Source organism: Burkholderia sp. AU17457, from assembly GCF_002223255.1.
GTDB classification, from domain to species: Bacteria; Pseudomonadota; Gammaproteobacteria; order Burkholderiales; family Burkholderiaceae; genus Burkholderia; species Burkholderia sola.
This window is the reverse complement of sequence record NZ_NKFB01000005.1, coordinates 1492764-1605207: the sequence shown is the minus strand read 5'-3', so window position 1 is coordinate 1605207 and position 112444 is coordinate 1492764. Positions and strand designations below refer to the sequence as shown.

Below are 112444 nucleotides of genomic sequence, written 5' to 3'. Positions count from 1 at the left end.
ATCAACTGCGGGATGCGCCTCGTCACGACGGGTCTCAAGCGCTCGGCCCTCGCGCCATTCGAAGCGGCGCTCGTCGAGCGGCTCACGCGTACGATTCTCGCGGATCGCCGGGACGTGCCGGTCGGCGGCGACGCATTTCGCGCGCTGTTCGACGCGGGCCCGGCGGCATTCATCGACCGCGTGGCGCGGCAGGGGCTGTGGCAGCAGGTCGACCGCGACCGGCTGGCCGCTGAACTGTCGTCGTGCATCGGTCTCGCCGGGTTCGACGGCAGCGCGAAGTATGCGCCGGACGCGCATGTCGGCTCGCGCGACATGTTTCGCGACCCGAGCCTGGGCACGCCGGGCTCGGGCAACCATTTCGTCGAACTCCAGATCGTCGACGCGGTGTTCGACCGGCATGCGGCGTACCGCGCCGGGCTCGCGAAGGACGATGTCGTCGTGATGATTCACAGCGGCTCGCGCGATGTCGGCTTCTACGTCGGGCGGCGCTGGATGGATCGCGCGCGTGCCGCGTGGCCGGCCGGCGTCAGGCATCCGGAGAGCGGCCTGTACGGTCTGTCCGGCGAACTGGCGCGCGAATACCTCGTCGCGATGGGCACGGCCGCGCGCTATGCATGGCTGAACCGCGTCGTTCTCGCGGAAATGGTGCGCAAGGAGCTGGCGGAGCTGACCGGCGCGACCGGATCGGCGCTCGTGGTCGACGTGCCGCACAACGTCGTGCTGCGCGAGAACGGCATGAACATCCACCGCAAGGGCGCGACACCCGCGCGCGATGGCGATTTCGCGCTGATTCCCGGCTCGATGGGCGACGCGTCGTTTCTGGCGACGGGGCTCGGCCATCCCGACTGGCTGTGGTCATGCAGCCACGGCGCGGGCCGGAGCGTGCGCCGTCAGGCGTTGCGAAGGATGCGTACCGAGCACGCGCCCGGTACGTGGCGATGCGTGACGTTGCGCGACGAACGCCGGATCGAGGAGGCGCCGGAGGCCTACAAGCCGATCGGGCCGGTGATCGACTCGCAGGAGCAGGCCGGGCTGATCCGAAGTGCGGTCCGGCTGAAACCGTGGATCACGTTCAAGGCGTGACGGGCGATGGCGCGTGCGCGTTGCGTCGCCGCCATTTTCTGCGTCACGCGCAGCCACGCACCTCGACCGCTTTCCGGTGCGTCGGGCCATGCCCGGCACCGGAGCGTCGGACAGAATCGAAGCACCCGCGGGGCAACAATTTTCCACATACCCGCGCGCATCCGATGAGCATCATGTCGTCAACGTCGATCAACGGGAAACGGGGGCGAGATGTTGCATTTCGGCTGGAAAGCGTCGGTTGCGGGAGCAATCATGTTCACGTTGAGCGGGTGTACCAACCTGGCCGGTGTGCTGTCCTGCGGCAACTCGCAGTTCAACTTCCCGGACTATCACTGCTTCGAGTCGTACCGGTAGGAACAGGCGTCACGACCGACAGCCGTGGCGCCCGCGTCCCGTGCGGTTTTCCGTTCGCCGTCAAGCCACGACCGGCAACACCTCGACTGCGTAGCGATGCGTGAGACTGCGTCCGAGCACCGGATCGTGCAGCTCCATCTCGAACGCATCGCCGTTGCTCATCGTCGCGATCGTGCCGTGCACGGCGACCGTGCCGCCATACATCGCGCAGCGTGCGGGCATCGCGCGGCGATCGTCGAACCGCTGCCACAGCGTGTCGGGCGCGAGCAGGCCGCTGACCGCGCCGTGTTGATACGCCGTCCGCTCGCCGTCGCGCGTAATCAGCCACGAACGCATCTCGAGCGCATCCCAGTGATCGGCGACATCCGCATGGCGCCACGCGTCGCGGCCGAGCGGCTTCGCGCACACCTGCTTCGACACGGCGACGCCGTACGCCTCGACTTCGCGATCGGTGTGATCGGAGCCGACCGTGACCAGCGTGCCGGCCGGGCTGTCGACCAGCACGCATTCGATCTCGCCGCCCGAGCGCGCGCCGAGCACGCCGATCGAAGGCGCCTGCGTGAGCAGTGCCGACGACACGCGATAGAAGCACGGCGTGGTCGATGGCGGCGCGACGCCGAGCGCAGCGAGTTCGTCGATGTGCGCGCGGATCGCGGCCGGGTCGCGGCCGGCCCAGCCGGCGATCACGACGCGCTCGATGTCGACGTCGACGGCGGCCGGCGCGCGTTGCAGGGAAATCACGTTGAACGACAGGGTGGGCATGCAGATATCCGTTTGAAGTGCGAAGGAACGATGCGGCTGGCGGCGACGCTCAATCCTCGAGCGGCCGGTGCGCGGTCTCGCGCGCGGCGACGAGTGCGATCGACGTGACGACGAGCGCGGCGGTGACGTACAGCGACACGGCGGTCGTCGTGCCCGTCTGCCGGAACAGCGCGGCGATCACGAGCGGCGCGAAGCCGCCGCCGACGATGCCGGCGAGCGTGTACGCCAGCGACGAGCCGGCATAGCGCACGCGCGTCGGGAACTGTTCGGTCACGAATGCGCCCTGCGGGCCGTACATCACCGCATGGATCACGAGGCCGATCGCGACGGCCGCGACGATCGCCGCCGGGCGCGCCGAATCGAGCAGCGTGAAAAACACGAACGCCCACACGATCCCGGCCATTGCGCCGACGAGATACACGGGCCGGCGGCCGAAACGGTCCGACAGCGCGCCGAAGAACGGCACCGAGAGCGCGTTGCACGCCGTGCCGATCATCACGGCCGTCAGCGCGACGGGGCGCGACAGGTGCAGCACGGTCGTCACGTAGGTCAGCGTGAACACGACGATCAGCGCATACAGCACGTCCGAGCCGATTCGCGAGCCGCCCGCGATCAGCAGGCGCTTCCAGTGGTACTTCAGCACGTCGGCGACGGGCACTTCGGCGGTCGCGTGCGATTCGGCGAGCTGCTCGAACTGCGGCGTTTCGTCGACGCCGCGCCGCACCCAGAAGCCGAACGCGACGAGCAGCGCGCTGGCCGCGAACGGCACGCGCCAGCCCCACGACAGAAAGTTGTCGGGCGTGGTCGACAGCGTGACGAGCGCGATGCAGCCGGTGCCGAGCAACGTGCCGAACGACGGGCCGATCTGCGTCCACGACGCGGACAGCCCGCGTCGTTTCTGGTCGCCGTGCTCGACCGACAGCAGCACCGCGCCGGCCCATTCGCCGCCGAGCGCGACACCCTGCACGAAACGCAGCGCGACGAGCAGGATCGGGCTGAGGATGCCGGCCTGCGCATAGGTCGGCAGCACGCCCATCAGCGCGGTCGTCACGCCCATCAGCACGAGCGTGAGCATCAGCACCGCGCGGCGGCCGATGCGGTCGCCGAGGTTGCCGAACACGAAGCCGCCGAGCGGGCGCGACACGTAGCCGACCGCATAGGTCGAGAACGCGAGGATCGTGCCGGCCAGCGGATCGACCGACGGGAAGAACAGGTGGTTGAAAACGAGCGCGGCGAGCGTGTTGTAGATCGTGAAGTCGTACCACTCGAGCGACGTGCCGATCATGCTCGCGGTCGCGAGTCGGCTGTTGCGGACACGGCGGGGCGCGTGGGCGGCGGGCTGGGCGAGAGTGCTCATGGTATCGGGCGGGTCGTGACGGGTGACGGGGTGAAGCGCGAGGCCGGCGTGGGCGTCGGCGTCGAACGTTCAGGCAGGCAGCGCGGCATCGGCGGCCGGTTCGGCTTCGCGTCGCTGGGCGGGCAGCGGTGACGCGGCACGCCACAGCAGGTCGAAGGTGCGCACGTCGTCGTGCCCGGCGAGCATGGCGGCCACGCGGCGAGTGGCTGCTGCGTCGCTGCCTTCGATCAGCACCAGCGCATCGGCGGCCGGGTGGGCGGCCGCCGATGCGCCGATCGGCGCGGACAGGTCCGGTGACGTGCGGAAGAGCCGCGCGGCGTGGATGCCCGGTGCTTGCAGCGCCGCGTCGAAACGCTCGCGCAGTTGCGGCACGTCGATGCGATCCGGCGGCAGCACGAACAGTGCGAGATGCGCGCCTTCGCCGTCGCCGGCCTCGATCGTCAGCTCGCCAACGCGCCGCTGCGTGCCCGTCATGCGTTCGAAGTTCGCGAGCGACCACGGGGTCTGCTGCGTGAATGCGCGCCGGTACGCGTCGCCGTGGAACACGTCGAGCGCGTCCGTCACATACAGCGCGAGGTAGCGGCGCGGACCGCCATCGGTCGCGCGAAACCGCCGTGCATGCGTGAAGCCGGGAATCGCGACACGCTCCTGCATGTGCTCGCGGTCGTACCACGCGTTGAAATCGGCTTCGTGCGCGGGGTCGATATCCGTCCAGACGCAGAGCTGGCCGTGCGGAAGGGAAAGGCGGGTCATCGCGGGGTTCCTCGTGACGGGGATGTCAGGAACCCCAGTGTCCCGAAGACGGCCCGCGCCCGTCCAACAAGAAAACAAATTCGCGGTGAACAGGTTTTCTTATGAGCGGCGCGGGCGCCGTTTTGCGGCAGGCGCGGCAGGCGATGCGGCTTTCGTCGTGCGCTTCGGCTTCGTTTCCGCCGGGGGAATCGTCTTTGTCCCGGTTGCCCTGCGCGCGGGCGTTGCGTCGACGCGATCGGAGGCGGCCGGTTTCGCGAGGTTCGCGGCAGCCGCCGTCGCACGCGCCACTTCGCTCGCGAGTTCCGCGATGCGCGCGGCGACCGGCAACCCCTGGCCGCGGTACGTCGCGACGAGCGGCAGCGCCGGGAATTCCGGTTCGACGTCGAGCAGTTCGAGCGCGCCTTCATGCAGTTCGCGCCCGATGATCGCAGGCGGCAGCGCAGCCACGCCGAGCCCGTCGGCGACGAGGCGGATCATCGCGGCGACCGACGTGATGCAGTTGATGCTGGCCGGCCGTTCGACCGCCGCGAACAGCCGCTCGATCGTCGCGTGCGGCGCCGAGTGGCGCGAGAAGCTGATGATCGGAAACCCGGCCAGGCGCGCGACGTCGAGCGGCTGGCCGCCGAGCCCGAGGCGCGGGCTCGCGGCCCAGCGCACCGGGAATTCGCCCAGCGGCAGGTTCGTGAAGTCCGGGCCCGGCACCGGATCGGTCTGCAGGATCAGGTCGACGCCATCGGTGCTGAGCAGGCGGATCAGGTGCAGCGTCGTGTCGCTCGTGATCTCGACGTCGAGGCGCGGATAGCGTTCGCGCAGTTGCGCCATCAGCGCGGGGAACCAGCTGTGCACGATCGATTCGATCACGCCGATCCGGATCAGGCCCGCGTCGCTCGCCGCATCGATGTCGCGCCGCATTTCGCCGTCGAGCCGCACGATCCGCTCCGCGTAGGCCAGCATGCGCCGGCCCGCGGGCGTGAGCGTGGCCGAACGCGTGTTGCGGTCGAACAGGCGCACGTCGAACGCTTCCTCGAGCGAGGCGATGCGGCTCGACACGGCCGCCTGCGTCGTATGCAGTTTCTCGGCCGTGAGCCGGAAGTTTTCCAGCTTCGCGAGCCAGACGAAGGTTTCCAGGAACCGGATGTTCATCGAATCTCGAACGGTAAGGCGGTGCCGCGCCAGGCGGCGGATCGGGACGATGTTAACGGATTCGGAAGCGGGCAGGCACGCGTGACGCCTTTCGTGGCGTCACAGCCGGTCGAACGCGAGCGTGGGCACGTCGACGACCGTCGCACCACCGTCCGCGACGAGCGTCGTGCCGGTCACGAACGAGGCGTCCGGCGACGCCAGGAACGCGCAGACGGCCGCGATCTCGTCGGGATCGGCCGCGCGCCGCAGCGGCACGTCGGCGCTGACGCGTGCGTATGCATCGTCGAGCGAATCGCCGTGCGCGGCCATTAGCGGTTCCATTTCCGCATCGGCCATCGGCGTGCGGACCCAGCCGGGGCAGACGGCGTTCGCGCGCATGCCGTGCGGACCGTAGTCGCGTGCGAGCGATCGCGCCAGCCCCAGCAGCGCGTGCTTGCCGACCGTGTAGCCGCATACGCCGGGCCCGGCCGCGAGCGCCGCGATCGACGCGACCAGCACGATATTGCCGCGCTGCGCGATCAGGTCGGGCAGGCATGCGCGGGCGCTGACGAATGCAGTGTCGAGGTTCGCGTGCATCGCGTCACGCCACTGCGCGTCGTCGGTTTCGTCCGCGCGGCCGATGCCATGGCCGCCCGCGCAGGCGACGAGCGCATCGACGCGGCCGAAGCGTTCGGCGATGCGCGGCAGGAAGTCGGCCCAGTCGGCGGTGCTGGCGGCGTCGCCGGCCAGCGCGAGGCCGCCCGTTTCGGCAGCCAATGCGTCGAGCGGTGCCGGACGGCGTCCGATCAGCACGACGCGGTCGCCGCGGCGGGCGAAGCGGCGCGCGCACGCGGCGCCGATGCCGGTGCCTGCGCCGGTAATCGCGATCGTGCGGGGTGGCGGGTGCGTCATGTCGTTCTCCGGGAAGATGCGTTCCGGCCACTTTAGGCGGCGCCGGCGCGCGCCGGTATCCGCCGAAAGGATGAATGGGTGTCGTCCGGACAGCCAGGCGCGGCGGCCGTGGCCCATTTTGCAAAGGCTGACGATGTCCGCCGCCGAATCGCTCTATCCTCCACATTTTTGCGATAAGCCACGAAAGCCCGGCAAAATAGCGTAAGCAGGCGCGCAACGGCGCGCGGCGTGTTGATCAACCGATTCCGTCGTACGAATGGTGCGGCCCCGCAAGGATGCGGCCCGCAATCGCGCGGCAGGCGGCATCGCTGCGAGCCGGCGTCCGATGCGCATGTATCACGTCCGCCGACGGCTCATGTCGCCACGGCGTATCGCCCGGTTGCGCGCTGGCGCGGCCGGACCATCGACAAAAGAACAGGGAGGGGCCGGCAATGAGGCTGGACGACGAAAGAGAAAGCATGAACGTCGAGGATCGCCGCGGCGCCGGCGGGTTCGGCGGTGGGCGCGCGACGATCGGCATCGGCACGATCGTGGTCGCGCTGGCCGCATCGTATTTCTTCGGGATCGACCCGCGCGTCGTGCTCGAAGGCGCGTCGGCGCTGCAGGGCAGGCAGCAGCAGGCGCAGCCCGCGCCGACCCAGCACCAGGGCGCGCCGGCGAACGATCCCGGCGCGGTGTTCACGCGCAAGGTGCTCGGCAATATCGAACGCACGTGGACGGGCGTGTTCAACACGCAACTGCACGCGCAGTACCAACCGCCGAAGCTCGTGATGTTCACGAACTCGACGCCGACCGCGTGCGGCACCGGCCAGACCGCGATGGGGCCGTTCTACTGCCCGGGCGACCGCAACGTGTACATCGATCTCGGCTTCTACGACGAACTGCGCAGGCGTTTCGGCGCGGGTGGCGATTTTGCGCAGGCCTACGTGATCGCGCACGAAGTCGGCCATCACGTGCAGAATCTGCTTGGCATCGCCGACAAGGTCGACGCCGCGCGCCGGCGGTCGAGCCAGGCGCGCGCGAATGCGCTGTCGGTACGGATGGAGCTGCAGGCCGACTGCTTTGCCGGCGTGTGGGCGAACAACGCGCAACGCGCGAACCAGCGGCTGATGGAGCCGGGCGATTTCGAGCAGGGGCTGAAGGCCGCAGCCGCGATCGGCGATGACCGGCTGCAGCAGCAAGGGCAGGGCTACGTCGTGCCCGAAAGCTTCACGCACGGCACAAGCGAGCAGCGCGTGTACTGGCTGCGGCGCGGGATGGAATCGGGCGAGGTGAGCGCCTGCGACACGTTCGCCGCGAACGCGCGCTGAACCAGGGCGCGCGCCCCTTCGCGCGCCCGTATCGCCCCGGTTGAACCGGCCGATTTGCCGATTTGTGCTCACCGGCGCTTGTCGGCGTCGGTACGCTGGCCCGGACGTCGAGATTCGATGCATTCGCGCGCCAGCCGATTCCCATGCCTACCTTGTCCGCCCCCACCGACTGCGCTCCCGCCGACTGGCGACGCACGCTGCGCGCATGCGTGGACGCGTTCGACGCGTTCGCGAGCCCGTCGGCGATCGTGTTCTACCGGCTCGACCAGAGCGGCGAACCGGCCGATTTCGAGCTGTTCGGGATGCCGGAATCGATGCACCGCACCTATGTCGCCCGCTACCGGACGCTCGATCCGCTGCATCCGTCGCGCTGCGCGGCGGGCGAATGCGCGGTCGTCACGCTCGCGTCCCAACTGCCCGACGAACGACGCGCTGCGTCCGCGTACTGGACCCGTTTTCTGCGGCGGCACGATGTGGCCGACGTCGTCGAGATCTGGCTGCGCGACGCGGGCCGGACGGTCGGCGCGTTTTCGCTGCTGCGCTTCGGCATGGGCGACGCGAACGGCAACGGCACCGCACGACGCTTCGCGCCCGGCGAGATCGACGCACTCGCGCGGCTGCAGCCGGTCGCCGAAGCCGCACTGAGCCCGCTGCTGCGTGCACGGCGCGGCATCCACCGGATCGATTGCGAGGAACGGCTGACCTACCGCGAGGAGCAGATCGCGCGGCTCGTGCGCGACGGTCGCTCGAACAAGGAGATCGCCCGCGATCTCGCGCTCGGGCCGCCGACGATCAAGACGCACCTGATGCGGATGTACCGCAAGCTCGGCGTGTCGAATCGCACGGAGCTGGTCGGGGCGTTGTTCCTCTAATCGGGATCGTGCGGCACGACGCGCGATCGTCTTGCGATAACGCGCTGCCAATTTGCGCTCACCGGGCGTGAATTCTCGTCGATACAGTGGTCCGACGCCCGCGTGCCTCACCGGCCCGCGGTCCAGCCACGACAATCAACGAGACGCCCATGAGCCACACGAACTTCGTCGCCGTCAGCGACACCGTGCGCACCTTCGTCGCGCGCGACTTCGGCCTCTTCATCGACGGTGCCATGCAGCCCGCGCACGCCGCTGCCCGGCTCGACGTGTACGACCCCGCCACGGGCGAGCGGCTCGCGACCGTCGCCGACGCCGACGCGCACGACGTCGACCGCGCGGTCGCCAGTGCGAAACGCGCGTTCGACGCGCGTGTCTGGAGCGGGCTGCGGCCGGCCGACCGCGAACGCATCCTGCTGAAACTCGCGGACCTGATCGAAGCCGACGCCGAAACGCTCGCGCAGCTCGAAACGCTGAACCAGGGCAAGTCGATTCACGTGTCGCGCGCGATCGAAGTCGGCGCAAGCGTCGAATACGTGCGCTACATGGCCGGCTGGGCGACCAAGATCACCGGCCAGACGCTCGACGTGTCGATCCCGTTCCCGCCCGGCGCGCGCTATACGGCCTATACGCGCAAGGAGCCCGTCGGCGTGGTCGCCGCGATCGTGCCGTGGAATTTCCCGCTGATGATCGCGGTGTGGAAGCTGATTCCGGCGCTCGCGGCCGGCTGCACGATCGTGCTGAAGCCGTCGCCGGAAACGCCGCTGACGGCGCTGCGCTTGGCCGAACTGGCCCGCGAAGCCGGCGTGCCGCCCGGCGTGTTCAACGTGGTGACGGGCGGCCGCGTCTGCGGCGCGGCGCTCGCGAGCCATCCGTCGATCGCGAAGATCTCGTTCACGGGGTCGACCGCGACCGGCAAGCTGGTCGGCGCGGCCGCCGTGCAGAACATGACGCGCTTCTCGCTGGAACTCGGCGGCAAGAACCCGATCGTGATGCTCGACGACGTCGACGTCGCGCAGGCGCTCGACGGGGTGGCCGCCGGCGCGTTCTTCAACCAGGGGCAGGTGTGCGCGGCCGCTTCGCGCATCTATGTGCATCGCAGCAAGTTCGCGCAGCTCGCGGACGGCCTCGCCGGCATCGCGCAGTCGATGAAGCTCGGCGCAGGCCTCGATACCACCGCGCAGATCAACCCGCTCGTATCCGCGCACCATCGCGACAAGGTGGTCGAGCACATCGAGGGCGCGCGCCGCGCGGGCCTCACGTTCCTCGCGGGCGGCACGCCGGCCGACGATCTGCCCGGCTATTACGTGAAGCCGGCCGTGATCGCCGATCCGCACCCGGACAGCGCGATCGTGCGCGACGAGGTATTCGGCCCGGTGATCGTCGTCGTGCCGTTCGACGACGCGGCCGACGCGGTGCGCCTCGCGAACGCGTCGCCGTACGGCCTTGCCGCGAGCATCTGGAGCAACGACCTGACACGCGTGATGAACCTCGTGCCGCGGATCGAGGCCGGCACCGTGTGGGTGAACTGCCATATCCCGCTCGATCCGTCGATGCCGTTCGGCGGCTACAAGCAATCGGGCATCGGCCGCGAATTCGGCCAGTACGCGATCGAAGGCTTCACCGAAACCAAATCCGTCTGCATCGCGCATTGACGCACGGCGCGACGCTCGAACCCGAACGAACCCGATCCAAACGATCCGACAGTGGAGATTGCAATGAGCTACAACGAAGCGAAATTCTGGCACCCGATGCTGCACCCGAACGAAATGAAACAGCGCAAGCCGATCCGCATCGTGCGCGGCGACGGCTGCTACGTGTTCGACGAAACCGGCAAGCAGCTGGTCGACGGCGTCGCGGGCCTCTGGAACGTGAACGTCGGCCACAACCGCCAGGAAGTGAAGGACGCGATCGTGCGTCAGCTCGACGAACTCGAATACTTCCAGCTGTTCGACGGCATCTCGCATCCGCGCGCCGAGGAGTTGTCGAAGAAGGTGATCGACATGCTCGAACCGGAAGGGATGCGCCGCGTGCTGTACAGCTCGGGCGGCTCCGATGCGATCGAGACCGCGCTGAAGATCGCGCGCCAGTACTGGAAGGTGCGCGGCCAGGCCGATCGCACGAAGTTCATCTCGCTGAAGCAGGGTTATCACGGCACGCACTTCGGCGGCGCGTCGGTGAACGGCAATACGGTGTTCCGCCGCAACTACGAACCGAACCTGCCCGGCTGCTTCCACGTCGAGACGCCGTGGCTGTACCGCAACCCGTTCACGCAGGACCCGGAGGAACTCGGCCGGATCTGCGCGGAAATGCTGGAGCGCGAAATCCAGTTCCAGAGCCCGGACACCGTCGCCGCGTTCATCGCGGAGCCGATCCAGGGCGCGGGCGGCGTGATCGTACCGCCGGCAAATTACTGGCCGCTGGTGCGCGAAGTGTGCGACCGCTACGGCGTGCTGCTGATCGCCGACGAAGTCGTGACGGGCTTCGGCCGTAGCGGCAGTCTGTTCGGCAGCCGCGGCTGGGGCGTGCGCCCCGACATCATGTGTCTCGCGAAGGGGATTTCGTCGGGCTACGTGCCGCTCGGGGCGACGGTCGTGAACGCGCGAATCGAGGACGCGTTCGCCGCGAATGCCGATTTCGGCGGCGCGATCATGCACGGCTATACGTACGCCGGTCACCCGGTCGCCTGCGCGGCCGCGATCGCGAGCCTCGATATCGTCGTGAAGGAAGACCTGCCGGCGAATGCGGCGAAGCAGGGCGCGTATCTGCTCGAAGCGCTGCAGCCGTTCGCGGAACGGTTCGCGGCGGTCGGCGAGGTGCGTGGCAAGGGGCTGATGCTTGCGCTCGATCTCGTCGCGAACAAGGACACGCGCGAGCCGATCGACCCGCTGTCGGGCTATGCGAACGCGGTCGCGGAAGTCGCGCGCGAGCACGGCGTGCTGGTGCGCCCGGTCGGCACGAAGATCATCCTGTCGCCGCCGCTCGTGATCCAGCGCGAACAGCTCGACCGGATCGTCGACGCGCTCGCGGCCGGCTTCGAGGCCGTGCCGTTCGCATGACGGCCAACCCGCGGTGGCGGGTAAACGCCATCGCGGGTTTGCCGATTTGCGCTATGACCGGATTATTTTGCCTGCGTATTTTTTCGACATCGGATCACGCCGTGATCGACGAGGGGCCCCGGGAATCGACGCGCTGAAACACCGCCCGGGGCCGACCGCAAAGCATCTGGCCCCGGCCGCCGACGAAGCGCCGGTTGGGGCCAACCCACGAAGGAGACGACGATGTCGGGATGGTCGGGAATGACCGGCGCCGCGGGCGATACGCCCGCCGGTGCGCCGGCTGAAGCAGGCGGCGGCACCGCGTTGAAGGCCGGTGCGGTCGGTTTTCCGACCGCGATGGCGAGCGCGGTCGGGCTCATCATGGCGAGCCCGGTGATCCTCACCGCGACGTCGGGCTTCGGGATGGGCGGCTGGGCGTTCGCGGTCGCGATGATCATCGCGTTCGTGATGATGCAGGCGCAGGCCACCACGTTCTCCGAAGCCGCCGCGATGCTGCCGACGGCCGGCTCGGTTTACGATTACCTGTCGTGCGGGCTCGGCCGCTTCTGGGCGATCACCGGCACGATTTCCGCGTATTTCCTCGTGCACGTGTTCGCCGGCACCGCGGAGACGATCCTGAGCGGCATCATGGCGCTCGTGAACTTCGAATCGCTGAACGCCGCGTTCGAGAAGCACAACAGTTCATGGCTCGTCGGCGTCGGCCTCGTGGTCACGTTTGCGATCACCAACATCGTCGGCATCAAGGTGTTCAGCAAGCTCGAGATCGTGCTGACGGCCGGCATGTGGCTGTCGCTGATGATCTTCGGGATCCTCGGGCTCGCGGCCGCGCCGGCCGTGCATCTCGACGGCTGGTTCGGCGGGTCGGAAGTCGGCACGTCCATCCCGGCCGTGCTGTCGCTGGTCGGGATGGCGATGTTCATGTTCGTCGGCTGCGAGTTCGTCACGCCGCTCGCGCCGGAAATGAAGGCGCCCGGCCGGACGATCCCGCGCGCGATGGCGCTCGGCCTCGTCGGCGTCGCGATCTGCATGTTCCTGTACGGCGCGGCGATCCGCCGCCAGGTCCCGAACGTGCCGGTGAGCCCGGACGGCCTCACGCACCTGCTCGACACGCCCGGAGCGATTCCCGCGTTCGCGCTGCAGGTGCTCGGGCCGTTCGGGCGGATCTGGTTCGGCATCGCGTTCCTGTGCGCGGGCGCCGCGACGATCAACACGCTGATGGCCGGGCTGCCGCGCATCCTGTACGGGATGGCGATCGACGGCGCGCTGCCGCGCTGCTTCGCGTACCTGCATCCGCGTTTCAAGACACCGGTGGTCGGCATCATCGCGGCGGCGGTCGTGCCGATCTTCCATGCATGGCTGATCAACGGCAACCTCGACAGCATCCTGCACCTCGTGCTCGCCGCGACCTGCGCATGGGGCACCGCGTACCTGCTCGTCACCGCGTCGGTCGTGATGCTGCGCATCCGCCGCCCGGACTTGCCGCGGCCGTACCGTTCGCCGCTGTTCCCGCTGCCGCAGATCGTGTCGAGCGTCGGGATCGTGCTCGCGATCTGGTACATCACGCCGCCCGGCATGAACGCGCGCGACATCTACGTGCCGTTCGGCGCGATGCTGGGGCTCACCGCGCTGTACGCGCTGTTCTGGACGCTCGTCGTGCAGCGCCGGCATCCGTTCAGGCCGGTGCCGGTCGAGGACGTGCTGCGCAACGAGCACGTCGTGTCGTGAGGCTCGTATTTGCCCGGTGGCGCGCGGCGCCCGGCACACCGCCGCCCGGCCACCGGCCCGGCGCGATCGCGGCGCGCGTGCTGGCCGACCTCGGGGCGGTGCGCGATGCGGACGGCGGCGCGGCCGAAACCCTGGCCCGGCTGCCGAACGGCGTGCGCGTGAGCATCGAGGAACGCGTCGACCGTCAGTTCCTGATGCATACGGTCAGCGTGCAAGTGTCGATCCACGCGGTCGGTCCGGCCGGGCAGGGCCTTGCGCGCATGCTGCAGACCGGCTGGCTGCGGCGCACCGGCGTCGCGGCCGAGCCCGCACCGGGATGCGACCCCGGATTTGTCCGGACGGTGGCCGCGCTCGTCGCCGATTCGTCGCTTGCCGACGCGCTGCGCCCGCTGCACCTGAGCGACTGCACGATCGCCGCGCGCGAAGGCCGCTGGACGCTCGCGATCGTGCCGTTCGGCGGCAGCGAGGTCGTGAACAGGATGCCGTCGTTTCGCCGTTACGTCAGGCTGATCGATGAGCAGGCCGCCGCGCTGTCGGCGGCCTGTCTTGCGTTCGAAACCGCACTACGCAGGATTTTGCGAGGGTAAGCTGTGACGGTGCGTGCCGTGCGAGCCCGGCGGCCGCATCCAGCACCCAAGGGTTTTACCGGAGACGCCGATGCTGTTCCAGTCCCGTTCACACGAAGACGTGCACGATCACGGGCTCGCGATCGCGGGCTGGCATCAGGTGTACCGTCAGATGACGCCGGGCCGCTTCAAGGGCACCGTCACGCAGGTGCTGTACGACGATTTCCACTTCTTCCGCGAGACGACCAACCGCCGTGTCGCGCAAACCGGGCTCGCGCCGCTCGGACGCACGTCGCTCGCGGTGCCGCTGTCGGTGCCGCTCGCGGGTACGTTCCAGGGCCAGCCGGTCGACGGCTATGCGCTGCTCGCGCTGCGCGCCGGCGAGGATTTCGAGTTTCACACGCCGGAAGGGATGGGGCTGGTCGGGATCAGCGCCGCGTCGGACATGATCGACGAGCTGTGCGAAGCCGAATTCGGCGCGACGGCCGCGCGCAGGCTGCGGCACGTGACGCGGCTGTCCGACGCGCAGGGCGTCGCGCTCGGCGTGCGGCTGTCGGCGCTGATCGACGATGCGCAGCGCAACCCGGGCTGCCTCGAATATGCGGCGACCCGCAAGATGTTCCGCGACGCGATGCTCGGCATGTTCCTCGATGCGCTGGAACACGGTATCGGCGTCGAGCGCCGTGACATCACGCACGCCACCTACAGCGATATCGTGAGCCGCTGCGAGAAGCATCTGCGCGAGCGGCCCGAAGAACCCGTCACCGTGCTCGAACTGTGTCGCGCGCTGCGCTGCAGCCGCCGCACGCTGCAAACGAGCTTCCAGCGCGTGGCCGACGTCACGCCGGTCGGCTACCTGCGCACGATCCGGCTGAACGCGGTGCGTCGCCTGCTGCGCACGACCCCGGTGCAGCAGCTCGGCGTCGGCGAGGCCGCCGCGAGCTGGGGTTTCACGCATCTCGGCTATTTCGCGCGCGAGTATCGCGACCTGTTCGGCGAGCTGCCGTCGCAAACCTTGCGTCCCGAATGACGCCTCCTCACCGTGGCGGCGCCGCCGAGCGCCGTCGTGTATTGCCCGTCCCCATCACCGTTTGCTGATTTGGGATAGAGGTCCGGAATTTTCGCTGGATAAAGTCCTGCCACCCATATCGACAACACCATCGGTTTGTACTGCGAACCGATGATCATTGAGGGGCGGGACATGAAGAACGGACGACGACTGACCGCAGCCGCGGCCATGCTGGGTTGCCTGCACGCGCACGCACAAACCTCCGGCAGCGTGACGCTGTACGGCACCGTGGACACGGGCATCATCTATTCGACGAACCAGCAGTTCACGCGCGCCGACGGCAGCACGGGCGGCGGCCATGCATGGCAGATGGGCGGCGGCAACCTGGTGCCGTCCCGCTTCGGCTTCCAGGGCGCCGAGCCGCTCGGCGGCGGGCTCAGCGCGGTGTTCTCGCTCGAGCAGCAGTTTCTGTCCGCGAACGGGCAGGCGCTGCAGGGCGGCACGGCGTTCAGCCGGCAGGCATGGGTCGGGCTGCGCCAGGATTCGATCGGCACGCTCGGCCTCGGCCGGCAATACGACTCGTACACGGACATGCTCGGCGCATACGTATCGAGCAACAACTGGGCGACGCCGTACGGCTCGCATCTCGGCGACGTCGACAACCTGAACGCCGCGTTCAACTTCAACAACGCGGTGAAGTTCACCAGCGCCGATTTCAACGGCCTCACGTTCGGCGGCACGTTCAGCTTCGGCGGGCAGGCCGGCGACTTTTCCGCGAAGCGCGGCTATGCGGTCGCCGCGACCTACACGCGTGCGCCGGTCGCTTTCTCGGTCGGCTATCTCGACCTGCACCAGCCGCTCGACGCGGCGCTCGGCGGCGCGAGCGGCTATATCGGCGATTTCGCGTGCAGCAACCCGGGCGCGATGCTCTGCCTGCTGCAGGACGCCGGCTCGATGCGCGCGTTCGGCGCTGGCGGCTCGGTCACATTCGGCGCGGCGACGGTCGCGCTGACCTACACGCACACGCGTCTCGGCGACAGCCGCTATTTCTCGACCGGCGCGCAGCCGCGCACGCAGGCGTTCACGTTCGACGTCGGCGAGCTGAACGTCACGTACATGTTCACGCCCGCGCTGCAGGGTGGTGTCGCGTACATCTTCAACGCCGCGCACACCGACGGGCGCGGCACGACGCGTTTCCATCAGGTCAACGTCGGCACGAACTACAGCCTGTCGAAGCGCACCGCGCTGTATGCGGTCGCGATCGGGCAGATCGCGAGCGGCGCGGGGCTCGGCACCGATGCGAACGGCAACGCGGTGAACTACGCGCAGATCCCGGTGCTCGCGAACAGCAATTCGAGCCGGCAGCTCGCCGTGATGGCGGGCATTCGCGTGAACTTCTGACGGGGCGCGGCGCCGGCGATGCCCGCGCGATGGTCCGCCCGCTCAGTTGTAGGACATCGTGAACGTGAGGATCGCGTTCGCGCTGCCGGCGCTGATCGTCTGGCTCGTGCGGTAGTACGCGGCCTTCAGCGGCAATGCGTATGAACCGCCGGTCGGCGCGACGTTGATCGGATAGGGCGAGTCGAAGCGGAGCGCCGCGCCGTTCTCGTCCATCAGCTTGAGTGCGAATCCGCGTGCGGTGGAGCCGTCGCTCAGCGCAACGACGCCGGCCGCCGCGTCGAGCACGCCGTTGGGCGCCTTGAACTGATAGGTGAGCTTCGAGATGCCGGCCGGGCAGTTATTGGCCGCCACCTTGAAACTGACCGGCGCCGACGATGCGCCGACGCTCTTCATGTCCGCCGCGCGCACGGTGCCCATGTCGACGGTCACGTCGGGCGTTTTGCACGAGAGCGCGGTGAAGCGGATGCTGTTGATCGCACTGATGACGAGATAGGCCCGGCCGCCGAGTTCGAACGACGCGGTGGGCAGATCGGTCGCGTTGACGGTACCGCCCGACACCGGGCCCGTCGCGACGAATACGTACGAGAACTGGGTATTCGCGTTGATCGACCAGGTCTTGTCGGCGTTTGTCGCGAGCGAGGACTGATACGGAAGGACCGAGCTCCCGTAAATGAACTTGACGCCGATGCCGGGCACGTTGGTCGGATATACCTTGTCCGGAGTCGGTGGCAGATGGGGCGTCGACGAAAGTTTCCGGTCGAGCACCATGGTGCCTGACGTGCTGCAGTACGCGTATGGAAATTGGTCGGGCAGGGTATACGTCGCCCTTCCCAGTTCAGTCCCGACCGCGACGTCGCGAGGAATGCTGATATTGCCGCTCAGCAGCACCATTCGGTTCTGGGGAGTACTGTTGAGGACCGTGCATTGGGCATGCGCGCCGAACGCCGTGAGCAGCAGCACGCAGGGGGCGAGCATCCGCATCAGGCGCCGGCGCGTCGTGCCGTTCCGGTTGTCGGTCCATCGCAAGTCGTTCATCGTCATCTTCATGTTCGTCGTTCCGTTTGTCTGGTTGCGGCCCACGGCCGTCGAATGGCTTAGCGTGCGGAGATCGTCGCGCCGGGCGAGCAGGTGCCCGCGATCGTCTGGAAGCCGGCGGATTTCCGGTCGGTTTTCGCGACCGGCAATGCGTAGGCGATCCGGCAGCTGGAATCGCCGTTGTCGCCCCACTTGACCGTCAACGAGCCGCTGTCCTCGAGCCCGCGCACCAGGATCCGGCTCGCCTGGCCGACGATGCCGAGCTGCTTGCCGGACGCGTCGTAGACCGTTGCGCCGAACGGCAGCGGCTTGCCGTCCGCGCGGCGCGCGCGGATCAGCGCCGAACGCCCGGTTTCGGTCGAGAACTTGAGGAGCGGCACGGCGCCCGCGCGCGGCGCAACCTGCTGGCTCGTTTCCTTCAGTTCGACGTCCGTCGAAATGCCCTTCGGATCGATCTCGACCGTGTTGAGGTTGTACGGCGTCAGGTATGGCACGATCGCGTAGCCTCGGCTGTCGACCCGCACGCCCGATGCGTTCGCGATTCGCGCGCCCGCGGCGCCGGGTGCCTCGACAATCCCGAACGTTTCCGACAGCGGCTGCGACAGCGTGATGCCGCCCGGATGCGCGACCACCGCGCCGCGGATGCCGATCGAGCCTTGCTGGTAATCGGTACTGGCGCCGATGCTCGCGTTCAGTTCCGCGAAGCGCGCGCGGTATGCGACGTTGGCGCCGCCATTGGTCGACGCGCTGCCCGAGCCGGATGCGTGATCGACGTTCACGCCGTATGCCAGGTTGCTGTCTTCGCCGAGCGAGCCGGACAGCGCGGACTGGACCCGGCTGCGGCCGAGCGAGTCGTGCGTGACGTTGGTCGACAGCATCATCGGGCGCGTACGGCCGAGCGGAATCGTCACGCCGGCGTAGTAGAGCGTGCTCATGTTGCCGCCGGCGCTGCGCTGGCGAGTCGCGCTCAGGTTGTACGAAATGTTCCGGAACGTGTTGTTGTAACCGAGCGAGTAGTTGACGTCGGAGCCCGGGCGATTCCAGTAGGTCGACGCGGACGCCGTGACGCTGAGCTGCCCGCCCTTTTCGCCGAGCCGCTGGCTGAGCGTCAGCGATGCACGGTTGCGCTGGCGCCAGACGTCGTCGAGCCGGCCGCCGCTGCGCACGGTGTCGCGTGCGAGCATCGCGTCGTTCAGGTTGAAATAGCCGCTCGTCGAGTAGCGGTACGCGGCAAGCGCGACGTCGGTGCCGGTCGCGAGGACCGATTTCGAGTAGCTCACGCGCAGGCTCGAACCGTTGAAGCGCTTGATGCCGGGAATCGACGTCGTGGCGTGCGTGAAGTCCGCGCCGAACGCGCCGAGCGACGTGTTGAGCGCCGCGCCGACCATCGCCGCCGCGTAGCCGGCCGCGACGCTCACGCCGCCGTAGCCCGTCACCAGGTTGGTCAGGCCGCGCTGGTACGTGGCTTGCGCGAACAGCGGGTTGCTCGTGCCCTGCTGGTTGCGCAACGCGCCCGCGGTGAAGCTGTAGCGGCCGATGCCGGGCCGCAGCGACAGCGGGACGGCCGCGTACGGCACTGCGAACGTATGCACGGAGCCGTCGGCTTCCGTGACCGACACGTTCAGGTCGCCGCCATAGCCGGTCGGGTACAGGTCGTCGATTTCGAATGCGCCCGGCGCGACGGTCGTCTCGTAGATCGTCACGCCGTTCTGACGGATCGTCACCTTCGCGTTGCTGTTCGCGATGCCGCGAACGGTCGGCGCATAGCCGCGCAGGGAGTCGGGCAGCATCCGGTCGTCGGTCGCCAGTTGCACGCCGCGGAACTGCGTGGCGTCGAAGAGTTCGCCGGACGTATAGCTTTCGCCGACGACGAGCTGCGACGACACCGACGGCAGGTCGCGTTGCAGGTAGGTGGCGATGTCCTGGTACTGGCCACTGCCGCGCGACGACCACGTATAGGAACCGGTGTGGCGGAAGTGCCAGTTGCCGATGTTCACGCCGCCGTTCAGGCCGAGATAGCCCTGGATCTCGCTGGCGCTGCCTTGATGCTTCGAACCATAGAGGTTGAGGTTGTAGCCGAGCATGCCCATCGGCACGCCCGAATCCCATTGATCGGGCTCGACATAGCCGCGCGGCGCGCGGGCAAGTGAGGCCTGCGGAATGCTCAGCGTGAGCTTTTGCTCGGTGAAGTCGAACGACGCGCTCGCGTCGTGCACGACCTGACCGATGCGCCGGCATGCGCCTTCGACGGCGAGCTCGGCGACGAGGTCGGCCGGCAGCTTGCGAAAGTCGATGCCGATGCGTTTCAGCAGCCGTGCATCGAAGCAGGGCTGGGCGTCCGGCGTGCCTTCGGTGGCCTTGAACGGCACGTCGTAGCGCCCGATCCAGTCCGATCCGACATGGATGTCGACGCGATAGACGCCTGCCGCCGTCACGTTGCCGCGCCCGTAGCGCGTGACGTCGACTTTCTGGCCCGGGTGGCTGCTCAGGAATCCGGGGTCGAACTCGACCTGGGCGAAATCGACTTGCGCGACTTGCACCGGCGCGGCCTGCGCGGGCGCCGCGACGTCGGCGCGAGCGGCGTCGGACCATGCCGCGAGGCTGGACAGGATCAGCAGGTAGAGTGCTTTGGGACGCGGGTTGTTCGCCACGTCACGGCGCGCATGTCGAATCGAGGTCATTCCCCGGGAACTCCTGGTGTGGTTGGCATTGCTGCGGCGCGCAGGTCGGCCGGTCCGGGCTTCGGATGGGCGGATCCGGGCGGGAAAGGCTGGCGTCGGGCGCGGATCGGAAATGGGCGGGCGTGTTGCCTGCCCGTCAGCCCGCTCGGGCCGACAAGCCGGGACCGAACCCGGCGACGGGAGGCGTCGGCGGCGGGCTGGATCGAGGCGGTCGTGGATGGATCAGGGTTTCGACGAAACGGGTTGTTCGTTGTCGACCGTTGCGCCCCAGTCGTCGATGCTGCCGAACTCGACGGTGGCGCTCGCGGCCGGGAGACTGGCGAGACCGTTGACCGGGAAGCGTTGCTGGCCGCCAGGGAGGATGTAGCCCATGCCGGCGTCGTATTTCTGGCCTGCCGACTTCAGCGCGACGCTGCCGAGGTTGACCACGTACGGCGTCGGGTTCATCGCCTGCAGCGCATAGCGGTTGCCGTCGGCGGGGACGACGCGCCATTCGAGCTGGTTGCGGGCGGTGTTCGCACTGCCGGGCAGGCCGGACGGGCGGAACATCAATTTGATGCGCGAGCGGAACGCGATCTGGATGCGATTGCGATCGTCGTTGGCCGCGGCCTTCGGCGGAATTTCCAGCACATTGAGCCAGAACAGCGATTCCTTGTCGGCCGGCAGCGGCTCGCCGGTGTAGATCAGGCGCAGCGTCTGGCCTTTGCCCGGCTCCATCCGGAACATGGCGGGCGTCAACGTAAACGGGACCTCGATGTCGTCGGGCGACGCATGCTGTTCGCCGGTGTCGATCCATGCCTGCACCAGCGCAGGCGTCTTTCCCTCGTTCGTGAGCTTGAGCGTGACTTCGCGCTCGGTGGAAGGGAACACGACGCGCGTGCCCGAGATCACGATGCTCGCGTATGCGTGCGATGTCATCAGGGCGGAAAGGAGTGCGAGGACTGGAAGCGACTTGAAGATTTTCATGGTGGCTCGATGATCGGATTCATGTTCTTTGACCGGACGTGCGGCGAGGGGCCGGAGCCTTCTGAGGGAAGGCTCCGGATTCGCTGTGACTTACTGGTAAGTCAGCGAGTACTGCACCTTCGAGTTGGCGGCGCCTGCAACGGCCTTGGCGGTTGCGTAGTACTCGGCGAAGTAGTTCAGCTTCGCGCTGCCGTCGGCCGCGATATCGATGACCTGGGAGCCCTGGTCGCCCATCGCGCCGAGACGGATCGCCTTCTGCGACTCATTCAGCACGTTGATCTGAACGTTCTGTGCTGCCGGCTGTTCTGCCGTGCCTGCGTCGAGCGTGAGACGACCGGACGTCTGGTCGACGTTCGAGCCCGATTCGAACACGGCACTGACCTTCGTCGGATTGCCGGCGCCCGTCGCGCAGCCCTGCAGCGACAGCGTGAACGGCGTGCGGCCAGCCGTCGCGCCCGGCGCTTCGAGCGTGTTGGCGCCGACGTGCGGAAGCGCGACCGCCACGTTGCCGCCGTTGTCGACCTTGCAGGTCGATGCCATGACGTTGCCGGTGAAGGTGATCGTGCCGTCGGATGCGTGTGCCGCGGAAGCAGCCGCGAGGCCGGCCGACACGACGAGGAGGGAGAGCAGTTTGCTGTTGATCGCGATCTTCATTGATTTGATTTCCGAGGGTTTGTGATTTAAAAAGCGAAATGCGTTTCAGGTGAGCTGCATTCCGGGATTAATTGTCGCGATTTATAAACAAATTGTTTATTGGACGAGTACTGGACGTTAGGCGATTTGTATAGGACAAATACTAATTCGAGTTTTTGAAAAGTGGACGGGTATCTGAATTCCATGAGACGCGTCCGGGACCGCGCAAAACCGGTCGCGGCCGATGTCGGGCTCCGCAGGGCGGCGGCCGCTTCGGTGCGATGCCACACGTTCGTCACGATCGGCGTGAACAATGGCGTTCGCTCCAGACGGCCGGAAACATCGCCCGCGTTGCACACGTGTGCAATGCCTGGCCGTCCCGCTACCACGCCGATCGAGAGAGACCTCATGACCTTGCTGAGTCGCCTGCGGGCGCTGTCCGCCGCCGTTGCGCTATCCGTTGTCGCCACGCACGCCTTCGCGGCGGATCTTGTCATCGCGGGCCGCGACGACATCTACGGCAAGGGGCTCGCCGACGCCGTCGCCGGCTTCAACAAACTGCATCCGGGCACCGACATCGAGTTGCTCAAGCTGCCGAACGCGAACCTGTACCAGAAGCTCAAGCTGTCGATGCGCGAAGGCACCGGCGCGTACGACCTCGTGATGATGGACGACACGTGGGCGCCCGAATTCATCGGTAACGGCTGGCTGAAGCCGCTGCCCGCGGCGCTCGCCGACGCCGATCTCGTGCCGTCCGCCGTCGCGCTCGGCCGCAATGCGGCCGGCGCGCTGTACGCGCTGCCGATCGTCGGCAACGTCGAGATGTTTGCGTACCGCAAGGACCTGCTCGCGAAGTACAAACTGCAACCGCCGCGCAACTGGGACGACGTGCTGAAGATCGCGCAGACCGTCGGCGGCGCGGACAAGAGCGTGTCGGGCGTCGTGTTTCGCGGCACGAAGGGCAACCCGGTCGTCACGGGCTTCCTGCCGATCCTGTGGGCGTATGGCGGCGACGTGTTCGACCGTGCCGGCAACGTGACGATCGATTCGCGCGAAGCGCAGGCCGCGCTGAAGACGTTCCTCGCACTGAAGGCGTTCGCGCCGAAGGACGTCGACGTGTACGGCGCGGCCGAAGTGCGCGATGCATTGCAGCGCGGCACGGCCGCGCAGTCGATCGAGGTGTGGCCGGCATGGGTGCCGGCGCTCGACGATCCGAAGCAGTCGCGCGTGGTCGGGCAGATCGCGCTGCAGCCGCCGCCGGGGCAGACCGCGGGCCCGGCCCCGATGCTCGGCATTTGGCAGATGGGCATTCCGAAGGACGCGCCGCATGCGAAGCTCGCGCAGGACTTCCTCGCTTACCTGACCGCGCGCGATACGCAGACGCGCCTCGCCGGCATCGGCATTCCGCCGACCCGCCGCAGCGTGTTCAACGATCCGGCGCTGGTGCGCCAGTACCGCTGGTATCCCGATCAGCTGAAGGCGCTCGAGGCCGGCCGTGCGCGGCCGCGCGTGACGGACTGGCAGCAGGTCGAGAGCATTCTCGGCGACCAGTTGCAGCTCGCGCTGACGGGGCAGGCCGCACCGGACGCCGCACTGCGTCAGGCGCAGCAGAAGATCGCGCAGGCAACGGCCGCGGCCGGCAAGTGACCGCGCGCGTCAACCCGGTGGCCGGAGGTCGCGCATGAAAACCTTCGGCCGCAGCCTGCCGTTCGTCGCGCTGCTCGGGCCCGCGCTGCTGGTGCTCGCCGCGCTGGCGCTGTATCCGGTCGCACAGGTGCTGATCGACTCATTCTGTCGGGTCGACTATTCAGCGGGCCATCGCGCGTTCGCGGGGCTCGCGAACTATCGCGCGGTGCTCGGCGACGACGCGTTTACCGCCGGCTTCGGCAACACGCTGCGTTTCACGATCGTCGCGTCGCTCGCCGAAGTCGCGCTCGGCTTCGGCCTCGCGCTGCTATTCGTGCGCGCGTTTCCCGGGCGGCGCATCGCGCTGCCGCTCGCGATCCTGCCGATGATGCTGTCCACGCTCGTGTGTTCGGCAATCTGGCGCAACTGGCTGAACTTCGACGGCTTCCTGAACGCGCTGCTCGCGGCGTTCGGCGTCGAAGGCGTGCGCTGGCTGTCCGATCCGCATCTCGCGCTGTGGTCGCTCGCGCTCGTCGACGTGTGGCAGTGGACGCCGATGGCGTTCCTGATCGTGCTGGCCGGGCTGCAGTCGATTCCGCAGGAGCTGTACGAAGCCGCGCGCACGGACGGTGCGAGCGAGTGGCAGTGCCTGCGCGACGTCACGCTGCCGCTCGCGGCGCCGCAGATCGGTCTCGCGCTGCTGCTGCGCTCGATCGACACGTTCAAGCTGTTCGACAAGGTCTATGCGCTGACGGGCGGCGGCCCCGGCAATGCGACGCAGACGCTGTCGACCTATATCTACGACACGGGCTTCCGCTTCTTCAACGTCGGGCCGGCGAGTGCCGCCTCGGTGCTGATGCTGGCGGCGTCCGCGCTGCTGGTCTCGGGGTACGTATGGCAGACGGTCCGCAAGCGGCGCGCATGACGACGCGATCGGCGGGTATCTCGCGCGCACGAACGAGCACCGCATGCGGTCACGCGATGCCATGGGTGCTGCGCGTCGTCGCGCTCGCGCTGTTGCTGCTGCCGTGCCTGTGGATGGCCGGCGCGGCCTTCATGCCGACACTCGAACGTCTCGATCATCCATTGCGGATCTGGCCGGCCGCGCCGACCTTCGCGCATTTTGCGTCGGTGTGGTCGAACGGCATCGGCGCACCGCTGTTCAATTCGCTGCTGGTCGGCTTCGGCACGACGCTGCTTGCACTGGCGCTCGCATTTCCGGCCGCGTATGCGCTCGTGCGGCTACGGTTTCCGGCGCGGCTCGACCTGTTGTTCCTGATGCTCGTGCTGGCGTTGAAGCTGATGCCGCCGATCACGATCGCGGTGCCGCTGTTCGCGCTCGCGAAGCGGCTGCACCTGCTCGATTCGACGCTCGGCCTGATGCTCGCGTACCAGATCTACGCGTTGCCGATGGCGATCTGGATGCTGCTCGCGTTCGTGCGCGACGTCCCGATCGAATACGAGGAAGCGGCGTGCATCGACGGCGCGGGGCTCGCACGGCGGCTCGTGCAGATCGTGCTGCCGCTGTGCGCGCCGGGGCTGATCGCGACCGCGATCTTCGTGTTCATCGCGGCGTGGAACGAATTCCTGATCGCGCTGCTGTTCGTGTCGACGCCGAGCCGCTTCACGCTGCCGCTCGCGATTGCCGGCTACGTGACGGAGAACGGGATCGACTGGGGCGACCTGATGAGCGCGGGGCTGATGGCGTCGCTGCCCACGCTGGCCGTGGCCGGCTATGTACAGCGCTACCTGTTGCGCGGGTTCGCGGGTGGGTTGAAGTGACGCGTGGCGTGGCCGCGCCCGGTCCTGCGTCGTCACGCGCAGCTGTTGCGCACCGCCTGCGTGACCGGCACGACCCGCGTGCGCGACGGGCCGTCGAACGTCTGCATCCGGTCGGCGAGCAGGTCGATCGCCGCAAGCGCGAGGCCGCGCGTGTCCTGCCGCAGCGTCGTCAGCCGATATGCATCGTATTCGGCGGCGGGGATATCGTCGAAGCCGATCACGCGCAGGTCGTCCGGCACGCGCAAGCCGAATTCGCGACGCGCGACGTCGATCACGCCGAGCGCGAGCAGGTCGGACGAGCAGAACACGCCGTCGGGTCGTTCGCCGGTCGCGAACAGGTGCCGCGCGGCGTCGACTCCGCTGGCGTGCGTGTCGGACGGCGTATCGAGCATACGTACGAGCGTCGCGTCGAACGCGTCGCGTGGCCCGATCGCCTGCTCGAACGCAGCGGCGCGCGACCGCGCGCTGTAGCTCGTGCCGCGGGGCCCGACGAACGCGAGCCGGCGCGCGCCGGCCCGTACGAGCCGCTGCGCCGCGTGGGCGGCGCCCGCCGCGTTGTCGCTGACGACCACATCCGCGCCCGGCAGATTCGCTTCGCGGTTGATCATCACGACCGGAATCCGGTGTTCGAGATATTGCTGCGCGACCGACAGTGGCGGCGACGCGGACGTCATCACGAGGCCCGCGATCCGGTAGCTGAGCAGTTGTTCGAGCGATTGCCGTACCTGGCGCGGATCTTCCGCATTGGTCACGAGCGGCGTGAGCGCGTGCTGCCCGAGCGCGGCCATCAGGTCCGACAGCAGCCGCGCGCGAAACGGGTTCTCGAAGCCGGCCGTGACGACGCCGATCATGCTGCTGCGCTGCGTGATCATGTCGCGTGCGATCAGGTTGACCTGATAGCCCAGCGCACGCGCGGCGGCCATCACGCGCTCGCGCGTTTGCGGCGCGATGCTTGCCGTCGGCGAGAACGCGCGCGACACTGCGGAGCGCGAGACGCCGGCCCGCGCCGCGACATCCGACGCCGTGACCCACGGTTTCCTTTCCTTGTCATTCATCGATTCATGATCCCTTCGCGCCACGATACGTGCATGCCGCCCGCCGACTGGATGTCGGCGCTCGACGACGCGCGGCCGCTGCATACGCTGACCCTACCGGGCAGCCATGACACCTGTGCGTATACGGTCGACGATTTACTCGTGCGCACGCAGCGCGCGCCGCTCGATGCGCAGCTCGCGCATGGCGTGCGGCTGCTCGACATCCGTTGCCGGCACGTGCGCGATGCGTTCGACATCCATCACGGCGGCATCGCGCTCGGCATGACGTTCGACGACGTGCTGGCCACCTGTACGCGCTTTCTCGATGCGCATCCGCGCGAATGCATCGTGATGTCGGTGAAGGACGAGTGGCCGGCGCATGCGTGCACGCGCGGTTTCGATGCAACGTTCGACGCGCATCGCGCGCGGCACCCGCGATTGCGCTGGCATGCCGGCGGCACGCTGCCGACGCTCGGCGACGTGCGCGGCGCGGTCGTGCTGTTGCGGCGCTTTCGCAGCGGCCGGCCGCTCGGCATCGACCTCACCGCGTGGCCCGACAACGCGACGTTCACGATCGATCATCCGGACGGCGCGTTCGTGATCCAGGACGAATATCGCGTGCCGGTGGCCGCGTCGATCGCATGGAAGTGGCGCGCGATCGACGCGCTGCTGACGCATCTGCCGCTGCCGGATAGCGGCCGCTGGGCGCTCAATTTCTGCAGCGGAACGGGGATGGGCGCGAATCCGTCGGTGGTCGCACACGGCGATGGCCGCGCGCAGGGCATTCATGCGCGGCTCGCCGAGCGCTTGCGCGAGCAGCGCGGCCCGCATGGCGCGATGCTGCTCGATTTCTGCGATGACGACGACTGGGCGCTGGTGCGTGGGCTGATCGAATGCAACGATCACACGCCGCGGCAGGGTGTGTGGCGCAAGGCGTTTCGCTGTTAACGGGGGGGAGCGTCGCCGGGGACTACCGCGTCGCGATCGCGACTGCCGCCCCGGCCATCGCGGTTGCACTCGTGCGGTTCGCCATCCGCTTCGCGCGCGCCGATGTCAGGAAGGCCCGTGCGCGCGACGCGAGCAGCGACCAGAAGCAGTCGGCCAGGATCAGGACCGCGAGCATCGTGCCGACCAGTTCGGCCCAGGCGGCGACGCTGACGTGCGTGAGGTCGACGATGGTCGGCAGCAGCGCGAGGTAGAAGATCATGATCTTCGGGTTGCCGAGCGTGACGAGCATCCCCGCGACGAACATGCGCCACGGCGACTGGCCGCGCGGCAGGTCGTCCGCGCCCGTGCCGGTCGGCGCGGTCCACATCTTCCATGCGAGGAACAGCAGGTACGCAACGCCGAGCAGCTTCAGCACGATCAGGCCCGTCGCGAACGTGCGCGCGAACGCGGACAGCCCCGCGACCGCAAGCGTGAGCCACAGCGCCTCGCCGAGCCACATGGCCGCAAGGAACGGCAGCACGTCGCGCACGCCGTTCGTCAGCACGCGCGCAACGAGCGCGGCGACGCTCGGGCCGGGCGTGCCGGCGGTGACGAGCAGGGCGAAGGCGAAGACGGCGAGTGCGGACAACGTCATGACGGACCTCGTGGATCGGGCGGTCGAAAACGATACGTATGAAGTTTCGATTATAGTGACGGCCGTTCCAGACTGCCTGCCTGAAATGCCGTCATGCCTGCCTCGATCCTGATTCGCCCCGCCGCGCGGGAAGACGCGGCCGCGATGGCCGCGGTGGAAGTTGCCGCCGCGCAGCGGTTTCGCGAGATCGGCATGGCCGACATCGCCGATGCCGAGCCGACCGATACGGCCGCCGTGCTCGAGCGGATCGACGGCGGTCGCGCGTACGTCGCGGTCGATCCGCGAGGCACGTGCGTGGGATTCGCGTTCTATCGGCTGCTCGATGCGCGGCGGCTGTATCTGGAGGAACTGGATGTCGCGCCGTCGCATGCCGGGCAGCGGATCGGCGCGCGTCTCATCGAGCAGGTGATGGCGTGCGCGGCGCGGGAGCACGTCGAGCAGGTGGTGCTGTCGACGTTTCGCGAGGCGCCGTGGAACGCGCCTTATTACGCGCGTCTCGGTTTCCGGATCATCGACGATGCGGCGCTCGACGACGCGCTGCGCGCGATCCGCGCGCACCACGTCGCGCTCGGCCTCGATGAAACGCGGCGCGTGTTCATGCGTGCGGACGTGCCCGCCTGAACCCGCGCCGTTCCACCGTCAGGCCGCGTCGCTCAGCGCCGGGTAGTCGGTGTAGCCCGTTTCGCCTTCCGCGTAGAACGTCTCCGGCACCGGCTGGTTGAGCGGCGCGCCGATTTCGAGGCGGCGCGGCAGGTCCGGGTTCGCGATGAACAGCTTGCCCCAGGCGATCGCGTCGGCGCTGCCGTTCGCGAGCGCGGCCTGCGCGGTGTCGAGCGTAAACTGCTCGTTCGCAATCAGCGGGCCGCCGAACGCTTCCTTCAGGCGCGGGCTCAACTGGTCGCCCGAATACGATTCGCGCGTGAAGATGAACGCGATCTTGCGGCGGCCGAGTTCCCGCGCGACATAACCGAACGTTGCCGCCGGATCGGAATCGCCCATCGTATGCGCGTCGCCGCGCGGTGCGAGGTGCACGCCGACCCGGCCGGCGCCCCACACATCGATCGCCGCGTCGACCACTTCGAGCAGCAGGCGGGCGCGATTCTCGATCGGGCCGCCGTACGCGTCGGTGCGGCGATTGGTGCTGTCCTGCAGGAACTGGTCGAGCAGGTAGCCGTTCGCGCCGTGAATCTCCACGCCGTCGAAGCCGGCTGCCTTCGCGTTCTCGGCGCCCTTGCGGTACGCGGCGACGATGCCCGGAATTTCGTCGAGTTCGAGTGCGCGCGGCGTCACGAACGGACGCGGCGGACGCACGAGGCTCACGGTGCCGCCCGCGGCGATCGCGCTCGGCGCGACCGGCAGGTCGCCGTTCAGGAACATCGGATCGGAGATCCGGCCGACGTGCCAGAGTTGCAGCACGATGCGCCCGCCGGCCGCGTGCACGGCCTGCGTGACCTGCTTCCAGCCCTCGACCTGCTCGTCGGACCAGATGCCCGGCGTGTCGGCATAGCCGACGCCTTGCGGCGTGACGGACGTCGCTTCGGTAATGATCAGGCCGGCCGACGCGCGCTCGGTGTAGTAGCGCGCCATCAGCGCGTTCGGCACGCGCGCCGCACCCGCACGGGAGCGGGTCAGCGGCGCCATCACGATGCGGTTCGGCAGGGTCAGGTCGCCGAGCGTAACGGGATCGAACAACGTGGGCATGGCAGATAACCTCTTCACGAAAGGCGGGGAAGCGTGCGCACCATGCGCGACGGCGCCCCGCATGGCCGGTTCGGCCGTTGGCTAGAGTTCGCGGCGCAGGGCGTCGTGAAATGCGTCGATGACGGCCTCGTTGCGCTGGAAGAACGCCCACTGGCCGATCCGCGTCGACGTCACGAGCCCCGCGCGCTGCAGCGTCGCGAGGTGCGCGGAGACGGTCGACTGCGACAGCCCGCAGCGCGCGTCGATCTGGCCCGCGCAGACGCCGTGTTCGTACGGCAGCGTCTGCTGCGGAAAATGCTCGCCGGGCGTTTTCAGCCAGACGAGGATCTCCCGGCGCACGGGGTTCGAGAGCGCTTTCAGGATCGCGTCGATGTCGAGTTCGGTCGGCATGGAAGGGTGGGTGTTTCGATCGGGCAAACAAGTATCGTCGATGGGCGAATCTTATATCGTATTTTGACGATATTCGTGAAAGCACTGCCGACAATGGGGTTGATAGGAAACCGTAATCTCGGGGGCGGATCGACGGCGCCGTGAACCGCTCTCGATGAATCCGCTGGTTTTAGTTCGTCTTGCCGGCAATGTCATACCACCACACACGAGCCGCTCGGGCAAAGGGTGCGTCAACGCCGAACGCGGTGCGTAACGGGCGGCTGACCGGTTGTTCGCAACCGGCCGGCGGCGTGCGACGGATTCTGCGACCATCGCCGTTCAAGTCATCTCTACCACCGAGCTGCCGCCATGTCCGTCCCCTCCGTCGCGTTTGCCAGTCTCCGACGCTCGTGTGCGCTGCTGGCCGCGCGCGCCCTGTCATACGCCGTTCCGCTCGCGGTAGCCTGCGCCGCCGCCGGCACGCTAGCCGGCGCGCAGCCGGCCGAAGCCGCCACGCCCACGCAGCGCGAACGGCTCGAAGCGCCGGTCAAGGCCGTCGCCGACCAGCGCGTGGCCGTCGATACGCCGCAGGGGAGCGCGATGCTGCCGGTCTACGCAGATCATCCGCTCGACCGGGCCGCGCCCGACGTCACGCGCGTGTTCATCGTGATTCATGGCACGCTGCGCAATGCCGACACGTACTACGCATCGGGGCGCAAGGTCGTCGAGAAGGCCGGTGCGGCAGGCAACGGCACGATGGTCGTCGCGCCGCAGTTCCTGACACGTGCCGATACGCGCGCGTTCTCGTTGCCCGCATCGACGCTCGCGTGGACCCAGGAAGGATGGAAGGGCGGCGAACCGGCGCGCCAGCCGGCGCCGATCAGCTCGTTTGCCGCGCTCGACGCGCTGCTCGCGCATTTCACCGACCGCAGCCTGTACCCGTCGCTGACGACGGTCGTCGTGATCGGCCACTCCGCCGGTGCGCAATTGCTGCAGCGTTACGCAGTAGCCGGGCGCGAAGGCGACGCGCTCGCGCGAGCCGGCATCGCCATACGCTACGTGGTCGCGAACCCGTCGAGCTACCTGTATTTTGACGACGAACGTCCGAATGCCGATGCACTTGCCGGCGGCGTCTGCCCGCGCGCGACGGAATGGAAATACGGGCTGAAATCGGCGCCGCCTTACGTGGCGTCGCAGGACGTCCGCGATCTCGAAACCCGCTACGTCGCACGCCACGTCGTGTATCTGCTCGGGCAGGCCGACACGAATCCCTATACGCATTTCATCGACCGTTCATGCGCGGCGATGGCGCAGGGGCCGTACCGGCTCGCGCGCGGGCTGGCCTATTTCGATTACCTGAAAAAGCGGCATCCGGACGATCTCGCGCAGCAGGTCGTCGAAGTGCCGGGTGTCGGGCATGACGGTCTCGGCATGTTCACGTCCGCTTGCGGGCTGGCCGTGCTGTTCGGGCAGGCATTGCCGCAGTCGTGTCCGGTCGTGGCCGGCACCGCGGCGGACTGGCGTACGCCCGACGAAAATCGATCGATCAGAAAAATGCAGGAATCGGCAAGATAAATTCATTTCCCCGCGCGGCCTTCGCGGATCAGGATGACGGTGTTCCCAGGAGCTCCCCATGAACATCACGATCGTCGATGATTACCGTAAGCCGGATGGGCCGCCGATCCACGCAGTCCCGCCGGATGTACCCGAGCGCGAAGCAGCATCGATCGAGCCGTTGATTCTCGACCTGCTCGAATGGATCGGGCCCGGCGCGCGGCCGTACGACGAGGTGATCGACGCGTGGCGCACGTCGTGCCCGCGCCTGCCGGTGTGGGAGGAGGCCTGCGCACGCGGCTATCTGGTCCGCCATCATGCGCCGGGCGGCGTGGCCGAGGTCGAAGTGAGCGACGCCGGCCGCGCGCATATCCGAGCCGCGCGCGCCTGACCCTGCGGGGCACTCGGCGCGAGGCGGTGCCTGCCGCGCGTCATGCCGTTTTTTCCGCGACCGGCGCGGCGTCCGGATCGAACACCGTCAAGCCTTCCGTCGGGTCCATCGGCAGTTCCCACGGCCGCGCGGCAATGGCCCGTTTCGCCGCGTCGTAGCCAGCCTCCCGGCGGGCCGCGATGCCGGCAGGCGTGAAATCGATGTCCTTCCACTGATTGTCGCCGTCGAGCCGCGGCGCGGCGAGCTTGATCAGGTGCATCGTGGTCTCGCATCCCCACGCGGCGAGCTGGCGCACGGCCGGCGACGCGCGGTCGGCTTCCGGCACGTGCCGGACCAGTTCGCGGATCACGTGACGCAACCGGTGAATCTGCTGCTGGCGCGCGATGTGGCTGTCGGTGCGGCTCGCGTACTGGATGTCCTTTTGTCGTTCCGACACCTGCCAGATGCTCTCGGGCTCCGGGCCGGCCGGATTCCACATCTGCACCGAGAAGATGACCGCGCTGCGGCGCGGGTTGTCGTCGAGCACGACCTCGACCGGCGTATTCGAATACACGCCGCCGTCCCAGTACGGCGCGCCGTCGATCCGTATCGCCGGGAACGCGGGCGGCAGCGCGCCGGAACTCATGATGTGGTCGATTCCGAGCGGCGTATCGCGTGAATCGAAATAGCGCATCGTCCCCGTGCAGGCGTTGACCGCGCTGACGGTCAGCCGCGGATGGCCGGCGTTCAGCAGGTCGGGATCGACCAGCGACGCCAGCGTGTCGCGCAGCGGCGCGATCCGGTAGTACGACGCGCGATCGACGCCGAGCCGCACCATCGGCCCGAGCCACGACGCCGGATTGGGCTGGAAGAATCCCGTGATGCCGCCGCCGATGATCATCAGCTCGGCCAGCGCCCGGTCCCAGCCGGGCAGCAGCGGCGGGACGTCGAAGCGGGTCCGCTCCGTCACGCGATGCCAGAATGCCGACAACTGGTCGTAGCGTCGTTCGGGCGGATTCCCCGCGATCAACGCCGCGTTGATCGCGCCGATCGACGTGCCGACCACCCAGTCGGGCCGGATCCCGGCCTCGTCCATTGCCTGGAATACACCCAGCTGGAACGCGCCCAGGGCGCCGCCGCCCTGGAGCACGAGCACGACTTGCCCGGGGAGGTCCATTCGTGCCGGCTGGCTCGCGGTCATGGCTTGCCTCGCTGCGTGTGACGGTGGGTCGGAACCGAACAGTTCGATTCAGTTTAGGCGATCGACAGCGCGGGGGCGCCCGCTGCGCAACGGCGGCTTGCGTTTTTTGCTGCCGCCCGTCGTTCCCCGCGCGTTGCGTGGCGAGCCGCGTCATTCGACGGTGATCGTCTCCTTCATGTACGGATGAATTCCGCAGAACACCTTGTAGACGCCCGGTTTGTCGAAGCGGAACGCGTACGTCTCGTCCTGGTCGAGCGCTTTCGAATGAAAGATGCCGGCGTCGTTGACGACGGTGTGCGGCTCCGCGTCGAGGTTCTTCCATGTGATCGTCGTGCCGGCCTTGATCGTGGTGGACATCGGCGAAAACATGAAATTGCGAATCGTCACGAGCGGGCCGTTCGGGCCCTGCGCGAACGCGGCGAGCGGCGTGCCGGCGGCCGCGCCGCACAGCATCAGCATTGCGATGATTCGAGATGGCTTGAAGCGGATCATGTCGGCCTCCTTATATTGGTCACGCGAGCGTCGCATCGTGCAGCGACGACGTAGCGGGATGGCCGGTGAATTCGACGGTCGTCACGCCGAGCATCGACGGCAGCCGGTCGTGCGGCACCGTGAGCGGCACGGGGCCCGGCCCGTTGCCGGCCGTCGGCTGCGGGAACGCGGTCGAGCGGGCGGTATGGAATGTCACGTTGCCCTCGACCTTCGACACGATCTGATGGATGTGCCCGTTCAGCACGGTGACCGAGCCGAAGCGGCGCAGCAGCGCCATCGTCTGCGGCGCGTCGCCGGTGCCCCAGCCCCACGGTTCGTAGATGGTCCACATCGGCATGTGCGAAAACACGACGATCGGCGTGCTCGACGAGCGGCCTTTCAGGTCCTGCGCGAGCCACGCGAGCTGTTCGTCGCCGAAGCTGCCGAGCCCGTTCGGCTTGAAGTGCATCACGTTGACGAGCCCGATGAAGTGCACGCCCGCATGGTCGAAGCTGTAATAGCCGCGGTTGTCCGACGCCTTGCCGAACCGGCCGAAATATTCGGCGCCCGAACCGTCGGTGACGTCGTGTTCGCCGGGCACCGTGTGCAGTTCCGGCACGCGCAGCGCGGACAGCAACTGCGACGCGTGGTCGAATTCCTCGGGCTTGGACAGATGCGTGATGTCGCCGGTGTGGATCGCCAGCGCGGGCAGCGCAGGCATCCCGTTGACGAGATCGATCGTCTGCTTCAGCGTGGCCGACACGTCGGGATTCGCGTCCTTGTTGAAGCCGATGTGCGTATCGCTGATCTGCACGAATAGCGGTCGGCCGGCGTTGGCCGGGCGCGCGTCGCCGGGCTGCGCGAGCGCGAGGTCGAACGGCGTGAGGATGCCGCCCGATAGCGTAAACAGCGTGCCGAGCCCGCCGAAGGCCATGCATTGCAGGGCCTTGCGGCGCGACGGGCGGGTAGGGGTCGATGAAGACATGTAAGCCTCGCATTCGTGTGACGAAACCGGACGGCCGGATCGTCCTGGAATAAGCCGGCGCCTTCGCATGCGATACCGACGAAGCGGTGGATTTATTCCCGATCGTTGCGAGATCGCCCGCCGGGTGGGCGGCCGTCGGAGCGATGCGCGACGCCGCCGGATGACTCGTCAATGTCCTGTAAGTGACACGTCACATTTGCGTCACGGCTGCCCGATAGCCTCCCACTCCGAATCACTTCTCCGGAGCCCTTCATGCCGAACCTCGCGGCAACGGACACGGGCCGTGCGGTCGGTCACCGCATGCGCTCCCTCGGCCTCGCGCTGTTTTTTCCGTTCATTGCCGGCGGCATCGTCCCTGTCGGCATGCATCCCGGCGCCGATCTTCGTCTCGTCAAGGAAGGTTCGGTGCTGCCGATCGCACTGCACGGCCTGTCCTGAATCGCCCCGCGGCTGCGAACTGGCTACGCGGCACACGTCCATACCCATCGATTTTTAATTCAACACAGGACACAAGACGCTACCGATGGATATCCGTTTCTTCGATCCGAATCGCACCGCCAACGCGTCCGCGTGGCGCGTGCTGCCCAACCGCTGGGACGCGGTCGCGTTTCCGCTGATCATCGGCATGCTCGCGATGGCGATCGTCGGCTTTCACGAAACGATGGCGCCGATCGGCGTGTTGCAGACGCAGAAGATCTCGCTCGATCCGTCGAACCTGCCCGAATACGCGTTGCGCACCACGCTGCGGATGCTCGCCGCGATGGTCGCATCGCTCGCGTTCACGCTCGTCTACGGCACGCTCGCCGCGAAGAGCCGCCGCGCGGGCATGGTGCTGATCCCGATCCTCGACATCCTGCAGTCGGTGCCGGTGCTCGGCTACATCTCGTTTACGGTCACGTTCTTTCTCGCGCTGTTTCCGGGCCGCGTGCTCGGTGCGGAGCTGGCCGCGATCTTCGCAATCTTCACGAGCCAGGCATGGAACATGACGTTCAGTTTCTATCAGTCGCTGCGCACGGTGCCGCGCGACCTGGACGAAGTGTCGCGCGGCTTTCACCTGACGCCGTGGCAGCGCTTCTGGAAGCTCGAGGTGCCGTTCTCGATGCCGGGCCTGATCTGGAACATGATGATGTCGATGTCGGGTGGCTGGTTCTTCGTCGTCGCGTCGGAGGCGATCACCGTCGGCAACCAGACGATCACGCTGCCGGGCATCGGTGCGTATCTCGCGCAGGCGATCTCGGACAAGAATCTTGGTGCGGTCGGCTGGGTGATCGTCGCGATGTCGGTCGTGATCCTGGCCTACGACCAGTTCCTGTTCCGCCCGCTCGTCGCGTGGGCCGACAAGTTCCGGATGGAGAACACCGCGTCGGGCGATGCGCCGCAATCGTGGCTGCTCGACATGATGCGGCGCACGCACCTGATCCATCAGTTGCTCGTGCCGGCCGGCTGGCTGCTGTCGCAGGCCGCGCGGATTCCGTTGCGCGCGCCGTCGCTGACGGGCACGCGCGTGCGCGCCGCCTCGTCGCGCCGTCCGTCGCGCATCGGCGACATCGTGTGGGCCGCGTTCGTGATCCTGCTGACGGCGTACGTCGCATGGCGCGTCGTCAGTTTCGTCGCGACCGGCGTGACGATGGCCGAGGTCGGCCACGTGCTCGTGCTCGGACTCATCACGCTGCTGCGCGTGCTCGTGCTGATCGCGATCGCATCGGTGATCTGGGTGCCGCTCGGCGTGCTGATCGGGCTGCGCCCGAAGCTGGCCGAGAAGATCCAGCCGCTCGCGCAGTTCCTCGCCGCGTTCCCCGCGAACCTGCTGTTCCCGGTGTTCGTGATCGCGATCGTCCACTTCAACCTGAACGCAGACATCTGGCTGTCGCCGCTGATCGTGCTCGGCACGCAGTGGTACATCCTGTTCAACGTGATCGCCGGCGCGATGTCCTATCCGAACGATTACAAGGAAGCGACAAAGAATTTCCGCATCCGCGGCTGGCAGTGGTGGCGCCAGGCGATGCTGCCCGGCATCTTCCCGTACTACGTGACCGGCGCGATCACCGCGTCGGGCGGCGCGTGGAACGCGAGCATCGTGTCCGAGTTCGTGCAGTGGGGCGATACGAAAGTCGTCGCGCACGGCCTTGGCTCGTATATCGCGCAAACGACCGCCGCCGGCGATTTCCCGAAGATCATCCTCGGCATCGCCGTGATGTCCCTGTTCGTTACCTTGTTCAACCGCCTGCTGTGGCGTCCGATGTACGCCTATGCGGAATCCCGGCTCCGTCTCGATTGAGAGTAAGCGCGATGCAAAATTCGACCGTTATCCACGCCCCCGTCAAGACGTCCCAGCCGTTGCAGCCGCCGCGGCTCGGCGAAGAAATCCTGCGCGTCGATCACGTCTGCCGCGGCTTCAACAAGACGCAGGGCGAACTGCTCGTGCTCGACGACGCGAACCTGTCGCTGCGCGAAGGTGAGATCGTCGGCCTGCTCGGCCGCTCGGGCTCGGGCAAGTCGACGCTGCTGCGGATCATCGCCGGGCTGATCGAGCCGACCGGCGGCGAGGTGACCTATCTCGGCAAGCCGCTGCGCGGCCCGGCCGAAGGCGTCGCGATGGTGTTCCAGACCTTCGCGCTGTTCCCGTGGCTCACCGTGCTGCAGAACGTGGAAGCCGGGCTCGAAGCACTCGGTGTCGGCGCGCGCGAGCGGCGCGAGCGTGCGCTCGCCGCGATCGACCTGATCGGTCTCGACGGCTTCGAGAACGCGTACCCGCGGGAGTTGTCGGGCGGGATGCGCCAGCGCGTCGGGTTTGCGCGCGCGCTCGTCGTCGATCCGACCATTCTGCTGATGGACGAGCCGTTCTCCGCGCTCGACGTGCTGACGGCCGAGACGCTGCGCACCGACCTGCTCGATCTGTGGACGCAGGGCCGCATGCCGATCAAGTCGGTGCTGATCGTCACGCACAACATCGAGGAAGCGGTGTTCATGTGCGACCGGATCCTCGTGCTGTCGTCGAACCCGGGCCGCGTGATCGCCGAGATCAAGGTGCCGTTCAAGCACCCGCGCAATCGTCTGGACCCGGCGTTCCGCAAGCTCGTCGACGACATCTACGCGAAGATGACCGCACGCCAGACCGGCGAAGCGACGAAGAAGGGGCTGGAGCTCGGCAGCTGGCTTCCGCAGGTGTCGACCAACCTGATGGCCGGCCTGATCGAGACGCTCGCGATGGCGCCGTACCACGGTCGCGCCGACATGCCGGAAATCGCGCGCACGCTGCATCTGGAAGTCGACGACCTGTTCCCGATCGCGGAAGTGCTGCAGTACCTCGGCTTCGCGGACGTGCGCGAAGGCGACGTGTTCCTGACGCCGCCGGGGCGCGTGTTCGCGGAATTCGGCACGCAGGAGCGCAAGCTGATGTTCGCGGATCACCTGCTGAAGCATGTGCCGCTCGCCGCGCGGATCAAGAAGGTGCTGAACGAGCGGCCGGGCCATCGCGCGCCGCGTGTGCGCTTCGAGCAGGAACTGGAGGATTTCCTGTCGGACGGCGCGGCCGAGGAGACGCTCGACGCGGTGATCGACTGGGGGCGGTACGGAGAGGTCTTTTCGTACAACGACAAGACGGAAGTGTTCAGTCTGGAGGATGTCGAGTCGTAAAGTCGGAAAGTAGATATGTGGGGCGCGACATTCATCCGTCACCGATGTCGCGCCGACGGTGGAGCGTGACAATTTTCTACATTTTAAAATTCGGTTATTTATCAGATTGGTGGCTTTATATCGCTCAATATGTCGAGGATTTGTATGGAATTTTTTGGATATCGATCCGTATAAATCTACTTGCATTTCGAGAGGATTGGTTTTCTCCGGTGACGGCTGGGAACCCACGTTGTAGCAGTACGAATACCTATATTTTCCGCTCGTTGGTTCGATTTTAACGATGCTTGTTGAGATCGAGGATTGATTTAATAAGAGATAGTAAAAATTGAAATTTTGATAAAATCAAATAAAAATTCATAAAATAAATAAATGGCTTATGTGATTATTTGAAAATTCCGAATTGCCAGATCTGTGACCGGTGCGTGTTCATTTTCGTGAACACATGCTTCACTGGCGAGAGCGTTGTGGCACTGCGCCCCTGAAAGCGTGCATGGGCGAACGTGCCGGCGTAAAACCTCTCGTTCAACGGCAACCATGCGAACCATTCAGGATGTACTGAAACACCCCAATTCGGTCGTTACCCAACCTCTGCATCTCGAGATCGTGGGGCTCGATACGCCGGTCTCCGTTCTGTCATTCGTTCTGACCGAGGAAATGAATACGCGATTCCTCGCGGACATCATCGTGACCTCGCAGGACAAGCGGATCGACGGTGCGACGATTGTGGGCCAGCCGGCAGTCTTCACGATCGAGGAACACGCTTCGGTGCCGTCGATGGCGGCTGTGATCGATCCGGTTCGGCATGCGGCGCGTACGGTGCACGGCGTCGTCACGCAATGGACTCGCGTCAAAACGTCTCGCGACGAAGCAACCTACCAAGTCCATCTGAAGCCGCGTTTCTCGCTGCTTGAAGAGGTGCACGATTCGGCCGTACTGCTGGACAGGTCGTTTCGCGAGCTGCTGAGCGACATGATCGTCGATCGCGACTTGTTCCATTCCTTCGACGTCGAGTTCGAGCTGGAAGGGCTCGACGGGAAGCTGGAGCAAACCGTGATGTACGAAGAGACGGTCGCGAACTTTATCGACCGGCACTGCCGGCGCGCGGGTGTCTATTACTACTTCAAGCAGGCGAACAAGGAGGACGGCCCACAACGCGACACGTTGGTGTTCGGCAATACGCCTCGAGGCTATCTGCGAGCGCTCGAGGTGCCGTTGATGCCGCATTCCGGTCTGACGAGCTGGCACGAGGCGATTCTGACGCTGGAAGTTACGCGTGCGCTGGTGCCGCAGACGGTGCGCGAATGGGATCGCAACTACCGCATACCCGACGATCCGCTGCAAGTCGAATCGATCGTGGCTTACGACGACCGCTCGGTATACGGAAGCGTGAATCGCAGCGTCGAGCATTTCCATTCGGTCGAGGAAGGGCAGGCGCTGGCTGATGCGCGGCGTGACGAACTGCTCACACGGCAAGTGCGGCTCACGGGCACGAGTAACGTCATCGGCATGACGCCTGGCATGGTGGTGCGGATCACCAATGACGAGGTGCACGAGGCGCCGCACGGGATGGTGATCACGAAGCTCGTCACGACCGGTAGTCGGAGCCAGTCGGTGGTCAACACCTTCGAAGCGATCCCCGCACATCAGACCTACCGGCCCGAATACGTTCCTGAAAAGCATTGGCGATGGATCGCCGGCATGCTGATCGGTGTGGTCGAGTCCGGCGACGACGAGCCGTACGCATGGATGGACGAATATGGCCGCTATCGCGTCAGGCTCCTGTTCACCCGGCACAGCGGCAAGCGCGGCACGAACAGCATGCCGTTGCGCGTGCTGCGTACGTCGGCGTCGCACCAGGGCGGCCTGCACGTCCCCTTACTGCCGCGCTCCGAAGTACGTGTCGTCGCGACCCAGGGAAATTGCGACCGCCTGCTGATCGCAGGGGCGCTGCATGACCATGCGCGTCGTGACCTCGTTCATGGCAAGGAGGGTTGGTACAGCCGCGCCATATTCCGCTCGCCATTGCTCGGCAACAAGTTGCGCTTCGAGGATCTGAAAGACCACGAGGGCATCCGGTTGGCGACGGTGTTCGGGCAATCGTCGCTCAACATGGGCCATCTGGTCGACAGGGACAAGAACAAGCGCGGCCAGGGCTTCGAATTGACCACGCAGAAATGGGGCACGTTGCGCGCGCCGAAGGGGCTGTTCGTTTCGGCAGACGCAGCAGGTGGATCCGAGACGCCGCATCTCGACATGCCCGCCGCTATCGCGCAACTCAAGGCTGCATTGCAGCGCGTGACGGACCTTGCGGCCGCGACGACGCAAGCCAAGGCCGACCCTGCGGACCGAGCGACGCAGGCGGCGCTGCTCGACGGCCTGAATCAGCTTCGCGACGCGGGGCTGCTTGCGAGTGCTCCCGGCGGCATGGCATTCGTGACACAGAAATCACTGCAGCAATCGGCGGGCGAGAACGTGATCGTTACCGCAGGCCGGGATATGGACGTGAGCATCGTCAGGCGACTGCGCATGGTGGCAGGTGACCTGATCTCGCTGTGCGCGCACAAGCTCGGGCTGAATTTTGTCGCAGCGAAGGGCAAGGTCATGATGGCGGCGCTTACGGACGGGATGGACTTGTTCGCGAAGCAGCAGTTGCGCGTCGCGAGCCAAAGTGCGGACGTCCAAGTGTCGGCCAAGTCGAAGATCACACTCAACAGCGGTGGAGCTTCGCTCGTAATCGAGAACGGCAACATGACATTTCACTGTCCCGGCGCCTTCACGATAAAGGCGGCGTCATTCTCGTTTCACGGGCCGAACAACGTCACAACACCATTGCCGTCGCTACCGCAGGCCAACCTGAAGGTTTCTGACCGGTACTCGTCGTCCCACTGAAGCCATGATCATCAGCCCTCCCTTTCTTCCCGTATCGGGCGCGACGTCTAGTGATGCGTCAAAGACGGACCCTATGATGGACGTCGTCGATCAGTTCGAGATTGGTCATCATGGGGTCTATCCCGTTGCCTTCGACCGGCGCTTTCACTGCGGCATTCACCTGGATCCGGGCGAGCAGCACGAACCGGTGCGGGCAATCGCTGACGGCGAGGTGGTCGCGTATCGCGTTTGCAAAAGCGCTCTGTCTGATGGCGCGAAAGATCCGACTGGACAACCAGTGCTGAACTCGAATGCGGGATTTGTCTTACTCAGACATAAGACCGAGACAGGACATGGGCGAACGATCACGTTCTACTCACTATATATGCATCTGCTGGACATGACCGAACAGGAGTGGCTTGCTCCCCAGTCAACCGATCCGCCGGCCGAGGGATCGATGAATGTCCTCCCCAAATGGCTGCTCGATACGGCGGGCGGCAAAGACGGAGTCGTTCAGCCGGGCGGCGCAAAGAAGGTGTACCGCAAGGACATGCTCGGGTACGTCGGTCAGCATCAGGGGGTGCGGCATCTGCATTTCGAAGTCTTCATGTCGGATGCTGACTTTACAGCCTGGTTTGATCAGGACGGCCACCAGGTTCAACTGGGCGAGAAAGATCCTGTTCAGCCTGCGTCGAGCGACTACTGGGGATATTCCTATTTCATCATTAAGGGTCCACAGGATTTTGTCGCGCAGCCGGCGGGTATGACGGACGACTGGTTTCCGCGACTGCCAGGCGGCTCAATTGGTGAGCAAGACATCCTTTATGTGGAAGCGTGGTTCAACAAGGGGCGGCGCTATACATGCGCGTGGATCGACCGTGGTAGCAGCGGCAACGTTATCCTGCTTACACAGGTTCCGGTTGCTGACCCGTACGACGGAGAAACGAAACAGTACGAATATGATCTGTATGATCGAGCGGTAGCACTCTATTCAGAGTGTCCGAGCGATGGCTATGAAATGCTGCGCTTTGGGCGAATTCTTTCAAGTACGGTGGTGCCGGGAGAGGCGCCTGCTACTTGGGTCGCAGTGCCAATCGACGAGAATGGCACGCAAGGATATGTCAACATCGCTGCTGACGAGATCATCAAATTGTCGGACGCCGACTTTCCATTCTTCAAGGGCTGGCAAAAAGTTGACGAAAGCAATACGCCGTTTAATCAGGATGGGTTATGCGGATACGATGAACTTTGCCGTCTGACCGGCGTTGCTGATCCACAGGCAACGTCCGGAATGATCCAGCCGCTCGAATACGACAATAACAACGACGATAGTGCCAACCAGTTGCTCGCAGGCTATGTGCAGAATGCAGAGGGTGTGCGCACAAAGCTCAGAGGGTTGGTGTTCAACGCGCGCAGCGAGTGGGATCCGTTGTACAACGACGATCGCTATAAAGGTCTGAATGAACCAGATGGATTCTTTGGAAAGCAGAAAGATACCAATCCAGATGGCTATACCTCGTTTATTAAGTTCCTCGGAAACTTTCAATTTCTGGACAAGTTGCCGTCCGAATCGTCGCTAGCAGATCAGAAGTTCTGGTATTTTCATCCGCTTTAATTTATCCGGCACTTCAGGAAATGCGGGTGGCTCAGTAAGAAGGAGATGCTTCAGCTTATACCGGATCACGTTATTAGAAAGCCCGGGTCGCATAATTCGCCCTCTCAAGGAGTATGGGAATCGCCAAATCCAGATTATGCTTCATCTTTGCTTGATAGATTTGGACTGGGTTTGAACAATTCGATGAGGAAGTTCAAGCTTGATACCCCTGTCCGACAGGTGTGTTTTATGGCAAATGCTACACAGGAAACAGGGTGGTTCCGCTATCTTACGGAAGGGGATCGCAATGATGGCGCGACAGATCTGCACGGCGGTTGGTTTGGTCGGGGTTTTTTGCAGTTGACAAATCCTAACGGAAATATGGGTGGTGGAAATAATAATTATTATAAATATTTTAAATTCATTGGTCGAAACCCGAGTTTGCCGCCAGGGGGGGCAGGAGTTGCGTGGCGAAATGAGGTTGCAAGAGATGTTTTTAATGCGAGTCATAGTGCAGGAGCTTATTGGGTTTGGTCCGGAAAATCAATGCCAACGGCGAACAATCCGTCGTGACCACGGGTGGATAGTGCGAATAAATATGCGGACGAGATGAGTGTGAACGAAAGAAGGACAATTCGAACAAATGCCGGTGTTAAGGTGTGGTATTACAACCAGTCCTTTGCGAATTGTGCTGCGGCAGTGAATTATCCGGGGGCTACAGGAAGGAATCCACCAAACATGAATGGTCTAGTAGATCGATCGACGTCGTTCACTAATGCACTAATGGTTCTGACTGATATTGTGTTTTTCAAGGGCCCAAATCAAGAGGATCTAATGTGGCCGGAAAATTTCACAAGGCGGAAGTTGTCGTGAGAAATGTATTTTTAGCGTTGGTGGCATTTTTTTGGCTCGATGGGGCTGCGATAGCTGAGTTGGCTTCTAACGGTCGATCCAATTATAGGGATAATATATTTCTATTGGAGAGTCGGTGTGGGTACATTCTCGGTGAAAATGTATCATTAAAAATAGTTGATTCATCTGTGAATGTAAATAATGGAATTATATCGTTTGATTTTTATCTTGTGATGAAGCTGGATAGGTCTGCTATACGCGGGAAGCTGTCGTTCAGTTGCTTCGTGGCTGGGGCGAGTGTTTCAGGGTCGAGTGTTGCGAATAAAACTACCGCCGTCGACGAAATTGCTTTGGAAGATTCTGGTGGGCGATATGTGCGCAATGTCGTATGGCAACGGAAATATGAAGGAAAGGGGTGGGATGGAACCGTTGCCTATGTTAATTCAGTATATGGCGATCGAGAAAGGGTGCGTGTTCCTGATTATTTTTTAATATGTCCTAATACGATATATTTTCCGTGTTTCTCGTTTGAGGTTATGGGGAGGGGGCTTGCAAAAAAGGAAAGCGAACGAATTCCTGCAGCACTCGGCGGAATTGAAGTTGTTGCCTTGCGATCGACAGTTCCTGAAACAAATGAAAGAAATCGATAGATTTTAATTCACCATTTGTTCGTGGGCTTGGGCGTGCGGTGTGCCGGGAATTCCCCAAATCCCTACTCAACTAGATAGCCGATATATGCAATCTCCCATTCGCAAAGGTGACAAGCTCGAACATGGCGGCGAAGTCACCAGTGGCTCGCCATGGACGATGTTCATGGACAGGCCGCTTGCACGTAAAGGCGATAATGCGACCTGCGACTTGCATGGTCCGACCGTCATTGACGAGGGCGCCGACAAGTATTCCGATCGCGACGAGAAGCTGTTCGCGCTGGACGGCCATCGATGTGCATGTGGTTGTCGATTGATTTCGTCGCTACCGAACGTCCACTTCGAGTGAAGGATGTGAAGGTTTTCGAGAGCGCAGCTTACGTCTCGCTGCTTGATGACGACAATGCGTTACTGAGGGCCGATCTGCTCGACAGCATGGAAGCCACGCTCGTGCCTGGCGCCACGGTGACGCTGTCCGTGCCGATGGCAGCCGACGCGCAAGCCGTGGGTGTGGCCGGGTTCTTTCGCGATCAGCGTGGCGCCGAATGGCAACTGGTGATTCCGAAGTCGAAGTGGAAGAAGACGGACCCCGTCAAATTGGTCGTGACGGGCAACCGGATGGAACTGGCACCCTGAACGAGGGAATGCGCCGGTGGTGGGCATGGTGCGTTGCATGCGGGGTTTGCAGTTTGCACACGCCACGAGGTCGAACGCGGACGCCCGCGCCCGAACGGCCACAGGCCATCACTCCGGCAAATCCCGCTGGCTCACATCCCACTCGATCCCGCCCGCATTGAGCTGCTCGATCTTTTCCATCCGCTGCCGCGCCAGTTCCGGCAGCCGGTTCGTCACGCCGATCACCAGCGCTTCGGCGAGCGCGAGCGCCGGTACGTTGGTCTGCAGCATCGCGAAAGGACGACCCTGAATCCGCAGCACGATCTCCGCGAACTCGCCGATCGGCGAGCGCCATTCGTCGGTGATCAGCAGGATTCGCGCGCCGAGCCGGTGCGCGGCCTGCGCGAAGCGGATGCTGTCCTTCTGGTAGCGGCGAAAGTCGAAGATCACGAGCACGTCGTTGCGCCCCATGTCGGCCAGCGCGACGGACGCGAGATTCACGTTCGGCTCGACGGACTGCACATGCGGCCGTGCATACGCGAGCGTAAACGAGAACAGGGACGCGAGCGGCGCCGTATAACGACCGCCGCCGCAGAACACGCGCACGTCCGGATCGGCCAGCACCGCCACGGCCGCATCGAATGCGGCCGCGTCGAGCCCTTCGATCGTGGTCGCGAGCGATTCGGACAGCCGCTGGAAAATCGCCGCATGGCTGTCGCGCATGCCCGTTTCCGAATGAAACGCGTCCATCCGCGCGAGCGGCGAATTCATCGCGGTGTCGATCTCGTCGTGCAGCGCCTGCTGGAACGACGAATAGTTCGGAAAGCCGATCCTGACGACGAAGCGGAACACGGTCGGGTCGCTGACTTCCGCCTGCTTCGCAAACTGCGCGATCGGGCCCAGCCCGAGACTGGGATAGCGATCCAGCAACGCCTGCGCGACCTTCTGTTCCGACGGCGTGAAGCTATCCATCTGGGATAACAGCAACGCCCTGATGCTCGTCCCCATCGGCACTCCGGCTCTCTATCTGAATGGATTGACCAAACGGCAGACGGGCGCCTGCCGGCAACTGCACGCATGTTAGCCGATTGACGTGCGGCAACCCGCGTGTGGCCCGAAATTAGAGGGACGTATCACTCGGTCGGCGAATACGTTCATATGTGTAATAAATCGAACATACATCAGTGCACGCGGCGAGGTCCACTCGCAATGAATTCAGTGGTTACCCTAGTTTTTGGCGCAAAAAAGTGAGTGTTATGATCGCGGCCTCGCTGAAATGTATTGTTTATTACATGCTGGATGGGCTGGGCCGAATACGCAGCGGCGCACCGATGCATCCCGGCATGGCCCGGTTTATTCGTCTGGAGGATCCCGTCATGAGGCGGCTGGTAGTACTCACCCTGTTGTCGGCGATGAGCGTGTGCGCGTTCGCCGCGTCGGACCCGGCGATCGAAGCGAAGAACGGCATGGTCGTGTCGTCGCAGCACTTCGCGTCGCAGATCGGTGTCGACATCCTGAAGGCGGGCGGCAACGCGGTGGACGCGGCGGTGGCCGTCGGCTATGCGCAGGCCGTGACCAACGCGTGCTGCGGCAACATCGGCGGCGGCGGTTTCATGACGCTCCACCTGGCCGACGGTCGCGACCGCTTCATCAATTTCCGCGAGACCGCACCGGCCGCGGCGTCCGCGAACATGTATCTCGATGCGTCGGGTAACGTGATTCCGGAGCAGAGCCTGTACGGCTATCGCGCGGTCGGCGTGCCGGGTACGGTGGCCGGCCTCGATCTCGCGCAGCGCAAGTACGGGAAGCTGACGCGCAAGCAGGTGATGGCGCCGGCGATCCGGCTCGCGCGCGACGGCTTCGTGCTGACGCGCGGCGATACGGACATCCTCGATACGACGATCGAGCGCTTCAAGAAGGATCCGGAAGCCGCGCGCATCTTCCTGCGCCCGGACGGCACCGCGTTGCAGCCGGGCGATCGCCTGGTGCAGAAGGACCTGGCCCGCACGCTCGAGCGCATCGCGGAGCAGGGGCCCGACGCGTTCTATCACGGCGAGATCCCGAAGATCGTGGAGGCGGCGGCCAAGCGCGGCGGCGGCGTGATCACGGCGGCCGATTTCGCGTCCTATCGCGCGCAGGACATGGCGCCGCTGACCTGCACGTATCGCGGCTACGAGTTCGTGTCGGCGCCGCCGCCGAGCTCGGGCGGCGTGACGATGTGCGAGACGCTGAACATCCTCGAAGGGTATGACCTGCGCAAGCTTGGCTACCACTCGGCCGCGGCGGTCCACTATATGACCGAAGCGATGCGCCACGCGTACGAAGACCGCAACACGCTGCTCGGCGACCCGGACTTCATCGACAACCCGATCGCGAAGCTGACGAGCAAGGAATACGCGGCGCAGATCCGCAAGAGCATCCATGCCGATACGGCGACGCCGTCGGTCGACGTGCAGCCCGGTGTCGGCGTGCACGAGAAGCCGGAAACGACGCATTACTCGATCGTCGACCACGACGGCAACGCGGTGTCGACGACCTATACGGTCAACGGCCGCTTCGGCGCCGTGGTCATCGCGCCGGGCACGGGTTTCTTCCTGAACGACGAGATGGACGATTTCACCGTGAAGGTCGGCGCGCAGAACCTGTTCGGCCTCGTGCAGGGCACGCGCAACTCGATCGCGCCGGGCAAGCGTCCGCTGTCGTCGATGGCGCCGACGATCGTGAAGAAGGACGGCAAGGTGTTCATGGTGGTCGGTTCGCCGGGCGGCTCGCGCATCATCACGATCACGCTGCAGACCGTGCTGAACGTGATCGACTACGGGATGACGCCGCAGGACGCGGTCGCCGCGCCGCGCATCCATCACCAGTGGCTGCCGGACGCGGTCTATTACGAAACCTACGGCCTGTCGCCCGACACGCTCGCGATCCTGCGCAACATGGGCTACAAGATGGTCGAGCAGACGCCGTGGGGCGCCGCCGAGCTGATTCTGGTCGGCCTGCCGGGCACCGAAGCGGCGAGCCGCCAGAGTTCCGGGAACGATTCGTCCGTGTCCGGCAACGTGCGTGCCGGCTTCATCTACGGCTACAACGACCCGCGCCGTCCGGCGGGCGCCGCGATCGGCTACTGACCCGATCGTTTCATGCCGAATCGCTGCCGCCGGCGTTCGCGTTGCCGCGAATGCCGATGCGGCGGCAGCGCGTCCGTCGGTGGACATTCGCCAGCCTGAGCGGCACGCGCGCCTTTTTTCCGTCAACTCCATCGCCATGCGGCGAATTCCGTCATGAACAAACGAATGTCTGCGGCAGGCTGGATCCTGCTCGCGATGGCAGCCGGCATCCTGATCGGCTACCTGATCTATACGCAGCTTCCGGACAAGCAGTCGGCCGCGGAAATCGCCGGCTACATCTCGCTCGTTTCCGACGTGTTCCTGCGGCTGATCAAGATGGTGATCGGCCCGCTGGTGTTCTCGACGCTGGTCGTCGGCATTGCGCACATGGGCGATGCGTCGTCGGTCGGGCGCGTGTTCGTGAAGGCGCTCGGCTGGTTCGTCACCGCGTCGCTGATTTCGCTGCTGCTCGGCCTGCTGATGGCGAACCTGCTGCGGCCGGGCGAGAACCTCGGCCTGCCGCTGCCGGATATCGGCGCGTCCGCGCATCTGGCGACGTCCAAGTTCACGCTGAAGGATTTCGTCGGCCACATGGTGCCGAAGTCGATCGCCGAGGCGATGGCGAACAACGAGATCCTGCAGATCGTCGTGTTCTCGATGTTCTTCGGCGTCGCGCTCGCCGCACTTGGCGAGCGCGGCAAGATCCTCGTCGCCGCGATCGACCAGCTCGCGCACGTGATGCTGAAGATCACCGGCTACGTGATGAAACTCGCGCCGCTCGCGGTGATGGCCGCGATGGCGTCGACCGTCGCGGTCAACGGGTTGTCGATCCTGCTGAAGTTCGCGGTGTTCATGGGCGACTTCTACGTGAGCCTCGTGCTGCTGTGGGCCACGCTCGTCGCGGCCGGGCTGCTGTTCCTCGGCCGTCGCGTGTTCAAGCTGCTCGTGCTGATCAAGGAAGCGTTCATGCTGTCGTTCGCGACCGCGAGCTCGGAAGCCGCGTATCCGAAGATCCTCGACGCGCTCGACCGTTTCGGCGTGAAGCGCAAGATTTCGAGTTTCGTGATGCCGATGGGCTATTCGTTCAACCTCGACGGCTCGATGATGTACTGCACGTTCGCGTCGCTGTTTATCGCGCAGGCGTACAACATCCACCTGTCGCTCGGCACGCAGATCACGATGCTGCTGATCCTGATGCTGACGTCGAAGGGGATGGCCGGCGTGCCGCGCGCGTCGCTCGTCGTGATCGCGGCGACGCTGCACCAGTTCGACATCCCGGAAGCCGGGCTGCTGCTGATTCTCGGCGTCGACACGTTCCTCGACATGGGCCGCTCCGCCACAAACGCGGTGGGCAATTCGATCGCGAGCGCGGTGGTCGCGAAGTGGGAAGGCGAGCTGATGTCGGAGTCCGAGGCGAACGCGCATGCCGCGCATCTCGATGCCGAACTCGAACGGCAGAGCGGCGCTCCGGCCTATGGCGCCGGTCAGACCACATCGACCTGACGATCAGGCCGCCAATGCGTCGTCGATGCACGCCGCGAGCACCATCGCGGCGGCGTTGCCGGGCGTCGAGCCGAGCAGTTGCGGCGCATAGACGCTGTCGCCGATCTCGATCGATCGCCCCGACAGCGCACACACTCCGCGCTTGCGCGTCGTGAACAGGCGCCACTTCTGGTAGCCGTAATGTCCGGTGCAGGCGTCGCACCACGAAATCATCACGGTGTCGGCCGTGGGCCGTTCGAGCACGCTGATGGTCGGCTTGCTCGTCGCGTCCCACGACGGCAGCCGGTCGCGCGTGATGCTGCGCCGCCGCGGCCCGCTCCACGAGACGGATGGCATGTCGAAGCTGCCGATGGCGGCGACGGTCATGAGCCAGGGCGCTAAACGGTTGTTCATGTCAGTTTTCCTCTAAACGTTACGCGACACCGCCAAGCGCGATATCACGACAGGCGGATGCGCGGCTGCACCCAGCCGTTGATCCGTTCGGCGATCCACAGCAAGGTCGCCTTCGAGAAGCCGTGCAGCGCCTGCTGGTGCCGCCGGTAGAGCATCAGGTGGCTGAACTGCGCGAAGCGCCCCTGGATGAAGCCGCCGCGGAAGAACCCGAACTGCCCGAGCGTGCCGAACGCGTCGTAATCGCTGATCGACACCAGTGCGCCGAAATCGTGGAACGCGAACGGCGGAATCGGCGTGCCGTCGAGCCACGCGGGCAGGTGCTTCGCGAGATGCTCGGCCTGCTGCGTCGCGACCTGCGCGGTCGGCGGCAGCGGCCGTTCCTGGCCATCGAGCTGCAGGCTTGCGCAATCGCCGATCGCGAACACATGTTCGTCGCCGCTCGCCTGCAGCGTGGAGCCGACGACGATCTGGTTCGCGCGGTTCGTGTCGAGCCCGCCCAGCCCCTGCATGAAATCGGGCGCCTTCACGCCGGCCGCCCAGACCATCAGGTCCGCTTCGGCGAATGAGCCGTCGCCGTAATGGAAACCGTTCGCGTCGGCCGACGTGACGCGCGTCGACGTCAGCACATGAAAACCGATCTGCTCGAGCCGCCGCTGGGCCGACGCGGAAATCCGCGGCGGAAACGCGTTGAGGATGCGCGGGCCGCTTTCGAGCAGCGTGAGCTGCAGCCGCTCGCGCACCGTTTCGTCACCGTACGCCTGCGCCACCTCCAGCAAGCGGCTCAGCTCCGCCGCGAGTTCCACGCCCGTCGCCCCCGCGCCGACGATCGCGACGCGAAACGGCTCGTCGCGCGCGATGCTGCGGAACACGCGCATCCGCAACGCTTCGTTGAAGACCTCGGCCTGGCGCTGGCTATCGATGAAGTAGCAGTGCTCGCGCACGCCGGGCACGCCGAAATCGTTGGCCTGGCTACCGAGCGCCAGGATCAGCACGTCGTATTCGAGTTCGCGAGCGCCGATCACGACGTCGCCGTCCTGCGAGCGGATCTCGCCGAGTTGCACGCGGCGGCGCGCGCGATCCAGCCCCTTCAGTTCGCCGGGCTGGTACGTGTAGCCGTGGTCGCGGGCATGGGCGAGGAAGATCACCTGTTGCTGCTGGACGTCGCGCGTGCCGGCCGCGATCGTATGCAGCATCGGCTTCCAGATATGCGTCGGACTGCGGTCGACGATCGTGACCTGCGCCCGCCCGGACCGGCCGAGACGCTCGCCCAGGCGGGTCGCGAGCTGCAGCCCGGCGATCCCGCCGCCGACGATGACGATACGTGTAGGGGTTGTCATGTATAAATCATCACGTGATGAATAAGGTATGATCCTAGCGCTTCCCGGCTCCGCGTGTCAACGAAGCGGGGCAGGCCGCCCGATTCCGGGTCGGGAAACCGGGGCCGGATACGGGCATTCGAATCGTTCAAGGAGCAGGAAAAACGTGGCAGAAGTCACTGAGCGCGCGCCGTTGAAGCGGCGTACGCGCGGACGGCCGCTGGCGGAGGCGTCCGTCGGTCCGGACGTGATATTGCGGGCCGCGCGCCGCACGTTCGCGAAGCGCGGCTACGACGCGACGAGCGTGCGCGAAGTCGCGCGCGAGCTGGGCATCGATGCGGCGCTGATCGCCCATCACTTCGGTGCGAAGGAAACGTTGTGGCTGGCCGTCGTCGAGCAGATCGTCGAGCTGGCCGAACCGATGTTCGACGCGCTGCACGCGTTGCGCACGTCGCCGCTGTCGCGTCGCGACCGTGTGCGGCGCGCGCTCGAGCTGTGCGTCGATCACGAATTCGCGGAGCCGGATATCGGCATGTTCTTCTCGACGGCGGCGACCGAGGAGGGCGGGCGGCTCGATCGGCTGCAGGAGCGGATCGTGCGCCCGTATCACGACGCGATGTTTCCGCTGCTGGAGGACGCGGTCGAGGCCGGCGCGATCCGTCCGGTCGATCCGAACGTGCTGTTCTTCATGATCGCGAGCGCGATCGGCACGACGGTGTCGTACAGCCACATGATGCTGGAGTACACGTTGCTGCCGACGCGGCCGGAGGCGTTCCGCGAGGCCGTGCTCGGCGTCGTGTTCAACTTCCTCGGCGACCGGGACTGAGCGCCGCGCGCGATGCGCGCGGTCACGTCGCCGCAACCAGTCCCAGTTCGCGCACCGCGTTCCACGCGGTGTCGCGCAGCGCATCGACGAGCGGCGACGGCGTACGGTACGCGAGCGCCACTTCGTATGCGAGCGGGCTGCCCGCATCCTTCAGTTCGCAGAACGTAATGCCTCGCGGCTGCATCGGCACGAACAGGCGCGGCATCAGCGCGACGCCGATGCCGCCGGCGACGAGCCCGGCTGTCGTCTGCATCTGGCGGGGCTGCTGGACCACGCGTGGCGCGAAGCCCGCCTGCGCGCACGCGGTCACGATCAGCGCGTGCATGCCGGGTCCGTGGTGCGCGGCAAACATGACCCACGGTTCGTCCGCCAGTTCGGCCAGCGCGATGCGGCGGCGGCGCGCGAGCCGATGCCCGTCGGGCAGCGCGGCCACCATCCGGTCGCGCAGCAGCGGCTCGACATGCACGTCGCCGGCGTCGGGCACCGGCAGCACGACGAGGCCCACGTCGGTGCGGTCCTGACGCAGCGCGAGCACCTGCTCGGCGGTCGTCCCTTCCTCGAGCTGAAAATCGACGTTGGGATGCCGTTCCTGGAACGCGCGGAGGATCAGCGGCAACAGCGCATTGACCGTGCTGTCGACGAAGCGTAGCCGCAGCGTGCCGCCGAGGCCGGCGCCCGCGCGGCGCGCGACGGCCACCGCGCGCTCGGCCTGTTCGAGCGCGCGCCTCGCTTCGAGCAGGAACGCTTCGCCGGCCGGCGTGAGCCGCGCGCCGCGATTGTCGCGTTCGAACAAGGCGACGCCCAGTTCATCCTCGAGCTTGCGGATCGCCGCGCTGAGGGGCGGTTGAGCCATGTGCAGCCGTTCGGCCGCGCGGCGGAAGCTGAGCGTTTCGGCCACCGCGATGAATTGGCGGAACTGACGCAAATCGATCATGCGATACCTGTTTCGTATCAAGACGTCATTGAATTCGTATTTTACCTATCGCTGCGCGTTGCCCACACTGCAACTGTCACCAAGCGTCAACTCCGAGGAAAGGAGGGCAGGTCATGACGGGCAACGAACAGCAACGCACGGCGATCGTCACGGGCGGGTCGAGCGGGATCGGTTTCGCGATCGCGAACCGGCTGGTGCAGGACGGGTATCGCGTCGCGATCGTCGGGCGCGATGCGGCGAGGCTGGAGGCGGCCGTCGAGCGTCTCGGCGGTGAGGCGATCGGGCAGGCCGGCGATCTGAGCGTCCGGCGCGACGCGGAAGCGGCGGTCGCCGCGATCGTCGCGCGATGGCCGCGTATCGACGTGCTGGTCAACAACGCGGGGCTGACCGGGCGCGTCGGCGCGGATACCGAAGCGGGGGAGGCCGAGGCCGTATGGGACGCGGTGCTCCATGCGAACCTGAAAAGCCTGTTCCTGACGACGATGGCCGTGCTGCCGCACCTGGCCGACCGTGCCGCGCGAATCATCAACATCGGTTCGATCGCGGCGCGCGCCGGCAGCCTGTTGCCGGGCGGCCTCGCGTATGCGGCCGCGAAGGCCGGCGTCGAAGGCTTCACCGTCGCGCTGGCGCGCGAACTCGGGCCGCGCGGCGCGACGGTCAATACGGTCGCGCCCGGCTATATCGCCGGCACGCGCTTGTTCGGCGATAGCGGCGTCGCACCGGCCGTCGCGGCGATGATCCGCGTGCAGACGCCGGCCGGCCGCGCCGGGCAGCCGGACGACGTCGCCGATGCGGTCGCGTGGCTCGCCGGGCCGCGCGCGTCGTTCGTCACCGGCGCGACGATCGCGGTGAACGGCGGCTGGCGCGTCGGATGATGCACGGCGCGCGGCCTGCGTGTCATGCGGAATCGATCGGCGGCTTGTCGCCGAGCCAGCGCCGCGCGCCGGGCCCGTTGCGGCCCGCGCGGTCTTCCGGGTTCGTCAGCTTGCAGCGTTTCAGCGACAGGCAGCCGCAGCCGATGCATTCGTCGAGGTTGATGTAGAGCCGCTGAAGCTCCTCGATCCGGCTCGCGACGCGCTGCTTCCAGCCGCGCGACAGCCGCTGCCAGTCCTTGTTGCTCGGCGCGGTGTCCTCGGGCAGGCTGACGAGCTGTTCGGCGATCTCGTCGAGCGAATAGCCGATCTTCTGCGCGAACACGATGAACGCGATCAGCCGCAGCACCGCGCGCGAATAGTGGCGATGGCTCGAGCCGTTGCGGTGCGACTTGATCAACCCGCGCATCTCGTAGAAACGCAGCGTCGACGCCGGCACGCCGCTGCGCGCGGCCACTTCGCGGATCGACATCAGCGGCCATTGCGGCGTTTCCTGGATACCCATGACACCCTCCGGGAAAGCTTGACTTGAAGTTAACTTCAACTTTTATGCTACGCGGCAGTTTAACCCGTCGCGAGGCATCATGTTCTCCTTTTCCCTACGCAGGACGCCGCCTTTCGGCGCCGCCTGCGCCCTGTTGCTGGCGTTGTCGGGTTGTCACGACGGCAAAGGCGCATCGTCGGCTTACCCCCTTCCCGAAGTCGGCGTCGCCACGATCGCGCCGCGTACCGTCCGCCTCGCGGACGAATTCAACGGGCGCGTCGAAGCGGTCGACGCGGTCGAACTGCGACCGCGCGTGAGCGGCTATCTGCAGCGTGTCGCGTACAAGGAGGGCGACGTGGTCGCGCAGGGCGCGCTGCTGTTCGAGATCGATCCGCGTCCGTACCGGATCGCGCTCGACCGTGCGAATGCGCAGCAGCAGCGCGCCCGTGCGGCGGCAAGCCTCGCGAACGTGCAGCTCAGGCGCGTGCAGACGCTGATCGATGCGCATGCGACGTCGCAGGAAGAACTCGACAATGCGCGCGCCACCGCCGAGCAGGCACGCGCGGATCTGCAGGCGGCCGATGCGGCCGTTGCCGATGCGAAGCTCAATCTCGGTTTCACCGAAGTGCGCGCGCCGATCGCGGGTCGCGTCGGCCGCGCGGTCGCGACCGTCGGCAACCTCGCGCGCGCGGACGACACGCTGCTGACGACCGTCGTGTCGCAGGATCCGGTCTACGTGTATTTCGATTGCGACGAGCAGAGCTACCTGCGCTACAACGCGCGGCGCGCCGATCCGACGCATCGCGCGATCGGCGCCGATCCGGTGCGCATCGGCCTCGCGAACGAGACGGGCTTCCCTCATGCGGGCACCGTCGATTTCCTCGACAACCGGCTCGATCCGCAGACCGGCACGATCCGCGCCCGCGTGCGGCTGCCGAACGCGGACCATACGTTTACGCCGGGGCTGTATGCGCGCGTGCAACTCGTCAGCGGCCGCGACCAGCACGCATTGCTGGTCGACGACAAGGCCGTGCTGACCGACCAGGACCGCAAGTACGTGTACGTGATCGGCCCCGGCGACAAGGCGCTGCGCCGCGACGTGACGATCGGCCGCGAACTCGACGGCGAGCGGATCGTCGAGAAGGGGTTGCAGGCGGGCGATCGCGTGGTGGTCGACGGCGTGCAGCGTATCTACTATCCGGGCGCGCAGGTGAAGCCGAAGGCGCTGCCCGCGCGCGCCGCGGCGGACCCCGGCGCCGGCACGCAGGCCGTGGCCGACGCCGGCGCGCCTGCCGCGCAATGACGGGAGCGATACGATGGATTTCTCCCGATTCTTCATCGACCGGCCGATCTTCGCGGTCGTGCTGTCGATCGTCATCTTCGCGCTCGGCCTGATCTCGATTCCGATGCTGCCGGCCGGCGAATATCCGGAAGTCGTGCCACCGAGCGTCGTCGTGCGTGCGACGTATCCGGGGGCGAACCCGAAGGAAATCGCCGAGTCGGTGGCCGAACCGCTGGAAGAGGCGATCAACGGCGTCGAAGGCATCATGTACATGAAGTCCGTTGCCGGTTCGGACGGCAGCCTGCAGGTCGTCGTGACGTTCCTGCAGGGCGTCGATCCCGACACGGCCGCGGTGCGCGTGCAGAACCGCGTGAGTCAGGCGCTGTCGCGCCTGCCCGACGAGGTGCGCCAGTACGGCGTGACCACGCAGAAGCAGTCGCCCACGCCGCTGATGTACGTGAGCCTCTATTCGCCGGACAACAGCCGCGATTCGCTGTACCTGCGCAACTACCTGACGCTGCACGTGAAGGACGAGCTGTCGCGCCTGACCGGCATCGGCGACGTCGGCGTGTACGGCTCCGGCGACTATGCAATGCGGCTGTGGCTCGACCCGAATCGACTCGCGTCGCGCGGGCTCACCGCGAGCGACGTGATCGCGGTCGTGCGCGAGCAGAACGTGCAGGTGTCGGCCGGCCAGCTCGGCGCGGAGCCGTCGCCGAAGAAGAACGACTTCCTCGTGTCGATCAACGTGCGCGGCCGGCTGCGCACGGCGCAGGAGTTCGGCGACATCGTGCTGCGCAACGGCGACGACGGCCAGGTCGTGAAGCTGTCCGACGTCGCGCGCATCGAGCTCGGCGCGGGCGACTACACGCTTCGCTCGTATTTCAACGACAAGCATTCGGCCGTCGTCGGCATCTTCCTGTCGCCGGGCGCGAACGCGCTCGACGTCGCGAAGGCTGTGTATGCGAAGCTCGACGAGCTGTCGAAGCGCTTCCCGCCCGGCGTCGCCTATCGTCCGGTGTGGGACCCGACCGTGTTCGTGCGCGAATCGATCCGCGCGGTGCAGCACACGCTGATCGAGGCCGTCGTGCTGGTCGTGCTCGTCGTGATCCTGTTCCTGCAGACCTGGCGCGCGTCGATCATTCCGCTCGTCGCGGTGCCGGTGTCGGTGGTCGGCACGTTCGCGTGGCTCTACCTGCTCGGCTATTCGATCAACACGCTGACGCTGTTCGGGCTCGTGCTCGCGATCGGGATCGTCGTCGACGATGCGATCGTGGTGGTCGAGAACGTCGAGCGCAACATCGCACAGGGTTTGAGCCCGCGCGACGCCGCGCACCAGGCGATGCGCGAGGTGTCGGGGCCGATCGTCGCGATCGCGCTCGTGCTGTGCGCGGTGTTCGTGCCGATGGCGTTCATGTCGGGCGTCACAGGTCAGTTCTACAGGCAGTTCGCGGTGACGATCGCAATCTCGACGGTGATCTCCGCGATCAACTCGCTGACGCTGTCGCCCGCGCTCGCCGCGAAGCTGTTGCGTCCGCACGGCGCGCCGAAGGATGCGTTGACGCGCGCGCTCGATCGCGCGTTCGGCTGGCTGTTCCATCCGTTCAACCGCTTCTTCGAGCGCAGCTCCGACCGCTATCACGGCGTCGTCGGTCGCACGCTGAAGCGGCGCGGCGTGGTGTTCGCGGTCTATGCGGCGCTGCTCGCGGCGACCGCGCTGCTGTTCAACGCGGTGCCCGGCGGTTTCATCCCGGTGCAGGACAAGCTGTACCTGTTCGCGGGCGCGAAGTTGCCGGAAGGCGCGTCGCTCGCTCGCACCAGCGCGGTCACCGAGCAGATGACGAAGATCGCGCTCGGCATCGACGGCGTCGAGATGGTGCCGGCCTTTGCCGGATTGAATGCGCTGCAGGGCGTGAACACGCCGAACATCACGAATTCGTACGTGATCCTGAAGCCGTTCGACCAGCGCCATCGCAGCGCCGCGCGGATCAACGCGGATCTGAACGCGCGCTTCGCGGCGGTCGATGGCGGCATTACCTATGCGCTGATGCCGCCGCCGATCCAGGGTCTTGGCAACGGTTCGGGTTACTCGCTGTATCTCGAGGATCGCGGCGGGCTCGGCTACGGCGAATTGCAGAAGGCGCTGACGGCGTTCCAGGCCGCGGTCGCGAAGACGCCGGGGATGAGCTATCCCGTCAGCTCGTACCAGGCGAACATTCCGCAGCTCGAGGTGAAGGTCGACCGGCTGAAGGCGAAGGCGCAGGGCGTCGCGCTGACCGATCTGTTCAATACGTTGCAGGTGTATCTCGGCTCGATGTACGTGAACGACTTCAACGTGTTCGGCCGCGTGTATCGCGTGATGGCGCAAGCGGATGCCGGCCACCGGCAGACGGCCGCCGACATCGCGAACCTGCGCACGCGCAACGCGAAGGGCGAGATGGTGCCGATCGGCTCGATGGTGACGGTCGGGCCCGCGTACGGTCCCGACCCGGTCGTCCGCTACAACGGCTATCCAGCCGCCGACCTGATCGGCGACGCCGATCCGAAGGCGATGTCGTCGTCGCAGGCGATCGCGAAGCTGCAGCAGATCGCGAAGGACGTACTGCCGCCCGGCATCACGCTCGAATGGACCGACCTCAGCTACCAGCAGGTCACGCAGAGCAATGCGGCGATCGTCGTGTTCCCGCTCGCGGTGATGCTGGTGTTCCTGGTGCTCGCGTCGCTGTACGAGAGCTGGACGCTTCCGCTCGCGGTGATCCTGATCGTGCCCGTCTGCATGTGCGCGGCGCTGTTCGGCGTGTGGCTGTCCGGCGGCGACAACAACGTGTTCGTGCAGGTTGGACTCGTCGTGCTGATGGGGCTGGCGTGCAAGAACGCGATCCTGATCGTCGAATTCGCGCGCGAGCTCGAGATCCAGGGCACGGGCGCGGTCGAAGCGGCGCTCGAAGCGTGCAAGCTGCGGCTGCGCCCGATCGTGATGACGTCGGTCGCATTCATCGCCGGCTCGGTGCCGCTGCTGATCGGCAGCGGTGCAGGCAGCGAGGTGCGGGCGGCCACAGGCGTCACCGTGTTCGCCGGGATGCTGGGCGTCACGCTGTTCGGGCTGTTCCTGACGCCCGTGTTCTACGTGGCGATCCGCAAGCTCGCGGGCGGCACGCCGGCCGTCTGGAGCGAACAGCACGGCACTCTCGAAGGAGAAAACCGATGAGCGCCGTTTTCCGTCTTTCCGTGCTCGCGATGTCGGTGACGCTGGCCGCCTGCGCGGTGGGCCCCGATTTCAAACGGCCGGATACGGCCACCGCCGCGCGGTTCGCGCGCGACGCTCACCCGGCGACGCAGCGCGACGGGGCGCCGGCCGATACACGGCCCGATATGCCGCCCGATGCATCGGCGGCGGCCGACGCCACGTTCTGGCGCGGCTTCGGCGATCCGACGCTCACGCAGTTGATCGATACGGCGCTCGCGGCGAACCAGGACCTGCAGGTCGCCGTATCGCGCTACGACGCGTCGAACGCGCTGTTGTCGCAGGCGACGTTCGATCGCTATCCGACGATCACCGCGAGCGGTCAGATCGGCCATCAGCTGACGAGCAAGGACCAGGCGTTCGGCGCGCCGCGCAGCCAGCGCGATACGCCGATGTCGAGCGTCGGCATCAATGCCGCGTGGGAACTCGACCTGTTCGGCCGCGTGCGCCGCTCGATCGAATCGCAGCGCGCGGAAACGGCTGCCAGCGCGGCCGACGTGCGCGCGGTGCGCGTCGCGATCGCGGGCGAGGTCGCGAGCACGTATGTCGACCTGCGCGGCTCGCAGGAGCGGCTGCGGATCGCTCGCGAGAACGCCGACAACCAGAAGCAGACGCTCGCGCTGATCAATGCGCGCGTCGGCGCGGGACGCGGCTCGGATCTCGATGCGGCGCGAGCATGCGCGCAGTACGAATCGACGACGTCGCGCATCGCGGTGTACGAAGCCGCGATCGGCGTCGACGAGCATCGGCTCGCGGTGCTGACCGGGCAGACGCCGGATGCGTTGATCGGCCGGTTCGATTGGCCGAAGACGGCCGCGCCGACCGGCACGCCGGTGCCGTTGCCGGCGCTTGTCGCCGACATCGATCCCGGCACGCCGGGCGACCTGCTGCGCCGGCGTCCCGATGTCGCGGCCGCCGAGGCCCGCCTGCATGCGGCGACCGCGCGCGTCGGCATCGCGACCGCCGACCTGTTTCCGCGCTTCACGCTGTCCGGCCTGCTCGGCAGCGCGACGAGCAGCTACGGGTTCTTCCGTGCGGGCAGCGACACGAACCTGATCGCGCTCGGCATCGACTGGTCGTTCCTCGACATCGGCCGCGTGCGTGCGCGGATCGCCGCGAGCGACGCGGAAGCGGTCGGCCAGCTTGCGCAGTACCGGCAGACCGTGCTCGGCGCGCTGGAGGAAACCGAGAACGCCCTGCTGCGGGTCGCCCGCACGCGTGACGAGACCGCGCACCTCGTGCGCGCGGCCGACGACAGCGCACGCGCCGCGCAGCTCGCGCAGGCGCGCTTCTCGGCCGGCGCGATCGACTACTACGAAGTGCTCGACGCGCAGCGGACGCTGCTGCAGGCGCAGGATGCGGCGGCCGACGGGCGGATGCGCAGCGCGGCGTCGACGGTCGCGCTGTACAAGGCGCTCGCGGGCGGCTGGCCGGCGGGCACGGGGCAGGGCACACAAGGCCCGCTCGCTCGGTCGGGGAGGTAGCGCGAGTAGTGCGGCGCGGCGGTCGTGGCGCCGCGTCGCGCGACGAAACGCTTGCCTTGCCGATCGGCGGGCAAGACGGATGCGATGGCAGGCGCATGAAAGGGCCGTCGTTCTCGCGGTAAAATTTAATTGCAACTGCAATTAAGCGAGAGGAACGACCTGACATGAACGCAACCGAACCCGATCTGTGGTTCTCGTTCGTCCGCGCGCACCGGACGATGATCCGCGAGATCGAGCGTCGCCTCGCGGCGGCCCGTCTGCCTGCGTATGCGTGGTACGACGCGCTGTGGGGGCTCGAAAGCGGACCCGACGGCACGCGCCGGATGCACGAACTGGCCGACGTGCTCGCGATCGAGCGCTACAACCTGACGCGGCTCGTCGACCGGCTCGAGCAGGAGGGGCTCGTCACGCGCACGCGTTCGGCGGACGACGGCCGCGCGGCGTTCGCGAGCATCACCGACAAGGGGCGGACGCTGCGCAAAAAGATGTGGAAGGTGTACCAGTCGACGGTCGCCGAGCTTTTTCTCGACCAGTTCACCGGCAAGGAGCGGGCGGCGATGGTCGCCGCGCTCGATCGTGCGACCGCTGCGGCGCGCGATGCGGCAGCCGACGCGAAGTAGCGGTACCCGGCGCACCGAGCGGCCACGCGTCGAGCGCCGAGCGTCGAGCGTCGAGCGGAGACGCTGCGCGGCCTTGCGGCGCGTGGATGCCGGGCGCTGTACGGGCGGACCGGGTCGCACTTCTGGATGTCCCTCCTTCGAGTATTGGCATGTCGCCGGCGCCGTCGGTTTCGACATAGGATTGCAATTGCAACGATTGTAGTTGCAACGATAACTCGATGACAAGGACCGCCATGACCTCGACGCACTCCCTCACGTTCTATACGGCCGACACGCCGAACGGGCACAAGATCGCGATCTACCTGGAAGAGGCCGGGCTCGCCCACGATCGCGTGCAGGTGAACCTGTCCGCCGGCGAGCAGCGCAGCCCGGCGTATCTCGCGATCAATCCGAACGGCAAGATCCCGGCCATCGTCGACCACGACGCGGGGCTCGCCGTATTCGAATCCGGCGCGATCCTCAGCTATCTCGCCGCGAAGACGGGTTGCCTGCAGCCCGAAATGCTGGCCGAGCGCACGGCGGTCCAGCAATGGCTGCATTTCCAGATCGGCGGGATCGGGCCGATGCTCGGCCAGCTGTGGTGGTTCCTGCGCGCATCGAAGACGGGCAATGCGGAAGCGATCGACCGCTACCGGAAGGAGGCGCTGCGTCTCTACGGGGTCGTGAACGGCCGCTTGTCGGAATCGGCGTATCTCGCGTCGTCGCGGTATTCGATCGCCGATATCGCGGCGTTTCCGTGGCTGCGCACGGCGGACGAGCTCGACCTCGACATTGCCGGTTTTCCGCACGTCGAGCGCTGGCTTGCCGATATCGCCGCGCGGCCGGCCGTACAACGCGGCCTGATCGCATGCCGCGCGTCGACGGCCGAGGCGGCGCACTGACATCGCGCGCGCCGTATGCGGCCATGATCGCAAACAAAGCGCGCGCTTCGTGTCATCCGAATGGACGAGAACGCTGCATGCGGCCGGCGTGCGGATTCGTGTGGCGGGGCGTCGTTCCGGCTGCTCGCCAGCGTGTTCATGCACGACGGCACGCCATGCGTGGTCGCGCGCCGCAGGTTCGGCGCAAGCTGCTGAGCGTCGAGTAGCGGCCGCACGGCCGGGGCGGCTATCCATCGGCGCTGGCCGTACGCAGGGTATCGCGCGAACCGATGCTTAGCATCGCGGCCGGCGGCCTACCGCGGCCGCCGCCCGGTCATTACGCTGGGGCGATCATTCACTCTGTCCGGAAGGTCGCCATGTCCCGGCTCGACTACACACTGCTCGGCCCCTGTCTGCTCGCCATCGCGCTCGACGCGATGGGATTCGGGCTCGTTTATCCGATGATGTCCGCGATCTTCAGCGATCCGCACGCGGGCATCCTGCCGGCCGACGCCGGCGCGCACGTGCGCAATTTCTATCTCGGTCTCGGCTACGGAATCTACCCGCTGTGCATGTTCTTCGGCTCGTCGCTGATGGGCGAACTGTCCGACCGCTACGGACGCCGCCGGATCCTGCTGCTGTGCGTGCTCGGCCTCGCGGCCGGCTACGCGATGATGGCGGCCGGCGCGTGGCACGCGAGCATCGCGTTGCTGCTGGCGGGCCGCGGGCTCACCGGCCTGATGGCCGGCTGCCAGGGCATCGCGCAGGCGGCCATCACCGATCTCAGCACGCCTGACACGAAGGCGTACAACATGAGCATCATGTCGCTCGCGTTCAGCGCGGGCGTGATCGTCGGGCCGGTGCTCGGCGGCGTCACGTCCGACCGGACGATCTCGCCGCTGTTCGACTACGGCACGCCGTTCGTGCTGGTCGCCGCGCTGGCGCTGATCTGCGCGTGCTGGACCTGGGCGTCGTATCGCGATTCCGCCGCGCCGCGCGGCGATACGCGCATCGATCCGCTGCTGCCGCTGCGGATCATCGGGGAGGCTGCGCGCCAGCGCAACGTTGCGTTCCTGTCGGCGGTGTTCTTCTTGATGCAGGTCGGTTACGGGCTCTACCTGCAGACCATCATGCTGCTGTTGCAGGCGAAATTCGGCTATACGAGCGCGCGGCTCGGGCTGTTCAGCGGCGTGATCGGCATCTGTTTCGTGTTTGGCCTGCTGTGCGTCGTGCGGCTGATGCTGCGCGTGTGGCGCGTGATCGATATCGCGAAGACGGGCCTGCTCGTCGCCGGGCTTGGTCAGATCCTGTCCGCGCTGTTTCCGCGCGAACCGGTGCTGTGGACGCTCGCGATGGTCGTCGGCTGCTTCGACATGGTTGCGTACACGACGATGTATACGGCGTTTTCCGACGCGGTCAGCGACGATAGGCAGGGCTGGGCGCTCGGCGTCGCGGGCTCGGTGATGGCGATCGCGTGGGTCGTGACGGGCGCGCTGACGAACCTGCTGCCCGTGCTCGGCGAGACCGGGCTGCTACTGATCGGCGGCGCGGGTTTCCTGCTCGGCTTTGCGATGATGGTCGTGTATGGCCGCACGCGGCCGGGTGCGCGAACGGCCGTGTTGTCCTAGGCGGGCTCGCACGTCCGTTAGCCTGCGCGCGGCGATGATCCGGCGGCCCCACGAACATCATCGCGCGATCTGCGCGGCGCGCCGTCGTACACGCGAGTTGGAAGAAGGCGGGCGCGGGGCGCGGCGCACGCATCGGTCCGTTGGCTGGCGGTATGCGGCAGACGAGCGCGATGGGGCGAGCATGGCCGGATGCATGGCATGACGTCGTGGTCGGAACGATGTCGTCGGAATGGCGGCCAAACGATATGTTTGACCGTAGCGCGGCTGCCGTGGCGCGTGATTCCGTGGCGCGGACAGCGCTCACGCTCGCGCGCGGTCCGGCTCCGGAACTTGATCGGTCGGAGCCGGACCGCAGCTTACCGCCACGAACCGTCGACGTAGACCCACACCGGCCCCTGCCGGCGCCAGTAGCCGGGCACCCAGCGGCGTCCGGGGCGCCGTGCGACCCAGCGGCCGGACACCCATATATAACGGCCGCGCTGCCAGCGCCAGTAGCCGTCCGTCCATATATAGCCGTGCGGCCGTGGCGGCGGCGGGCGACGGTCGTGGCGTGCCGGCGGCGGCGCGAAGCCGGGGCGATCCGCATACGGCGGGCCGCCGGGAACGCGGTTCGGGCCGGATGGCCGGTACACGGGCGGGGCAGGCTGGGCAGAGGCGGCACGCAGCCAGCCGGTGCCGACGAAGGCGGCGGTCAATCCGATGGTGCGCAGCAGCGAGCGTCGATTCATGGCGGTTCCTGTTCTGTATTCGAGGCCGCCTTACATTAGCCTGCCTGTACGCCCGCCGGGTTACGTGGACGGTCAAGGCTGTTACCGAGTGTCACGGCAGGCGCGAGCCGCCTTTCCTTTCCAGCGACTGACGGATCGCGCCGTGGACCGGCGGGCGTCCGCTGTTGACGGGTCGGGGACGCTTGGGAGGCGGATGGCCAATATTTGAGATTGGTTTGGGTAATAGTTACCGATTTGAGGCTGCCGAACCGAATCCGTTTGTTGTTTCTATGCAACCGTCAAGACGATGACATGTAAGAATGGTGCGATGAAAGCCTCCAAAAAGTACGCGTCAAGAAGTCAAAAACAAACGTTAAAACAAATACTTATGACGCGTCCCCACTTTCATTATTTCTAGTTCTGGAAAAGCTTATTTCTTTATTTGCGGATCGCTCCCCTAGGGTACACCCCTAAACTCACGGTTCCCAAACGGGCAACTATCCGGGCGCCGCCAGCAGGACCGATGGCGCTCCCGGGCGGTTGCAGACCGTTTATGAACAAGGTCGCGAGACCTGCCTCTTTTTAGAAGGGAGCTCCACGAATGAACAAGACTCTGATCGTTGCAGCAGCTGCAGCATCGTTCGCTACCGTCGCTCACGCGCAAAGCAGCGTCACGCTGTACGGCGTGCTGGACGCAGGCATCACCTACCAAAGCAACGTCGCCAGCAAGTCGCTGTGGTCGATGGGCTCGGGTATCGACCAGAGCCGTTTCGGCCTGCGTGGTTCGGAAGACCTCGGTGGCGGCCTGAAGGCAATCTTCACGTTGGAAAGCGGCTTCAACATCGGTAACGGCCGTCTGGGCAACAACGGTGGCATGTTCAACCGTCAAGCGTTCGTCGGTCTGTCGAGCCAGTACGGCACGGTCACGCTGGGTAAGCAATACGACGCAACGCAAGACTACCTGGCGCCGCTGACGGCAACGGGTTCGTGGGGCGGCACGTACTTCGCTCACCCGCTGAACAACGACCGCCTGAGCACGAACGGTGACGTCGCACTGAACAACTCGATCAAGTACACGAGCGCTAACTACGCTGGCCTGCAATTCGGCGGCACGTACTCGTTCTCGAACAACCAGAACTTCGGTAACAACCGTGCATACAGCGGCGGTCTGTCGTACCAGTTCCAAGGCCTGAAGCTGGGTGCGGCATACTCGCAAGCGAACCTCGGTGACGGTACCAACGCCAACGGCGCGACGAACATCGCTGCACAAGGCCGCGTCCGCACGTACGGTGCTGCTGCTGGTTACGCATTCGGCCCGGCGCAAGTCGGTGCTGCATGGACGCAATCGCGTATCGACAACCAAGCTGTTGGCGTTCCGTCGCTGCGCGCTGACAACTACGAAGTCAACGCAAAGTACAACCTGACGCCGGCTCTCGGCCTCGGCGCAGCGTATACGTACACGAACGCGAAGGTTAACGGTGGCAGCTCGCACTGGAATCAGTTCGGCCTGCAAGCTGACTACTCGCTGTCGAAGCGCACGGACGTGTACGCACAAGCTGTGTACCAGCGCGGTGCGAAGAACAACGCGTTCGGCACGTCGATCTACAACGGCGACAACTCGACGGCTCCGAGCTCGTCGATCAACCAAACCGCAGCAACGGTTGGTCTGCGTCACCGCTTCTAAGCGTGACGGGCGGGGTAACCCGCTCCGCAGCATCGAAAAGGCGCCTTCGGGCGCCTTTTTTTCGTCTGTGGAAATCGATGACGATAATCCGGATCGTCCGGATGCAAAAAAGCGAGGCTCATGCCTCGCTTTTGTCGTTCTGTGCCCGTATGGCGCGGCGCTGGCCGGCTGCTAGCTCAGCGCGTGTATTCGCCGTTGGCTTCCGGCTGGAAGACGATCGCGGCGACCTTCATCAGCTTTTCGGCGCCGCTCGGCTGCATCACCTTGACCATCTGGCCGCGCTGCGTGCCCAGCAACGCCATGCCGACGGGCGAGAACACGTTCAGGCGCCCGAGTTCGAGGTTGGCGGCGTCCGGATAAACGATCGTCCAGGTGGCCTGTTCCTGGGTTGCTTCGTCGAGCAGCGTGATTTGCGAGTTCATCGTGACGACGTTCGCCTTGATGGCGTCGGGCTGGACGATATCGGCGCGCTCGAGCAGCGTATCAAGCATCGTCTGAAAGCGCGGGTTGTGCTCGGCGTGCTTTTCGAGGCGAGCGACGTCGAGTTCGGTCAACTGGTAAAGGCGTTGTTTCATGGTGGTTCTCCAAATGATCGGCAGGGGCAGGCGTGGCGTGCCTATGAGGATCGCCCGGAGCCTGTCTAACCTGGCTCCGGGTGGAGACCGTGCGGTCAGATCAGGCGCCGGGCAGGGGCGAGCGGCACCTGGGCCGTGCGTCGAGCGAGGGGGTGCGCCGGCTGGCTGGCGCGCGCGCACACGCCGGCCGGGCCGGACTGCGAAACCGAAAGGGGCGCGAGCGCGTACATGATGGACGGAATATCGACTGGCGAATGAAACCTTACGATTCTACAACACAACCTTCCGGACATGTGATCTGGCTGTTGGCGTTTCGTCAGCGATTGTTGTGTAGGTGAAGCAAGTTGGGGCGGCCCTTTTCCGAAACAGTGGGCGATCTTTTCCAAAAACGCAACGCTGTATGTTCAAACTAAGGGTTTCCCCTTGGGGTGGCGCGCACTACACTGAATTCAATCGCTTCAGACAGTCCTGCCGAGGCGACGTCAAAACAGAACATATTCCGGAGGTAAATCATGAAGTCGATCATCTACGCAGCCATCGCCGCATCCGTTCTTGCCGCTCCGATCGCATCGTTCGCGCAGTCCGAGCAGGGGTTGACCCGCGCCGAGGTCAAGGCCGAACTCGTGCAACTCGAGCAGAACGGCTACAAGCCGCAGGCGAGCGATTCGCAATACCCGAGCGACATCCAGACCGCCGAGCAGCGCGTCCGGCCGAACCAGCCGATGCTCGCGCAAGCCGACACGAGCGGCTACGGTGCCGTGGCAACGGGTGCCGCGCAAGGCGGCCGCCGCGTGACGCGGGAAGCGCCGAATCCCGTGAATTCGGTCTACTTCGGTAACTGATCGAACGTCCCCCCGGGTCTGCCCGAGCGCACCGCTGAATTGACGAGACGCGCGCCAGTCGCGCGCGTCGTTCGCCCGCAGGAGCAGAACCTCCGTCGCCGCATGCCGGCGGCTTTCCGCCCAGACGCTGACGCGTTTGGGCCTTTTTTGCTGGGCGGATCAGGCGGACGTGACGCTCGGCGTGCCGTGGATGTAGTGCTCGAGCTGGCTGATCGTGAACTGCTGATCGGCAATCACGCTCTTCACGAGGTCGCCAATCGAGATGAGGCCGACCAGCTTGCCGCCGTCGAGCACGGGCAGGTGACGCATCCGGTGCTCGGTCATCAGCGCCATGCACTCGTCGGTGGATTGCGACGGTTCGACGTAGCGCACCTTCGCCGTCATGATTTCCTCGACGCGGGTGGCCTTCGACGAGCGGTCCTGCAGGACGATCTTGCGCGCGTAATCGCGCTCGGTGACGATGCCCGCAATGTCGTCGCCGTCCACGACCAGCAGTGCGCCGATGCCCTTTTCCGCCATCAGCTTGATGGCGTCGTAGACGAGATCGGTCTTCGTGACGGTGTAGATGGTGCGGCCCGAATCCGGCTTGGCCTTGAGAATCTGCGCGACAGTCGTGCTCATTCGCTTTCTCCGTGTGCAGGTCGATGCAGGGCAGGCGGGGCGTGCTGCGCGTCACCCGGTGAACCCAGTATAGCCGGGCGGGCGGCGGCAGTCGCGTGACGTTTCCAGATTAGCGGTAAACTCGCGTCACGCACCATCCACATAACTCCTACATTCCTGAAGTTTCGATTGAATTCATGATGTCTTCGCGTCCCCAATCGCCCACGCCGGGCAATGGCCAGGCCGACGAGTGCGTGACGCTCGTCGCCACCGCGTCGCTGCCCACGCGCTACGGTACGTTCACGTCATACGCGTTTCGCGTGTCGGGCAGCGATGCCGAACACCTCGCGCTCGTGATGGGCGACGTGACGGGCGAGCAGTCCGTGCTGACCCGGCTGCATTCCGAATGCCTGACCGGTGACGTGTTCGGCTCGTACCGCTGCGATTGCGGCGAGCAACTCGATCTCGCATTGCGTTACATCGCGGCCGAAGATCGCGGCGTACTGCTGTATCTGCGCGGCCATGAAGGCCGCGGCATCGGCCTGAGCAACAAGATCCGCGCGTACGCGCTGCAGGAGCAGGGGCGCGACACCGTCGAGGCGAACCTCGATCTCGGCCTGCCAGACGACGCTCGCGAATACGACTCGGCCGCCGCGATCCTGCGCATCCTCGGCGTGACGTCGGTGCGGCTGATGAGCAACAATCCGAAGAAGTTCGATACGCTCGTGAAGCACGGCATTCCCGTTTGCGAGCGCGTGGCGCTCGCGGTGCCCGTGCGCGAGGAAAACGAACGTTATATCCGCACGAAGCAGACGAAGTTCGGGCATTACTTCGAGGAAAACGAGTAACCCGAGCAGGCGTGCCAGCGCCTGTTTCTCGTCACCCATTCTTCCGATCGTCGCCGCGACATGCGACGATCGCGATTTCTTCCTCATTCGTTCCGGTTCCGGGTTCGTGACGTCATCTGAATTGCGCCCGCCGCCCATCTGCTCTGCACGCCCATGACGACCACGCCATTCAGGATCGAAACCGAACGCCTGACGCTGCGCCGCTGGCGAACCACGGATGCGGAAGCGCTATCGGCGATGCATGCGGATCCGGACGTGACCGCGTGGCTCGCGCGCGGCCCGATGTCGATCGACGAGGCGGGTAACGTCATTGCGCGCTTCGACGCGCATGTCGATGCGCACGGCTTTGGCGCGTGGGCAGTCGAGCGTCGCGCCGATGCGTTGCTGGTCGGCGTTTGCGGCCTGTCGTATGAGGCACGCGCAACGCATCCGATGGCGCCCTGCGTCGAGATCATGTGGCGACAGGCGCGCCATGCGTGGGGGCATGGCTACATGGGCGAAGCGGCCGCAGCCGCATTGGCCGACGGGTTCGACCGGATCGGGCTCGGCGAGATCTTCGCGTGGACGGCCGACGCCAACCTGCGATCGCAACAGGTGATGCAACGGCTCGAGATGCTGCGCCAGCCCGCGCGCGATTTCGACCATCCCGCGTTGCCGGAAGGGCACCCGCTGCGACGGCATGTCGTTTACGTCGCCCGCTCCGTCAGCCGTGCCGGCGTGTAACGGCTCCGCGCGCGTGCCCGTCAGCGCCACGTGCCGTTCTGCAACACGATCCTATAGCCGTCGGCATCCTCGAAGGTCTGGCCTGATATTTCCCAGTATGGATTGAACGACGTCACCGGCATGAAGCCGTGTGCGGTCGCGCGCTCGCAGGCGGTTTCCCATTCCGGACGATCGGGCAGATAGAACACGATCAGATCCTCGGGTGTCGGCGATGGCGCGATCGGATGGTCGGGGCAGTGCGTGAACTCGAAGTGATAGTCGAGGCCTTCGCGTCCGAGCATCACGCCGGAAAAGCCGTCGTGATCTTCGAAGCGAGCCAGTACGGACAGATCCAGTGCGTCGCGATACATGCGCTCGGTGCGGGCGAGGTTGCTGACCGGGCGGGCAATGCGCAGATGGGCGTGCAAGATGGCCTCGGCGGGAAGTGGCGGGCCGCTCAATGATAAGCCGTCCGATCGCGATTGCGCGAGGCGAGCGGGCCGCGCTTCGGGCGATACTTGGCGTATCGAACGATATCGATTCGATACGGCCAAGCGAATCGAATGGTGTCGACTCTCATCTCGCGAAAGAAAAAAGCATGACGCTTCTCGATTCCATGTGGGCACGCCGCGTCGCAGCGGCCACTCGTCGGCAAGACATTCGAATTCATGCGTTCGGCACCGCCTGTCGCACGACGTGCGGATACGCGCATGCTGGGTGGGAGGTGACGAATGGGTAAGCCCGATTTTCGTCGACCGGTTGCCGGACCTTATCGTCAGTCGCGATGGGCGGCTGGAGTTGAGGCCGCCTTCGGGTGGGTGGCAAGGGGGACGTTGGTGCTGGCCGGCTTGGCGCTGGTCGCGTTGGCGGCGCTGACGGGCGACGTCGGTGCCCTGACGGACCTGCCGACGACCCGGAAGGGCTGGCTGTACCTGCTGCTGGCGCTTGTCGTCGCGGTCGCGCTGATATTTGCGGTGCGCCACTACTGGCTGCGGCCGACTGGTATGCATCCAGCGGGCTAGCCACACGGGGAAGATGATGCGCCCCCACAAACGTTCAGGCAATAAAAAAGCCCGCTGCTTGAGCGGGCTGAATCCATGTTTGGAGACATGGAGGAGACAGACGTAAATTTAAGGGAAAACCCGGACGTTTGCAAGCCCTCGTTGTATCCGCACAACTTACCGCCGCGCAGATCGCCGCGCAGCGGCACGGCCTCATTCACATGCCGCCGGCCCGTGCATGCGCCGCAAACGCGCCAAACCGCTCTTGCGCGACGGGGAGCGCGTATTTGCTGCGCATTTCCGTCTCGATCCATGCACACGCCTCGCGTGCGCAGTCGGTCAATGCGTGCCGCGTCGCATGCCCGTCGATGTCGTAGACGAAACGCACGCCGACCTCGTCGTCGTCGACCTGTCGCTCGAGCTGATTGAGCTGCAGTTGCGGCCCATGCTGTTGGGACAGCGCGCGCAATTCGTCGAAGTGATATTCGAGCCAGTCCGCGAAGAACAGCGCGTCGCTGTGGCTGGGCAGGCGGAAAGCTGCGCTGCGCGACGGGCGCGCTGCGATTTCGCCGGGCGCCGCATGCGGTTCCCGGGCCGAGGCGACGGGCGCGAGCGGCTGCCGCATCTGTCGGTACGGCTCGCGATCGCGCAATGCGTGCCACAGCAATTCGTCGCCCGCCGCGCCGGACGGCTGCATCGTCAGGTCGTGCCGGCCGTCGCCGGTCGCGGCGATGTCGCGGATCACGAGACGCAGCGAGCACAACGGCTCGTCCGCAACCAGCAGGGTGGCCGGGCGCGGCAGCCCGCACACGAGCGGCGCGGCGCCGGCTGCCCGAAACACGAGCCCGCGGCGGTCGAGCCGTACGAGCGGCAACGGCCTCGGAAACGCCGGATAGGCGACCGCGATGCCGGCGCCGCTGGCGTTCGTCAACCGCGGCATCATCGCGCGAAAGACCTGGGACTGGTCCACGTTGGTTCTCCTTCGTTACGATGCCGCCCGGACGGAAACGTGCGTTCCGGCTCAGGCGGCGATAGCTTGCCGGGCAGTCTGCCCCGGCTCGATTCCTAGTGCCGCAAACGTTTGCGAGTCGATGTCGATCCAGCACGCGACCACCAGACGTCCGTCGACCTGCTTCGGCGGGCCTGCGCGGTGCGCGTGTATGCCGATCCGGCGGAACAGCCGCTCCATGCTCGCGAACGTCACGCCGATCAACTGCCGCGCACCGAGCTGCGCCGCGCATTCGACGACGGCCGCGAGCATCGGGCGCACGGCCCATTCGGCATTGCCGGGCCCGCCTTCGTCGTCGGTCGCCGCGAATCGGGACAGTTCCCACACGGCGGCCGATTCCGGCAGCGGCATGTCCTCGGCGACCAGGTCGGCGAACAGCGACTTCAGCAGATACGGACGCGTCGTCGGCAGCAGGCGCGCGCAGCCGCACATGTCGCCGTCGGCGTTGCGCGCGAACACGTAGACGGTATCGTCGCGATCGAACTGGTCGCGCTCGAAACTTTCGTTCGCCGACGGGAGCGCCCAACCGAGCTGTTCGACGAACACACGGCGCCGATAGCGCCCTAGATCCGCCGCGAGTTCGTGTGATAACCGCCCTTCCTCGTGAACGAAGGTCTGCATGGATGTCCTCGGATCTGTGCTTTTGTATGCACGCATTACAGCGCGCGGCACGAGGAGCCTGTAACTGGTAACTCTTACAGGGTGATGGCGTAAAGACGCCATTTGCGCGGTGGTAACGGTTTCTTGATCGACGGGATTGAAAACCGGGCCGCTTTTGCTTATAAAGAGCGCCAGTCTTGCAAAATTGTCAGAGGAATGCGCAGCCGGTTGTCACTGGAGCGTGGGCCCGGCATGATAGGCGTCGTCGTGCCCGAGGAGGGCCGACGCGACCGCGGCGGGCCAGTCGATGGCGGCGAGCCGCGCGGCGAGCGCGGCGGCCGTGCGGAACATGCCGATGTCGGCGCCCTTGGCGTCGACGGCCATCACGTTGCTGCGGACGTCGCCGCCCGCGATCACGAACGTGCCCGTCGCACGTTCGAGGTACCAGTCCCAGCCGACCGTCACGTAGGCGACGCCGGCACCGGCCGCGCGATGCCATTCGGTATAGCCGGCGAGGCGGGCGTCGATCGCGTTGTCGTGCAGTTCGGCCAGCAGCGAGGGGTCGAGGCCGCTCGCGACATGGTCGAGCACAAGCGCGGCCAGTGCGCTTTCTGACAGGCGTACGTAGCCGTCCGGGGACGGGCCGGGGACTGGGTGCAGCAAGGGTGAAGTCATGCGCGGAATGTATCAGCCTCGAACGGGTGCTGGAACCTGACAAGTATGACAGCGTGACGTTGTCGGAGAAAGAATGGAACTGCGCTGGCAGGATGCCTACCAACAATTCAGCGCCGCGGAAGACGAGCAGCAGCTCTTCCAGCGGATCGCCGCCTATTCCAGGCGGCTGGGATTCGAATATTGCTGTTACGGCATTCGCGTACCGCTGCCCGTTTCGAAGCCCGCGGTCGCCATCTTCAATACCTACCCGGAAGGCTGGATGGCGCACTATCAGGCGCAGAACTATATCGAGATCGACTCGACGGTTCGCGACGGCGCACTCAGCACCAACATGATCGTCTGGCCGGACGTCGACAACATCGACCCATGTCCGCTGTGGCAGGACGCGCGCGATTTCGGGTTGTCGGTGGGCGTCGCGCAATCGAGCTGGGCGGCGCGCGGCGCGTTCGGCCTGTTGAGCATCGCCCGTCATGCCGACCGGCTGACGCCGGCCGAGATCAACATGCTGACGCTGCAGACGAACTGGCTCGCGAACCTGTCGCATTCGCTGATGAGCCGCTTCATGGTGCCGAAGCTGTCGCCCGCGGCGGGCGTCACGCTGACCGCGCGCGAGCGCGAGGTGCTGTGCTGGACGGCCGAGGGCAAGACCGCGTGCGAAATCGGCCAGATCCTCAGCATCTCGGAGCGGACGGTCAACTTCCACGTGAACAACATCCTCGATAAGCTCGGCGCGACCAACAAGGTCCAGGCGGTCGTCAAGGCGATCTCGGCCGGCCTCATCGAACCACCTTGACGTGACGTCGCGCGACGGTGGCGCCGGATGCGGCGGCCGCCGCGCCGCGGCTCACTCCATCATCGGCTCCGCTTCCTTCGCGGTCCAGCTCACGCTGGAAATGCTTTTCTCCATGCTCATCCGGCTCGCGATCTGCTCGAGCTTCTGCTGATCCTTCGGATGCAGCTTCAGCGTCGCGGTCACCTTCAGCCGGTCGGGTTGCTCGGGCACGTCTTCGCTCGTAAGGCTCTGGAACGACAGCGGCTTCGCATACATCGCGTTCGACAGCAGCGTGCGGATGTGCACTTCGTCGGCGGCGAGGCAGATCACGGTGATCTGGTATTCGCGCACGAGATCGGCATTCGACACGGGCGTTGCGTTGATGGCCTGGCTGACGCCGCGCAGCACCGTATTGGTGAGCAGCACGACGCCCGTGCCGGCGAGCGCCGGCACGTAGTGGCCGGAGCCGGCCAGCACGCCGACGGCGGCCGAGCACCACAGCGTCGCGGCGGTGTTGATGCCCTGGATCGAGCCCTTGTCGCGCATGATCACGCCGCCGCCGAGAAAGCCGACGCCCGACACGACGTACGCGGCGATCTGCGTGACGCCCGCGACGCCGTTGCCGGTCAGCACGCCGAGCGTGACGAACAGGCACGCGCCGCTCGCGACGAGCGTGATGGTGCGCAGGCCGGCCGTGCGCTGGCGCATCTGCCGCTCGAGGCCGATGGCGACGCCGCAGGCGAACGCGGTGAATAGACGGAGTGCGAAATCGAAAGTCATGGTTGTCCTGCCGTGCAAGAAGCGCATGCCGGCGCGCGTCGCCACGGCGCAAGGCCGAACGCGACGCGGCGATAGCCGTCATCGCGCGGTACTGTACCGCGCGAATGCGTCATTCAGTGTGAAACGGGGGGAGCGTGCGGCTCGCGGAACGCGAGCCGCGGCAGGAGAACTGCGGCGGACAGGCGTTCAGGCGGCAAGCGGCGCACGCAACGGAGTGCTGCAACTGTCCACGATGGTTCCTGAAGGAAGAATGGGCGGGATTCTAGTGGGCGGCGCGCGCCCGCGTCAACCGCCTCGCGGCGGCGCTACCGGGTCGTGCCGATCGTCCCCGTCGCGAGCGCGAGCGCGGCGGCGGCCGACAATGCGCCGGCATAGCTGTCGACTTCCGCGTTCCGCGCGGCGAGCAACTGGCTTTGCGCGATCGTCGCGTCGGTGACCGAGCCGACGCCGTTCCGGTACGCGGTCAGCGCCGCGTCGTAGCTGGTTTGCGCGGCATCGACGAGTGCCTTCGCGGCGTCGTGCGACGCCAGGCTCGTCTGCACCGCGTTCTGCGCGGCGACGACCTGGCGCACCGCTTCCTCCTTGGTCCGCGTGAGGCGAGCGGATGCGTTGTCCGCGTCGTTGCGCGCCTGCATCAAGACGGCGGAGCGCAAGCCGCCGTCGTACAGCGGAATCGTCACGCCGAGGAACACGCCGCCGCCGTAGCGGCTGCCGTTCAGGTTGACGGTCGGCGCCTGGTCGCCGATCGCGGGCAGCGCGGAGATGGACGTGCCGCCGCTCGCATACGACGTCGATGCGGACAGGAAGATCTTCGGCATGAACGCGGCTTGCGCTGCCTTGATCTTCGCGCGATTGGCCTTTTCGACCGCGAACGCGCCCTGCAGATCGGGGCGGCGCGCGATCGCGTCCGACACGATCGCATCGACCGACGAGCCGAGCGCGGGCGGCAGCGGCCGCTTCGGCAGCGCGGCGATCGTCGGCTTCGACAGCGGCGAGATGCCGAGCGCGGAGACGAGCGCGAGGTAGCCGTCGCTCTCGGCGCCGTTCGCCTGCACGAGCGCGAGGTTCGCCTGCGCGCGGTTCTGCGTCGCCTGCGCGAGCTCGACGACCGTGCCGACGCCGTGCTTGAGCCGCGCGCGGGACGCCGCAAGGATCGCATCCGCGTTCGCGAGGCCCTGTTGCGCGCTGAGCGCGCGCGAGCGGGCGGCTTCGTAGCGGTAGTACGAGACGGTCACGTCGTGGATCACCTGCTGGTGCACGGCCGTGAACGCGACGTTCGACGCGATCGACGCCTGCTCCGCCGCTTCGACGCGCGCCGCGCGGCCGCCGAAATCGAACAGCAACCATTGCAGCGACAGCGCCGAAATCGTGCCGTGCACGGTGGTGTTGCTCGACGAATCGCCGAGGATCGTCGACGTCGAACCGTGGTTCGCCTGGTACGCGCCCATTGCCGTCGCAGACAGGCGCGGCAGATAGGCGGACTTGGCGAGGCCGACCGCGAGCGCCGCGTTGCGCGCGTCGTTCCAGGCGATGCGGGTCAGCGGGTTCGCCGATTCAGCGAGATCGATCAGCTCGGGCAGCGTGTACGCATGCGCGGCATCGAGCGCGGCCGGCGCCGACACCGACGCGAGCGCCGGCGAGGCCGGCAGCGTGTAGTCGTGTGCACCTTGCGCGGATGCGCGCGGCGGCGCCGCCACGATGTCGCCCGCGGCCGACGTTTGCGGTTGCCACGGGCGGTCGGACGCCTCCGGCGCCAGATCGATCGACGACGTCGCGCAGCCGGCCAGCGCGACGGCGGTCGCGAGCGCGGCGGCGGCGATCGAGGCGGCCGGCGGTTCAGGTACGCGCATGAGGGGCAGACTCCTTCGGTGTGGCTTGACGGGCGGCGTCGGCGATCTGCGCGAGCCGCGTGTCGATCAGGTTCAGCAGCGCGTCGCGCGCGGGGTCGGTGGGGGCGGCGCTCGACGGCGGCGCCGGGGCACGCGCGCGGGGCATCGTTTCGTCATCGCCCGGCGCGGCCACGCGTGCGAGTTGCGCGCCGATCGCCGCGTCCCCGGGCTTGCGTTCGGCGAGCAGGAACAGCGGGCCTTCGAGCGCGCCGAGTTCCGCGAGTGCGCGTCGCCGGGTGGCCAGCCACGCCGCGGCCGGCCGCACCCACGACGGTTCGTAATGGACCAGGCCGAGCTCCTGCGAGATCGCCCCGTGACGCGCGAACGCGTCGGCCGCGAGCGCGCGCCGTTCGGCCGGCTGCGGGATCTGCGCGATGCGCCGCCACTGGTCGAGCAGCGCGGCGAACGCGACGTCGATCTGCTTGCCGATGCTGACGGGCCAGATGCGCGTGAACACCAGATACACGACGACGTTGCCGAGCAGGATGCCGATCGTGCGGTCGCGCGCGATCGTCAGGTCGAAGCCGGGTCCGGCGCCCTGAATCACGCACAGGAAAAACGCGAACGCAATCTGGAAGCCCGCATACGCGATGCGCGGCGATCCGAACGCGACCCACGCGGACAGCCACGCGCCGGCGAAGACGAGCGCCATCAGTTCGCCGATCGACGACAGCGCCGGCACGACGAATACGAGCGCGGCGGTGCCGAGCAATGCGCCGATCATGCAGCCGAAGATCCGCAGCGTGAGCTTCTCGACCGTTTCGGCCGTCGAGCCGAGCGACACGATGTAGCAGGTGACGACGCAGGTATGGATGCCCGACCAGTCGAGCTGCGAGTACAGCAGGTAGCAGAAGATCGCCGCCGCTGTCGTCTTCAGCGCATAGCGGATGTGGTCGGGATTGGTGCGTGCGTCGGGCAGGAAGAAGCCGCCGCGTGGGGCCGCTACCGGGGCGGCGGTGGGTGCTTCGGGCGTGGCGGCAGGGGCGGCGGGCGTTGCTTGGGCCGAAGCCTGCGCCGCTGCATCGGCCGTCGGGGCCGTCGCGCCCGGCTCCGCAAAATGCGTGATCGTTGCCTGCAGACCGGTCGCGACGACGCGCGCGAGCGGCGGCAGCGCGTCGGCGGGCGGCAGCGCGAGCGTCACGTCGACCGGGTAGCCACCCTGTTCGAGAATGGCGGCCATGTCGTCGAGCGTCGCGGCGATCGGCGTGGCGAACGCATCGGGCAGCCGCGCTTCCGGTTCGCGATCGGCCAGCGCGACGTCGACCATCAGCGCGGTGCTCGATGCGATCGCCTGTCGCAGCGCCGCGAAATCCGCGACGTCGGACGAGCCTTCGAGTTTCGACAGCTTGAGCCACGTGAGCAACGGCTTGTCGCCTTCGCGCAGGCTCGCGTCGAACGCGGCGCGTGCATCGTCGTCGTCGCGCAGTCGCCGCGCGGCGAGCCGCAGCCGCTTCGCGAGTTGCGCGTGCGCGAGCTTGCGCGGCGACGGCGCGATCAGCAGGTTGACGACGATCGCGACGCCGACGGGGATCGCGATCGTCAGCCAGATGTACAGCAGCGCGCGGGTGGCGGCTTCGCCGAACGGCGCGAGGCCGAGCTGGTCGAGCCCGAAGCCGACGATCATCGCGAGAATCGCGCCCACCGGGCGCAGCTTGCTCGCGGAAGTCAGGTACAGCAGGGCGACCGACAGCACGGCCATGCATGCGACGCGCAGGATCGAATAGTCGATGCTGAAGATCGCGATGCCGAGCACGAGCCCGATCACGATCGTGACGATCAGCAGCAGCGCGGCCGCGAGTACGACGCTCGTGACGCGGTCGGCGCGGATCATGAAGAACACGACGTATGCGGACAATGCGGCTTCGGGCGTGCCGTATGCGGCCGTCACGAGCGCGGTCAGCGCGCAGATCAGCGCGACGCGCACGGCCATGGCCGTGCGCCCCGGAAACGGCGCGAGCAGCCGCAGGACTTCGCGCGGGCCCGGCGTGCGGACCTCAGCGGCAGGCTGAGCCATGCCGGACCTCGACGATCGCGCTCGCGCCGACACGCACGAGCTTGCCGTCGGGTTCGTCGAGCTTCACGCGCACGGGGAAGCGCTGCGCGACGTGCACCCAGTTCACCGAGCGCTGCACGATCGGCAGCGAGCGCGGCAGGTTGATGCGATCGCTGTCCGCGATGCCGGCGCCGATGCCGACGACCTTGCCCGTCATCGGGCGGTCACGGTCGATCATCGAATAGACGGTCGCGCAGTCGCCGACCGCGATGCGATTGAGCGACGTCTCGCGGAAGTTGCCGACCGCGAACCATTCGCTCGCGTCGATCAGCGTGAAGATCGACTGGTTCGGTGCGAGGGTTTCGCCGGGGAGTACGCTCAGCCCCGTCACGAGCCCGTTGTGCGGCGCGCGCACGACCGTGTCGTCGAGCGCATGCTGCGCGCGGGCCAGCGCGGCTTCGCGTGCATGCAGCGTCGCGATCGCGTCGGCATCGTCGCCGATCGTCTGCGCGGACGCGCGCTGTTGCTCCTGCGCCTGCGCGAGCGACACGGACGCGTCGCGCTGGCGCACCTTCGCCTGGTCGAACTGCTGCGCGCTGACGTAGCCCTGCGCGGCGAGCGGCGCGAGCCGGTTCACGTCGCGCGTCGCGAGATCGTAGTTCTGCGTCGCGCGCTTGACCTGCTCGGCGGCGACGGATGCGTTCGAGCGCTCGCCGATCAGCGAACGGCGGCGGGTGTCGAGCGACGCGCGCGCGAGTTCGAGGTCGGCCTGCGCCTGCGCGACGCTCAGCCGGTACGGCACGGGATCGATCACGTACAGCAGGTCGCCTTTCGCGACGCGCTGGTTTTCATGCACCGCGAGCTGCACGATGCGGCCGCCGACCGGCGACGCGACGTGCACGACGTCCGCGTCGATCGACGCATCGTCGGTGGACGGATAGGCGGTCGTGCGATGGTACGCGTACGCGAGCGCCGCGATGCCGAGCGCGACGATCGCGAGCGCGATCACGCGGCCTTTGACGGACGGGCGGGCGATGCCGGCGGCCTTCATGCGAACGGCCCCGTGCCGGCGAGCCAGACGATCACGGCGACCACGAGCCCGATCGCGGTGCAGACGGCGAGCTGGTAGGGCACCGTCGCGGCCCAGCCGGTCGCGACGAACACGCGGTGAGCGACGATCGCGCCGACGATGCCGACGATCGCGCTGACGAGCCACAGCGGGAAATACGCGCCGAACAGCACGTAGGACGGTGCGCCGCGCGATGCGCAGCCCGCGAGCGGCAGGGCGGGCGCCAGCACGGCGGCGACGCGCAGGGGCGCGCGCGGCGTTGTTTTTCTCATGGTGTGACGAGCTCGACGTTGGGGGTGGATGCCGGGCGCGGCGCAATGCGGATCGTCGCCGCGACGACGATTCCAGGATACGGAGGCGATCATAAATCAGCGCGATGCGGATCGCCAGCCATCCGGCATGTTCACCGCATCGGCCGAGGCTGGCCGTGGCCGCGTCGTCAGTCATGCCGGACGATCCGGCGGCGCGTGTCGGCAGCGATGATCGGATCGCCGCGATTTTGCCAGCACCCGCTCGCGTAGGGTTGCTAACGGACTGTAAAGGATCGTCAGATGAAATCGCGCGGCGGAATTTGCCATGCCGACGCAGCGGCAATCGGCGCGCAAACCGTCGATTGCCGCTTGGACCCATGCAAATCCGGTGGGCCCGCTGACCGCGCGGATCCTCGACGAGCCGGCCGACGAGATAGTGGCGGAGCACGCCCGGCAGGAACGCGCTCATCGCCGTGGTGTTCGCGAACATGCGTACGTGGCCTTTTACGCCCGACGCCTGTTCCTGCCGGTTGCCGGTCAGCTGCCGGAGCTGGCGCAGCACGCCGCGCGCATGCGTGTCGCCCGGCGCGGTCAGCGTGACGCCCTGGCTCGTGCGGCTCGGCAGTTCCACGCCGACCTGCTCCTCGACGGGCTTGATGCGCATGATCGCGGCCGGCCGCGACAAATGCGCGCGTTCGGGGGCGCACGTGGGGATGTTCGCTTCGGCGATCTGCGTGAAAAGTTTGAAGTCGACGAGAACGAAGCGCATGGCCGTGGCGGCGGGAGGATGGCCGATTGGCGTGTAAAGCGGCACGGCGCTGCGCCGCCGGCCGCGACCCGTCGTCGCGGCCGGGATCTGTGTACCATCGTGCGTATGGCGCGACGCGCGGCACCGGGCATCACGGCCCGCGCGACGCGCGTCGGGGAAGCAGTACTGCAACGAAGGTGAACGTTCCATGCGAAGTTTCTTTGTCCGGTTCATTGCAATCGGCGTGCTGTTCCATCTGTACGTCGGGATGCGGATCATTCCCGACGCATTCGCGTCGCCGCTCGCACGCACGATCGCGGCGCTCGTGCTGGCGAGTTTCGTCATCCTGATTCCGGTCGGCATGTTCTCGCGCCGTTTCGACGAAGGGTGGGCGGCGACGCTGGTCGGCTGGGCCGGCGCGCTCGCGATGGGTTTCTTCTCGTCGCTGCTGGTGCTGACGTTCCTGCGCGAAATCGTGCTGCTCGGCGTGCTCGCGTGGCGGCATCTCGGGCATGACGGCGCATGGAGCCGCGCGGCGCCCGACACGGCGCTCGGCGTGCTGGCCGTCGCGGTGCTCGCGACCGCGATCGGGTTCGTCGGCGCGCGCCGTACGGCGGCGGTCAAGCGCGTGTCGATTCCGGTCGCCGGGTTGCCGGCCGCGCTCGACGGGCTGACGATCGTGCAACTGTCCGACATCCACGTCGGGCCGACGATCAAGCGGCCCTACATCGAACGGATCGTGCGCGCGGTCAATGCGCTCGACGCCGACCTGGTGGTCGTGACGGGCGACGTGGTGGACGGTTCGGTCAAGCGCCTGCGCGAACACACGGCGCCGCTCGGCCAGATGCGCTCGCGGCACGGCAGCTTCCTCGTGACGGGCAACCACGAGTACTACGCGGGTGCGCATGCATGGATCGACGAGTTTCGTCGTATCGGGCTGACGGTGCTGCTCAACGAGCACGTGCTGATCGAGCACGGCGGCGCGCGCGCGGTGCTCGCGGGCGTGACCGATTTCACGGCGGGCGGCTTCGATCCCGCGCATCGCAGCGACCCTGCGCAGGCGCTGGCGGGTGCGCCGCGCGACGTCGGCACGAAGATCCTGCTCGCGCACCAGCCGCGCAGCGCGGAAGCGGCGAACCGCGCGGGCTTTACCGTACAGTTGTCAGGGCACACGCATGGCGGCCAGTTCCTGCCGTGGCCGCCGTTCGTGCGGTTGCAGCAGCCGGTGATCGGCGGGCTGAACCGCTTCGGCGACATGTGGCTGTATACGAGCCGCGGCACCGGCTACTGGGGACCGCCGAACCGTTTCGGCGTGCCGTCCGAGATCACGCTGATTCGGTTGACGCGCGGCTAGCCGATGGCCGGGAGGCGGCCGTCGCGCGATACGAACGCGCCTCGCGGTGCACGGCGGCTTCCTGTCGGCCTTTCGGCGGCGAATGACAGCGCATGGCGGCGCGCGGCGCCGTTGGCTAGTATGCAGACATGCGTCGTTCGCTCCGATCCTTGCCCGTTCCTGCCGACATGTCGACCCCCGATCTCTTCGCTGACACGCCCGTGCCCGACGTGGACTGGTACCCGGACTGGCTTGCGCCAGCCGACGCCGATCGCGCGCTGGCCGCGCTGATCGGCGAGGTCGCGTGGCGGCAGGACACGATCCGCACGCCGCGCGGACGCATTCCGTTGCCGCGGCTCACCGCGTGGCAGGGCGAACCGGATGCCGTGTACGTGTATTCGGGGATCCGCAACGTCCCCGAGCCCTGGACGCCGGCCGTGCTCGAGCTGAAGCAGGCGGTCGAGGCGACCTGCGGCGTGCGTTTTAACAGCGTGCTGCTCAACCGCTATCGCAACGGGCTGGACAGCCTCGGCTGGCATGCGGACAACGAACCCGAACTCGGCGACGCGCCAGTGATCGCGTCGGTGAGCCTCGGTGCGATGCGCGTGTTCGATCTTCGTCATCGCGCGATCGGCATTACGCATGCATACCGTCTCGTACATGGCAGCCTGCTCGTGATGCGCGGACGCACGCAGGCCGAATGGCAGCACCGCGTGCCGAAGGCGCCGGGCGTGCAGGGCGAACGTGTGAACCTGACCTTCCGGCGCGTGTCGATGGCGGGCGGATAGGTCGCGCCCCGTTTCTTTGATTCACGAAAGGTGGACGCAAGCAATCGGCCGCGCGTGCGGCACGTTGCCGCACGAACGCGATGCCGGACGATGCGACCGGGCGCTGAGGCCCGTCCCGTATGGATTTCAGGTAGATTCGATCGACCACGCAGTTCCGATAGGTGAGTGAAACCTCTGATGGTGCGTCGCAACAATTCCTGAATAAACTGTCGAATGACAGAAGTGCGTCGGCATGCCGGCGCGATCCTTTCGACATGTCTCCGTGCGTGGCCGACGCAGCGCGCAACGGGGCAGGAGCAAAACGCGTGACCGTACTCGACCCTTCCTTCGCACCCTCGCTGCACGTCTTCGAGCAAGACGACGGATGGCAATGGGCGCTGACGGTGAAGCGGGCGACCGGCGTCGGCGTGAAAGTCGTGGCGTTCAGCCGGGAAGGCTTTCGCGGCGAAGCCGAGGCATACGCCGCCGGCCAGCTCGCCCGCGCCGAATATGACGCCGCCGTGACGGCCTGACGCCGTCGCGGCGATCCCGCCCGAGGATCGTCTTCCTCCGTGCCGTCCGTTACCGGGCGGTGCTTTCCCGACTGCTTTCCATTTTTCGCTTTTCGCGGGTGGCGAGAGGCGACTGTCCGCTCGCGTTTGCCGCGCCATCTGTCCTCGCGTCGACGATGCGACGCGCATGGCGAAAGCCTGTACGCGCTCGCGAGCCCCCGAGCAAGTACGTACTGCGTTCGGCGCGAGCAAGCCCGGAAAACGCCCGGCCATATCGTAATAAAATATGACGTTATCGCACCGGCGAGACGATGACGTCCCGCCTTCCTGAAAGGAGCTATCCGTGCAACTGACCCAGTTAGGCGGGCATGTCGCCCAATCCGGTGCCGCCGAGCGGCAAAAACACGCGCAAGCGTTGATGTTCGGGATGGCGAACATCGACGAATACGTGTCCGGCGGCGTCTGCTACGACGCCGCGGCGTACGTCCGGTATCTGCTGCGCGCCGACGCGATGATCGCACCGGGCGCGCTGCTCGACACGATCGGCCAGCTATGGAAGACGCGCTTCAACTTCGAGACCGGCAATCAATGGGACGGGCGCGCGAGCATTCCCGCGGGCACCGCGGTGGGCTTCGCGCGGGGCACCAATGTCTTTCACGCCGCGATCGCCGTCGGCGGTACCCGAATCCGCGGGATTAACGGTGGCTTGCTGGGCGCCGGATGGCTGCATCCGGTCGATCTGACGCGGGTACTGCAGCCGGACCCGGCCGGCGGCTTTGCGTACGACCGCACGACCATTCGCGTCTATCTGTCGCGCCTGTAGGCTGTCCGGTGTCGAGTCTCACGCTCCGGCCAGCGTCGCCCGACCAGTGCCGCGCGCGGCCGCCTTCCGGCCGTCCGGCGATTTCCGCATGGCGTCGCGCCGTCCAACGCTGCTATCCTCTCGACCTTGAATGACGTGCGATGGCGGCGGGCGCGCATGCCGCATCGCGGCGCTGCGCGCCGGTGCGAGCCCACGCGCGCACTGAGGTAGCATGACTGAATATCCACGACGATCGACGACCTGTTTCGTGACTGACTTCCTTCCGTCCATGTCCACATGGTCAAGACAACGATGAGCGGTGCACCCGATCCGGCGGCGCCCGGCGACGACGAGTCGTCGGGCGGCGCTTCGTCCTATCTGGTGCCGGGGCTCGAGCGCGGGCTGCGGATTCTCGCCGAATTCTCCGCGCGCGAGCCTGTACTCGGCGCGCCCGAGCTGTCGAAGCGCATCGGCATTCCGCGCACGACCACGTTCCGCCTGCTGCAGACGCTCGAGGCGCTCGGTTTCCTCGAGCGCGTGAACGGCGACCGCTATTTCCGGCTCGGCGTCGGCGTATTGCGGCTCGGCTTCGAATACCTGAATTCGCTCGAACTGACCGATCTCGGCGCGCCCGTGCTCGAACGGCTGCGCGATTCGACCGGCCTGTCGACGCACCTGCTGATCCGCGATCAGCGCGACGTGGTGTTCGTCGCGAAGGCGCAGAGCAATACGTCGATGTTCGGTTCGGTGAAGGTGCACGTCGGCACGCGCCTGCCCGCGCATGCGACCGTGCATGGCCACGTGCTGATGGGCGACCTGACGCGCGATGCGCTGCGGCAGCTCTACCCGGAGAAGAAACTCGAACGGTTCACCGAGCGCACGCCCGGCACCGTCGACGAACTGTACGAACGCGTGCGTCATTACGCACGGCTCGGCTACGCGGTCAGCGAGGCGGCATTCGAGAGCGGCATTTCGGCCGTGACCGCGCCGGTGCGCGATCATTCGGGTTCGATCGTCGCGGCGATCACTGCGACGGTGCCGCGCTCGGAGATCGGCGACGCCGGCGAGAAGGAGCGGCTCGTCGAAGCCGTGTGCGGCGCGGCGGTCGACCTGTCGCAACGGCTGAACTATCGTCCGCTCGAAAGCGATCCGACGTTCGCGCATGCGCGCCACAAGGTCGCGATGTTCTGACGCGTGCGCGTCGTACCGGCCGCGGCGCGCGGCATCCCAGACGAAGAGAGCGGCCCGCGGGCCGCTCTTGTCGTTTTCGGGCGCCGAAGCCTGGTGCCTGAACGCGCTCAGAACGAGTGATGAATCCCGGTCAGCACGATCACCTGGTTCGCGGTGCTCGACACGCCGGCCGTGAAGAACGCAGCCTTTGCGCCGCCCGAACCGTGTTCATACAGCACGTTCGCATACAACTGCGTGCGCTTCGACAACGCGTAGATGTCGCCGAGTTCGACCTGCGTCCAGCGGCGGCCGGCCAGCGTCGTGGTCGCCGCGCCGCCCGCGATCGTGTTGAACGCGCTGCTGCGGTAGTTCACGCCCGCGTCGTAGCTCTGGAACGTGTCGGAAAACCCGTTCGACTGCATCTTCACGCGCGTGTAGAGGCCATGCACGAGGAAGTCGCCGATCTGGTACGACGCGCCCGCGCCGATGTTCTCGACCTTGTTCGCGAGGTAGCCGTTCGCGGTGTTCTGCCCCTGGAACGACGTGATGCCGGTCTGGCCGATCAGGATCGAGCGGTCGTGCTCGTTCGAGTAGACGGCCGACGCCTTGAACGGCCCGTTCGCGTAGTTCAGCGCGACGCCGACCGATTTGCCGGTCGAGAAGTTCGTCGTGTTGCCGAGCGCGAGCGTGGCCGCGGCCGAGAAACCGGCGAACGTCGGTGAGCGGTACTTGACCGAATTGTTGTACGGTACGTTGCCGGTCGCGGCGAGCCCGTCGATGTTGCCCGGATGGAACGCAAACCAGCTCAGCGCGAGGTACGCGGTGCTGAGCGGATCGAGATAGTCGAACGTCAACGGCGTCTGGCGGCCGAGCGTCAGCGTGCCGTAGCGCTCCGAGCCGAGGCCGACGAACGCCGCGCGGTTCCAGATCGTGTTCGCGGTCGCGAACTGGCCGTTGTTCGTATAGAAGCCGTTTTCCAGCTGGAAGATCGCCGACAGCCCGCCGCCGAGATCTTCCTTGCCCTTCAGGCCCCACCGGTCGGGCTGCGTATTGCCCTGGATCATTGCCCACTTCGCGTGGCCGCCGACGTTGTTCACGTACGCGACACCCGCGTCCATGCTGCCGTACAGCGTCACGCTGCTTTGCGCCCACGCGCCCGACGCGGCGCCCATTCCGATGACTGCCGCTGCTACCGCATGCTTGACCATTTCGTCTCCTGACTCTCCAACCTGATGAATACGTGTTGTGACGGCCTGCGCAGGCACGGCCGGCCGTCGCGCATGTTCATCGCCGAGTGGGCATTCTTGTGTTCCATATAAGGAACAACGTACCTTTGATGGAATGGAGTATAGAGGTGTCGCACGCCGGATCAAAAATAAATTTTTCGGGACGGATGGATGCCGTCCGGAGACCAGCCTGCGCGGCGTCATGTCTCGAAACAGTCGATAAATACCCGTCGTAAAACAAAAAATCACATTCGATAGGGTAAGTGGAGGGACAGGTCGACCTGCCGGTCGGTGTTTTCCCTAGGACATGCAGCTTTTTGTTTTACTCGTGGAAGGTCGCTCCTATAATCACCATCCATAAACTGCTGTTCCGGATATGGAACAAATCAAGAGTCGATCAGAAGGAAGGGTGCGAGATGTCTGAGCAATGGATTTGCGCCGGTCACGCCGGCGCACTGTCGGAAGACACGCCGATCGAGTTCAAGCGGACCGACGGCGTGGAAATCGGGATCTACCGCGTCGGCGACGCCGTGTATGCGCTCGAGAACGTGTGCCCGCATGCGTACGCGCTGCTGACGCAGGGCTTCGTCGACGAAGGCACGGTCGAATGCCCGCTGCACGAGGCCGTGTTCGACATCAAGACGGGCGAATGCCTGAAGGGTCCGGGCGGGCGCGCGCTGAAGCAGTACGCGGTGCGCCTCGCCGGTGAAGAAATCCAGATCAAGGTGGAGTGACATGAAAGAAGCGACCGTCAATTTCAATCCCTTCCTGAAGCCGTGGGTGGCGCCGCAGCCGAACAACGTCGCCGGCAAGGGGCGGATCGAGATCCCCGGCCAGGTCGAGAACCAGGTCTGGCAGAACCGCAAGGCCGAGCCGACGCAGTACGAGAACGACCTCGGCGATGCGCTCGAACGCGTGTTCGAGAGCGGTGCGACCGAACTGGAAGACGTCGTCGCGGGCCTGAACCGCATCGGTTTTCGCGCGCCGGACGGCACGGCTTGGACACCTGAGCGTTTTCGCGCCGAAATGGCCTCGCTGGCGGAATGAACGCACCAACCGCGCCGCGCGCCTGAGCGCCGATCCGAAGACAACCGCATCCGGAGCACACTGATGACGTCCCCCGTACAACACGAAACCCAACACGACCCGGTCCGCGATTACCTCGACCGCGGCATCAAGAACTACTGGTATCCCGTCACGCCAAGCTGGCAGGTGTCGAACGCGCCCGTCGGCGTCACGCGCCTGTCCGAGCAGATCGTGCTGTGGCGCGATCACGAAGGAAAGGTCCACGCGCTGGAAGATCGCTGCCCGCACCGCGGCGCGCGCCTGTCGCTCGGCTGGAACCTCGGCGGCAACATCGCGTGCTGGTATCACGGCATCGAAGTCGACGGCGGCGGCACGGTCAACCGCGTGCCGGCCGTATCGAACTGTCCGCTCGAAGGCACGAAGTGCGTGAAGTCGTATCCGGTCGAAGAGAAGGCCGGCGCGATCTTCCTGTGGTTCGGTGACGAAGCGCACGGCGAGCCGGCGCCGCTGAACCTGCCGGAAGAACTGGTCGCCGACGAGTACGCGCACTTCCTGTGCGTGTCGAACTGGAAGTGCAATTACCAGTATGCGATCGACAACGTGATGGACCCGATGCACGGCGCGTATCTGCATGCGACGTCGCACTCGATGGCCGAAGGCGACAAGCAGGCCGACATGCGCGTGCGCAAGACGGAAACGGGCCTGATGTTCGAGAAGATCGGCCAGCGCGACGTGAACTTCGACTGGGTCGAACTTGGCGAAACGGGTTGCCTGTGGATGCGCCTCGCGATTCCGTACAAGCAGAAGTTCGGTCCCGGCGGCAATTTCGGGATCATCGGCTTCGCGACGCCGGTCGACGGCGACAACTGTCAGGTCTACTTCTGGCGTACGCGCAAGGTCGGCGGCTGGCAGCGCGACGTGTGGCGCTTCATGTACCGCAACCGCCTCGAGGGCCTGCACTGGGACGTGCTCGAGCAGGATCGCTACGTCCTCGAAAGCCTCGCGCCGCAGGCGCGCGATCACGAATACCTGTACCAGCACGACGTCGGCATCACGCGTGTGCGCCGGATGCTGCGCCAGCGTGCGCAGGAGCATCTGTCCGCGCTCGACGCGCATCGCGCGGCCCACGCCGCCTCGGAGCCCGCGAATGGCTGAATCCGCTCCGGTCGTGGCGCTGCCCGGTCGCCGCGTGCTGGTCACGGGCGGCGCGCGCGGTCTCGGCGCCGCATTCGTGAAGGCGCTGGTCGAAGCGGGCGCACAGGTCGCGTTCGGCGACGTGCTGGTCGACGAGGGCCGCGCGCTGGCCGCGCAGCTCGCGCAAGCCGGCCACACCGCGCATTTCTTCGCGCTCGACCTCGCCGATCCGGCCAGCATCGACGCGTTCGTCGCACAGGCCGCGGCGGCGCTCGGCGGCATCGACGCGCTGATCAACAACGCGGCGATCACGAACTCCGGCGGCAAGCTCTCGACGCAGCTCGACGTGTCGACGTGGGATGCCGTGATGACCGTGAACGTGCGCGGTGTGTGGCTCGTCAGCAATGCGGCGCTCCCGCACCTCGCGCAATCGGGCCGCGGCGCGATCGTGAACCTCGCATCGGACACCGCGCTGTGGGGCGCGCCGAAGCTGCTCGCGTACGTCGCGAGCAAGGGCGCGGTGATCGCGATGACGCATGCGCAGGCACGCGAGTTCGGCGCGCACGGCGTGACGGTCAACGCGATCGCGCCGGGGCTGACCGAAGTCGAGGCGACGGCCTACGTGCCCGCCGAGCGCCATGCGTTCTACCTGCAGGGCCGTGCGCTCACGCGCGCGCAGGTGCCCGACGACGTGACGGGCCCCGTGCTGTTCCTGCTGTCGGACGGCGCGCGCTTCGTGACGGGTCAACTGCTGCCGGTGAACGGCGGCTTCGTAATGAACTGATTTGAAGTTTTCACTCGGAATGAAGGAGAGGACGATGGCGGACGCCGATCTCGAACGCAAGTCGTGGGACCAGCCGGAAGGCGCAAGCTTCAACGACTGGATGGAAGGGCGCGTCGCGCGCTATGCGACGCGGCGCTACGACTGGGACGCACTGAAGTTCCAGGCCGACTACGACCCGAAGTACCGCCGTGCGCAGATGCGCTACGTCGGCACGGGCGGCACGGGCGTCGCGAAGGACGTCAACACGGTGCCGGCCGGCAACTTCACGTTTTCGACGATGGTGATCCCCGCCGGCAACATTGGCCCGAGCCACATCCATATCGACGTCGAGGAAATCTTCTTCGTGCTGCGCGGCAAGATGAAGGTGATCTGCGAGCGCGACGGCGAGACCTGGGAAGCGATCCTCGGCGAGCGCGACCTGATCTCGGTGCCGCCGGGCGTATATCGAACGGAAATCAACATCGGCGAGGAAGACGCGCTGATGTGCGTGATGCTCGGTTCGTCGAAGCCGATCACGCCGACGTATCCGCCCGATTCGCCGCTCGCGAAGATCAAGCGTTGAGACGGAGCCGGTGAAGCAATGAGTGTCATCGACAAACGCGAACGTGAACGCGACCGCACCGCGGCGTTCGCCGCGCTGCTCGGGCAGTTTCCCGAACAGCGTTGCGAAGCCGGCGCGGCGGGCACGATCGGCTACCGGGAGGCCCGCGCGCAGCATGCGGGCCGCACGCTGCCCGTCGTGCTGCTGCACGGAATCGGCTCGGGCGCGGCATCGTGGGTGAGCCAGCTCGATACGCTGCGCGCATCGCGGCGCGTGCTCGCGTGGGATGCGCCCGGTTACGGCGTGTCGACGCCCGTGCACGGCGCGTCGCCGGCCGCCGCCGATTACGCGGCATCGCTGAACGCGTGGCTCGAGGCACTTGGCATCGAGCGTTGCGTGCTGGTCGGGCATTCGCTCGGCGCGATCGTCGCGGGCGGGTTGGCTCGCGTGATGCCCGCGCGGATCGCCGGCCTGCTGCTGATTTCGCCGGCGGGCGGCTACGGCAACGCACCGGCCGACACCCGCGAATCACGCCGCGACGCGCGGCTCGCGATGCTCGCGGAACTCGGCCCGGCCGGGCTCGCCGAGCAGCGCAGCGGCAACATGTTGTCCGGCTTCGCGAACGAGGACGCGCGTGCGTGGGTGCGCTGGAACATGGCGCGCATCGTGCCGGCCGGCTACGCGCAGGCCACGCATCTGCTCGCGAACGCCGATCTCGCGGCCGATCTCGCCGGTTTTCGCGGCCGCACGGCCGTGGCCGTCGGCGCGAACGATGCGATCACGCCGCCGGCCGCGTGCGAGCGGATCGCCGCGGCCGCGCACGTCGGGCTGCAGGTGATTCCGCAGGCGGGTCATGCGGGTTACGTCGAACAGCCGGCAGTCTATTCATCGCTGATCGACGGCTTCTGTCGCCAATGCGATCGTCAACGGGGGCTGGAATGAGCGAACCGTTGCAACAACGGCAGGACGCGGACAACGCGAAGGCCGAAGCCGGCTACGTGGTGCCGGGCCTCGAACGCGGGCTGCGCATTCTCGCCGAATTCTCGCCGCGCGAGCCCGTGCTCGGCGCGCCCGAACTGTCGAAACGGCTCGGCATTCCGCGCACGACGGTGTTCCGTCTGCTGCAGACGCTCGAATCGCTCGGCTTTCTCGAACGCGCGGACAAGGATCGCAACTACAAGCTCGGCATCGCCGTGCTGCGGCTCGGCTTCGAATACCTGAGCTCGCTGGAATTGACCGACCTCGGGCTGCCGGTGATCGAGAGCCTGCGCGATGCGACCGGCTTCACGACGCATATCGTGATTCGCGACGGCCGCGACGTGGTGTTCGTCGCGAAGGCGCAGAGCCAGTCGCCGGTGTTCAGCTCGATCCGCGTGAACGTCGGCACGCGGCTGCCCGCGCATGCGACGACGCACGGCCACGTGCTGATGGGCGACCTGTCGCTGAAGGAACTGCACGCGCTGTATCCGGAAGGCATGCTGAACCGGATGACGAGCGCGACGCCGGAGACGGTCGACGCGCTCTACGAAGTGATTCGCGAGGATGCGCTGCGCGGCTACGGCGTCAGCAATTCGTCGTTCGAGCGCGGGATCTCGGTTGTCACGGCGCCGGTGCGCAACGAGACGCAGAAGATCGTCGCGTGCATCACGGTGACGGTGCCGCGTCCGGAGATCGACGCGGCGCTGATCGCGGACGGGCTGATCGACAAGGTGCAACGCGCGGCGGCGGAATTGTCGCGGCGGCTCAATTACCGCTCGGATGACGAGCACACGTTTCTGAAAGCATTAGGACTCCGATGATCAAGATCGATCTGACCGGGCAAGTAGCAGTGGTGACGGGCGGCTCGTCCGGCATCGGCCTCGCGACGGCCGAACGGTTCCTGCAGGCCGGCGCATCGGTCGCGATTTGCGGCCGCGACGGCCACCGCCTCGCACGCGCCGAAGCAATGCTTCGCGACAAGTACGCAGACGCACAACTGCTGGCCGCACGCTGCGACGTGCTCGACGAAGCCGACGTGACCGCATTCGCGCAAGCGGTGTCCGCACGATTCGGCCGCGCCGACATGCTGGTCAACAACGCCGGCCAGGGCCGCGTGTCGACCTTCGCCGACACGACCGACGACGCATGGCGCGAAGAACTCGAGCTGAAGTACTTCAGCATCATCCGCCCGACACGCGCATTCCTGCCGCTGCTGCGCGATGCGGCCGCGCCGACGATCACCTGCGTGAACTCGCTGCTCGCGCTACAACCGGAGCCGCACATGGTCGCGACGTCGTCGGCGCGCGCCGGCGTGCTGAGCCTCGTGAAGTCGCTCGCGACCGAACTCGCGCCGCAGCGCATCCGCGTGAACTCGATCCTGATCGGCATCGTCGAGTCGGGGCAGTGGCGCCGCCGCCATGAAGCGCAGGCGCAGCCCGGCGAAAGCTGGGAGGCGTGGACGGGCACGCTCGCCCGCAAGAAGAACATTCCGCTGAATCGCTTCGGCAAGCCCGACGAGGCGGCCTGGGCCCTTTTTTATCTCGCAACGCATCTGTCGTCCTACACGACGGGCAGCCATATCGACGTTTCTGGAGGCTTTGCACGCCATGTCTGAAAAAACCACGGTTGGCGAGCTGATTGCCGCCTTTCTCGAGCAGTGCGGCGTGAAAACCGCATTCGGTGTCATCTCGATCCACAATATGCCGATCCTCGACGCGATCAACTCGCGCGGCAACATCCGGTATGTCGGCGCACGTGGCGAAGCCGGTGCGCTGAACATGGCCGACGGGCTGGCCCGCGTATCGGGCGGCCTCGGCGTCGCGTTCACGAGCACGGGCACGGCGGCCGGCAACGCGGCCGGCGCGATGGTCGAGGCGCTGACGGCCGGCACCGCGCTGCTGCACATCACCGGGCAGATCGAGACGCCGTACCTCGACCAGGATCTCGCGTACATCCATGAAGCGCCCGACCAGTTGTCGATGCTCGACTCGATCTCGAAGGCCGCGTTCCGCGTGCGCACGGTCGAAACCGTGCTGCCGACGATCCGCGAAGCCGTGCGCGTCGCGCAGACCGCGCCGACGGGCCCCGTGTCGGTCGAGATTCCGATCGACATCCAGGCAGCCGAAATCGAATGGCCGGAAGACCTCGCACCGGCCCACGTCGCGGTGCGCGAGCACGATAGCACCCGCGTCGCGAAGCTCGCCGACGCACTCGCGGCCAAGCGCCGTCCACTGCTGTGGCTCGGCGGCGGCGCGCGGCATGCCCGCGCGGAAGTCGAACGCCTCGTGAAGCTCGGCTTCGGCGTCGTGACGAGCGTGCAGGGCCGCGGCGTGCTGCCGGAAGATCACCCGGCGACGCTCGGCGCGTTCAACGTGCATGCATCGGTCGAAGCGTTCTACAAGACCTGCGACGCGCTCGTCGTGGTCGGCTCGCGCCTGCGCGGCAACGAAACGCTGAAGTACAAGCTTGCGCTGCCGCAGCCGCTGTTCCGCGTCGATGCCGATGCGCTCGCCGACAACCGCGGCTATCGCAACGCGCTGTTCGTGCACGGCGATTCGAAGCGCGTGCTGGCCGAGCTGGCCGACCGCCTCGAAGGCCGCCTGTCGGTCGATCCGCAATTCGCGGCCGACCTCGCGGCGGCTCGCGAGGACGCGGTGGCCGACGTGGCGAAGGGCCTCGGGCCGTACAGGAAGCTCGTCGACACGCTGCAGGCCGCCGTCGGCCGCGACTACAACTGGGTGCGCGACGTGACGATCTCGAACAGCACGTGGGGCAACCGCCTGCTGAAGATCTTCGAGCCGCGCGCGGGCGTGCATGCGCTCGGCGGCGGCATCGGCCAGGGCATCCAGATGGGCATCGGCGCGGCGCTGGCCGGTTCGGCGGCGAAGACGGTCTGCCTCGTCGGCGACGGCGGCCTGATGGTCAACGTCGGCGAGCTCGTCACGGCCGTGCAGGAAAACGCGAACGTGATGATCGTGCTGATGAACGACCAGTGCTACGGCGTGATCCGCAACATCCAGGACGCGCACTACGGCGGCCGCCGCTGCTTCGTGCAGCTGCATCAGCCCGATTTCGCGCAGTTCTGCGCGAGCTTCGGCCTCACGCACTACCGGATCACGTCGCTCGACCAGGCCGAAGCGATCGTGCGCGAAGGGATCGCGAAGGAAGGGCCGGTGATGGTCGAGGTCGACATGCTGTCGGTCGGCTCGTTCGCGTCCGCCTTCGCGGGCCCGCCGGTGAAGAAGGAAGCGCCGACGGAGCGCCAGTATGCGTAACGGGCACAAGCGGGCACCCGTCGACGTCGCGATGATCGGCTTCGGCGCGATCGGCGCGGCCGTGTACCGCGCGGTCGAGCACGACGCGTCGCTGCACGTCGCGCACGTGATCGTGCCGGAGCATCAGCGCGACGCGGTGCAGCGCGCGCTCGGCAGTGCGGTGGAGGTCGTGTCGTCGGTCGACGCGCTGGCCCGCCGCCCCGCGTTCGCGCTCGAATGCGCGGGCCACAGCGCGCTCGTCGATCACGTCGTGCCGTTGCTGAAGGCCGGCACCGACTGCGCGGTCGCGTCGATCGGCGCGCTGTCCGATCTCGCGCTGCTCGACGTGCTGTCGCAGGCCGCCGACGAAGGCGGCACCACCGTGACGCTGCTGTCCGGCGCGATCGGCGGCATCGATGCGCTGGCGTCCGCGCAGCAGGGTGGCCTCGACGAAGTGCTGTACGTCGGTCGCAAGCCGCCGCTTGGCTGGCTCGGCACGCCGGCCGAGGAACTGTGCGACCTGCGCGCGATGACCGCGGAGAAGGTGATCTTCGAAGGCACTGCGCGCGATGCGGCGCGGCTGTATCCGAAGAACGCGAACGTCGCGGCGACGGTCGCGCTCGCGGGCGTCGGCCTCGACGCGACGCACGTGCGCCTGATCGCCGATCCGGCCGTCGAGCGCAACGTGCACCGCATCACCGCGCGCGGCGCATTCGGCGAGATGTCGCTGGAAATGAGCGGCAAGCCGTTGCCCGACAACCCGAAGACGTCCGCGCTGACGGCGTACAGCGCGATCCGCGCGCTGCGCAACCGCGCGGCCTGCTGCGTGATCTGACCGGACCATCGAGCGTCCGCCCGCGCCACGGCGAGGGCGGATGTGCAGAGACAGACTTGTGAGACTTGTGACATGACTCCTTTCGATACGCGCCTCGTGCCCGACGGCAACATCCTGATCGGCGGCGAGTGGCGGCGCGGCCGCGGCGCGCCTTACGCGAGCCTCTATCCGGCCGACCAGTCGCTGAACATGGAAGTGTCGACGGCGAACGCGGAGGACGCGGCCGACGCCATCGTGGCCGCCGACGCCGCATGGCGCCGCGCCGACTGGGCCGGGCTCAAGCCGCATCAGCGCGCGCAGGTGCTGTACCGGATCGCCGACCTGATCATGCAGCGGCACGAGGCGCTCGCGAACCTGCAGCGCCGCGACAACGGCAAGCCGATCGCCGAGACGCGCGTGCTCGTGGCCAGCGCGGCGAATACGTTTCGCTATTTCGCGGCGTGCCTCGAAACGCTCGACGAAGAACTGACGCCGTCGCGCGGCGACTACCTGACGATGAGCGTGTACGAGCCGATCGGCGTGATCGCGGCGATCACGCCATGGAACTCGCCGATCGCATCCGATGCACAGAAACTCGCGCCGGCGCTCGCCGGTGGCAACGCGGTGGTGCTCAAGCCGGCTGAAGTCACGCCGCTCGTGTCGCTCGCGCTGGCGCGCATCTGCGAGGAAGCCGGCGTGCCGAAGGGCGTGCTGAGCGTGCTGCCGGGCAAGGGCTCGGTGATCGGCGACGTGCTCGTGCGTCATCCGCTGGTGAAGAAGGTGTCGTTCACCGGCGGCACCGAAGTGGGCCGCGGCATCGCGCGCATCGCCGCCGAGAAACTGATGCCCGTGTCGCTCGAACTCGGCGGCAAGTCGCCGACGATCGTATTCGACGACGCGGATCTCGATCACGCGGTCAACGGCGTGCTGTACGGAATCTTCAGCTCGTCGGGCGAGGCGTGCATCGCGGGTTCGCGGCTGTTCGTGCAGCGCGCGGTGTACGACGCATTCATGCAGCGGCTGGTGGCCGGCGCGCGCAAGCTGCGCGTGGGCGACCCGACGCGGCCCGATACGCAGATGGGCCCGCTGATCACCGCGAAGCATCGCGAGTCGGTCGAGCGCTACGTCGCGCTCGGGCTGGAAGAAGGCGGCCGGCTGTTGTGCGGCGGCGAGCGGCCGTCGGGCGACGGACGCGAGGACGGCTTCTTCTATCAGCCGACGATTCTCGAAGGCTTGCCGAACAGCGCTCGCATCTGCCAGGAGGAAATCTTCGGGCCGGTGCTGGTCGCGATGCCGTTCGACGACGAAGCGTCGCTGATCGCGCAGGCGAACGACAGCGTGTTCGGCCTCGCGGCCGGCATCTGGACGCGTGACTACAAGCGCGCGTGGCGCATCGCGCGGGCGCTGGAGACGGGCACCATCTGGATCAACACGTACAAGCTGTTCTCGATCTCCACGCCGTTCTCCGGCTGGAAGGAGAGCGGGATGGGCCGCGAGAAAGGGCGTCTCGGCATCCGCGAATACATGCAGCAGAAGAGCCTTTACTGGGGCTTGAACGACGCGCCGCTGCCGTGGGCGAACTGAGCGAAGGGGAATGACGCAATGAGCATCTTGGGAATCGAGCAGATCACGTACGGTGTGGACGACCTCGCCACGTGCCGGCGCTTTTTCGCGGACTGGGGCTTGAAGGAAGTCGCGCACGACGACACGCGTGCGCGTTTCGAGACGCTGAACGGTTGCACCGTGCTCGTCGTGAAAGCCGACGATCCGTCGCTGCCGCCCGCGTTCGAAGCGGGCCCGACGTTGCGGGAAGTCACATGGGGCGTCGCGACGCGGCAGGAAGTCGACGCACTGCGCACGAAGCTGGCCGGCCAGCCCGGCTACTACGCACACGACGATGCGGTCGGCTGCATCGACCCGAACGGGATGGCGATCCGTATCGAAGTCACGCGCAAGCGCGCACTCGACATCACGGGCTCACCGTCGAACGTGTGGGGCCAGACGCTGCGCGTCGATCAGCCGAGCCCGATTTATGCGCGCGCGGAGCCGGTCGAGGTCGGGCACGTCGTGTTCTTCACGAATTGCCTCGATGCGCAGGAAAAGTTCTATCACGAACGGCTCGGCTTCGAGACGTCGGACCGTTATCCGGGCCGCGGTGCGTTCATGCGCTGCGCGCCGCATGGCGGCCACCACGACCTGTTCCTGCTCGCGCTGCCGAACGGTAAACGCGGCCTGAACCACGTCGCGTTTACCGTGCGCGACATCCACGAAGTGTTCGGCGGCGGCATGCACATCGACCGCTGCGGCTGGGAAACGCAGCTCGGCCCAGGGCGTCATCCGGTGTCGTCCGCGTATTTCTGGTACTTCCAGAACCCGGCCGGCGCGCTGATCGAGTACTACGCGGACGAAGACGTGCTGACGCCCGAATGGCAGCCGCGCGAATTCGAACCAGGCCCGACCGTGTTCGCCGAGTGGGCCGTCGACGGCGGCCTCGACGGCAACACGCGCCGGCAGAAGAACGCGAAGGCGCCGGAAGGCAAGTTCATGACGGAGCGCAAATCGTGAGCGAAGAGAACACACAGGAGCAGGCCGCGCCGGGCACGGTCGTCGTGATCGGCGGCGGCCAGGCGGCCGGCTGGGTGCTGAAGACGTTGCGCGCGCAAGGGTACGCGGGCCGTCTCGTGATGATCGCCGACGAGCGGCACCTGCCGTACGAACGTCCGCCGCTGTCGAAGGCTGTGCTGGCCGGCGACGCCGACATCGAGACCGTGCGCGTCGTGCGGCCCGACGAATTCGACGCGCTGAACGTCGAAGCGTGGCAGCCGGAACGCGCGGCGTCGATCGATCGTGCACGTCGCGTGGTGAGAACCGAAAGCGGCCGCGAGATCGAATACGACCGGCTCGTGATCGCGACCGGCGGCACGTCGCGCCGCTTGCCCGGTGCGCTCGTCAACACGCCGAATCTGCATTACCTGCGCACGCTCGACGAAGCGGCCGCGCTCGGCGAGAAGCTGCGTGCGAGCCGGCGCGTGCTCGTGATCGGCGGCGGCTGGATCGGCCTCGAAGTCGCGGCGACCGCGCGCAAGCTCGGCGTCGAAGCGGTGGTCGTCGAAGGCGCGCCGCGCCTGTGCGGCCGCTCGGTGCCGCAGGTCGTATCGGACTTCCTGCTCGACCTGCATCGCTCGAACGGTGTCGACGTGCGACTTGGCGCGGCGCTTGAATCGCTCGATGCGCCGCCCGGCGATGCATCGAAGGTACGCGCGACGCTTGCCGACGGCACGACGATCGACGCCGACTTCGCGGTGGCCGGCATCGGCCTTGCGCTGAACGCGTCGCTCGCGAGCGACGCGGGGCTCGCGGTCGACGACGGCATCGTCGTCGACGAATACGGCGCGACCAGCGACCCGGCGATCTTCGCGTGCGGCGACGTCGCGAACCATCACAACGGCTGGCTGAAGCGGCGCGTGCGGCTCGAATCGTGGGCGAACGCGCAGAACCAGGCGATCGCGGCCGCGAAGGCGGTGCTCGGCGTGCGTGCACCGTACGCGGAGATTCCGTGGTTCTGGTCCGATCAGTACGACGTGAACCTGCAGATCCTCGGCGATCTGCCGGCCGATGCGCAGCTCGTCGTGCGCGGCGATCTCGCCGCGCGTCGTGCGACGCTGTTTTTTGTTGGCGACGGGCATGTGAGAGGTGTCATCGCCGTGAACAACGCGCGTGAGCTGAAGCTCGCACGCAAGTGGATGAACCAGGGCCGGGCAGTGGATACGGAAGCCCTGGCAGACACGACCCAAGCGCTTGCCTGACCGGCTCGACCGGAAAGAGACCCAGGAGACACCCCGCATGAGCACTTTCGACAACGTCGTGGCCGGCAAGGCCACGATGGAAGCTGCCGCTTCCACGCCCGGCGCGATCATCGCGCGGCTCGAGCGGCTTCCGGCCAACGCGATGCAGATCCGCGCGCGCGTGCTGATCGGCACCGCGACGTTCTTCGACGGCTTCGACGTGATCACGATCGCGGCGACGCTGCCGCTGCTGATTCACAAGTGGGGGCTGTCGCCGACGCAGATCGGCATGCTGATCGCGTCCGGCGCGATCGGCCAGTTGATCGGCGCATTCCTGTTTCCCGCGCTCGCGGAAAAGCATGGCCGCGTGAAAGCGATCGCATGGAGTTCGGCCGTGATCGGCATCACGAGCATCGCGTGCGGTTTCGCGCCGACGTTCGAGATCTTCGTGCTGCTGCGGATTCTGCAGGGGCTCGGGCTCGGCGGCGAGTTGCCGGTCGCCGCGACGTACATCAACGAGATCACGCGTGCACATGGCCGAGGCCGTTTCGTGCTGCTGTACGAGATCGTGTTTCCGATCGGCCTGCTCGTGTCGATGGCGCTCGGCGCTTGGCTCGTGCCGCGCTTCGGCTGGGAGATCATGTACTTCGTCGGCGGGCTGCCGGTGATCCTGTCGCTCGTGCTCACGCACCTCGTGCCCGAATCGCCGCGCTGGCTCGCGTCGCGCGGGCGGCTCGCGGAAGCCGGGCGGGCGACGAGCGCGTTCGAGGCGTCGGTGCGCGGCGAACTGCCGCCGGTCACGCAGGCGGCCGCGTTCGACGAGATGGTGCGCCAGCATCCGAAGCGCAGGATGAGCGACCTGTTCCGCGCCGCGTATCGCAAGCGCACGCTCGCGGTGGCGACGCTGTGGGCGACCTGCGGGTTCATCCAGTACGGGTTGTCGACGTGGCTGCCGACGATCTACAAGAACTTCTATCACGCGCCGCTGCAGCTCGCGCTGAACCTCGCGGTGATCGGGTCGGTCATGGGCGTGCTCGGGTCGCTGGCGTCGGCGCTGCTCGTCGACAAGCTCGGCCGCAAGCCGGTGATCGTGTGGTCGTTCGTGCTGTGCGCGCTGTCGCTCGCACTCGCGGGTATCTATCACGCGTCGTCGGTGTACGTGGTCGCGATCTTCTGTTCGCTGTCGCTCGGGCTGATGGCGTCCGGGTTCATTACCGCCTACGTCTACACGCCGGAGCAGTATCCGACGAGCATCCGTGCGTCGGGCTGCGGGCTCGGCAGCGCGTGGCTGAAGATCGCGTCGTTCGTCGCACCGATGGTCGTGCCGCACGCGATCATCGGCGGAAACCTCGCGCCGGCGTTCTACCTGATCGGCGTGGTGCCGCTGATCGCGGCGCTGACCGTGCACTTCGTCGGAATCGAGACGAAGGGGAAGGTGCTGGAGGCGCTCGAGGCGTAAGCGGGGCCGGCGGCGGTAGCGGACGACGTGGTGAGGCCCGGGCGATGCCCGGGCTTTTTGTTTTTGCGGCGATGTTAGCGTGGCGGGACGGGTCGTGCGAATGCGCGGCATGGCCGACTTGAGGCTTGCGTGTTCTAATTCACGCTCCCGTTTTTCGATCGAGTGTTGTCATGCCCCTGTTCGAACTAGTCACGCTGGAAACATCCCGCCTCGTGCTGCGGCCGCTTCGCGACGCCGACGCGCCGGCCTTCTTCGAGATCTGGTCCGATGCGGAAGCGATGCGCTATTTCTCGTTCTCGCCGATGACGGAAATCGAACAGGCCGAGGCGCGCGTCGCGCGCAACGTGCAGACGTCCGCAAGCGGGGAGAGCCTGGTCTGTGTGCTTGAACTGCGGGAAACCGGCGAAGCGCTCGGCGAGTGCGTGCTGTTCCATGCGAACGCGCAATGCCGTCGCGCCGAGATCGGCTTCAGCCTGCGGCGCGCGTTCTGGCGCGGCGGATACATGCGCGAAGCGGCGTCGGCCGTGATCGATCATGCATTCGGCACGCTGCGGCTGAACCGGCTCGAGGCCGATATCGATCCGCGCAACGTCGCGTCGGCGGGGCTGCTCGAACGGCTCGGCTTCGTGCGGGAAGGGCTGCTGCGCGAACGCTGGATGGTCGGCGACGAAGTGTCGGACAGCGCGCTGTACGGGTTGCTGGCGAGCGACCGCCGCGCGTAAATAGCCGACTTGCCGGATTCGCCGGGCGAACGTACGCTTGGTCGATACCACGATCGACCCACAGGTTCTCGACCATGCAAGCCCATCCTTTGCGTCTTTCTCCCGGCGACGATCTGCGCGGCGCCATCGAGGCAGCGTTACGTCAGCACGAAGCGCATGCGGCCTTCGTGATCCAGGGCATCGGCAGCCTGAGCGTCGCGCAGTTGCGTTTCGCCGGCGTCGATCAGCCGACCGAACTGCGCGGCGACCTCGAAATCCTGACGCTGGCCGGCTCCGTATCGCCGGACGGCGCGCACCTTCATATGTCGATCTCCGATGCAGCCGGCTGCGTGACGGGCGGCCACGTCGCGAGCGGCTGCGTGGTGCGCACGACGGCCGAGATCCTGCTCGCGCTGCTGCCCGCGCATCGCTTCTCGCGCGAGCCGGATGCCGGCACCGGCTTCAACGAACTGGTGATCCGTCGCGAGTCGGGCGGCGACGCCGCATGAATGGGCAGCGACGCTAGAATCGCCGGTCATCGAAGTCTTTCCCGTTACCGCTCTTTCCGCAAGACGCAATCCATGGACGACACCGACATCGAACAGAAGGCGTGGGACATCGTCCGGGCGTGGCTCGAACGCGCGACGCCCGAGCAGTGGCACCGGTTCGCCGCACGCTCCAATTACGACGGCAACGGACGCGCATTGCGCTGGCTGCTGGACAATCGCAACGTCGATCGCGCGACCGCACTGCTGATCTACTGGAATCTCGGCGCCGCGTGGTTCGTGCAGTATGCGAGCGAAAGCGATCTGGGCGACGCGTCGTATCAACTCGATACGTTCCGGCTGCTTCGCGACATCGAGCAACGTTACGCCGACGGCTATTACGCCAATCACGGCATCTGGTTCGATCCGCACGACTTCGATGGTGCGGGGCCGAACGATTATCCGGACGTACCGGTCGCGCGGCCCGTGCCGGCGCTGATGCTGCAACCGACCGACGGGCGCGAGTATGTCGATCTCGACGAAGCGGACGGCTATGACGAAGGCTTGCCGTTCGACGTCGTCGAGCGGCTGCACGCGCTGTACGACTGACCGGACGGGCGCGTCCGGTCGCCGACGCATGAAAAAAGCGCCGCGGCCTTTCGGCTTGCGGCGCCTTTCGGTGCGCTGCGACGTCGACCGCCCGTCGCAGCCCGACTGCGTGCTTACACCTGCACGGTGTCGGCCACTTCCTTGAAGTCCTCGATCTGGTCGAAGTTCATGTACTGGTAGATCTTGTCGCCGTTGGCGGTGAGCACGCCCATGTCGGCCATGTACTCTTCCTTGGTCGGGATCTTGCCCAGACGCGAGCAGATCGCGGCCAGTTCAGCGGAGCCGAGGTACACGTTCGTGTTCTTGCCGAGACGGTTCGGGAAGTTGCGGGTCGACGTCGACATGACCGTCGCCCCTTCGCGCACCTGTGCCTGGTTACCCATGCACAGCGAGCAGCCCGGCATTTCGGTCCGTGCGCCGGCCGTGCCGAACACGCCGTAGTGACCTTCTTCCGTCAACTGCTTCTGGTCCATCTTGGTCGGCGGCGCGACCCACAGCTTGACCGGGATGTCGCGCTTGCCTTCCAGCAGCTTCGACGCGGCACGGAAGTGACCGATGTTGGTCATGCACGAGCCGATGAACACTTCGTCGATCTTCGCACCGGCGACGTCGGACAGCGTCTTCACGTCGTCCGGGTCGTTCGGGCAGGCGACGATCGGCTCGTGGATGTCGGCGAGGTCGATCTCGATGACGGCCGCATATTCGGCGTCGGCATCCGGTGACAGCAGTTGCGGGTCGGCCAGCCACTGTTCCATCGCGGCGATACGACGCTGCAGGCTGCGCGGATCCTGGTAGCCCTGCGCGATCATCCACTTCAGCAGCGTGATGTTGCTGTTCAGGTATTCGATGATCGGTTCCTTGTTCAGGCGCACCGTGCAACCGGCGGCCGAACGCTCCGCCGATGCATCCGACAGTTCGAACGCTTGCTCGACCTTGAGGTCGGGCAGGCCTTCGATTTCGAGGATGCGGCCCGAGAAGATGTTCTTCTTGCCTTGCTTGGCGACCGTCAGCATGCCTTGCTTGATCGCGTACAGCGGGATCGCGTTGACGAGGTCGCGCAGCGTGACGCCCGGCTGCATCTTGCCCTTGAAGCGGACCAGCACCGATTCCGGCATGTCCAGCGGCATCGTGCCGGTGGCGGCCGCGAACGCGACCAGGCCCGACCCCGCCGGGAAGCTGATGCCGATCGGGAAGCGCGTGTGCGAATCGCCGCCGGTGCCGACGGTGTCGGGCAGCAGCATGCGGTTCAGCCACGAGTGGATCACGCCGTCGCCCGGGCGCAGCGCGATGCCGCCGCGCGTGCTGATGAAGTTCGGCAGCGTCTGGTGCGTCTTCACGTCGACCGGCTTCGGATACGCGGCGGTGTGGCAGAACGACTGCATCACGAGGTCGGCCGAGAAGCCGAGGCAGGCCAGATCCTTCAGTTCGTCGCGGGTCATCGGGCCCGTGGTGTCCTGCGAGCCGACCGAGGTCATCTTCGGTTCGCAGTACGTGCCCGGGCGCACGCCCTGGCCTTCCGGCAAACCGCACGCGCGGCCGACCATCTTCTGCGCGAGCGAGAAGCCCTTGCCGCTATCGGCCGGCTGATGCGGCAGGCGGAACAGCGTCGACGGCGCGAGACCCAGCGCTTCGCGCGCCTTCGCGGTCAGGCCGCGGCCGATGATCAGCGGAATGCGGCCGCCGGCGCGCACTTCGTCGAACAGCACGTCGGACTTCACCTGGAATTCGGCGATGACCTTGCCGTCCTTCAGCGCCTTGCCTTCGTACGGGCGCAGTTCGACCACGTCGCCCATGTTCATTTGCGACACGTCGAGTTCGATCGGCAGCGCGCCGGCGTCTTCCATCGTGTTGTAGAAGATCGGCGCGATCTTGCCGCCGAGGCACACACCGCCGAAGCGCTTGTTCGGGACGAACGGGATGTCTTCGCCGGTGAACCACAGCACCGAGTTGGTGGCCGATTTGCGCGAGGAGCCGGTGCCGACCACGTCGCCCACGTACGCGACGAGGTGACCCTTTTCCTTCAGCGATTCGATGAACTTGACCGGGCCGCGCTTGCCGTCTTCTTCCGGCGTGATGCCGGGGCGCGCGTTCTTCAGCATCGCGAGCGCGTGCATCGGGATGTCCGGGCGGGTGGTGGCGTCCGGTGCCGGCGACAGATCGTCGGTGTTGGTTTCGCCCGTGACCTTGAACACGGTGATGGTCAGGCTTTGCGGCACTTCCGGACGGCTCGTGAACCATTCGGCGTCGGCCCAGCTCTGCAGCACGGCCTTCGCGTGCGCGTTGCCGTTGTCGGCGAGTTCCTTCACGTCATGGAACTGGTCGAACATCAGCAGGGTTTTCTTCAGCGCGTCGGCGGCGACCGCGGCGACGGCTTCGTCGGACAGCAGTTCGATCAGCGGCTGGATGTTGTAGCCGCCGAGCATCGTGCCGAGCAGCTCGGTGGCGCGCGCACGCGAGATCAGCGGGCAGGCGGTCTCGCCCTTGGCCACGGCGGCCAGGAAGCCGGCCTTCACGCGGGCGGCTTCGTCGACGCCGGCGGGCACGCGATGGGTGATCAGCTCGAGCAGCGTCTGCTCTTCGCCGGCGGGCGGGTTGGTCAGCAATTCGACCAGTTCGGCGGTCTGCTGAGCCGTCAGCGGCAGGGGAGGAATACCGAGCGCGGCGCGGGCGGCCACGTGAGCACGAAAGTTTTCAAGCATGGGGAGACCTGCTGATATTGCGTTTGAGGGGAAGGCCTTGCCGGCACTCCGGGGCTATTCCAGGCACTGCTTTGAGCGGGATTCTAATCTCAATGACCTGGAACGTCAAATGTCTTATGTCTTATATAAGACTTGTCGGTGCGAAAGACCGGAGGGCGGCTGCATGGCGGAAACGGCCTTGTCGGGGCGGGGTTCGGCGGGCGGAGGCGCGGTGTGGGTTCCGGTCGCCGGTGCGCACATATCTGCACAAGCCCGCAGGAAACGGCACACACCGGCCGCGTTCGGGTCGCTACGCTTGCTGTCGCGCAGCTTGCAATCGGGCGTCGGAACGGGAGGCGGAAGTCGTCGCGCGCCTGTCGATTCGGCCCGGGCGGTAGCGATTCCATTGACTCCGGCGATCCACGACATGCACTCCAGAAACGCGATTTTCCTGATGATGGCGCTCGTCGCGTCGCCGGCCGTTCACGCCGCCACGCCCGGCGACGAAGCGCGGGATGCGGCGAGCCGGCCGGTCGCGCTGGTCTATCGCGGGCCTGCCGCGTGCGACGGGTGCGCCGAAACCATCGCCAGACGCCTGCGGGAATCGGACTACCGGTTCCGGGTGATCTACGTGGGGCCGGCGGAAAAGCTCAGGATCACGCCCGCGGCGCTGGCCGGTGCGGCGCTCTATGTGCAGCCCGGCGGCGGGCAGGACATTCCCGGCGCGGCGGCCAGCATCGGCCGAAATGAAATCCGGGCCGTGCGGCGATACGTGGCGAATGGCGGTCGATATCTCGGAGTGTGCATGGGCGCGTATCTGGCCGGCGAGCAGGGTTTCGGGCTGGTCGCCGGCGATATCGACTCCGAGGTCGACCGGCCGGGCTCGACGCTTCACGGCGTCGCCGACACGGTGACACCGGTCGTCTGGCGCGGGAAAAAGCGCTGGATCTACTATCAGGACGGTGCGAGGCTGCCGGTCGCGCCGATCGGCTCCGGCGGCATCGTGCTGGCGATCTACCCGAACAAGGACATCGCGGCGGCCACGTATCGCTACGGCAAAGGGCGCGTCGGCCTTGCCGGCCCGCATCCGGAGGCCGATGAAAGCTGGTATCGCCAGAACGGCCTCACGAATCCGGACGGCGTGGTGCCGGACATGGCCTACGACCTGATCGACGCGACGATGAAGCCGTAGCGGAGGGGCCGCGGCGCGCGCGGCTTATTTCCGTTTGGCGCGATACGCGTCGAGATTTTTCCGTGCCTGTGCACGGATCGCACGCTGCATGAAAGGCGTCCAGCCGAGCAGCGCGCCTTTCATTCCGAGAGCCTGACGCGCCCAGCGCCACAGGTCGAAATGGTCGCGATGCTCGACGATGCGTCCGTCGCGAAACCGGAAGCGCGCATCGATCCGGTTGACCACCATCCGCCCGGTCGCGGCGAACCGGTAGCGCGCGCTCCACTTCGCGCGCCCGGCCTGATCGTCCGCGGCGACTTCGCCGAACGTCAGAGCGAATTCCTGCGCCCGCGCGACCAGCATCCGCCACATGTCGCGCGCAGGTTCGCCGCGCAGCTCGCCGAATGCGGGATCGCTGAACACGATGTCGTCGGCGTAGCACGCGAGCATCGCATCGATGTCGCGTTGCTGGAAGGCCGTGTAGAAGCGCTGGATCAGCTCGGTGTTCGGATCAGTCATGTCGGGGCGTAACGGGGCAGGGAGGGGCGGACGATGACGTCCGTCGAAACGCCGATCGGGAAAGTGATGGCCGGCAGCACAAACGGGCGCCCGTGCCTGCGACTTCAGGCGCGGCACGCTCGCCACGGATGATACGCGTCAGCGGGCCGCCATCGCGACGTTCCGATCGTCCCGTCCCGTCACCAGGCAGCCCGACATGAAGGCCTCGCTCTGGCTGCCGGCAGCGGCTTCGCCGAAGCCGCGACCGAGCGCGTCGGCCTTCACCTGCGCGGCGCCTTGCTCGCACGCGAGTGGGCTGGCGTCGCGGCCCTGTGCGTGCAGGATCGCGCGATCGCCGATGAGATAGGCCAGCAGTGCAAAAACAGCGATATGTACGGCTCGTCTCATGGTTCGTCTCCTCGTCGCTCAAGCGTAACGCGGACACGTTCGACGAAGCACTTGGGGCTTCCCCCGGTAAACGTCTGCTGAAAGCGGTGGCGTGCAGGACGATCCTGTCCCGTTTTTCCGTCACCGCCGCCCGGCGGGGGGGCAATGCGCGCCAGTTTGACGAATGTCAGGGTCGGGGCGGGCGGCGGCGGCCGCGCGGCCGTTCAAGGCGATAGCATGAACGCATGATTTGACGGAACGCGATGCGGGTCAACGCATCGGGTCCGGCAAGCAGGCCGATGTTGAATATCGCTGTCGAAATAGTGAGGAATCCAAATGTTGAACGTCTCGTCCGTCCTGATCAGTCTTGCCCCGATGTGGGCCATCCTGCTGCTGGCATCTTCGGCGGCCGCCTATTTCGTGTTCTGGCGCAAGGTCATCAAATAAGCGCTGCGCGACAGCGTGCGCACGATGCGCACGCGTAACGCGCCTTTCCGTCATTGCACCGCCGTCACCGGCACATTCGAAATCTGCACCAGACGGGCCATCACGCTGCGCCGAAACACCGACATCAGCGCGTGCAGCGGATCGCGTCTCGGCGCGGCCACGACGATCTCGTCGCACCCGGTCTCGGCCGCCGCGGCCGCGATCGTGTCGGCCACCGGGCCGACCTTCAACACGACGCTGAACTTCACGTCCGCATCGCGCAGGATTCGCTCGGCCATCGCGAGATCGTCGGTCGCGAATTGCGTCTCGATCGCGCGCAGCCGCGACAACGGGTGATAGGCCTCGAGCCGCGTCGATTCCAGCGGCGCCTGCACGTTGAGCAGCACGACCTCCGACGCGCAGCGCTCGCGATACAGGAACGTCGCGTGACGAACCGCCTGAAGCGAGCGGGGCGAATGGCCGACCGGAACCAGCAGCTTGAGCATGGACGATGAACCCGGAAACGAAGTGCTTCCAGCATAGCGGGCGGCCGGACGAAGCGATCTAAAGAGATCGGCCGGCCGCATAAAAATGTCGTTAACGTGCGCGATCCCGTGACGCACCGATTAAAAATATAAGAAATTTAAGTTTATGCGCATAAACGGCTGCGGGCGGCGGCGCCGGTCCTGCCCGGCCGTCGCCGGCTGTCCGACGCATCGCGATTCAGTCGAATCCGCAATGAATTGCGCCGCAAAATATCGGAGGTTGCCCGGATTGCGTCGCGTAGAGTAGAGCGGCGGCCGCCGCCGGGCGGCGCGCCATCCGATACCGCTTCCCAGGAGACCTCGCATGCCGCACGGCGCCCCGCAGTTTCTCGCTCCCGCTTCCATTTCCGTCGATCCGATCGTGCGCCTGTCGGCCGGCGAGCTTGCGTCGGCGATCCGCGGCAAGGCGGTTTCGTGCGTCGAGACGATGCGTGCGTATCTCGACCACATCGAGCGCGTGAACGGCGCGGTCAACGCGATCGTCGCGCTGCGCGACCGCGATGCGCTGCTGGCGGAAGCCGCGGAAAAGGATGCGGAGCTGGCGCGCGGCGACTATCGCGGCTGGCTGCACGGGATCCCGCAGGCGCCGAAGGATCTGGCGATGACGAAGGGGTTGCGGACGACCTACGGCTCGCCGATCTTCCGCGAGAACGTGCCGCAGGCCGATTCCGTCGGCGTCGCGCGGATGCGCGAGGCCGGTGCGATCTTCATCGGCAAGACCAATACGCCCGAATTCGGGCTGGGTTCGCACACGTTCAACGCGGTCTACGGCGCGACGCGCAACCCGTACGACCTGACGAAGAGCGCGGGCGGCAGCAGCGGCGGCACCGCGGCGGCGCTCGCGTCACGGATGCTGCCGGTGGCGGACGGCAGCGATTTCGGCGGGTCGCTGCGCAATCCGGCCGCGTTCTGCAACATCTACGGCTTCCGTCCGTCGCAGGGCCGCGTGCCGCGCTGGCCGGGCGTCGACGTGTTCATGCAGCAGCTCGGCATCGAAGGGCCGATGGGCCGCACCGTCGGCGACGTCGCGCAACTGCTCGCGATCCAGGCCGGCCACGACCGCAACGATCCGCTGTCGCTCGCGGAAGATCCGGCGGTGTTCGCGCAGCCGCTCGACGCGGACCTGCGCGGCAAGCGCATCGCGTGGGTCGGCGACTGGAACGGCTATCTCGCGACCGAGGCCGGCGTGCTCGCGCAGTGCGAGCGCGGGCTGGCGACGCTGCGCGAGATCGGCTGCGACGTCGATGCGGCGCTGCCGGCGTTCGCGCCCGACCGGATCTGGCGTCTATGGCTCACGCACCGGCACTTGCTGTCGGGCGGCGGGCTGCTCGCGCACTATCGCGACCCGGCGCGCCGCGCGCTGCTGAAGCCCGAGGCGATCTACGAGGTCGAAGGGCTGCTCGCGCTGCAGGGTGAGGCGGTGTTCGACGCGAGCGTCGAACGGACCGCATGGCATCAGGCGGTGCTGAGCTTCTTCGACCGTTACGACTTCCTCGCGGCGCCGACCGCGCAGGTGTTCCCGTTCGACGTCGACCAGCGCTGGCCGAAGGAGATCGCGGGCCGCGCGATGGATACCTACCACCGCTGGATGGAAACGGTCGTGCCGTGGACGCTGGCCGGCTGCCCTGTGATCAACGTGCCGGTCGGCTTCAACGACGCGGGGTTGCCGATGGGGATGCAGCTGATCGGGCGTCCGCGCGCCGATCTCGCCGTGCTGCAGCTTGCGCGCGGGTACGAGCGGGCGGCCGACTGGGTCAACCAGCGGTTGCCCGCATGGATGGCCGCGTGACGGCGCCGCCGGCGTCAGCCGATGGCGGGCGGTAGCGGCCGGATGACGAAGCGGGCGGTGACGCGCTGCCCGTTCTGCGTGGCATCGCTCGACGCGAAACGCGCCCGGGGAGGGGTTTCGTCGCGCCGCCTGCGCACGCGGGAGCCGGCGTCCATTGACGCAACCGGAGAAAGAATGCCGGTACGCGCGTGACATCGCATCGCAAACGTGGACGAATCGGCGCGACGACGTTCGCCGGCCGCGGAATTGCAAGCGGCGGCGCGCGGTGATTTCGTTTCGATGTGTTTCAGTCGTTGCGGCGGCGCGCGACGCGCTTCGACAATATCGCCTCGACCATTCGGGCACGAGGGAAACACATGAAGCACATTCGCGCGACGGGCCGGCATCTGGCCTTGGCAGGCATCGCGTTCGGCATCCTGGCGAGCGGCGCCGCGCATGCACAGCTCGACCTGCAGTCGATCGGCGCGTCGCTGCTCGGCGGCGGGCAGCAGCAGGCGGCCCCTGCGCAGGGCGGTGTCGCGCAGTTGCTGCAGGCCTATGTCGGCGCGAACCAGCAGGTGCTGAGCGGCCAGTCGTCGCTCGCGTCTGCGATGGGGCTGACGGGCGCGGCCGGGCAGGCGCAGCAGGCGGCGAGCCAGTTGTCCGGCGGCGATGCGCTGTCGCCCGCCACGCTGTCGCAGATGGGCGGCGCGCAGCAATCGGTGTCGCAGGCGCTCGGCCAGGCGTTCGCGAGCGGCGGCGCCACGCACGGCCCGATCGACAAGCAGGCGTTCAGCAACGGCCTCGCCTCGCTCGGGCAGGGGCTCACGCAGTACTCGCAACTGCAGTCGGGGCTCGGCAATCTCGGTTCGACGAGCGCGGCATCGCTGCTGCAGTCGGGCCTGAATCCGCAGAACATGCAGGCCGCGACGTATATCGCGCAAAGCGCGCCTGGGCAGTTGCAGTCGCTCGCCGCGACGCTCAGCCAGGCCGTGCAGTTCGCGACGAGCCAGGGCATTTCGGTGCCGTCGGTCGCGTCGTCCGCCCTGAAGCTGCTGCCGTAACGTCGTGCGGGAGCGATGCGTGGCCGTCATCGGGCACGCCGGCCGCGAACGATAGTCCCGCACAACATAGGGATTTCGCGCGATGCTATCGTGGCGGGTCCCTTTCATCGGTGCCGGTTCATGACTGACTCGTTCGACCTCTCGCGCTATTTCTCCCGCATCGGCTACGACGGCCCGGCCGAGCCGACGCTCGACGTGCTGCGCCGGCTGCATCTGCTGCACCCGCAGGCGATTCCGTTCGAAAACCTCAATCCGCTGACCGGCGCGCGCGTCGCGCTCGACCTGCCCGCGATCGTCGACAAGGTGATCGAACGCCGCCGCGGCGGCTACTGCTTCGAACTCAACAAGCTGTTCTACACCGCGCTCACGACGATCGGTTTCCGCGTGACGCCGCTGATCGCGCGCGTGCGCTGGATGCGGCCGCCCGAGATCGTCACCGCGCAGACGCACATGCTGCTGCGCATCGACCTCGACGGCGCGGCGTGGCTCGCGGACATCGGCTTCGGCAGCGCGACGCTGACCGCGCCGCTGCGCTTCGTGCCGGGCGAGCGGCAACTGACGCCGCACGGCGCGTTTCGCGTGGTCGATGCCCCGGTCGACGGCGAGTTCGACATGCAGTTCGAGATCCCCGACGGCTGGCAGACGACCTACCGCTTCTCGCTGAAGCCGGCCGAATGGATCGATTACGACGCCGCGAACTGGTTCACGTCGACGTATCCCGAATCGATCTTCGTGAACGACCTGATCGCGTGCCGCGTGCTGCCGGACGGCCGCGCGGCGCTGCTCAACACCGTGCTGACGCTGCGCGACGCGGCCGGCGCCGGGCGCACGGTCACGTTCGACACAGCAGCCGACTGGGCCGCATGCCTGCGCGACACGATCGGCATCAATACGGCGGGATTCGATCTCGACGCGCTGTTCGCGCGGCTCGCGGCGCGAGCCGCGCGGTAACGCGGGCATACGAGACACTGCAAGCGGCCTGCTCGCGGGCCGCGCGCCGATTCAATCCAGTCGTTTCATCGCATCCGCATTTGACTTTTGCTAGATTGCTAGCATACTAGCCTCCATGACCGACGAAGAAGTGAAGCAATTCAACGTGTACCTGCCGCTCTCGCTGATCCGGCAGGTCAAGCATCGCGCCATCGAAACGGAGCAATCGCTGTCCGCGCTGGTGGCCGACGCGTTGCGCGCGTACCTGGCCGCGCCGCCCTCCGGCGCGGAACCGTCCAACAAGGAGGAGTGACATGTCATCCGAGCGAATCGAAGCCGTGTACCTGACGACGCACAACTGGGGCAAGTCGGCGAAGTTCTTCCAGGCGCTGGGCTTCACGCTGGAATTCGAAACCGATCACCAGTCGGGCCAGTTGCGCAGCGGCGACGGCCCGTTCCTGTTCATCGCCGAAGTGCCGCCGGGCGAAAAGCCCGACATGCAGGTCGTACTCAAGGTGGCCGACGAGCAGGCGGTGCAGCCGCAGCCGATCGTCGATGTCGTCACGCCGTTCGAGGATACGCACTGGGGCACGCGCGACATGACCGTGCGCGATCCGGACGGCCGGGTGTGGCGTCTGCAGGCGCCGGGCAAGCAGCACGCGTGAGGTCGACATGACGGTTATCCGCGAAGACGACGCGCCCGACAGCACGGCCGCGCGCGTCGCGCTGTGGCGGGCGCTGCACGTCGAGCTCGATGCACCGCCGCACGTGCTTGCCGACGAAATCGGGTTGCAATTGCTTGCGCCGGCACCCGGCTGGCGGCAGCGCGGCGACATGGATCCGCAGTTCACGCGGCCGTTTCGCGCATCGATCGTCGCGCGGGCGCGTTTCATCGAGGATCTCGTCATCGAGCAGGTCACGCGCGGCGTAAGCCAGTACGTGATCCTCGGCGCGGGGCTCGACAGTTTCGTGCAGCGCCGGCCGGACATGGCGTCGCGCATGACCGTGTTCGAAGTCGACCAGCCGGCGCCGCAGCGCTGGAAGCAGCGCCGCCTGGCCGAACTCGGCTTCGGCGTGCCCGACTGGCTGCGTTTCGTGCCGGTCGATTTCGAGGCGAGGCAGTCGTGGCGCGACGCGCTCGTCGGCGCGGGCTTCGATGCGGGCCAGCCGGCGGTCGTGGTGTCCACCGGGGTCAGCATGTACCTGACGCGCGAAGCGAATGCGGCCGCGCTGCGCGAAGTCGCGTCGCTCGCGCCCGGTTCGACGTTCGCGATGACGTTCCTGTGGCCGCTGGACAATGCGGATCCGGACGTGCGCCCGGGGCTGGACATGGCCGCGAAGGGTGCGCGGGCAAGCGGCACGCCGTTCATCAGCTTCTTCGTGCCGGACGAGATCCGGGCACTTGCACGGGAGGCCGGCTTCGCGCAGGCCGAACACGTGTCGGCCGCCGAGCTGACTCGCCGCTATTTCGCCGATCGCACGGACGGCCTGCGGCCGCCGAACCGCGCGGAGGAGTTGCTCGTCGCGACGGTTTGACCCGCCGCCTTCGTCACGCTCGTCACGCGCGTTCGAGCACGGCCATTTCCCGCACCACCACGAGCAGCACCGCGAGGCTCGCGCCGCCGGATGCGCGCAGGTCCGCGAGCAGGTGCTCGTAGCGCGCGAGCGCGGCCTCGCGGCGCGCGCGCCACGCGCCGACGATCGTGTCCGGCGTGGTCGAATCCGGCGATTCCGCGAGCGCGCTCGTCGCGAGCGTGCGCTTGAGCCGCGCGATTTCCGCGAGCGCGGCGGCGCGCGCGAGCATGTCCCAGTGCG

109 protein-coding genes and 2 pseudogenes (2 of these 111 only partly in view) are annotated in these 112444 nt (G+C 66.6%); 71 read left to right on the top strand and 40 right to left on the bottom strand.

The window, feature by feature from the left end:
• A protein-coding gene (locus tag CFB49_RS24475; RefSeq protein WP_069619337.1) for an RtcB family protein crosses the window boundary here: on the top strand, positions 1 to 1083 show its 3' portion. 309 nt of this gene lie to the left of the window's left edge; the window shows 1083 of its 1392 coding nt (coding positions 310-1392); its start codon lies off the left edge, out of view; its stop codon occupies positions 1081 to 1083.
• 414 nt (positions 1084 to 1497) lie between these two features.
• On the opposite strand, the gene CFB49_RS24470 is transcribed toward CFB49_RS24475, so the two are convergent.
• The 5 genes from CFB49_RS24470 to CFB49_RS24450 form a co-directional block, all read right to left on the bottom strand.
• The gene (locus CFB49_RS24470) at positions 1498 to 2199 is read right to left on the bottom strand and encodes a DUF2848 domain-containing protein (protein WP_089492554.1); all 702 of its coding nucleotides are present in this window, start codon (positions 2197 to 2199) and stop codon (positions 1498 to 1500) included.
• A 49-nt stretch (positions 2200 to 2248) separates the two neighbouring features.
• Positions 2249 to 3556 carry an MFS transporter gene (locus CFB49_RS24465; protein WP_069619335.1) on the bottom strand — a complete coding sequence of 436 codons (1308 nt, stop codon included), beginning with the start codon at positions 3554 to 3556 and terminating at the stop codon, positions 2249 to 2251.
• A gap of 69 nt (positions 3557 to 3625) precedes the next feature.
• Positions 3626 to 4309, bottom strand: a complete 684-nt coding sequence (locus tag CFB49_RS24460; protein ID WP_069619334.1) for a DUF4286 family protein — start codon at positions 4307 to 4309, stop codon at positions 3626 to 3628.
• A gap of 99 nt (positions 4310 to 4408) precedes the next feature.
• The gene (locus CFB49_RS24455) at positions 4409 to 5452 is read right to left on the bottom strand and encodes a LysR family transcriptional regulator (protein ID WP_089492553.1); all 1044 of its coding nucleotides are present in this window, start codon (positions 5450 to 5452) and stop codon (positions 4409 to 4411) included.
• A 99-nt stretch (positions 5453 to 5551) separates the two neighbouring features.
• The gene (locus CFB49_RS24450) at positions 5552 to 6343 is read right to left on the bottom strand and encodes an SDR family NAD(P)-dependent oxidoreductase (protein WP_089492837.1); all 792 of its coding nucleotides are present in this window, start codon (positions 6341 to 6343) and stop codon (positions 5552 to 5554) included.
• A 431-nt stretch (positions 6344 to 6774) separates the two neighbouring features.
• Here CFB49_RS24450 and ypfJ point away from each other — a divergent pair, with 431 nt between their 5' ends.
• From ypfJ to CFB49_RS24410, 8 genes are all read left to right on the top strand, one after another.
• A complete protein-coding gene (ypfJ, locus tag CFB49_RS24445) occupies positions 6775 to 7653 on the top strand; it encodes a KPN_02809 family neutral zinc metallopeptidase (RefSeq protein ID WP_069619331.1) in 879 nt (292 codons plus the stop codon).
• Positions 7654 to 7796: 143 nt separating this feature from the next.
• Positions 7797 to 8525 carry a helix-turn-helix transcriptional regulator gene (locus CFB49_RS24440; RefSeq protein WP_069619394.1) on the top strand — a complete coding sequence of 243 codons (729 nt, stop codon included), beginning with the start codon at positions 7797 to 7799 and terminating at the stop codon, positions 8523 to 8525.
• A gap of 149 nt (positions 8526 to 8674) precedes the next feature.
• A complete protein-coding gene (locus tag CFB49_RS24435; protein WP_089492552.1) occupies positions 8675 to 10177 on the top strand; it encodes an aldehyde dehydrogenase family protein in 1503 nt (500 codons plus the stop codon).
• A 63-nt stretch (positions 10178 to 10240) separates the two neighbouring features.
• Positions 10241 to 11581: an aspartate aminotransferase family protein gene (locus CFB49_RS24430; protein ID WP_089436781.1), complete on the top strand. Its 1341-nt coding sequence runs from the start codon at positions 10241 to 10243 to the stop codon at positions 11579 to 11581.
• Positions 11582 to 11803: 222 nt separating this feature from the next.
• The gene (locus CFB49_RS24425; protein WP_089492551.1) at positions 11804 to 13306 is read left to right on the top strand and encodes an APC family permease; all 1503 of its coding nucleotides are present in this window, start codon (positions 11804 to 11806) and stop codon (positions 13304 to 13306) included.
• The gene (locus CFB49_RS24420; RefSeq protein WP_089492550.1) at positions 13303 to 13893 is read left to right on the top strand and encodes a DUF3156 family protein; all 591 of its coding nucleotides are present in this window, start codon (positions 13303 to 13305) and stop codon (positions 13891 to 13893) included. Before CFB49_RS24425 ends, CFB49_RS24420 begins: the two co-directional genes overlap by 4 nt.
• 70 nt (positions 13894 to 13963) lie before the next feature.
• A complete protein-coding gene (locus CFB49_RS24415) occupies positions 13964 to 14902 on the top strand; it encodes a helix-turn-helix domain-containing protein (protein WP_089492549.1) in 939 nt (312 codons plus the stop codon).
• 171 nt (positions 14903 to 15073) lie between these two features.
• Complete coding sequence (locus tag CFB49_RS24410; protein WP_089492836.1) at positions 15074 to 16282, top strand: porin; 1209 nt, start codon at positions 15074 to 15076, stop codon at positions 16280 to 16282.
• 42 nt (positions 16283 to 16324) lie between these two features.
• Here the strand turns inward: CFB49_RS24410 and CFB49_RS24405 are convergent, their stop codons facing one another.
• From CFB49_RS24405 to CFB49_RS24390, 4 genes are all read right to left on the bottom strand, one after another.
• Complete coding sequence (locus CFB49_RS24405; protein ID WP_143329315.1) at positions 16325 to 17329, bottom strand: fimbrial protein; 1005 nt, start codon at positions 17327 to 17329, stop codon at positions 16325 to 16327.
• Between the two features lie 47 nt (positions 17330 to 17376).
• A complete protein-coding gene (locus CFB49_RS24400; protein WP_089492547.1) occupies positions 17377 to 19998 on the bottom strand; it encodes a fimbria/pilus outer membrane usher protein in 2622 nt (873 codons plus the stop codon).
• A 222-nt stretch (positions 19999 to 20220) separates the two neighbouring features.
• A complete protein-coding gene (locus tag CFB49_RS24395) occupies positions 20221 to 20964 on the bottom strand; it encodes a fimbrial biogenesis chaperone (protein ID WP_089492546.1) in 744 nt (247 codons plus the stop codon).
• A 90-nt stretch (positions 20965 to 21054) separates the two neighbouring features.
• Positions 21055 to 21618 (bottom strand): fimbrial protein, encoded by a 564-nt coding sequence (locus CFB49_RS24390; protein WP_089492545.1) that lies wholly within the window; start codon positions 21616 to 21618, stop codon positions 21055 to 21057.
• Between the two features lie 387 nt (positions 21619 to 22005).
• On the opposite strand from CFB49_RS24390, the gene CFB49_RS24385 reads away from it, so the two are divergent.
• The 3 genes from CFB49_RS24385 to CFB49_RS24375 are packed head-to-tail and all read left to right on the top strand — an operon-like array spanning position 22006 to position 25005.
• On the top strand, positions 22006 to 23244 hold the full coding sequence (locus tag CFB49_RS24385) for an ABC transporter substrate-binding protein (protein ID WP_069619324.1): 1239 nt from the start codon (positions 22006 to 22008) through the stop codon (positions 23242 to 23244).
• Between the two features lie 34 nt (positions 23245 to 23278).
• Positions 23279 to 24148: a carbohydrate ABC transporter permease gene (locus CFB49_RS24380; protein ID WP_089492544.1), complete on the top strand. Its 870-nt coding sequence runs from the start codon at positions 23279 to 23281 to the stop codon at positions 24146 to 24148.
• Positions 24145 to 25005, top strand: a complete 861-nt coding sequence (locus CFB49_RS24375) for a carbohydrate ABC transporter permease (RefSeq protein WP_089492835.1) — start codon at positions 24145 to 24147, stop codon at positions 25003 to 25005. Before CFB49_RS24380 ends, CFB49_RS24375 begins: the two co-directional genes overlap by 4 nt.
• A 32-nt stretch (positions 25006 to 25037) precedes the next feature.
• Here the strand turns inward: CFB49_RS24375 and CFB49_RS24370 are convergent, their stop codons facing one another.
• Positions 25038 to 26060 carry a LacI family DNA-binding transcriptional regulator gene (locus CFB49_RS24370; protein ID WP_089492543.1) on the bottom strand — a complete coding sequence of 341 codons (1023 nt, stop codon included), beginning with the start codon at positions 26058 to 26060 and terminating at the stop codon, positions 25038 to 25040.
• Positions 26061 to 26066: 6 nt separating this feature from the next.
• Here CFB49_RS24370 and CFB49_RS24365 point away from each other — a divergent pair, with 6 nt between their 5' ends.
• Complete coding sequence (locus tag CFB49_RS24365; RefSeq protein ID WP_179234941.1) at positions 26067 to 26987, top strand: phosphatidylinositol-specific phospholipase C; 921 nt, start codon at positions 26067 to 26069, stop codon at positions 26985 to 26987.
• 22 nt (positions 26988 to 27009) lie between these two features.
• On the opposite strand, the gene CFB49_RS24360 is transcribed toward CFB49_RS24365, so the two are convergent.
• Positions 27010 to 27621: a LysE family translocator gene (locus tag CFB49_RS24360; RefSeq protein ID WP_089492542.1), complete on the bottom strand. Its 612-nt coding sequence runs from the start codon at positions 27619 to 27621 to the stop codon at positions 27010 to 27012.
• Between the two features lie 93 nt (positions 27622 to 27714).
• On the opposite strand from CFB49_RS24360, the gene CFB49_RS24355 reads away from it, so the two are divergent.
• Positions 27715 to 28242 (top strand): GNAT family N-acetyltransferase, encoded by a 528-nt coding sequence (locus tag CFB49_RS24355; protein ID WP_089492541.1) that lies wholly within the window; start codon positions 27715 to 27717, stop codon positions 28240 to 28242.
• 18 nt (positions 28243 to 28260) lie between these two features.
• On the opposite strand, the gene CFB49_RS24350 is transcribed toward CFB49_RS24355, so the two are convergent.
• Together CFB49_RS24350 and CFB49_RS24345 are read right to left on the bottom strand one after the other, a co-directional pair.
• Positions 28261 to 29322, bottom strand: coding sequence for an alkene reductase (locus CFB49_RS24350; protein WP_089492540.1), 1062 nt, complete (start codon positions 29320 to 29322; stop codon positions 28261 to 28263).
• A gap of 81 nt (positions 29323 to 29403) precedes the next feature.
• Entirely contained in the window at positions 29404 to 29712 is a 309-nt protein-coding gene (locus tag CFB49_RS24345; RefSeq protein ID WP_006496873.1) for an ArsR/SmtB family transcription factor, read from the bottom strand.
• Positions 29713 to 30060: 348 nt separating this feature from the next.
• Here CFB49_RS24345 and CFB49_RS24340 point away from each other — a divergent pair, with 348 nt between their 5' ends.
• Entirely contained in the window at positions 30061 to 31266 is a 1206-nt protein-coding gene (locus CFB49_RS24340; RefSeq protein WP_249190193.1) for an alpha/beta fold hydrolase, read from the top strand.
• 58 nt (positions 31267 to 31324) lie between these two features.
• Positions 31325 to 31636, top strand: a complete 312-nt coding sequence (locus CFB49_RS24335) for a 3-phosphoglycerate dehydrogenase (RefSeq protein WP_084044317.1) — start codon at positions 31325 to 31327, stop codon at positions 31634 to 31636.
• Between the two features lie 40 nt (positions 31637 to 31676).
• Here CFB49_RS24335 and CFB49_RS24330 read toward each other — a convergent pair whose 3' ends face one another.
• The 3 genes from CFB49_RS24330 to CFB49_RS24320 form a co-directional block, all read right to left on the bottom strand.
• Entirely contained in the window at positions 31677 to 32816 is a 1140-nt protein-coding gene (locus CFB49_RS24330) for a patatin-like phospholipase family protein (RefSeq protein ID WP_069619316.1), read from the bottom strand.
• A 150-nt stretch (positions 32817 to 32966) separates the two neighbouring features.
• Positions 32967 to 33308 (bottom strand): cupredoxin domain-containing protein, encoded by a 342-nt coding sequence (locus CFB49_RS24325; RefSeq protein ID WP_069619315.1) that lies wholly within the window; start codon positions 33306 to 33308, stop codon positions 32967 to 32969.
• A gap of 19 nt (positions 33309 to 33327) precedes the next feature.
• Positions 33328 to 34272 carry a metallophosphoesterase family protein gene (locus CFB49_RS24320; protein WP_089492539.1) on the bottom strand — a complete coding sequence of 315 codons (945 nt, stop codon included), beginning with the start codon at positions 34270 to 34272 and terminating at the stop codon, positions 33328 to 33330.
• A gap of 252 nt (positions 34273 to 34524) precedes the next feature.
• On the opposite strand from CFB49_RS24320, the gene CFB49_RS24315 reads away from it, so the two are divergent.
• The 9 genes from CFB49_RS24315 to tssJ all read left to right on the top strand — a co-directional run bounded on the left by CFB49_RS24315 (position 34525) and on the right by tssJ (position 44505).
• Complete coding sequence (locus CFB49_RS24315) at positions 34525 to 34710, top strand: phosphate transporter (protein WP_069619313.1); 186 nt, start codon at positions 34525 to 34527, stop codon at positions 34708 to 34710.
• A gap of 85 nt (positions 34711 to 34795) precedes the next feature.
• Positions 34796 to 36550, top strand: a complete 1755-nt coding sequence (locus CFB49_RS24310) for an ABC transporter permease (protein ID WP_089492538.1) — start codon at positions 34796 to 34798, stop codon at positions 36548 to 36550.
• Between the two features lie 11 nt (positions 36551 to 36561).
• On the top strand, positions 36562 to 37908 hold the full coding sequence (locus tag CFB49_RS24305) for an ABC transporter ATP-binding protein (RefSeq protein ID WP_089492537.1): 1347 nt from the start codon (positions 36562 to 36564) through the stop codon (positions 37906 to 37908).
• Positions 37909 to 38442: 534 nt separating this feature from the next.
• The gene (locus CFB49_RS24300) at positions 38443 to 40797 is read left to right on the top strand and encodes a type VI secretion system Vgr family protein (RefSeq protein WP_089492536.1); all 2355 of its coding nucleotides are present in this window, start codon (positions 38443 to 38445) and stop codon (positions 40795 to 40797) included.
• A 76-nt stretch (positions 40798 to 40873) separates the two neighbouring features.
• Entirely contained in the window at positions 40874 to 42391 is a 1518-nt protein-coding gene (locus CFB49_RS36900; protein WP_249190194.1) for a M23 family peptidase, read from the top strand.
• A 183-nt stretch (positions 42392 to 42574) separates the two neighbouring features.
• Positions 42575 to 42943 (top strand): hypothetical protein, encoded by a 369-nt coding sequence (locus CFB49_RS36895; protein WP_249190195.1) that lies wholly within the window; start codon positions 42575 to 42577, stop codon positions 42941 to 42943.
• 263 nt (positions 42944 to 43206) lie between these two features.
• Positions 43207 to 43872: a hypothetical protein gene (locus CFB49_RS35920; RefSeq protein WP_143329314.1), complete on the top strand. Its 666-nt coding sequence runs from the start codon at positions 43207 to 43209 to the stop codon at positions 43870 to 43872.
• 85 nt (positions 43873 to 43957) lie between these two features.
• The gene (locus tag CFB49_RS24290; RefSeq protein WP_089436766.1) at positions 43958 to 44218 is read left to right on the top strand and encodes a PAAR domain-containing protein; all 261 of its coding nucleotides are present in this window, start codon (positions 43958 to 43960) and stop codon (positions 44216 to 44218) included.
• Entirely contained in the window at positions 44170 to 44505 is a 336-nt protein-coding gene (gene tssJ / locus CFB49_RS24285; protein WP_249190196.1) for a type VI secretion system lipoprotein TssJ, read from the top strand. Before CFB49_RS24290 ends, tssJ begins: the two co-directional genes overlap by 49 nt.
• A 108-nt stretch (positions 44506 to 44613) precedes the next feature.
• On the opposite strand, the gene CFB49_RS24280 is transcribed toward tssJ, so the two are convergent.
• Entirely contained in the window at positions 44614 to 45492 is an 879-nt protein-coding gene (locus tag CFB49_RS24280) for a MurR/RpiR family transcriptional regulator (protein ID WP_069619302.1), read from the bottom strand.
• A gap of 368 nt (positions 45493 to 45860) precedes the next feature.
• On the opposite strand from CFB49_RS24280, the gene ggt reads away from it, so the two are divergent.
• Together ggt and CFB49_RS24270 are read left to right on the top strand one after the other, a co-directional pair.
• Complete coding sequence (ggt, locus tag CFB49_RS24275; RefSeq protein ID WP_089492534.1) at positions 45861 to 47612, top strand: gamma-glutamyltransferase; 1752 nt, start codon at positions 45861 to 45863, stop codon at positions 47610 to 47612.
• Between the two features lie 153 nt (positions 47613 to 47765).
• Positions 47766 to 49094, top strand: a complete 1329-nt coding sequence (locus CFB49_RS24270; RefSeq protein ID WP_089492533.1) for a dicarboxylate/amino acid:cation symporter — start codon at positions 47766 to 47768, stop codon at positions 49092 to 49094.
• A gap of 3 nt (positions 49095 to 49097) precedes the next feature.
• On the opposite strand, the gene CFB49_RS24265 is transcribed toward CFB49_RS24270, so the two are convergent.
• Positions 49098 to 49487, bottom strand: coding sequence for a DUF3331 domain-containing protein (locus tag CFB49_RS24265; protein WP_069619299.1), 390 nt, complete (start codon positions 49485 to 49487; stop codon positions 49098 to 49100).
• Positions 49488 to 49531: 44 nt separating this feature from the next.
• Positions 49532 to 50824 carry an NAD(P)/FAD-dependent oxidoreductase gene (locus CFB49_RS24260; protein WP_089492532.1) on the bottom strand — a complete coding sequence of 431 codons (1293 nt, stop codon included), beginning with the start codon at positions 50822 to 50824 and terminating at the stop codon, positions 49532 to 49534.
• 145 nt (positions 50825 to 50969) lie between these two features.
• Here CFB49_RS24260 and CFB49_RS24255 point away from each other — a divergent pair, with 145 nt between their 5' ends.
• Positions 50970 to 51629: a TetR/AcrR family transcriptional regulator gene (locus tag CFB49_RS24255; RefSeq protein ID WP_089492531.1), complete on the top strand. Its 660-nt coding sequence runs from the start codon at positions 50970 to 50972 to the stop codon at positions 51627 to 51629.
• Between the two features lie 22 nt (positions 51630 to 51651).
• Here the strand turns inward: CFB49_RS24255 and CFB49_RS24250 are convergent, their stop codons facing one another.
• Positions 51652 to 52563: a LysR family transcriptional regulator gene (locus CFB49_RS24250; RefSeq protein ID WP_089492530.1), complete on the bottom strand. Its 912-nt coding sequence runs from the start codon at positions 52561 to 52563 to the stop codon at positions 51652 to 51654.
• A 113-nt stretch (positions 52564 to 52676) separates the two neighbouring features.
• On the opposite strand from CFB49_RS24250, the gene CFB49_RS24245 reads away from it, so the two are divergent.
• A complete protein-coding gene (locus CFB49_RS24245) occupies positions 52677 to 53438 on the top strand; it encodes an SDR family NAD(P)-dependent oxidoreductase (RefSeq protein ID WP_089492529.1) in 762 nt (253 codons plus the stop codon).
• 22 nt (positions 53439 to 53460) lie between these two features.
• On the opposite strand, the gene soxR is transcribed toward CFB49_RS24245, so the two are convergent.
• The gene (gene soxR / locus CFB49_RS24240) at positions 53461 to 53940 is read right to left on the bottom strand and encodes a redox-sensitive transcriptional activator SoxR (RefSeq protein ID WP_069619294.1); all 480 of its coding nucleotides are present in this window, start codon (positions 53938 to 53940) and stop codon (positions 53461 to 53463) included.
• Between the two features lie 79 nt (positions 53941 to 54019).
• On the opposite strand from soxR, the gene CFB49_RS24235 reads away from it, so the two are divergent.
• The 7 genes and pseudogenes from CFB49_RS24235 to CFB49_RS37175 all read left to right on the top strand — a co-directional run.
• Complete coding sequence (locus CFB49_RS24235; protein WP_089492528.1) at positions 54020 to 55222, top strand: efflux RND transporter periplasmic adaptor subunit; 1203 nt, start codon at positions 54020 to 54022, stop codon at positions 55220 to 55222.
• A 13-nt stretch (positions 55223 to 55235) separates the two neighbouring features.
• A complete protein-coding gene (locus tag CFB49_RS24230; protein WP_089492527.1) occupies positions 55236 to 58409 on the top strand; it encodes an efflux RND transporter permease subunit in 3174 nt (1057 codons plus the stop codon).
• On the top strand, positions 58406 to 59929 hold the full coding sequence (locus CFB49_RS24225) for an efflux transporter outer membrane subunit (RefSeq protein WP_089492526.1): 1524 nt from the start codon (positions 58406 to 58408) through the stop codon (positions 59927 to 59929). Before CFB49_RS24230 ends, CFB49_RS24225 begins: the two co-directional genes overlap by 4 nt.
• Positions 59930 to 60093: 164 nt before the next feature.
• Entirely contained in the window at positions 60094 to 60549 is a 456-nt protein-coding gene (locus CFB49_RS24220; RefSeq protein ID WP_089436753.1) for a MarR family winged helix-turn-helix transcriptional regulator, read from the top strand.
• A gap of 233 nt (positions 60550 to 60782) precedes the next feature.
• Positions 60783 to 61430, top strand: coding sequence for a glutathione S-transferase family protein (locus tag CFB49_RS24215; protein WP_089492525.1), 648 nt, complete (start codon positions 60783 to 60785; stop codon positions 61428 to 61430).
• A gap of 356 nt (positions 61431 to 61786) precedes the next feature.
• The gene (locus CFB49_RS24210; RefSeq protein WP_089492524.1) at positions 61787 to 63037 is read left to right on the top strand and encodes an MFS transporter; all 1251 of its coding nucleotides are present in this window, start codon (positions 61787 to 61789) and stop codon (positions 63035 to 63037) included.
• A gap of 28 nt (positions 63038 to 63065) precedes the next feature.
• A pseudogene (locus CFB49_RS37175) lies at positions 63066 to 63152 on the top strand (winged helix-turn-helix transcriptional regulator); the annotation flags it as partial.
• A 241-nt stretch (positions 63153 to 63393) separates the two neighbouring features.
• Here the strand turns inward: CFB49_RS37175 and CFB49_RS24205 are convergent.
• Complete coding sequence (locus tag CFB49_RS24205) at positions 63394 to 63765, bottom strand: YXWGXW repeat-containing protein (protein WP_089436750.1); 372 nt, start codon at positions 63763 to 63765, stop codon at positions 63394 to 63396.
• A gap of 580 nt (positions 63766 to 64345) precedes the next feature.
• On the opposite strand from CFB49_RS24205, the gene CFB49_RS24200 reads away from it, so the two are divergent.
• On the top strand, positions 64346 to 65428 hold the full coding sequence (locus tag CFB49_RS24200; RefSeq protein ID WP_089492523.1) for a porin: 1083 nt from the start codon (positions 64346 to 64348) through the stop codon (positions 65426 to 65428).
• Positions 65429 to 65604: 176 nt separating this feature from the next.
• On the opposite strand, the gene CFB49_RS24195 is transcribed toward CFB49_RS24200, so the two are convergent.
• Positions 65605 to 66003 carry a GreA/GreB family elongation factor gene (locus CFB49_RS24195; protein WP_006486027.1) on the bottom strand — a complete coding sequence of 133 codons (399 nt, stop codon included), beginning with the start codon at positions 66001 to 66003 and terminating at the stop codon, positions 65605 to 65607.
• A gap of 512 nt (positions 66004 to 66515) precedes the next feature.
• On the opposite strand from CFB49_RS24195, the gene CFB49_RS24190 reads away from it, so the two are divergent.
• Complete coding sequence (locus tag CFB49_RS24190; protein WP_089492522.1) at positions 66516 to 66845, top strand: DUF4148 domain-containing protein; 330 nt, start codon at positions 66516 to 66518, stop codon at positions 66843 to 66845.
• A 159-nt stretch (positions 66846 to 67004) separates the two neighbouring features.
• On the opposite strand, the gene CFB49_RS24185 is transcribed toward CFB49_RS24190, so the two are convergent.
• On the bottom strand, positions 67005 to 67466 hold the full coding sequence (locus tag CFB49_RS24185; protein ID WP_069619283.1) for a CBS domain-containing protein: 462 nt from the start codon (positions 67464 to 67466) through the stop codon (positions 67005 to 67007).
• Positions 67467 to 67642: 176 nt separating this feature from the next.
• Here CFB49_RS24185 and ribA point away from each other — a divergent pair, with 176 nt between their 5' ends.
• Both ribA and CFB49_RS24175 read left to right on the top strand, forming a co-directional pair.
• Positions 67643 to 68293 carry a GTP cyclohydrolase II gene (gene ribA / locus CFB49_RS24180; protein ID WP_006480964.1) on the top strand — a complete coding sequence of 217 codons (651 nt, stop codon included), beginning with the start codon at positions 67643 to 67645 and terminating at the stop codon, positions 68291 to 68293.
• A 153-nt stretch (positions 68294 to 68446) separates the two neighbouring features.
• Entirely contained in the window at positions 68447 to 69016 is a 570-nt protein-coding gene (locus tag CFB49_RS24175) for a GNAT family N-acetyltransferase (protein WP_089492521.1), read from the top strand.
• A gap of 20 nt (positions 69017 to 69036) precedes the next feature.
• Here CFB49_RS24175 and CFB49_RS24170 read toward each other — a convergent pair whose 3' ends face one another.
• Positions 69037 to 69423, bottom strand: a complete 387-nt coding sequence (locus CFB49_RS24170; RefSeq protein ID WP_089492520.1) for a VOC family protein — start codon at positions 69421 to 69423, stop codon at positions 69037 to 69039.
• Positions 69424 to 69726: 303 nt separating this feature from the next.
• Between CFB49_RS24170 and CFB49_RS24160 the strand changes: the two genes are divergently transcribed.
• A complete protein-coding gene (locus CFB49_RS24160) occupies positions 69727 to 70017 on the top strand; it encodes a hypothetical protein (protein ID WP_089436743.1) in 291 nt (96 codons plus the stop codon).
• A 196-nt stretch (positions 70018 to 70213) separates the two neighbouring features.
• Here CFB49_RS24160 and CFB49_RS24155 read toward each other — a convergent pair whose 3' ends face one another.
• The 3 genes from CFB49_RS24155 to CFB49_RS24145 form a co-directional block, all read right to left on the bottom strand.
• The gene (locus CFB49_RS24155; RefSeq protein ID WP_179234940.1) at positions 70214 to 70966 is read right to left on the bottom strand and encodes a hypothetical protein; all 753 of its coding nucleotides are present in this window, start codon (positions 70964 to 70966) and stop codon (positions 70214 to 70216) included.
• 51 nt (positions 70967 to 71017) lie between these two features.
• Positions 71018 to 71626, bottom strand: coding sequence for an acyl-homoserine-lactone synthase (locus CFB49_RS24150; protein ID WP_069619278.1), 609 nt, complete (start codon positions 71624 to 71626; stop codon positions 71018 to 71020).
• A gap of 210 nt (positions 71627 to 71836) precedes the next feature.
• Positions 71837 to 72280, bottom strand: a complete 444-nt coding sequence (locus tag CFB49_RS24145; protein ID WP_069619277.1) for a DUF4902 domain-containing protein — start codon at positions 72278 to 72280, stop codon at positions 71837 to 71839.
• Between the two features lie 73 nt (positions 72281 to 72353).
• On the opposite strand from CFB49_RS24145, the gene CFB49_RS24140 reads away from it, so the two are divergent.
• The gene (locus CFB49_RS24140; protein ID WP_069619276.1) at positions 72354 to 73073 is read left to right on the top strand and encodes an autoinducer binding domain-containing protein; all 720 of its coding nucleotides are present in this window, start codon (positions 72354 to 72356) and stop codon (positions 73071 to 73073) included.
• A gap of 51 nt (positions 73074 to 73124) precedes the next feature.
• Here the strand turns inward: CFB49_RS24140 and CFB49_RS24135 are convergent, their stop codons facing one another.
• The 6 genes and pseudogenes from CFB49_RS24135 to CFB49_RS36890 all read right to left on the bottom strand — a co-directional run.
• A complete protein-coding gene (locus tag CFB49_RS24135) occupies positions 73125 to 73832 on the bottom strand; it encodes an MgtC/SapB family protein (protein ID WP_069619275.1) in 708 nt (235 codons plus the stop codon).
• A 305-nt stretch (positions 73833 to 74137) separates the two neighbouring features.
• The gene (locus tag CFB49_RS24125; RefSeq protein ID WP_089492517.1) at positions 74138 to 75682 is read right to left on the bottom strand and encodes a TolC family protein; all 1545 of its coding nucleotides are present in this window, start codon (positions 75680 to 75682) and stop codon (positions 74138 to 74140) included.
• On the bottom strand, positions 75669 to 77735 hold the full coding sequence (locus CFB49_RS24120; protein ID WP_089492516.1) for an FUSC family protein: 2067 nt from the start codon (positions 77733 to 77735) through the stop codon (positions 75669 to 75671). Before CFB49_RS24120 ends, CFB49_RS24125 begins: the two co-directional genes overlap by 14 nt.
• On the bottom strand, positions 77716 to 78765 hold the full coding sequence (gene mdtN, locus CFB49_RS24115; RefSeq protein WP_089437119.1) for a multidrug transporter subunit MdtN: 1050 nt from the start codon (positions 78763 to 78765) through the stop codon (positions 77716 to 77718). The genes CFB49_RS24120 and mdtN overlap by 20 nt, the downstream gene beginning before the upstream one ends.
• Positions 78762 to 79055, bottom strand: a complete 294-nt coding sequence (locus CFB49_RS24110) for a hypothetical protein (protein ID WP_069620939.1) — start codon at positions 79053 to 79055, stop codon at positions 78762 to 78764. The genes mdtN and CFB49_RS24110 overlap by 4 nt, the downstream gene beginning before the upstream one ends.
• Before the next feature lie 619 nt (positions 79056 to 79674).
• A pseudogene (locus tag CFB49_RS36890) lies at positions 79675 to 79803 on the bottom strand (LysR family transcriptional regulator); the annotation flags it as partial.
• A gap of 187 nt (positions 79804 to 79990) precedes the next feature.
• On the opposite strand from CFB49_RS36890, the gene CFB49_RS24100 reads away from it, so the two are divergent.
• From CFB49_RS24100 to CFB49_RS24080, 5 genes are all read left to right on the top strand, one after another.
• The gene (locus CFB49_RS24100) at positions 79991 to 81136 is read left to right on the top strand and encodes a metallophosphoesterase (RefSeq protein WP_069620941.1); all 1146 of its coding nucleotides are present in this window, start codon (positions 79991 to 79993) and stop codon (positions 81134 to 81136) included.
• Positions 81137 to 81303: 167 nt separating this feature from the next.
• Positions 81304 to 81903, top strand: coding sequence for an alpha-ketoglutarate-dependent dioxygenase AlkB family protein (locus tag CFB49_RS24095; RefSeq protein ID WP_176730258.1), 600 nt, complete (start codon positions 81304 to 81306; stop codon positions 81901 to 81903).
• A 305-nt stretch (positions 81904 to 82208) separates the two neighbouring features.
• Complete coding sequence (locus tag CFB49_RS24090; RefSeq protein ID WP_069620943.1) at positions 82209 to 82415, top strand: hypothetical protein; 207 nt, start codon at positions 82209 to 82211, stop codon at positions 82413 to 82415.
• 322 nt (positions 82416 to 82737) lie between these two features.
• Positions 82738 to 83217 (top strand): type 6 secretion system effector deamidase TecA, encoded by a 480-nt coding sequence (gene tecA, locus CFB49_RS24085; RefSeq protein WP_089492515.1) that lies wholly within the window; start codon positions 82738 to 82740, stop codon positions 83215 to 83217.
• 276 nt (positions 83218 to 83493) lie between these two features.
• Positions 83494 to 84387: an IclR family transcriptional regulator gene (locus tag CFB49_RS24080; RefSeq protein WP_089492514.1), complete on the top strand. Its 894-nt coding sequence runs from the start codon at positions 83494 to 83496 to the stop codon at positions 84385 to 84387.
• A gap of 107 nt (positions 84388 to 84494) precedes the next feature.
• Here CFB49_RS24080 and CFB49_RS24075 read toward each other — a convergent pair whose 3' ends face one another.
• Positions 84495 to 85574, bottom strand: a complete 1080-nt coding sequence (locus CFB49_RS24075) for a porin (protein ID WP_069620946.1) — start codon at positions 85572 to 85574, stop codon at positions 84495 to 84497.
• Between the two features lie 434 nt (positions 85575 to 86008).
• Here CFB49_RS24075 and CFB49_RS24070 point away from each other — a divergent pair, with 434 nt between their 5' ends.
• From CFB49_RS24070 to CFB49_RS23990, 17 genes are all read left to right on the top strand, one after another.
• On the top strand, positions 86009 to 86326 hold the full coding sequence (locus tag CFB49_RS24070; protein WP_089492513.1) for a non-heme iron oxygenase ferredoxin subunit: 318 nt from the start codon (positions 86009 to 86011) through the stop codon (positions 86324 to 86326).
• A gap of 1 nt (position 86327) precedes the next feature.
• Entirely contained in the window at positions 86328 to 86639 is a 312-nt protein-coding gene (locus CFB49_RS24065) for a recombinase-like helix-turn-helix domain-containing protein (RefSeq protein WP_089492512.1), read from the top strand.
• Positions 86640 to 86702: 63 nt separating this feature from the next.
• Positions 86703 to 87773, top strand: coding sequence for an aromatic ring-hydroxylating dioxygenase subunit alpha (locus tag CFB49_RS24060; RefSeq protein WP_089492511.1), 1071 nt, complete (start codon positions 86703 to 86705; stop codon positions 87771 to 87773).
• Complete coding sequence (locus tag CFB49_RS24055; protein WP_089492510.1) at positions 87766 to 88536, top strand: SDR family oxidoreductase; 771 nt, start codon at positions 87766 to 87768, stop codon at positions 88534 to 88536. Before CFB49_RS24060 ends, CFB49_RS24055 begins: the two co-directional genes overlap by 8 nt.
• A gap of 34 nt (positions 88537 to 88570) precedes the next feature.
• Positions 88571 to 89098: a cupin domain-containing protein gene (locus CFB49_RS24050; protein WP_006489904.1), complete on the top strand. Its 528-nt coding sequence runs from the start codon at positions 88571 to 88573 to the stop codon at positions 89096 to 89098.
• Positions 89099 to 89116: 18 nt separating this feature from the next.
• The gene (locus CFB49_RS24045; RefSeq protein ID WP_089492509.1) at positions 89117 to 90019 is read left to right on the top strand and encodes an alpha/beta fold hydrolase; all 903 of its coding nucleotides are present in this window, start codon (positions 89117 to 89119) and stop codon (positions 90017 to 90019) included.
• The gene (locus CFB49_RS24040) at positions 90016 to 90876 is read left to right on the top strand and encodes an IclR family transcriptional regulator (protein ID WP_069620951.1); all 861 of its coding nucleotides are present in this window, start codon (positions 90016 to 90018) and stop codon (positions 90874 to 90876) included. The genes CFB49_RS24045 and CFB49_RS24040 overlap by 4 nt, the downstream gene beginning before the upstream one ends.
• Positions 90873 to 91670 (top strand): SDR family oxidoreductase, encoded by a 798-nt coding sequence (locus CFB49_RS24035; RefSeq protein ID WP_069620952.1) that lies wholly within the window; start codon positions 90873 to 90875, stop codon positions 91668 to 91670. Before CFB49_RS24040 ends, CFB49_RS24035 begins: the two co-directional genes overlap by 4 nt.
• Positions 91663 to 93330, top strand: coding sequence for a thiamine pyrophosphate-binding protein (locus tag CFB49_RS24030; RefSeq protein WP_069620953.1), 1668 nt, complete (start codon positions 91663 to 91665; stop codon positions 93328 to 93330). Before CFB49_RS24035 ends, CFB49_RS24030 begins: the two co-directional genes overlap by 8 nt.
• Positions 93323 to 94144 (top strand): aspartate dehydrogenase, encoded by an 822-nt coding sequence (locus CFB49_RS24025; RefSeq protein WP_089492508.1) that lies wholly within the window; start codon positions 93323 to 93325, stop codon positions 94142 to 94144. The genes CFB49_RS24030 and CFB49_RS24025 overlap by 8 nt, the downstream gene beginning before the upstream one ends.
• Before the next feature lie 72 nt (positions 94145 to 94216).
• Positions 94217 to 95707 carry an aldehyde dehydrogenase gene (locus CFB49_RS24020; RefSeq protein ID WP_069620955.1) on the top strand — a complete coding sequence of 497 codons (1491 nt, stop codon included), beginning with the start codon at positions 94217 to 94219 and terminating at the stop codon, positions 95705 to 95707.
• An 18-nt stretch (positions 95708 to 95725) separates the two neighbouring features.
• The gene (locus CFB49_RS24015) at positions 95726 to 96688 is read left to right on the top strand and encodes a VOC family protein (RefSeq protein ID WP_089492507.1); all 963 of its coding nucleotides are present in this window, start codon (positions 95726 to 95728) and stop codon (positions 96686 to 96688) included.
• Positions 96685 to 97929: an NAD(P)/FAD-dependent oxidoreductase gene (locus tag CFB49_RS24010; protein ID WP_089492506.1), complete on the top strand. Its 1245-nt coding sequence runs from the start codon at positions 96685 to 96687 to the stop codon at positions 97927 to 97929. Before CFB49_RS24015 ends, CFB49_RS24010 begins: the two co-directional genes overlap by 4 nt.
• Before the next feature lie 37 nt (positions 97930 to 97966).
• On the top strand, positions 97967 to 99367 hold the full coding sequence (locus CFB49_RS24005; RefSeq protein ID WP_069620958.1) for an MFS transporter: 1401 nt from the start codon (positions 97967 to 97969) through the stop codon (positions 99365 to 99367).
• 170 nt (positions 99368 to 99537) lie between these two features.
• Entirely contained in the window at positions 99538 to 100089 is a 552-nt protein-coding gene (locus CFB49_RS24000) for a GNAT family N-acetyltransferase (protein ID WP_089492505.1), read from the top strand.
• Positions 100090 to 100163: 74 nt separating this feature from the next.
• Complete coding sequence (locus CFB49_RS23995) at positions 100164 to 100577, top strand: PPC domain-containing DNA-binding protein (RefSeq protein ID WP_089492504.1); 414 nt, start codon at positions 100164 to 100166, stop codon at positions 100575 to 100577.
• Positions 100578 to 100649: 72 nt separating this feature from the next.
• Positions 100650 to 101162, top strand: coding sequence for a DUF4274 domain-containing protein (locus tag CFB49_RS23990; protein WP_089492503.1), 513 nt, complete (start codon positions 100650 to 100652; stop codon positions 101160 to 101162).
• Between the two features lie 113 nt (positions 101163 to 101275).
• Here CFB49_RS23990 and acnB read toward each other — a convergent pair whose 3' ends face one another.
• Complete coding sequence (gene acnB / locus CFB49_RS23985) at positions 101276 to 103861, bottom strand: bifunctional aconitate hydratase 2/2-methylisocitrate dehydratase (RefSeq protein WP_069620962.1); 2586 nt, start codon at positions 103859 to 103861, stop codon at positions 101276 to 101278.
• 163 nt (positions 103862 to 104024) lie between these two features.
• Here acnB and CFB49_RS23980 point away from each other — a divergent pair, with 163 nt between their 5' ends.
• Positions 104025 to 105032, top strand: a complete 1008-nt coding sequence (locus CFB49_RS23980) for a BPL-N domain-containing protein (protein ID WP_249190197.1) — start codon at positions 104025 to 104027, stop codon at positions 105030 to 105032.
• 24 nt (positions 105033 to 105056) lie between these two features.
• Here CFB49_RS23980 and CFB49_RS23975 read toward each other — a convergent pair whose 3' ends face one another.
• From CFB49_RS23975 to CFB49_RS23965, 3 genes are all read right to left on the bottom strand, one after another.
• On the bottom strand, positions 105057 to 105530 hold the full coding sequence (locus tag CFB49_RS23975; protein WP_089492502.1) for a nuclear transport factor 2 family protein: 474 nt from the start codon (positions 105528 to 105530) through the stop codon (positions 105057 to 105059).
• 138 nt (positions 105531 to 105668) lie between these two features.
• Entirely contained in the window at positions 105669 to 105917 is a 249-nt protein-coding gene (locus CFB49_RS23970) for an adhesin (protein WP_089492501.1), read from the bottom strand.
• A gap of 476 nt (positions 105918 to 106393) precedes the next feature.
• Complete coding sequence (locus tag CFB49_RS23965) at positions 106394 to 106828, bottom strand: universal stress protein (RefSeq protein ID WP_069620965.1); 435 nt, start codon at positions 106826 to 106828, stop codon at positions 106394 to 106396.
• Positions 106829 to 107171: 343 nt separating this feature from the next.
• Between CFB49_RS23965 and CFB49_RS23960 the strand changes: the two genes are divergently transcribed.
• The 6 genes from CFB49_RS23960 to CFB49_RS23935 all read left to right on the top strand — a co-directional run bounded on the left by CFB49_RS23960 (position 107172) and on the right by CFB49_RS23935 (position 112165).
• The gene (locus CFB49_RS23960) at positions 107172 to 108656 is read left to right on the top strand and encodes an amidase (protein ID WP_089492500.1); all 1485 of its coding nucleotides are present in this window, start codon (positions 107172 to 107174) and stop codon (positions 108654 to 108656) included.
• A 356-nt stretch (positions 108657 to 109012) separates the two neighbouring features.
• Entirely contained in the window at positions 109013 to 109699 is a 687-nt protein-coding gene (locus tag CFB49_RS23955; protein WP_089436722.1) for a hypothetical protein, read from the top strand.
• A gap of 120 nt (positions 109700 to 109819) precedes the next feature.
• Positions 109820 to 110650, top strand: a complete 831-nt coding sequence (locus CFB49_RS23950; protein ID WP_089492499.1) for an arylamine N-acetyltransferase family protein — start codon at positions 109820 to 109822, stop codon at positions 110648 to 110650.
• Positions 110651 to 110765: 115 nt separating this feature from the next.
• Positions 110766 to 110942: a ribbon-helix-helix domain-containing protein gene (locus CFB49_RS23945; RefSeq protein WP_069620968.1), complete on the top strand. Its 177-nt coding sequence runs from the start codon at positions 110766 to 110768 to the stop codon at positions 110940 to 110942.
• Position 110943: 1 nt separating this feature from the next.
• The gene (locus tag CFB49_RS23940) at positions 110944 to 111294 is read left to right on the top strand and encodes a VOC family protein (protein ID WP_069620969.1); all 351 of its coding nucleotides are present in this window, start codon (positions 110944 to 110946) and stop codon (positions 111292 to 111294) included.
• A gap of 7 nt (positions 111295 to 111301) precedes the next feature.
• Complete coding sequence (locus tag CFB49_RS23935) at positions 111302 to 112165, top strand: class I SAM-dependent methyltransferase (RefSeq protein WP_089492498.1); 864 nt, start codon at positions 111302 to 111304, stop codon at positions 112163 to 112165.
• 22 nt (positions 112166 to 112187) lie between these two features.
• On the opposite strand, the gene CFB49_RS23930 is transcribed toward CFB49_RS23935, so the two are convergent.
• Positions 112188 to 112444, bottom strand: the final stretch of a protein-coding gene (locus tag CFB49_RS23930) for an NAD-glutamate dehydrogenase (RefSeq protein ID WP_089492497.1). It continues 4585 nt past the right edge of the window; only the last 257 of its 4842 coding nucleotides appear in the window; its start codon lies beyond the right edge, outside the window; the stop codon is at positions 112188 to 112190.

Excerpts from the sequence above, each read along its gene's own strand:
- CFB49_RS24005 (WP_069620958.1), top strand. The coding sequence starts at position 97,967 with ATGAGCACTTTCGACAACGTCGTGGCCGGCAAGGCCACGATGGAAGCT.
- CFB49_RS24020 (WP_069620955.1), top strand. The coding sequence starts at position 94,217 with ATGACTCCTTTCGATACGCGCCTCGTGCCCGACGGCAACATCCTGATC.
- CFB49_RS23935 (WP_089492498.1), top strand. The coding sequence starts at position 111,302 with ATGACGGTTATCCGCGAAGACGACGCGCCCGACAGCACGGCCGCGCGC.
- ribA (WP_006480964.1), top strand. The coding sequence starts at position 67,643 with ATGATGTCTTCGCGTCCCCAATCGCCCACGCCGGGCAATGGCCAGGCC.
- CFB49_RS23945 (WP_069620968.1), top strand. The coding sequence starts at position 110,766 with ATGACCGACGAAGAAGTGAAGCAATTCAACGTGTACCTGCCGCTCTCG.
- CFB49_RS24455 (WP_089492553.1), bottom strand. The coding sequence starts at position 5,452 with ATGAACATCCGGTTCCTGGAAACCTTCGTCTGGCTCGCGAAGCTGGAA.
- CFB49_RS24080 (WP_089492514.1), top strand. The coding sequence starts at position 83,494 with ATGGTCAAGACAACGATGAGCGGTGCACCCGATCCGGCGGCGCCCGGC.
- CFB49_RS24140 (WP_069619276.1), top strand. The coding sequence starts at position 72,354 with ATGGAACTGCGCTGGCAGGATGCCTACCAACAATTCAGCGCCGCGGAA.
- CFB49_RS24145 (WP_069619277.1), bottom strand. The coding sequence starts at position 72,280 with ATGACTTCACCCTTGCTGCACCCAGTCCCCGGCCCGTCCCCGGACGGC.
- CFB49_RS36900 (WP_249190194.1), top strand. The coding sequence starts at position 40,874 with ATGGACGTCGTCGATCAGTTCGAGATTGGTCATCATGGGGTCTATCCC.
- CFB49_RS24300 (WP_089492536.1), top strand. The coding sequence starts at position 38,443 with ATGCGAACCATTCAGGATGTACTGAAACACCCCAATTCGGTCGTTACC.
- CFB49_RS24190 (WP_089492522.1), top strand. The coding sequence starts at position 66,516 with ATGAAGTCGATCATCTACGCAGCCATCGCCGCATCCGTTCTTGCCGCT.
- CFB49_RS24265 (WP_069619299.1), bottom strand. The coding sequence starts at position 49,487 with ATGAACAACCGTTTAGCGCCCTGGCTCATGACCGTCGCCGCCATCGGC.
- acnB (WP_069620962.1), bottom strand. The coding sequence starts at position 103,861 with ATGCTTGAAAACTTTCGTGCTCACGTGGCCGCCCGCGCCGCGCTCGGT.
- CFB49_RS24410 (WP_089492836.1), top strand. The coding sequence starts at position 15,074 with ATGAAGAACGGACGACGACTGACCGCAGCCGCGGCCATGCTGGGTTGC.
- CFB49_RS24050 (WP_006489904.1), top strand. The coding sequence starts at position 88,571 with ATGGCGGACGCCGATCTCGAACGCAAGTCGTGGGACCAGCCGGAAGGC.
- CFB49_RS24470 (WP_089492554.1), bottom strand. The coding sequence starts at position 2,199 with ATGCCCACCCTGTCGTTCAACGTGATTTCCCTGCAACGCGCGCCGGCC.
- CFB49_RS24430 (WP_089436781.1), top strand. The coding sequence starts at position 10,241 with ATGAGCTACAACGAAGCGAAATTCTGGCACCCGATGCTGCACCCGAAC.
- CFB49_RS23990 (WP_089492503.1), top strand. The coding sequence starts at position 100,650 with ATGGACGACACCGACATCGAACAGAAGGCGTGGGACATCGTCCGGGCG.
- CFB49_RS24270 (WP_089492533.1), top strand. The coding sequence starts at position 47,766 with ATGAACAAACGAATGTCTGCGGCAGGCTGGATCCTGCTCGCGATGGCA.
- CFB49_RS24355 (WP_089492541.1), top strand. The coding sequence starts at position 27,715 with ATGCCTGCCTCGATCCTGATTCGCCCCGCCGCGCGGGAAGACGCGGCC.
- CFB49_RS24215 (WP_089492525.1), top strand. The coding sequence starts at position 60,783 with ATGACCTCGACGCACTCCCTCACGTTCTATACGGCCGACACGCCGAAC.
- ggt (WP_089492534.1), top strand. The coding sequence starts at position 45,861 with ATGAGGCGGCTGGTAGTACTCACCCTGTTGTCGGCGATGAGCGTGTGC.
- CFB49_RS24125 (WP_089492517.1), bottom strand. The coding sequence starts at position 75,682 with ATGCGCGTACCTGAACCGCCGGCCGCCTCGATCGCCGCCGCCGCGCTC.
- CFB49_RS24210 (WP_089492524.1), top strand. The coding sequence starts at position 61,787 with ATGTCCCGGCTCGACTACACACTGCTCGGCCCCTGTCTGCTCGCCATC.
- CFB49_RS24335 (WP_084044317.1), top strand. The coding sequence starts at position 31,325 with ATGAACATCACGATCGTCGATGATTACCGTAAGCCGGATGGGCCGCCG.
- CFB49_RS24395 (WP_089492546.1), bottom strand. The coding sequence starts at position 20,964 with ATGAAAATCTTCAAGTCGCTTCCAGTCCTCGCACTCCTTTCCGCCCTG.
- CFB49_RS36895 (WP_249190195.1), top strand. The coding sequence starts at position 42,575 with ATGAGGAAGTTCAAGCTTGATACCCCTGTCCGACAGGTGTGTTTTATG.
- CFB49_RS24370 (WP_089492543.1), bottom strand. The coding sequence starts at position 26,060 with ATGAATGACAAGGAAAGGAAACCGTGGGTCACGGCGTCGGATGTCGCG.
- CFB49_RS24260 (WP_089492532.1), bottom strand. The coding sequence starts at position 50,824 with ATGACAACCCCTACACGTATCGTCATCGTCGGCGGCGGGATCGCCGGG.
- CFB49_RS24375 (WP_089492835.1), top strand. The coding sequence starts at position 24,145 with ATGACGACGCGATCGGCGGGTATCTCGCGCGCACGAACGAGCACCGCA.
- CFB49_RS24045 (WP_089492509.1), top strand. The coding sequence starts at position 89,117 with ATGAGTGTCATCGACAAACGCGAACGTGAACGCGACCGCACCGCGGCG.
- CFB49_RS23950 (WP_089492499.1), top strand. The coding sequence starts at position 109,820 with ATGACTGACTCGTTCGACCTCTCGCGCTATTTCTCCCGCATCGGCTAC.
- CFB49_RS24415 (WP_089492549.1), top strand. The coding sequence starts at position 13,964 with ATGCTGTTCCAGTCCCGTTCACACGAAGACGTGCACGATCACGGGCTC.
- CFB49_RS24380 (WP_089492544.1), top strand. The coding sequence starts at position 23,279 with ATGAAAACCTTCGGCCGCAGCCTGCCGTTCGTCGCGCTGCTCGGGCCC.
- CFB49_RS24160 (WP_089436743.1), top strand. The coding sequence starts at position 69,727 with ATGGGTAAGCCCGATTTTCGTCGACCGGTTGCCGGACCTTATCGTCAG.
- CFB49_RS24400 (WP_089492547.1), bottom strand. The coding sequence starts at position 19,998 with ATGACCTCGATTCGACATGCGCGCCGTGACGTGGCGAACAACCCGCGT.
- CFB49_RS24365 (WP_179234941.1), top strand. The coding sequence starts at position 26,067 with ATGATCCCTTCGCGCCACGATACGTGCATGCCGCCCGCCGACTGGATG.
- CFB49_RS24460 (WP_069619334.1), bottom strand. The coding sequence starts at position 4,309 with ATGACCCGCCTTTCCCTTCCGCACGGCCAGCTCTGCGTCTGGACGGAT.
- CFB49_RS24065 (WP_089492512.1), top strand. The coding sequence starts at position 86,328 with ATGAAAGAAGCGACCGTCAATTTCAATCCCTTCCTGAAGCCGTGGGTG.
- CFB49_RS24440 (WP_069619394.1), top strand. The coding sequence starts at position 7,797 with ATGCCTACCTTGTCCGCCCCCACCGACTGCGCTCCCGCCGACTGGCGA.
- CFB49_RS23940 (WP_069620969.1), top strand. The coding sequence starts at position 110,944 with ATGTCATCCGAGCGAATCGAAGCCGTGTACCTGACGACGCACAACTGG.
- CFB49_RS24175 (WP_089492521.1), top strand. The coding sequence starts at position 68,447 with ATGACGACCACGCCATTCAGGATCGAAACCGAACGCCTGACGCTGCGC.
- CFB49_RS24185 (WP_069619283.1), bottom strand. The coding sequence starts at position 67,466 with ATGAGCACGACTGTCGCGCAGATTCTCAAGGCCAAGCCGGATTCGGGC.
- CFB49_RS24110 (WP_069620939.1), bottom strand. The coding sequence starts at position 79,055 with ATGAGAAAAACAACGCCGCGCGCGCCCCTGCGCGTCGCCGCCGTGCTG.
- CFB49_RS24205 (WP_089436750.1), bottom strand. The coding sequence starts at position 63,765 with ATGAATCGACGCTCGCTGCTGCGCACCATCGGATTGACCGCCGCCTTC.
- CFB49_RS24030 (WP_069620953.1), top strand. The coding sequence starts at position 91,663 with ATGTCTGAAAAAACCACGGTTGGCGAGCTGATTGCCGCCTTTCTCGAG.
- CFB49_RS24305 (WP_089492537.1), top strand. The coding sequence starts at position 36,562 with ATGCAAAATTCGACCGTTATCCACGCCCCCGTCAAGACGTCCCAGCCG.
- CFB49_RS24465 (WP_069619335.1), bottom strand. The coding sequence starts at position 3,556 with ATGAGCACTCTCGCCCAGCCCGCCGCCCACGCGCCCCGCCGTGTCCGC.
- CFB49_RS24230 (WP_089492527.1), top strand. The coding sequence starts at position 55,236 with ATGGATTTCTCCCGATTCTTCATCGACCGGCCGATCTTCGCGGTCGTG.
- CFB49_RS24245 (WP_089492529.1), top strand. The coding sequence starts at position 52,677 with ATGACGGGCAACGAACAGCAACGCACGGCGATCGTCACGGGCGGGTCG.
- CFB49_RS23965 (WP_069620965.1), bottom strand. The coding sequence starts at position 106,828 with ATGCTCAAGCTGCTGGTTCCGGTCGGCCATTCGCCCCGCTCGCTTCAG.
- CFB49_RS24315 (WP_069619313.1), top strand. The coding sequence starts at position 34,525 with ATGCCGAACCTCGCGGCAACGGACACGGGCCGTGCGGTCGGTCACCGC.
- CFB49_RS24015 (WP_089492507.1), top strand. The coding sequence starts at position 95,726 with ATGAGCATCTTGGGAATCGAGCAGATCACGTACGGTGTGGACGACCTC.
- CFB49_RS24350 (WP_089492540.1), bottom strand. The coding sequence starts at position 29,322 with ATGCCCACGTTGTTCGATCCCGTTACGCTCGGCGACCTGACCCTGCCG.
- CFB49_RS24095 (WP_176730258.1), top strand. The coding sequence starts at position 81,304 with ATGTCGACCCCCGATCTCTTCGCTGACACGCCCGTGCCCGACGTGGAC.
- CFB49_RS24385 (WP_069619324.1), top strand. The coding sequence starts at position 22,006 with ATGACCTTGCTGAGTCGCCTGCGGGCGCTGTCCGCCGCCGTTGCGCTA.
- CFB49_RS24150 (WP_069619278.1), bottom strand. The coding sequence starts at position 71,626 with ATGCAGACCTTCGTTCACGAGGAAGGGCGGTTATCACACGAACTCGCG.
- CFB49_RS24330 (WP_069619316.1), bottom strand. The coding sequence starts at position 32,816 with ATGACCGCGAGCCAGCCGGCACGAATGGACCTCCCCGGGCAAGTCGTG.
- CFB49_RS24195 (WP_006486027.1), bottom strand. The coding sequence starts at position 66,003 with ATGAAACAACGCCTTTACCAGTTGACCGAACTCGACGTCGCTCGCCTC.
- CFB49_RS24450 (WP_089492837.1), bottom strand. The coding sequence starts at position 6,343 with ATGACGCACCCGCCACCCCGCACGATCGCGATTACCGGCGCAGGCACC.
- CFB49_RS24055 (WP_089492510.1), top strand. The coding sequence starts at position 87,766 with ATGGCTGAATCCGCTCCGGTCGTGGCGCTGCCCGGTCGCCGCGTGCTG.
- CFB49_RS24325 (WP_069619315.1), bottom strand. The coding sequence starts at position 33,308 with ATGATCCGCTTCAAGCCATCTCGAATCATCGCAATGCTGATGCTGTGC.
- CFB49_RS24405 (WP_143329315.1), bottom strand. The coding sequence starts at position 17,329 with ATGAAGATGACGATGAACGACTTGCGATGGACCGACAACCGGAACGGC.
- CFB49_RS24025 (WP_089492508.1), top strand. The coding sequence starts at position 93,323 with ATGCGTAACGGGCACAAGCGGGCACCCGTCGACGTCGCGATGATCGGC.
- CFB49_RS24000 (WP_089492505.1), top strand. The coding sequence starts at position 99,538 with ATGCCCCTGTTCGAACTAGTCACGCTGGAAACATCCCGCCTCGTGCTG.
- soxR (WP_069619294.1), bottom strand. The coding sequence starts at position 53,940 with ATGGGTATCCAGGAAACGCCGCAATGGCCGCTGATGTCGATCCGCGAA.
- CFB49_RS24060 (WP_089492511.1), top strand. The coding sequence starts at position 86,703 with ATGACGTCCCCCGTACAACACGAAACCCAACACGACCCGGTCCGCGAT.
- CFB49_RS24040 (WP_069620951.1), top strand. The coding sequence starts at position 90,016 with ATGAGCGAACCGTTGCAACAACGGCAGGACGCGGACAACGCGAAGGCC.
- CFB49_RS24280 (WP_069619302.1), bottom strand. The coding sequence starts at position 45,492 with ATGGGGACGAGCATCAGGGCGTTGCTGTTATCCCAGATGGATAGCTTC.
- CFB49_RS24200 (WP_089492523.1), top strand. The coding sequence starts at position 64,346 with ATGAACAAGACTCTGATCGTTGCAGCAGCTGCAGCATCGTTCGCTACC.
- CFB49_RS24225 (WP_089492526.1), top strand. The coding sequence starts at position 58,406 with ATGAGCGCCGTTTTCCGTCTTTCCGTGCTCGCGATGTCGGTGACGCTG.
- CFB49_RS24100 (WP_069620941.1), top strand. The coding sequence starts at position 79,991 with ATGCGAAGTTTCTTTGTCCGGTTCATTGCAATCGGCGTGCTGTTCCAT.
- CFB49_RS23995 (WP_089492504.1), top strand. The coding sequence starts at position 100,164 with ATGCAAGCCCATCCTTTGCGTCTTTCTCCCGGCGACGATCTGCGCGGC.
- CFB49_RS24320 (WP_089492539.1), bottom strand. The coding sequence starts at position 34,272 with ATGTCTTCATCGACCCCTACCCGCCCGTCGCGCCGCAAGGCCCTGCAA.
- CFB49_RS24425 (WP_089492551.1), top strand. The coding sequence starts at position 11,804 with ATGTCGGGATGGTCGGGAATGACCGGCGCCGCGGGCGATACGCCCGCC.
- CFB49_RS24360 (WP_089492542.1), bottom strand. The coding sequence starts at position 27,621 with ATGACGTTGTCCGCACTCGCCGTCTTCGCCTTCGCCCTGCTCGTCACC.
- tssJ (WP_249190196.1), top strand. The coding sequence starts at position 44,170 with ATGTGGTTGTCGATTGATTTCGTCGCTACCGAACGTCCACTTCGAGTG.
- CFB49_RS24120 (WP_089492516.1), bottom strand. The coding sequence starts at position 77,735 with ATGGCTCAGCCTGCCGCTGAGGTCCGCACGCCGGGCCCGCGCGAAGTC.
- CFB49_RS24345 (WP_006496873.1), bottom strand. The coding sequence starts at position 29,712 with ATGCCGACCGAACTCGACATCGACGCGATCCTGAAAGCGCTCTCGAAC.
- CFB49_RS24235 (WP_089492528.1), top strand. The coding sequence starts at position 54,020 with ATGTTCTCCTTTTCCCTACGCAGGACGCCGCCTTTCGGCGCCGCCTGC.
- ypfJ (WP_069619331.1), top strand. The coding sequence starts at position 6,775 with ATGAGGCTGGACGACGAAAGAGAAAGCATGAACGTCGAGGATCGCCGC.
- CFB49_RS24390 (WP_089492545.1), bottom strand. The coding sequence starts at position 21,618 with ATGAAGATCGCGATCAACAGCAAACTGCTCTCCCTCCTCGTCGTGTCG.
- CFB49_RS24070 (WP_089492513.1), top strand. The coding sequence starts at position 86,009 with ATGTCTGAGCAATGGATTTGCGCCGGTCACGCCGGCGCACTGTCGGAA.
- CFB49_RS23955 (WP_089436722.1), top strand. The coding sequence starts at position 109,013 with ATGAAGCACATTCGCGCGACGGGCCGGCATCTGGCCTTGGCAGGCATC.
- CFB49_RS24290 (WP_089436766.1), top strand. The coding sequence starts at position 43,958 with ATGCAATCTCCCATTCGCAAAGGTGACAAGCTCGAACATGGCGGCGAA.
- CFB49_RS24135 (WP_069619275.1), bottom strand. The coding sequence starts at position 73,832 with ATGACTTTCGATTTCGCACTCCGTCTATTCACCGCGTTCGCCTGCGGC.
- CFB49_RS23980 (WP_249190197.1), top strand. The coding sequence starts at position 104,025 with ATGGCGGAAACGGCCTTGTCGGGGCGGGGTTCGGCGGGCGGAGGCGCG.
- CFB49_RS24035 (WP_069620952.1), top strand. The coding sequence starts at position 90,873 with ATGATCAAGATCGATCTGACCGGGCAAGTAGCAGTGGTGACGGGCGGC.
- mdtN (WP_089437119.1), bottom strand. The coding sequence starts at position 78,765 with ATGAAGGCCGCCGGCATCGCCCGCCCGTCCGTCAAAGGCCGCGTGATC.
- CFB49_RS23970 (WP_089492501.1), bottom strand. The coding sequence starts at position 105,917 with ATGAGACGAGCCGTACATATCGCTGTTTTTGCACTGCTGGCCTATCTC.
- CFB49_RS24075 (WP_069620946.1), bottom strand. The coding sequence starts at position 85,574 with ATGGTCAAGCATGCGGTAGCAGCGGCAGTCATCGGAATGGGCGCCGCG.
- CFB49_RS24435 (WP_089492552.1), top strand. The coding sequence starts at position 8,675 with ATGAGCCACACGAACTTCGTCGCCGTCAGCGACACCGTGCGCACCTTC.
- CFB49_RS23960 (WP_089492500.1), top strand. The coding sequence starts at position 107,172 with ATGCCGCACGGCGCCCCGCAGTTTCTCGCTCCCGCTTCCATTTCCGTC.
- CFB49_RS24220 (WP_089436753.1), top strand. The coding sequence starts at position 60,094 with ATGAACGCAACCGAACCCGATCTGTGGTTCTCGTTCGTCCGCGCGCAC.
- CFB49_RS24250 (WP_089492530.1), bottom strand. The coding sequence starts at position 52,563 with ATGATCGATTTGCGTCAGTTCCGCCAATTCATCGCGGTGGCCGAAACG.
- CFB49_RS24310 (WP_089492538.1), top strand. The coding sequence starts at position 34,796 with ATGGATATCCGTTTCTTCGATCCGAATCGCACCGCCAACGCGTCCGCG.
- CFB49_RS23975 (WP_089492502.1), bottom strand. The coding sequence starts at position 105,530 with ATGACTGATCCGAACACCGAGCTGATCCAGCGCTTCTACACGGCCTTC.
- CFB49_RS24340 (WP_249190193.1), top strand. The coding sequence starts at position 30,061 with ATGTCCGTCCCCTCCGTCGCGTTTGCCAGTCTCCGACGCTCGTGTGCG.